The organism is Gammaproteobacteria bacterium, assembly GCA_032250735.1.
Lineage (GTDB): Bacteria > Pseudomonadota > Gammaproteobacteria > SZUA-152 > SZUA-152 > SZUA-152.
In genome coordinates this window covers 1-81,088 of sequence record JAVVEP010000015.1, presented here as the reverse complement: position 1 = coordinate 81,088, position 81,088 = coordinate 1, and the positions used below count along the sequence as shown (strand labels likewise).

Here is an 81,088-nt window from a genome sequence, read left to right as displayed (position 1 = left end):
TTCATAGTAGAAATATACCCCCTCCTTCAGACTCATTTCATATTGGACAAGGCTGACGCTGGTAGTCTGTCTTCAAGCTCTCTAGAATGGGTGTTCAATTTTCTGAAAATGTTGCCCTTGCCATGATCCCCACCCTGCTGGTTATTCTCGTTTATATTGTCGGCCCTCTCGCCATCCTGGTGTGGGCGGTGAAGCGCTATAAGCATGGTGTCAGGCCTACGGTGGGTGAGGGGGTGGTGGTGGCCCTGGCGGTGTTTCTGATGGTTCTGTTTGCCTACAGTTCGAGCTGGAAGACCTCGGACGATGATCGACAGGAGCTTGCCCGGATTCTGCAGGAGCTGCCCCAGCGCTATGATTTTCCGGTGCAGGCGAAGTTCGCCGAGCGTCCGGCGGTGGAGGGTTTTGCCAAGCCGCGGCGTCTGGAGATCCATGTCTACGGTGTGGTGTCGAGCGAGGAACAGGCCAGGGTGGTGATGGTGCTGGAGAAGCTGCGCAGGCAGATCGCCTCTAAGCCGATTGTGGTGCACTTTATCCGTGAAGAGGTCTGGGAGGAGGAGCCTGATGGTACCCGCCGGCCACGGCGTGACCGCGAGGAGCTGATGCGCAAGGTGCGGATTGAATGATAGGTCTGGGGACTGAGTGCTGAGATGAATGGCACTAAGTTAAGCCCAAAGCCGCAGTCAGAGCCTGCCCCGTGAAACGCTTTGGGCATCCCGGCGCATACCCACGGGGCATAAAGGCCAGGATCCAGAATGCTCATTGGTGGTAATTTCCCTGGATTATTCGCTTCACTCACCCTTCGGGCCGCCTTTGGCGTTCAACGCGCTACGCGCTTATGTTCCGGCCTACGCCAGAATGACGGTAAGCGAGAGGACTGAGTTAGTGCCGCCCCCTGGATTTTGAAGAAACGCTCTGTTCTCCATTGAGTGGCCATCGTTGATCTGTTAATCTACTTCCCCGTCCGAAGTTCCCTCTAACCTAGCCACATTCCTGGGTTTTTAATGACCAAATTTGTATTTGTTACCGGCGGTGTCGTTTCCTCTTTGGGGAAAGGCATCGCCTCCGCCTCGTTGGCCGCCATTCTGGAATCGCGCGGTCTCAAAGTCTCCCTGATGAAGCTGGATCCCTACATTAACGTGGATCCCGGCACCATGAGCCCCTTCCAGCACGGTGAAGTGTTCGTCACCGAGGATGGCGCCGAGACCGACCTCGATCTGGGCCACTATGAGCGTTTCGTGCGCACCACCATGGGCCAGCGCAATAATTACACCTCGGGGCGCATCTATTCGGACGTGATCAGCAAGGAGCGCCGCGGCGACTACCTGGGCGGCACGGTGCAGGTGATTCCGCACATTACCGACGAGATCAAGCGGCGGATCATGGAGTGCGCCCAGGGCCTGGATGTGCTGATGGTAGAGATCGGCGGCACGGTGGGTGACATCGAGTCCCTGCCGTTCATGGAGGCGATTCGCCAGATCGGCTTTGAACAGGGCCACGACAATGCCCTGTTCATGCACCTGACCCTGCTGCCCTATATCCCCACCGCCGGCGAGCTCAAGACCAAGCCTACCCAGCATTCGGTGAAGGAGCTGCGTTCCATCGGTATCCAGCCGGATGTGCTGATCTGCCGCGCCGACCGCCCGGTGCCGGATGATGAACGCCGCAAGATCGCCCTGTTCACCAATGTCGAAGAGCGTGCCGTCATCTCGGCGGTGGATGCCGACAGTATCTACCAGATTCCGGTGCTGCTGCACGAGCAACACCTCGACCAGATCGTGGTGGACAAGCTGCACATCGACGCCCCGCAGGCGGATCTCTCCGAGTGGCAGGCGGTGGTGGATTGCCTGGCCGACCCCAATGGTGAGGTGACGGTGGGCATGGTGGGCAAGTACATGGATCTCACCGAGGCCTATAAATCCCTCACCGAGGCCCTGATCCACGCCGGGCTGCATACCCGCACCAAGGTGAAGATTCGTTACATCGATTCCGAGGATATCGAGACCGACGGCACCGACTGCCTGGAGGGGATGGATGCCATTCTGGTGCCCGGCGGTTTTGGCCAGCGCGGCGTGGAGGGCAAGATCCTCGCGATCCGTTATGCCCGTGAAAACGGCGTGCCATACCTCGGCATCTGCCTCGGCATGCAGCTGGCGGTGATCGAATACGCCCGCCACGTGGCCGGGCTGGAGGGCGCGCACAGCACCGAATTTAACCCGCAGACCCCCCACCCGGTGATCGGCCTGATTACCGAATGGATCACCGCCAGTGGCGACGTGCAACAGCGTAACAAGGACTCCGATCTGGGCGGTACCATGCGCCTGGGCGGTCAGGAGTGTGTGCTGGTCAAGGGCTCCAAATCCTACGAGTTATACGGTAAGTCGAACATCGTCGAGCGGCATCGTCACCGCTACGAGTTCAACAACAGCTATCTGGACGTGTTGCAGGAGGCCGGGATGGCGGTGGTGGGGCGCTCGGTCGATGGCAACCTGGTGGAGATGGTCGAGATCCCGGAACACCCGTGGTTTGTGGCCTGCCAGTTCCATCCCGAATTCACCTCCACCCCGCGTGACGGTCATCCGCTGTTCAGCGGCTTCATCAGTGCCGCCCGCGCCAAGGCAGGCATCTAGGCCATGAGCATGAAACTGTGCGGCTTCGAGGTCGGGCTGGATCGGCCCCTGTTCATCATCGCCGGTCCCTGTGTGATCGAGTCCGAGCAGCTGGCGATGGATACGGCGGGCCAGCTCAAGGAGATCACCACCCGGCTGGGCATTCCGTTTATCTACAAGTCGTCCTTCGACAAGGCCAACCGCTCATCCACTTCCAGTTACCGTGGGCCGGGTGTTGACGAAGGCCTGCGTATCCTGCAAAAGGTCAAGCACGAGCTGGGTGTGCCGGTGCTGACCGATGTGCATGAAGATACGCCGCTGCACGAGGTGGCCAGCGTGGTGGACGTATTGCAGACCCCCGCCTTCCTCTGTCGACAGACCAATTTTATCCAGAACGTGGCCCGCACCGGCCTCCCGGTGAACATCAAAAAGGGCCAGTTTCTTGCACCGTGGGATATGAAAAACGTGGTGGACAAGGCCCGCGAAGTGGGTAACGAGCAGATCATGGTCTGCGAGCGCGGCGTCTCGTTTGGCTATAATACCCTGATCTCGGACATGCGCGGCCTGGTGGAGATGCGTAACACCGGCTGCCCGGTGGTGTTCGACGCCACCCACTCCGTGCAACAGCCCGGCGGCCAGGGCGCCACCTCCGGCGGACAGCGCCAGTTCGTGCCGGTACTGGCGCGCTCGGCAGTGGCGGCGGGGGTGTCCGGCCTGTTCATGGAGACCCACCCCAACCCGGAACAGGCCCTCAGCGACGGCCCCAACGCCTGGCCGCTGGGTGACATGGAAGGACTGCTGGAGACACTCAAAGCGCTGGACGATACCGTCAAGGCGCGGGGTTTTGGCTACGATCCTGCGTAGCCAGCCCGTAGGGCGCAATAACCAAAGGGCATTGCGCCGTATGTCTGAGTGATACAAAACAGACTTCAAACATTTAAACCGTAAAGACCAACCAACAAAAAATCTGGAGTAGGAATGACTGCGAAAATCGCAAACATACATGCCCGCGAGATTATCGATTCCCGCGGCAATCCCACTGTTGAAGTGGACGTGACCCTGGAATCCGGCATCCTGGGGCGCGCGGCGGTGCCTTCCGGCGCCTCCACCGGTTCGCGCGAGGCGATTGAGCTGCGCGACGGTGACAAGTCCCGCTATCTGGGCAAGGGCGTGCTGAAGGCCGTGGCCAACGTCAACGGTGAGATTCGTAATGCGCTGCTGGGTAAGGACGCCAGCGACCAGGCGACCGTTGACCAGATCATGATCGACCTCGACGGCACCGAAAACAAGGACCGCCTCGGCGCCAATGCCATCCTCGGTGTGTCCATGGCGGCGGCCAAGGCGGCCGCGGCCGAGGCCGGTCTGCCCTTGTACCGTTACCTGGGCGGTGATGATGCCACCATCATGCCGGTGCCGATGATGAACATCATCAACGGCGGTTCGCACGCGGACAACAGCGTCGACCTGCAGGAATTCATGATTCAGCCGGTGGGCGCACCGAATATCGCCGAGGCCATCCGTTACGGCGCCGAGGTCTTTCATGCGCTGAAAAAGGTGCTGCACGATCGTGGTCTCAACACGGCGGTGGGCGACGAGGGCGGCTTTGCGCCGGACCTTCCCTCCAACGAGGCGGCCATCGAGGTGATCATCGAGGCGATCGAGGCGGCCGGTTATGTGCCGGGCAAGGACATCTTCATCGCCATCGACGCCGCCAGTTCCGAGTTCTACAAAAACGGCAGATACGAACTGACCTCCGAAGGCAAGTCGCTGACCGCCGCCGAGTTCGTCGACGTGCTGGCATCGTGGGTCGACAAGTATCCGATCCTTTCCATCGAAGACGGCCTGGACGAGAGCGACTGGGAAGGTTGGGCGATTCTGACCGAAAAGCTGGGTGACAAGATCCAGTTAGTCGGCGACGACCTGTTTGTCACCAATACCAAAATTCTCAAGCGCGGTATCGACAACCATATCGCCAATTCCATTCTCATCAAGGTCAACCAGATCGGCACCCTGACCGAGACCTTTGCCGCCATCGACATGGCCAAGGCCGCCGGTTACAGCTCGGTGATGTCACACCGCTCCGGCGAGACCGAGGATGCCACCATTGCCGACCTGGCCGTCGCCACCGGCACCGGCCAGATCAAGACCGGTTCCCTGTCGCGTTCGGACCGGATTGCCAAGTACAACCAGCTGCTGCGTATCGCCGAAGAGCTGGGCGAGCGGGCCACGTATCCGGGGATGGCCGCCTTTAAACGGGGCTGATGACAGCGTATGAAGGCCATCATTGCCGCCCTCGCCATCCTGTTTGTGCTGTTGCAGTTCAAGCTGTGGTTGGGTGAGGGCGGCATAAAGGATGTGTGGGCGCTGGATAATGCGAAGGCCTTGCAGGTGGCGGAAAACGCCAGCCTGAAAGAACGTAACCAGACACTCATTGCCGAGGTTGCCGACCTCAAGCAGGGCTATGAAGCGATCGAGGAACGTGCCCGTTATGATCTGGGCATGATCAAAGAGGGTGAAACCTTTTATCAGGTTGTCGATTAGCACCGGTTTTCCCAATAATGCCACCCCTTCCACCGCTCCCGTCTTCACCGCCTCCAACGATAAATAGCCATACCGCGTCCCCCGTCAATTGCTGGGCCGTCTTTCCCGCCGCCGGTGTCGGTGCGCGTATGGGCAGTCACTGCCCCAAACAGTATCTGCCGCTGGCCGGGCGTAGCGTCATTGAACACAGCCTCGACGTGCTGCTGAATCACCCGGCGATCAGCGGCGGGGTGGTGGCCCTGTCGGAAACGGACGGCTACTGGGCAGGGCTGGACTACCGGCACGCCAAACCGCTGCACCGGGCAGCGGGCGGCCGCCAGCGTTGTGATTCGGTGCTGAACGCCCTGCAGCTGCTGGCGGAGACCGTCGCGGCGGATAGCTGGGTGCTGGTGCATGATGCCGCGCGGCCCTGCCTGCGGTCGGCCGATATCAGCCGGCTTATCGAGGCCTGCAGCGCCCATCCCGTGGGCGGCATTCTCGCCGTGCCGGTGAAAGACACCATCAAGCAGGCGGATCACCGCGGCCATATCGTCGCCACCGTTGATCGTGATTCGCTGTGGCATGCACAAACACCGCAGATGTTTCGCCTCGGCATGTTGCGCGAGGCCCTGGCCCAGGCCCTGGCCGACGGGGTGCCGATTACCGACGAGGCCTCGGCGCTGGAGCATGTCGGGCAACGGCCGCTATTGGTCGAGGGTCACGCCGACAACCTCAAGATCACCCGCCCCGAGGATCTGCCGCTGGCCGAGTTTTATTTTTCTCAGCGGTAGATGTGTGTTGGGCTTGAGCAGTTTAGCAACGGCATCGACCGTCTCGCCACATGATGTCTGATAGAGGTATCCCTATGCGTTGGTTATTCCTGTTCGTGATGCTGTGTTCGTCGGCGGCTTTCGCCGAGACCTCCCTGTGGCGTGTCAGCAAGGGGGACCATTCGCTGTTCATCGGCGGCACCATCCACGTGCTGCGAGAAACGGACTACCCACTGCCGGCCGCGTTTGATAAGGCCTTCGCTGCCGCCACCACGCTGATATTCGAGACCGACGTCGCGGCCACCGAGGATCCGGTCTTTGCGCAGCAGATGATGCAACGCCTGATGTATACGGATGGCAGAAGCCTGCAGGACGGCTTGAGTCCGGCGGTATATCGGCAGCTGGAGAAATTCTGCGCCGAGCGTGGCGTGCCCATCGTCATGTTCCAGCAGATGCGTCCGCCCGCCGCGGCACTGACCCTGATGATGATGGAGTTGCAACGGCTGGGTATATCGAATGCCGGGGTGGATAGTCACTATTATCAGCGCGCCCAGGCGGAACACAAAATCATCGGCGAGCTGGAAACGCCCGCCGAGCAGCTGGAGTTTCTGGCGGGTCTGGGCGAGGGCCGCGAGGATGATTTTGTGCGCTATAGCCTGAAGGATATGCAGCAGCTTGAGACCGTTATGCGCGACCTGACCGAGGCCTGGCGAACGGGCGATCAGGCGAAAATGGCGCAACTGTCACTGGACGAGCTGCGCCGGGAATTTCCGCTTATCTATCGGCAGCTGCTGGTTGAGCGTAACAATAACTGGGTACCCCGCATTGAGGCGTTGCTGAATGATCCGGCCACCGAGCTGGTGTTGGTGGGCGCCCTGCATCTGGTGGGCAACGAGGGTGTTCTGGCGCTGCTGCGCCAGCGTGGTTATAAGATTGAGCAATGGTAAGTGTTAGACGTCGAGGATAAGCGCCTGATGGAAACCGAGATGAAGAATAAGGCCCTGGCCCTGCACTGGCGGCGGACCAAGATCATCGCCACCCTGGGGCCGGCCTCCAGTTCCCCCGCCATGATCAACAAGCTGCTGGATGCGGGGGTCAACGTGGTGCGGCTGAACATGTCGCATGGCGATCATGACAGTCATCGCCGCTTGTTTACCCGGGTGCGTACGGCGGCGAAACGGCAGAAGAAAAATATCGCCATCCTGATGGATCTGTGTGGGCCGAAGATCCGGGTCGGAGAATTTGTTCACGGAAAGATCCGCTTATCGGTCGGCCAGCAGGTGACCGTCAGCTGTCGCAATGTGGTCGGTGACGAGGGACTGATTCCCTCCCAGTATCGGCAGTTGCATAAAGACGTAAAAGCGGGCGAGCGGGTATTGCTGGATGATGGCAACCTTGAGTTATGCGTGCTTGACGTCGAGGACACCGAGGTGCGCTGCCGCGTGGTGCACGGCGGCGTACTCAAGGACCATAAGGGCATCAACCTGCCGGACTCCGTGGTGTCGACCCCGGCGTTTACCGAGAAGGACAAGCAGGATGCCCTGTTGGCGATGGAGCTGGGCGCGGACTTTGTGGCCCTGAGTTTTGTGCGCAACGCCGCCGACATCACGCGCCTGACGCGGTTCATGAATAAGCACGGTGAGGCCATCCCGGTGATCAGCAAGATTGAGCGCCCGGAGGCGGTGGTCAACATCGATGAAATCCTGGTCGCGTCCTACGGCATCATGGTGGCGCGCGGTGATCTGGGGATCGAGCTTCCCGCAGAACAGGTGCCGATGATTCAGCGCGATCTCATCAAGCGCGCGCGTCGCGCCTATGTACCGGTGATCGTCGCCACGCAGATGCTGGAATCCATGATCACCCATTCGCGACCGACCCGTGCCGAGATCGGCGATGTTGCCAGCGCGGTACATTCCAGCGCCGATGCGGTGATGCTATCGGCGGAGACGGCGAGCGGCGCCTATCCGGTGGAGGCCGTGCAGACCATGGTCAAGGTGGCGCGCGAGATCGAACGCCACCAGTGGCAGGATGGGCATTACGGCAGCCCGGTGTTTTCCGATCGGCGCAAGTCCGATTTTACCAATCGCGAGGCGGTCGCCCATGCGGCACTGGAGCTGGTGCGCGATCTCAGGTTAGAGGCTCTGATCGTGCCGACCCGCTCCGGCACCACCGCCCATGTGCTGGCGGCGCATCGCACCATGGCGCCGATGGTGGGCGTGTGTTCGCTGGAAACCGTCTGCCGCCGCCTGTCACTGCACTGGGGGGTGATTCCGGTATTCCTGGAAACGCCGGAACATCAGGACTGGCGTGACACCTGCCGCCGCATCGAGTCGCAATGCGAACTCGCCAAACCCGGCCACACCGTGCTGATCGTCTCCGGCTTTAACGACGACCCCGCACTCAACGAACCCGTCCTCAAAATGATGAGTCTGTGATTGGTAGCTGAGTGCGTAGGCCAATAATCGAAGGGCATTGCGCCGCATGAAAGAATCCCCCAAGCCGGATCGTATTGATGGTTTTGAAAATTCACTGTAACGGCGATTCATGGTGGTTGTCCCGTGAGGCATACGGCGCAATGCCCTTTGGTTATTGCGCCCTACCGAGTTGAGAACGTAGGGCGCAATAACCGCAGGGCATTGCGCCGCAGGAAAGAATCCCCCCAGGCCGCATCGTTTTGATGGTTCTGAGAATTCACCGTAACGGCCATGCATGGGTTGTCTGGTGAGGCATACGGCGCAATGCCCTACGGTTATTGCGCCCTACGAGTTAGAAGCCGCAGCAACTGTGGCCATAGGGTATCCAACAACTGCTGCTGTGCGGAGGCGTTGGGGTGCAGTCCATCGTTCTGCATGAGCTCGGGCCGGGTGGCGACGTCGGTGAGGAGGAAGGGGACCAGGGCGGTGTTATGGCGCTCCGCCAGGCCGACAAAGACCTGTGTGAATTCCTGGGTATAACGCGGGCCATAGTTGGGTGGCAGGCGCATGCCCAATAGCAGTACCTTTGCGTTGGCCTGCCGGCACTGTTCGATCATGCGGGCGAGGTTGTTCTCGATCAGGCCCAGTGGCAGGCCGCGCAGGCCGTCGTTGGCGCCGAGTTCAATGATGACGATTTCGGGCTGGTGGGTTTGCAGCGCCTGGGGTAGACGGCTCAGCCCCCCGCTGGTGGTTTCGCCGCTGATGCTGGCATTGACCACGCGGTGGGGGAGATGTTCTGCGGCCAAGCGTTGCTGCAACAGGCTGGCCCAGCCGCTGGCGACCGCCATCCCAAAGCCGGCGCTGAGACTGTCGCCCATAATCAGGATGGTGGGGGCCGCTGGCGGCTGCGGATCTGCCGCCACACAGGGTACACTGCACATCAGCGTGATGAACCCAATCACTGCCCATCTTGTCAACGCTGTAAGCGCCGTGCATCTTCCTTTTCCAAACATCATTACGAACAATAACCTGAATTCAACTGCGAGAAATAATCTGTCATGAGCGAGAGTGTGAATCAGCCGATACTGCATGTCGAGAAGCTGGGCAAATCCGTTGCCAGTCTGGATGGGAATGGAGAGCTGGTGATTCTGCATGACATCGAGCTGACGGTGCAGGCGGGCGAGTCGGTGGCCATTGTCGGGCCTTCCGGGTCGGGTAAGTCGACCCTGTTGGGGCTGCTGGCCGGACTGGATAGCCCGACCAGTGGCAGCATCTGGCTGTCGGGTCAGGATCTGGTGCCCATGAATGAGGATCAGCGCGCGGCCCTGCGCGGCGAGAAGATCGGTTTTATCTTTCAGTCCTTTCAGTTGTTGCCCACCTTCACCGCGCTGGAGAATGTGATGCTGCCGCTGGAGCTGTCGGAGCAGCGACCCTCATCCGCCGTGCTGCAACAGCAAGCCCAGGAGCTGCTGTCACGGGTCGGCCTGGCGCAGCGTCTGCACCATTATCCGAAGCAGTTATCCGGCGGCGAGCAGCAGCGGGTCGCCATTGCGCGCGCCTTTCTCTCGCAGCCGGCCCTGCTGCTGGCGGACGAACCCACCGGCAACCTGGATGCCCATACCGGTCAGCGGATTATCGATCTGATGTTTGAGCTGAACCGGGAGCAGGGCGCGACCCTGGTGCTGGTGACCCATGACCACCTGCTGGCCAAGCGCTGTGACCGTGTCCTGGAGCTGCAGGACGGCTGTTTCGTCGCGCCAACGCTGGCGGTCGAGAGGGCGACTGAGAGGGCGACCGAGAGCGCAGCCGAAAGGGCCGCCGGCTGATGGCGGGGGCGATGTCTCCCTTTTCGTTGCGGCTCTCGCTGCGCCTGCTGCGCCGCGACTGGCGCGCCGGTGAGCTGCGGGTGCTGCTGGCGGCCTTGCTGGTGGCGGTGGCCTGTGTCAGCTCCGTCGCCTTTTTTACCGATCGCATCGGCCAGGCGCTGGCGCAGCAGAGCGGCGAGCTGCTGGGTGGCGATCTGCGGGTGGCGGCCGACCACCCCCTCTCGGCGCGGATGCGGCAACTGGCGCGCGATAACAGGCTGGACATCGCCGAGACTCGCGCCTTTCGCAGCATGGTGCTGGTGAATGAGCAGTCCCGGCTGGTCGAGGTGAAGGCGGTCAGTACGGAATATCCGCTGCGCGGGAGCCTGAAGATTGCGCCGGCCCTGTTTGCCGCGGATCAGCCGACCCGGGAGGTGCCGTCGTCCGGTGAGGCCTGGGTGGGGCCGGAGCTGTTGCAGCAGCAGGGGCTGGGCGTCGGTGACACGGTGCAGGTCGGCAACCTCTCGCTACGCCTCGCTGCGGTGCTGAGTTATGAGCCGGATCGCAGCGGCAACCTGTTCAGCATCGCCCCCCGCCTGTTGATGAATCTCACCGACCTGCCGGCGACCGGTCTGGTGCAGGAGGGCAGCCATATCCGCCATGCCCTGCTGGTCGCCGGCGAACCGGCGGCGGTGCGGCATTTTCGCCAGCAGCTGACCCCGCAGTTGCAACGCGGCGAGCGGATTGAGGGCGCGGCCGATGCCCGTCCGGAGGTCCGTGCCGCCCTGACCCGGGCGCAACAGTTTCTGGGTCTGGCGGCCGTGGTGGCGGTGATGCTGGCCTGTGTCGCCATTGCGATGTCGGCGCGGCGCTTCGCCCAGCGCCATCGGGACACCTGCGCGATGCTGCGCTGTTTCGGCGCCAGCCAGAACCTGATCAACAGCCTGTTCCTGTTCCAGCTGTTGTGCCTCGGGCTGGTGGCGGCCACCGTCGGCGTGCTGTTTGCCTATCTCGCCCAGCAGGGACTGGTGGCCCTGCTGGGCGAGCTGATTCTTACCCGCCTACCGGCACCCTCGTGGACGCCGGTAGGGATCGGCTATCTGGTGGCCCTGGGTGGCCTGCTGGGCTTTGCCATGCCGCCGGTGCTGCAGTTGCGCGAGGTGTCGACGCTGCGGGTGTTGCAGGGGGATGGCGCCGAGTCCGCCGGCCCCGGGCGGTCCGGAAACCGGCCGTCGCCGGCGGTGCTGGCCTGTTATGTCTTCGGGCTCGTGGCCCTGGCCCTGCTGGTGCTGTATCAGGCCGGCGATCTGGCCCTGGGCCGGGTGTTATTGCTGGGCCTGCTGCTGGCCACCCTGGCCTTCTGGCTGCTGTCGGCGCTACTGCTGTGGGGACTTAAACGCCTGCTGCGCTACGGCACGTCCTTTTCCTCCGGCACCCGCTCCGCGTGGCAATTTGGCCTGCTGAATCTGACCCGGCGGAGCGCGGCCTCCATCGCGCAGGTGATGGCCTTTGGCGTGGGGCTGACGGTGTTGCTGCTGCTCACGGTGGTGCGCGGTGATCTGTTGCAGGGCTGGTCCAACAGCCTGCCGGAGGATGCGCCGAATCGTTTTGTGATCAATGTCCAGCCGGATCAGCGTGACGCCGTGCAGGCGTTTTTTGTCCGCCACGCGATGCCGGAGGTGGAGCTGTTCCCCATGGTGCGCGGCCGGCTGACGGCGATCAATGATGCGCCGATCACTATCGACGACTTCGGCGACGGGCGGGCGAGGAATCTGGCGGAGCGGGAGTTTAACCTGTCCTGGGCCGACAGATTGCAGGTCGATAACGCGGTGGTGGCCGGCCAGTGGTGGCCGGTCCGGGCCCCGGACGGCGGCTATCCCCCGGCGTTTTCGGTGGAGGACGGGATTGCCAAAACCCTGGGCATAAAACTGGGGGACCGACTCAGCTATAACATTGCCGGCAATGTCTTCAGTGCGCCGGTCACCAGCCTGCGCAGCGTGCGGTGGGACAGCTTCCATGCCAACTTCTTTGTGTTAGCGCCCCCCGGCGTGCTGGACGATTATCCGGCCAGCTATATCACCAGCTTTTATCTGCCGCCTGACCGGGCCGGGGTGCTGGATGGCCTGGTGCGCCAGTTTCCGAACCTGACGGTGATCGATGTCGCGGCCATCATGGACCAGGTGCGATCGATCATTACCCGCGTATCGTTGGCGGTGGAATATGTGTTTCTGTTCACCCTGGCGGCGGGTCTGATGGTGATGATTGCGGCGATCCAGTCGACCCTGGATGTGCGCCTGCACGAGAATGCCGTGCTGCGTGCGCTGGGCGCCCGGCGGCGGCGTCTGTGGCAAAGCCTGGCCAGTGAGTTTTTTACCCTGGGCGCGCTGTCCGGTGGGCTGGCGGCCCTGTTTGCCAGTGTGCTGAGTAATGTCATCGCCACACAGGTGCTGGACCTGGACTACGCGATCAACCCCTGGCTATGGGTGACGGGATTACTGCTGGGTGGCATGGGAGTCGGACTGGCGGGGCTCATCGGCACCCGGCAGGTGGTGAATAGTCCGCCGCTGAAGGTGTTGCAGAAGGCCTAACCGTAACTTGTGCCTACGGGTGGCTATCTGTCTGGCAGCTGCTGGTCGATGGTCTGCTGGCGGCTGTTCACCAGCCCCTGTACATTTTTGGCATCCTCGATGAGCTGTTTAACCCTCTCCGGATCGGTGATAGGTAGCAGCGGGGAGGCGGTGGTCGGAATATCGCTGACACTTTTCTCGGTGACCACCGCTGCAGGCTCCACCGGCGGCGGTGGTGCCTGCGTGATGTTGACGTCACTGCGATAGGTTTCCACGCTGCCCTTGATGCCCGTCGGCGGCGGCTGGTTGCTGAAGTGCCACTCACCGGCGGCATCCTGCCACTTATACACGCGGGTGGTATTTTTGTCGGTGTTATCGCCGCTGGCCAGCGGGTCGGTTGCGATCCCCTCCAGCACACTCGAGGTCCCACTGAACCACGAACGCACATTCGCCAGCCCCTTGATAATGGGGTTGAGCGACTGCTCGGCGGCCGGGTTGAGCGTGGTCAGCGCGGCGGCGCCGACCAGTACGATCAGAACAATAATCATCAGGCGGATCATCATGTGCGTGTCGTACCTCTGATAGTACCTTAACTAGTGCCCCGGCAAATTTTCCCATAAGGACCCTGGTTCCAGGGCGCCGCAGGCAATATGTCCGAGGCCGGGAGCATTGCGAGCGCCCGGGCTAAAACGTCGAGCCGTCCCAGCCCCACATCTGCGGTGCTGCGTCGGCGAATTCGATGTAGATGCGGTTTTTTTCGATTCCCAGTTGCTGCGCCAGCAGGCTGCACAACTGGTTGGATAAATCCCCGGTGGCCGAGGCGGGCAGGCCGATGCTCTTGAGCTCCAGATAGGCGAGCGGACTGGTGGTGCCGGCAAACAGCATGTTCTGACCCGCCTCGATGGCCACCATGACGTAATTCTCGGGTTTGCCCAGCTGGGTGGCGACCAGGGCGGAGGCCTTTTCCATCAGCGCCTGCTGATCGGCACTGTCCACGGGCAGGTTGGTCTGGATTTTCAGATAAGGCATGCGAGACCTCGTTGCAGTCGTTGCGGTAAGGAAGGGAAGGCTAGGTTTGCGTCTCGTGGCTGGGGACGTCCTCTTCGGTCACAACCAGATCGTTGTTGTCCGCCCAGCTCATGATGTAGCTGTACATCTCCGGGAAAAGGTCCTTCATTTTGGGGTCGATGGCAATGCACCGGATGCCGTCGGCAATGAACGGTTGCAGCATGGGGGAATAGCGGATGCGGTGGTCCCGTCCAAAGGTTGCGAGAGCCCCGCTCATGCGTTCTGCCCAGTCGCTCGGCCGAAATGTTCTGCCCGACCGGGTTTTGCCTTCGATGATAATCTTTTTCACTTTATTATTATTACTATTCGGTCCATGAGGTTGGCGAGACACGGGCTGATCCCGGTCATGGAGACACCTGAATACCTGAATGCGTGATGAATGGCCGACATTATAACGTACCCACAGGGGAAACAGGCCAGCAATTGCGTGAAATCCGAAAAATATCCGCGATGCTGTGTGATCAGTGCGTAGGGCGGGTGTTGAGTGCTAAGTGCTGGGTGCTGGGTGGGAGGCCAGCACCCAGGCCGATGGGTCGGCTTGGTCAAATTGTTGAGCTTGAATCGCCGAGGCGGCTCGGCTCCTACAGTGCATGCGGCGCAATGCCCTTCGGTTATTGCGCCCTACTGCGGCCGTCGATTTTTTCACAGGCTCTGAGTGATCAGCACCTGCCTCTGATGACGGGGGCCGGCTGTGGCTAGGCGCCATTCGACGATGCACCCACAAAATGGGCGGCAAATGGCGGAAAACCCCCGAATCCCTTGACCTGACTGGCGGTTCCCAGTAATTTAGCCAGTCCTTCGTGAGAGGAGAAAAACCGCCCGTTTTACGGGCGTTTTTTTCTCGGCGTAAACGTAAAGTGGCCTGTGGATCGGTCGGTGGTATTCAGGCGGGGTTCACCGGTGGGCTGAGAAACTGTGCGAAACTGGAAGTAGAACCTTGGAACTTAGGCAAGAGAGAATCTCGACGTGAAATTGACTGGCGCAGAAATATTGACCCACTTCCTCGCAGACGAGGGTGTCGAATACCTGTTCGGCTATCCTGGTGGCGCGGTGTTGCATATTTATGATGCCCTTGATCGGCAGGATCGCGTCAAGCATATCCTGGTACGCCACGAGCAGGCCGCGACCCACGCCGCCGATGGTTACGCGCGTTCCACCGGCAGGCCCGGCGTGGTGCTGGTCACCTCGGGCCCCGGTGCCACCAATGCGGTGACCGGTATTGCCACCGCCTATATGGACTCCATTCCCATGGTGGTGATTACCGGCCAGGTACCCACCCACATGATTGGCAATGATGCCTTCCAGGAGGTGGATTCCGTGGGCATCACGCGCCCCTGTGTGAAACACAACTTCCTGGTCAAGGATGTGAATGATCTGGCGCTGACCCTGAAGAAGGCCTTTTATGTGGCCACTACCGGTCGTCCCGGCCCGGTGGTGGTGGATATCCCCAAGGATGTGACCGCCAATACGGCCAACTATGAGTATCCGCAAGAGATCCACATGCGGTCCTACAATCCGGTGGTGAAGGGACACAGCGGCCAGATCAAAAAGGCCGTGAAGCTGATGGCGACCGCTAAACGCCCCATGATCTACGCGGGCGGTGGGGTGATTATCGACAACTCCAGCAAGGAACTCACCCAGTTGGCGCATAAGCTGAATGTGCCGGTCACCAACACCTCCATGGGCCTGGGCGGTTTTCCGGCCTCGGATAAACAGTTCGTGGGCATGCTGGGCATGCACGGCACCTACGAGGCCAACATGGCCATCTCCAACTGCGACCTGATCATTGCCATCGGTGCGCGTTTCGATGACCGCGTTACCGGTAATATCGAGAAATTTGCGCCGCACGCGAAGATCATCCATGTGGACATTGATCCGGCCTCCATTTCCAAGAATGTGAAAGTGGATGTGCCGATCGTGGGCAGTGTGGGGAGCGTGATCAGGGCACTGTTGAAGGAGATGACGGCCAGCGAATACAAGCCGAATGCCGCCGCACTGAAAGACTGGTGGCGGCAGGTTGACGACTGGCGCGCCGTGGAGTGCCTCAAATACAAAACCGATGGCGCCAAGATTAAACCCCAGCACGCGCTGGAGCTGATGTTTGAAATCACCAAGGGTGATGCCTATGTCACCTCCGACGTGGGCCAGCATCAAATGTGGGCGGCGCAGTATTATCGCTTTGACAAGCCACGCCGCTGGATCAATTCCGGCGGTCTCGGCACCATGGGTTTTGGCTTGCCGGCAGCGATGGGCGTGCAACTCGCCTTCCCCAAGGCGCAGGTCGCCTGTGTCACGGGCGAGGGCAGTATCCAGATGAATATCCAGGAGCTGTCGACCTGCATGCAGTACAATCTGCCCATCAAGATCATCTGTCTGAATAACGGTTATCTGGGCATGGTGCGTCAGTGGCAGGAGTTTTTTTACGAGGAGCGCTATTCGCATTCCTACATGGATTCATTGCCGGATTTTGTCAAACTCGCTGAGGCTTACGGCCATGTGGGGATGCGCGTGACGGATCCGAAAGATGTGGAAAAGACCCTGAAAGAGGCCTTTAAGATGAAGGATCGACTGGTATTTGTTGATATCCTTACCGATCCAAAAGAAAATGTTTACCCCATGGTGCCTGCGGGTGCCGGGCTGGACGAGATGATTCTTATCTAATTGGACGGCATTCACGGCGGCCTGCATACAATAGCCTCGAACAAAAACTAAAGCAGAAATACAAAAAATGCGTCACATAATTTCAATACTGATGGAAAACGAGGCCGGTGCCCTGTCGCGGGTGGCCGGCCTGTTCTCTGCGCGTGGCTACAATATCGAATCGCTGACCGTTGCGCCGACCGAGGACGTCACCCTGTCGCGAATGACGGTGGTAACGAGGGGGTCTGATGAGATTGTGGAGCAGATCACCAAGCAGCTGAACAAGCTGGTGGATGTGGTGAAGCTGGTGGATCTCACCGAAGGCCCCCACATCGAACGCGAAATGATGATGATCAAGGTAAAGACCGTGAACAATGATGCGCGGGAAGAAGTGAAACGTCTGGCGGAAATTTTTCGCGGCCACATTATTGATGTTACGGCCACCAGTTACACCATCGAATTGACGGGCACCGGCGACAAGCTGGACGCCTTTATCGCCGCGTTTGAAAAAACGCCAATCCTGGAAACCGTGCGCTCGGGTGTTTCCGGTATTTCGCGCGGCACCAAGAGTTTGCATATTTAATCACGGATTTGAATCAGCCATTAAACGGCCGCGTGAATGAGTTTGCGTGGCTGACGAATACACAGGGTTAATCGTAGGAGCTAAGGGTAAAAAATGAATATTTATTACGACAAAGATTGTGATCTTTCCATCATCAAGGGCAAAAAGGTGTCTATTATTGGTTATGGTTCACAGGGCCATGCCCATGCCAATAACCTGAAAGATTCCGGTGTCGATGTCACCGTGGGTCTGCGCCCCGGTTCGTCATCCGCTGCCAAGGCCGAGGCTGCCGGCCTGCCGGTGAAAAATGTTCCTGAAGCGGTCGCCAGTGCCGATGTGGTAATGATTCTGACGCCGGATGAATTCCAGTCACAATTGTACCGTGATGAGATTGAGCCTAACCTGAAAAAGGGCGCCACCCTGGCCTTCGCGCACGGTTTCGCTATCCATTACAACCAGGTGGTGCCGCGCGCCGATCTGGATGTCATCATGATCGCCCCCAAGGCGCCGGGACATACCGTGCGTAACGAGTTCAAGAAAGGCGGTGGCATTCCTGACCTGATTGCGATTTATCAGGACGCCTCAGGCAAAGCCAAGGAGCTTGCCCTGTCTTATGCCTCCGGTGTGGGCGGTGGTCGTACCGGCATCATTGAAACGACCTTCAAGGACGAAACCGAAACCGACCTGTTCGGTGAGCAGGCCGTGTTGTGTGGTGGTGCTGTGGAGCTGGTGAAGGCCGGTTTTGAAACCCTGACCGAGGCGGGTTATGCGCCGGAGATGGCCTATTTTGAATGCCTGCACGAACTCAAGCTGATCGTTGACCTGATGTACGAAGGCGGCATCGCCAACATGAACTATTCGATCTCCAATAATGCGGAGTACGGTGAGTATGTTACGGGCGACAAGGTGATCAACGAGGAAAGCCGCAAGGCCATGCGTGAAGCGTTGCGTAACATCCAGAATGGTGAATACGCCAAACGCTTTATCCTTGAGGGGCAGACCAATTATCCCGAAATGACGGCGCGTCGCCGCCTCAATGCTGCGCACCCCATCGAGCAAACGGGTGCCAAGCTCCGCGAGATGATGCCCTGGATCACCGCTAACGCGTTGGTCGACAAGAGCAAAAACTAAACTCACCAAAAACCGCCAGGGGCAAAGTATTCAACTTTGCCCCTTTTTTGTTTCTAGCAGTCTGTCGAGAACCGGACTTAAATGCTGGCCTACTGATGACACTTACCTATCGCTACCCATTAATTGCCCGTGAGGGCTGGACCTGGATTGCCGTGGCGGTAGTCTCTGCGCTCATCGTGTATCTGTTGTATGGGCCTGTCTCGGCGCCGCTGTGGCTGTTGGTTCTGGTGCTGTTGTTTTTGTTTCGTGACCCTGCGCGCAAGGTGCCCGCCGTACCCCTGGGTATCTTGAGCCCCGTGGATGGCAAGGTGGTCGCCATTGATACGGTAGACGATGCCTATCTGGATCGTCAGGCCCTGCGCATCAGGATCAGGATGGGTATCACCAGCGTGTACTCCGCCCATAGCCCGCTGGAGGGCAAGGTGCTGCAACAGTGGCTGGGCTCGCCGGGCAGGGCCGCCGCCGACGCGAAAGACGCTGCCGGGACGGCTGACGGGAAATCCATCCGCTATGCGCAGTGGATTCAGAGTGACGAGCAGGATGACGTGGTGATGGTTATCGAAACCAGTCCCCGCTCACCCCGGCCGCGATGCTATGCGCAGAGCGGTGAGCGCATCGGCCAGGGACAGCGTTGCGGATTCATCCGCTTTGGTTCGCAGGTGGATGTGCTGATTCCGCTTGAATCCCGCGTTGCGGTGGCGGTTGGTGATGCGGTCCTGGCCGGCTCTGACATTATCGCTACCCTGGTGCATGCCAGGCACACTGCGCAAACTCCGATGCAGACGGCTACTATGTAGGGGATGGCGACGCCATTGCAGACGGTGTAAGGGTGTTAGGGTGTAAAGAGCAGCGGACTGCGCATGCGCGATGCGCACATTATTTCAACACGCATTACCACGGTGACGATACGGTAACTATGACTGACAAGCACGACGACAAACCGAACGATAAGCCGGGCGACAGCTCGGCTACCGCCGCCGACACGGAAGAGACACTGGTGACCGGGGAAAGGCGCCGTCCCCACCGGGGCATTTACCTGTTGCCCAACCTGTTCACCACCGGCTGTCTGTTTGCCGGATTCTATGCCATTGTCGCCGCCATGAATGGGCGTTTTGAGTCGGCGGCGGTGGCGATATTCATCGCCATGGTGCTCGATGGCCTGGACGGGCGGGTGGCGCGCATGACCAATACCCAGAGCGCTTTTGGTGCCGAGTACGACAGCCTTGCCGACATGGTCTCCTTCGGCCTGGCGCCGGCGCTGGTGGTCTACACCTGGGCCTTGTCTGACATCGGCAAACTGGGCTGGCTGGCGGCGTTCATCTACACGGCGGGCACGGCATTACGTCTGGCCCGCTTCAATACCCAGGTGGGACGTGCCGACAAGCGTTATTTTCAGGGCCTGGCGAGTCCCGCCGCGGCCGCGGTGGTCGCCGGCATGGTGTGGGTGGGGCAGGGCTATTTCAACGAAGGCAGCAGGGTGGTCTATCTGGCCCTGGTGGTGACGGTCTTTTGCGGCCTACTGATGGTGAGCAATGTCCGCTATCGCAGCTTCAAGGATCTCGACCTCAAGGGCAAGGTGCCCTTTGTGGCCCTGCTGGTGGTGGTGCTGGTGTTCGTGCTGATTTCGCTGGACCCGCCGCAGGTGCTGTTTGCCGGCTTTGCCGTGTACGCGCTCTCTGGTCCGGTCGTGACCCTGATGTCACTGCGCCGCCGCCGGGCGGAGCGTCGTGCGAGCAGCAGTGGCGGACAAGCGGAAGACTAGTCGGCCAGGGCGCTTGAGATTTCTGCCAAGCGTCCCTATAGTAAGCAACAGGACTACACACTGAAATGAATATCACCGCACACATGACACGATACAATGCCCTCCCCGGGCAGGCGTCTGTGTGCACGGTCGGCCAGGCGGCTTCTGTTGACCTGTATTCCGGCCTCGCTCTTCTGCGACTGCTGCCTTAGGGCAGACAAATACCCCCACATACTTATATAAATGATTTTTGTGCTGTGCGAACGCGCAGGGCACAACGGTGAATGTGACATGCAATCATCGGCAGTGAATGACTGAAAATTACCAGCGCCACTGTTAAGATGGTTCCATACCTACGGAGCAAGACATGAGCGAACAATTAATCATCTTTGATACCACCTTGCGTGATGGCGAGCAGAGCCCGGGCGCCTCCATGACCCGCGACGAGAAGGTGCGTATCGCCAGGGCCCTGGAGCGCATGCACGTGGATGTGATCGAAGCCGGCTTTCCCATTGCCAGCCAGGGCGATTTCGAGTCGGTGCAGGCGGTGGCCAATGTCATCAAGGACAGTACCGTCTGCGGTCTGGCCCGTGCGCTGGACAAGGACATCGACCGTGCCGGTGAGGCCCTCAAAGGTGCCAATTCGGGACGCATCCATACCTTCATCGCCACCTCGCCGATCCATATGAAAATGAAATTGCGCATGGAGCCGGATGCCGTGGTGGAGCAGGCCGTGCGGGCCGTGAAGCGGGCCCGGCAGTTCACCGATAATGTGGAGTTTTCGCCGGAGGATGCCGGGCGTTCCGAGCTGGATTTTTTGTGTCGCGTATTGGAGGCGGTGATCAATGCCGGTGCCACCACGGTCAATATTCCCGACACGGTGGGTTACAACCTGCCGCATCAGTTTGGTGACCTCATCGGCAACCTGATCGAGCGCGTGCCTAACGCGGACAAGGCGGTGTTTTCAGTACACTGTCACAATGACCTCGGCCTGGCCGTGGCCAATTCGCTGGCCGCGGTTGCGCGCGGTGCGCGTCAGGTGGAGTGCACCATTAATGGTTTGGGTGAACGGGCCGGTAATGCCGCGCTCGAAGAGGTGGTGATGGCCGTGAGTACGCGCCGGGATGTGTTTGCCTGCAATGTCGACCACATCGATCGAAGCCAGATCGTTCCCTGCTCGCGGCTGGTATCGAGCATCACCGGCTTTACCGTACAGCCTAATAAGGCCATTGTCGGCGCCAACGCCTTTGCCCACGAATCCGGCATTCATCAGGATGGCGTGCTCAAGAGTCGCGAGACCTACGAAATCATGCGCGCCGAAGATGTGGGCTGGTCCGCCAATCGCATGGTGTTGGGCAAGCACTCGGGGCGTAATGCCTTTCGCACGAGGTTGCAGGAACTGGGCGTCAGCTTTGCGGGTGAAGAAGAGCTGAATGATGCCTTTGTGCGCTTCAAGGAACTCGCCGATAAAAAGCACGAGATCTTCGATGACGATTTACAGGCCCTGGTCACCGAGGCCAATCTCGAGGCCGAAAACGAACGGGTGAAGCTGGTGGCGCTCAAGGTCTGTTCCGAAACCGGTGAAACGCCCGCTGCCTCCGTGACGCTGAAGATTGATGGCATGGAAAAAAATGCCATGGCTTCCGGCAGCGGCCCGATCGATGCGGCGTTCAAGGCCATTGAGTCGATGGTCAGCAGTGGTACCGAGTTGCAGTTATATTCGGTGAACAATATCACCAGTGGTACCGATTCCCAGGGTGAGGTAACCGTGCGGCTGCAAAAGGACGGGCGCATTGTCAATGGACAGGGCGCCGATATTGACATCGTTATCGCCTCGGCCAAGGCCTACATCAATGCCCTGAATCGTGTCCTGGTGCCGATGGATCGGCAACACCCCCAGGTATAACGAAGCTATTGGGTGAGTTGAGGGCCATCACGTGACGACACGGCAACAACAGTCCGCCTACTTGCAGGCCATGGGTATCCAGGCCTGGGAGCGCCGTGTCGCCCCGCAGAATGAGGTGCAGGGCGATGAACGGGGCGTGGCGATGCTGGCGGACCAGGGACTGCCTTCCGCAGTACCGCCAGCCGTTGTGTCTGAGGCGGTCGTCCCTGTCTCGGCTGTGGCATTGCCGGAGCGTGTGTCGCCCTCGGTCGGGGGTGCTGGCGAAGAGGAACCGCCACCGCCCACCGATGATTACTGTCCCAGCCTGGAAATGTGCGAGGCAGAGGGGCAGCCGCTGGCAGCGCCGGCCCCGCTGCCCGATGTCCGCAGTCTGGACTGGCCGGCCTTACAGGCGGCGGTGGCCGGCTGCACAGCCTGCGAACTGCACCGCTCACGCACGCAAACGGTGTTTGGGGCGGGTAACCGCATGGCAGAGTGGATGGTGATCGGCGAGGCGCCGAAGGCGGACGAAGAGCAGCAGGGCGAGCCCTTTGTGGGGGATGCCGGTCAGTTGCTCAATAATATGTTGCGCGCCCTCGGCCTTGGCCGGGAGCAGGTGTTTATCAGCAACATCCTCAAATGTCGGCCACCGGAGGATCGTGTCCCCCGGCCGGCGGAGATGTCGCAATGCGAGACCTATCTGCAGCGGCAGATTGCGCTGGTGGCGCCCAGGGTCATCCTCGCCATGGGGACGGTGGCGGCACACCATCTGTTAAAGGTCGACACCGCCGTGACAAAATTGCGCGGCCAGCTGCACCATTACGGCGAAATCCCGCTGGTGGTGACCTACCATCCGGCCTACCTGTTGCACAAACCCAGTGAGAAGGCCAACAGCTGGGCGGACCTGCGCTTCGCGGCCGCGGTGGTGGCCGGGAGCGTTCTCCCGGGCGATGGCGGGGGGCGCCTGTGAGTGCGATGGTGCAGACCCCGGGCCTGGAGGTGCGCCCCATGGTCGTGGGGGATCTTGATCAGCTGATGCGCATTGAGCTGGCGATGTATCCCTTCCCGTGGACGCGGCGCATCTTTGAGGACTGCCTGCGCGTGGGCTACCGCTGCCATGTCGGCGAGCTGGAAGGGGTGATGGCCGGTTACGGGGTGATGTCCACCGGTGCCGGTGAGGCCCATGTGCTGAACCTGTGTGTTGCCAGGGCGTTTCAGCGACGCGGGGTGGGGCGTGAAATTTTGAGCCTGCTGCTGGACGAGGCGGATGCGCTGGAAGTGCGCGATGTCTTCCTGGAGGTGCGGCCCTCCAATACCGGCGCCATTGCTCTGTATGAACAGATGGGCTTTAACCAGGTGGGACTGCGCAAGGATTATTATCCCCTGACGCACGGGCGCGAAGATGCCTTTATCTATGCGGCCAGCCTGCGCTTGTAGCTGAGCCCAGTTTGCATAGGGACTGTCCTTTGGACTGTCCCCCTCGGGGGTTCTCGGGGTTATTTCGTCTTTGGGGACAGTCCAAAGGACAGTCCCCGTGTAAAATACGCACCCATGTCTAATATGCTCCCCCCCGCCATCTTCCTCATGGGCCCCACCGCCACCGGCAAAACCGAGCTGGCCATCGAGCTGTGTCAGCGACGACCCTGCGACATCATCAGCGTGGATTCGGTGATGGTCTATCGTGGTATGGATATCGGTTCCGCCAAGCCCGATGCGGCCACCCTGGCCGCCGCTCCGCATCGTCTCATCGACATCTGTGACCCCGCCGAGCCCTTTTCGGCCGCGCAGTTTCGACAGCGCGCCATCGAGGAGATCAAGGCAATCCTCGCCCGTGGGCGTATCCCCTTATTGGTGGGCGGAACCATGTTGTATTTTCATGCGCTGGAGCGGGGGCTGTCGGCGCTGCCGTCATCGGATCCCGCCATGCGCGCCCGGCTGGAGGCCGAGCTGAACGAATTCGGCCTCGCTCATCTACATGCCCGCCTGGCTGAGGTCGATCCCGAGGCGGCGGCACGCATCCACGCCAACGATCCGCAGCGCACCCTGCGCGCGCTTGAGGTGTTTGGCCTGACAGGCGCCTCCATGAGCAGCCTGCTGCGGCAGGAGATCAACAATGATCTGCCCTGCCGTCCCGTGAAAATTGTGCTCACGCCGATCGATCGCGCCGCCCTGCATCAGCGGATCGCCCAGCGGTTTCAGGCTATGCTGGAACAGGGACTGGTGGAGGAGGTGGAGGCACTGTACCGGCGGGGCGATCTGCATGTCGATCTGCCGTCGATGCGGGCGGTGGGCTACCGACAGGTGTGGGAGTATCTCGCGGGCCATTGTGATTACGATACCCTGCGAGAAAGGGGGGTTATCGCCACCCGCCAGCTGGCCAAGCGCCAGCTCACCTGGTTAAAGCATCAGCCGGAAGCGGCGGCATTCCGTCTCGGTTTTGAGGAGAAAAGGGGGCAAATTCTGGCCCAGGTCTTGAAATATCTTGCGGCTAGTGCCATATGAGTAGGTCAGGGATGAAAAACTGCCACAGTGGCAGATCTTCCGTGACGGTGTAAAAGCCTGTTAATTAACTGTTTTGCTTGGGCTTTCATGGCTGAGTGCTTGGGTTTTACTGCGTTGTCCGAGGGGGCTGGTGTATCGCTAAGATGACCGGCTTCCAATAAAATCAATAAGGATACATAAAAGGAGAATCACCATGTCAAAAGGGCAATCGTTACAAGACCCTTTCCTGAACGCGCTACGCAAGGAGCGTGTTCCCGTTTCAATATTTCTGGTCAATGGTATTAAGTTACAGGGACAAATTGATTCCTTTGACCAATTTGTGGTTCTGCTGAAAAACAGCGTCAATCAAATGGTTTACAAACACGCGATTTCTACGGTGGTGCCCGCACGTAACGTGAAGTTGCCGATCTCTATCGAAGGCGGTCAAGATTCGCACAATACCTGAAGTTCGAGTTGCTGCTGCCCCTGGCAGCTTGAGCTTGATTCTCATGTCTGGAACCGGGAGTAACGTGTTTGTTTGAGCGTCCCGGTACCCTGGATGATGCATCCGGACAGCGTGCCCCCGGCAGTGAACGTGCGGTGCTGGTGCACGTGGATTTTTCTTCTCGGCTAAGATCTCCTGCGCGAGCGACGGCCTCCAAGGTGGATGCCGATACCCTCGCCGAATTTCGCGAGCTGGCGATCTCTGCGGGCGCAGAACCTGTGGCCGTGGTCACTGCCGGGCGGCGTGTTCCCGATGCGAAATATCTGATGGGCAGCGGCAAGGCGGAGGAGGTGCGCGAGATTATCGAGCGCGAACAGGCCGAACTCGTGCTGGTGGATTACGCCCTGGCGCCCTCCCAGGAACGTAATCTGGAGCGTCTGCTCAAGTGTCGGGTGCTGGATCGTACCGGCCTGATCCTGGATATCTTCGCCCAGCGCGCCAGCTCCCATGAAGGGCGGTTGCAGGTGGAGCTGGCGCAGCTCAAACACCTGTCGACACGGCTGGTCCGGGGCTGGACCCATCTGGAGCGGCAAAAAGGCGGTATCGGCCTGCGGGGTCCGGGTGAAACCCAGCTGGAAACCGACCGGCGCCTGCTGGCGCTACGCATCAAACAGCTCAATAAACGCCTGGAGAAGGTGCAGAATCAGCGCGACCAGAGCCGCCGTGCGCGGCGCAAGGCGGAGGTGCCGACGGTGTCGCTGGTGGGCTACACCAATGCCGGCAAGTCCACGCTGTTCAATCGACTGACGGAATCGCAGGTGTACGCGGCCGACCAGCTGTTTGCGACCCTGGATCCCACCCTGCGACGACTGGAACTACCCGATACGGGTGCGGTTATTCTCGCCGATACCGTCGGTTTTATCCGTCACCTGCCCCATGACCTGGTGGCGGCCTTTCGTTCCACCCTGGAGGAGACCTGTCAGGCCGATCTGCTATTGCATGTGATCGACGCCGGCAATGAAAACTATCCAGAGCAGATCCAGCAGGTGAATGCCGTGCTGGAGGAGATTGGCGCGGACAAGGTGCCACAGATTGAGGTGTTTAATAAAATCGATCTGCTGCCGGATTATCAGCCCCGGCTGGAACGCGGCGAGGACGGCCAGGTGCGTCGCATCTGGTGTTCGGCGCAGACCGGCGCGGGCATGGAGCTGCTGCAATCAGTGCTGGATCAACGGTTTAGTGCCGAGCAGTTGCACCAATGGATCCGCGTGCCGGCCGCCAATGGTCGCCTGCGGGCCAGGCTGTTCACCCTTGGCAAGGTGCTGAATGAGCGGGCGGAGGAGAATGGCGATCTGCTGCTGGAGGTCGAATTGCCGCGCCGTGATTTCGAGCAGCTGCAAAAAACAGAAGGTGTCGCCATCCTGGTCGATGCACAGGCCCAGGAGACCGGCGCTGATCCGGTGCTGGCGGATTAACGGTTGCAGCTGGGTACCGAAACCCCCTAAAATCCCCTTCCTGTGCCGACGAAAATCGGATAATCAACCAATTTATATTGATCAACGTGCTGTGCTATTAACAAGGCACGTGACAAGGCATGTGACAGGGCGCGCAACCACGATGCGCGGCAGTGATCACTTAAGTGATCGCCTGCCAGACAATAATTTTTTCGAAAAATACTTTTCAAAAAAAACAGTTTTCACAAACGGAGTGTAATGATGGCCTGGAATGAACCCGGTGGTTCAGGGAATAAAGATCCCTGGGGTGGACGTAAAAATGATCAGCAAAGTCCTCCCGATCTCGACGAAGTGGTGAAAAAGCTTCAGGAAAAATTTGGCGCCCTGTTTGGCGGCGGTGGCGCGCGTAGCGGTGGCACGGGTACCGGGTCCGGCAAGGCCGGCTCGATCGGCGTCGGCCTGATCGTCGCCGTGGCGCTGGTGGTGTGGGTCATCTCCGGGGTTTACATTGTTGAGGAAGGCACCCGGGGCGTGGTGACGCAGTTTGGTAAGTATCATCAGACCACCCAGCCGGGGCCGCACTGGTTTCCGCGCGGCATCCAGCGCGTAGAAACGGTGGACATCGAAAATATCCGCAGCCTGACCATCGGCTTTCGGTCCGGTGACAGTAGTCGACAGAACGCGAGCAGCGTGGGGAGTGAATCCCTGATGCTGACGCAGGACGAGAACATCGTCGATATCAAACTGGCCGTGCAATACAAGGTAAGAAGCGCCAGTGATTTTCTATTCAATGTGAAAGATCCGGAAACGACCCTACGTCAGCTGACCGAAAGCGTGATACGCGAGACGATTGGCAAGAGCAACATGGATTTTATCTTGAAGGAAGGCCGGGCCGAGATAACGGCGCAGACCCAGCAAGAGGTGCAGGCCCTGCTGGATCGGTATATGGCGGGTTTACAGGTCACCTCGGTTAACCTGCAGGACGCACAGCCTCCCGAGCAGGTCCAGGCGGCCTTTGCCGATGCAGTCAGGGCACAGGGTGATCAGCAGCGTGTCATCAATGAGGCGGAGGCCTATGCCAATGACATTATCCCCCGCGCACGTGGTACGGCGGCACGCCAGATAGCCGAAGCCAATGCCTATAAGGAACAGGTGATTGCAGAGGCCACTGGTGAGGCATCGCGCTTCACGCAGGTTCTGGCCGAATATACCAAGGCGCCAAAGGTGACGCGCAAGCGCCTGTATCTTGAGGCCGTGGAATCGGTGATGAGCAACAGCAGCAAGGTCATGGTGGATGTCAAAGGCGGCGGTAATCTCTTGTATCTGCCACTGGACAAAATGATGGCTGGCGGCGCCGGCGATGCATCCAAGGCGCGCCAGATTGTGGAAGGTGAGACCTCAACCCTGGAACCGAGTGAAGAACAACGACTGCGCGACAGTGTTCGCAGTAGAGGAGTACGCTAATGGGACAGGCTAAAGGGTTGATCGGTATTCTGTTGGCGGTGGCGGTGGTTATCGCCTCGTTTTCAATCTTCATTGTCGATGAACGGGAGAAGGCGATCCTGTTCCGTCTGGGTGAAATTGTACGCACAGATTTTGACGCAGGCCTCTATTGGAAAACGCCGTTCGTGAATAATGTGCGTAAATTTGATTCGCGCATCCAGACACTGGACGCAGAGGCGGAACGTTACCTTACCGGTGAGAAGAAAAATCTCATCGTGGATTCGTTTGTGAAGTGGCGCATCAAGGATGTGGCCAATTACTACACGGCGACGGGTGGTGATATGGCGCAGGCCAATCTGCGTCTGTCACAGATCATTAAGGACGGTCTGCGCGGCGAATTTGCCAAACGCACTATCAATGATGCGGTATCGGGTGAACGGCTGCTGATCATGCAGCTGATTACCGAACATGCCAACAAACAGGCGGAAGCCTTTGGTATTGATATCATTGACGTACGCATCAAGCGCATCGACTTTCCGGCGGAGATCAGTGAATCCGTGTTCCGTCGCATGCGCGCTGAACGTGAGCGTGTCGCCAAGGATCTTCGTTCGCGCGGTGCGGAATCGGCGGAGAAGATTCGGGCCGAGGCGGATCGTCAGCGCACCGTGCTGATTGCCGATGCGTTTCGTGACGCCGAAATACTGCGTGGTGAGGGCGATGCCGCTACCACGCAGATCTATGCCAAGGCCTACGGTCAGGATTACGAGTTCTATTCCCTGTATCGCAGCCTGAATGCCTATAAGACGACCTTCTCCAGCAAGAATGATGTGCTGGTGATTGAGCCGAATTCGGAGTTCTTCAAATATTTTAAGTAAGTATTTATATATCCTGAATCCGCGGTTAAGCCACGGATTCAGGTATATGTTTAAAGAACCTGAAATGAATCGGCCGAAGCTGTCGGCGTGACCGCTGCGACCATGCAATGAGTTATGAATGAATGTGGGATGATCTGCTGCGCGCACTCGCGCTGGTGTTGGTGATAGAGGGGCTGTTTCCCTTTATCAGTCCCACAGGGTTTCGCAAAAAGATACTGGCGTTGACCGAAATGAATGACCGGCAGATTCGTATTGCCAGTCTGGTCAGCATGGCGGGCGGCCTTGCGCTGTTGTATCTGGTCCGTATGTGACGATCGTTTGTGGCTCTCTTTCATAGTTACGCACCAGTTGCCTGAAAATGCCGCGTTTATAAAAAGAATTGATACGTAAAAAATAATGAATAACGAACGTTGGTTGTTACCCGAGGGTATTGAAGAATTGTTGCCGCCCCAGGCAGAGCGCCTGGAGCTGTTACGGCGAGAGCTGTTGGACCTCTTCTCATCCTGGGGTTACGAGCTGGTTATTCCCTCGCTGGTGGAGTATCTGGATTCTCTACTGACGGGCACGGGCAACGACCTCGACCTGCAGACCTTTAAACTCACTGATCAGTTAAACGGCCGCATGATGGGTGTGCGTGCCGATATCACGCCACAGGTGGCGCGGATTGATGCGCACCGCTTGCTGGATCGTCAGGGACCGGTGCGTCTGTGCTATCAGGGTACGGTATTGCACACCCGTGGTGATGGCCTCGGCGGTGCGCGCTGTTTTACCCAGATTGGTGCCGAACTGTACGGCCATAGCGGCGTGGAAAGCGACGCGGAAATGTTGAACCTGATGTTGCAGACCCTGGCATTGTCCGGCATCGGTCCGGTGTTTGTTGATCTGGGGCACGTGGGGATTTTTCGCGCCCTGACCCAGGCGGCAGGTCTGGACTTCGAGCAGGAAAGCCAGCTGTTTGACGCGCTACAGCGCAAGGCGGTGCCCGAGATCCAGGCCCTGATGACCGCGTTGGACGTGGACACAAAAACACGCCAGACCTTTGAGGATCTGGTGTGGTTGAATGGCGATGCGGAGGTGCTGGCCCGCGCCCGACGCAGCCTGGCGGGAAATGCAGCCGCATTGCAGGCGGTCGATGAGATCGAACAGGTGGCGGAACGCGTCACCCGGCAACACCCCGATTTGCAGTTACACTTTGACCTCGCCGAACTGCGTGGTTTCCATTATCACACCGGCGTGGTGTTTGCCGCCTATCAGGCCGGTCAGGGGCAGGCCATCGCCCAGGGTGGGCGTTATGACGACATCGGCAAGGTGTTCGGGCGCGCCCGGCCCGCCACCGGGTTCAGCACCGATCTGCGCGCACTCATCGCCCTGGGGGCGGGAAAGGCTACCGTGCCGGGCGGGGTGTTTGCGCCCGCCAATGACGACCCTGCGCTGGCCGCAAAGATTGCAGAGCTGCGCGCCGCCGGCTATCGGGTAGTGTGTGAACTGTCGGGACAGGATGGCGGTGCGGCGGCAGCCGGTTGTCAGCAGGTCCTGGTATTACAGAATGGCGAGTGGGTTGTGTCGGCGGCATAGCCCGACATGATATCGAACCTAAAATAATAAACACGCGAAGTTCATCAGTCACTTTTTTTGCCAGCAGGCACAGGTAACTCTCATGGGAAAAAATGTAGTAGTCATTGGCACACAGTGGGGCGACGAAGGTAAAGGGAAGGTCGTCGATTTGTTGACTGATCATGCACAGGCTGTGGTGCGCTTCCAGGGTGGCCACAATGCCGGCCATACCCTGGTGATCGACGGCGAAAAAACCGTCCTGCATCTCATCCCCTCCGGTGTGCTGCGTGAAAACGTACTGTGCATGATCGGCAATGGTGTGGTGGTGTCGCCTGCGGCGCTGCTCGAAGAGATCGACATGCTGGAAGCCCGCGGTGTGCCCGCCTCACAACGCCTGCGGATCAGCGAGGCCTGTCCGCTGATCCTGCCTTATCACATCGCCCTGGATAACGCGCGCGAACTGGCGCGCGGTAAATCCAAGATCGGCACGACCGGGCGTGGTATCGGTCCCGCGTATGAAGATAAGGTTTCGCGTCGTGGTCTGCGGCTGGGTGATCTGTTTCATCGGGAACGCTTTGCCGCCAAGCTCGGCGAGGTGCTGGACTATCACAACTTTGTGTTACAGAACTATTACAAAGCCGAGCCCGTCGACTTTCAGAAGGTGCTGGATGAAACCCTGGCGATGGCAGAGCGTATCAAGCCGATGGTGGCGGACGTGCCGGAACTGCTGTACGAGATTCAGCAGCAGGGCGGCAGTATTCTGTTCGAGGGTGCGCAGGGCGCGCTGCTGGACATCGATCACGGTACCTATCCCTACGTGACCTCATCCAATACCACGGCTGGCGGCGCGGCCACCGGTAGCGGCGTCGGCCCGGCCAATCTCGATTACGTTGTCGGTATCACCAAGGCCTACACCACCCGTGTGGGTTCCGGTCCATTCCCCACCGAGCTGTATGATGGCGAGCTGTTGCTGGACAGCGTGGGCGCGCACCTGGCCAAACAGGGGCACGAATTCGGTTCCACCACCGGACGCCCGCGTCGTTGCGGCTGGTTTGATGCCGTCGCGCTGCGTCGTTCCAACCAGATCAACAGCACCACCGGCCTGTGCATCACCAAGCTGGATGTGCTGGATGGCCTGGACATTATTCGCCTGTGTGTGGGTTACATCATCAACGGCGAAGAACGGCGCACGCCGCCGGTGGGTGCCGAGGCCTTTGCCGATTGTCAGCCGGTGTACATCGATATGCCCGGTTGGTCCGAGTCCACTGTGGGCGTAAAGCGTTACGACGATCTGCCGGAAAACGCCAAGGCCTATCTGCGGCGCATTGAAGAGATTACCGAGACCCCGATCGACATCATTTCCACCGGCCCGGATCGGGTCGAAACCATTATTGTGCGTCACCCTTTCAAGTAGATTTTTCAGCTGACTGGGAATTGCCGCAGGGTGATTTGAAGCGTGCTGAGTGCGTAGGGCGCAATAACCGAAGGGCATTGCGCCGTATGCCGAGTCGTATAAATACCATGAATTACCGTTAGCCGTGTAGGGTGGGCACTGCCCACCATTGCGCCAAACTCAACGTTGTCTGGTAGGTGGGCAGTGCGTAGGGCGCAATAACCGAAGAGCATTGCGCCGTATGTCTGGGTGATACCGGGGCCCAATAAAAGCGTGCCCGGTAATCATTGCCACCGATCAAGCAACCGAGGCTCCATTGAGGTGTATTTCATGCGGCGCAATGCCCTTCGGTTAGTGCGCCCTACAAGTGTAGTGTTAGTTACTCAGCACTCAGCACTTATAACACTCAGCACTGTTAACTACGGCTATGATGGGCGTATGAACGAAATACAGCATAGCTTTTATTATCTGAGTGTGGCCCTGGCGATCGGGTTGTTGATCGGTCTTGAACGCGGCTGGAAGGAACGTGATGCCGTGGAGGGTGCACGCATTGCGGGGGTACGCACCTATGGGCTGCTCGGCCTGTTGGGCGGCGGTTCGGCCCTGCTGTCCGAACAGTTCGGGGCGCTGGCCCTGGGGCTGGCGTTCGTGGGTCTGGCGGCGGTGTTGACCACGGTGTACGTGGTGAACCTGCGCCGCAGGGATGACGTCGGTATCACCAGCCTGGTGGCCGGCCTGTTAACCTTTATTCTCGGCGCATTGGCGGCAATGGGCGAGGTGGGCATCGCGGCGGCCTCTGCCGTGGTCACGACCCTGCTGTTGAGCCACAAGCCGCTGCTGCACCGCTGGGTGAACGCCCTGGAGGGTGAGGAGCTGCATGCCGGTATCAAGCTGTTGCTGATCTCGGTGGTGCTGTTGCCGCTACTGCCGAATCAGGGCTATGGCCCATGGCAGGCGCTGAATCCGTTTGTGATCTGGTGGATGGTGGTGCTGATCGCGGCGATCTCCTTCGTCGGCTATTTCGCCATCAAGATCGGCGGCGCGCGCCGGGGCGCGGTGTTTACCGGTCTGTTCGGCGGGCTGGCCGCCTCGACTGCGGTGACCCTGCACTTCTCACGCTTGACGCGCCGCGATGCCTCCATGGCGCCGATGCTGGCCACCGGAATCCTGCTCGCCTGCGGCACCATGTTTCCGCGCATGTTACTCATTGCCAGCGTACTCAATCCCGATCTCTTCCTGCCGTTGCTGGTGCCGGTAACGGTGATGGCGATGCTGACCTATGGGCCGGCCTTTCTGTGCTGGCAATCTTCATCGCACAAAAAACCCGATACCACCTCGCCCCTACGGAACCCGCTGGAGCTGACCTCGGCGGTGAGTTTCGGACTGCTGTTGGCCCTGGTGATGCTGCTCGGCTCTGCCCTGCAGAGCGAGTTCGGGGGCGCTGGTGTGCTGGTGCTCGCCGCCGCCTCGGGCGTGGCGGACGTGGACGCCATCACGCTGTCGCTGGCACGGATGAGTCAGACGGAGCTGATGGTCAACACCGCGGTAACAGGTATCGTGCTCGCCGCCGCCGTCAACAGTCTCGTCAAGGGCGGCATGGCCAGCTTTATTGGCGGACGCGCGATCGGGCTGCGTGTCGGATTGCCGCTGCTGGCCAGCGCCATCGGTGGATTGATAGCGGTCTGGTTATGGGTGTGGTGATAGCCGGTGAAAAACCGTCGGCCGTGCATGGCATGGTGATGGGCCTCCACGAGATCTGCATCCCTGGCAGCTATTTCAGGTTATGAGATCCCTGGCTCACGGTCGGCCTCGGCCTGGGCCACCTGCTGTTTCACCGCCACAAAGCTGTCGGGATTGACCGACATCGAGTCGATGCCCGCCTCCACCAGAAACCGCGCAAATTCGGGATAGTCGCTCGGCGCCTGACCGCATAGCCCCACCTTGCGCTGGTGGCGGTGGGCGGTCTCGATGAGGCTGACAATGGTCCGTTTGACCGCCTCATGGCGCTCGTCGAACAGCTCCGCCAGGCGGGCCGAGTCGCGATCCACGCCCAGCACCAGTTGGGTGAGGTCGTTACTGCCGATGGAAAAGCCGTCGAAGCGTTGCGCGAACTCGTCGGCCAGTATCACGTTGGCGGGGATCTCGGCCATCACGTAGACCTGCAGGCCGTGTTCGCCACGGCGCAGATCGTTGTCGGCCATCACCGCCAGCACCCTGTCGGCCTCCTCGGGGGTGCGGCAAAAGGGGATCATCACGATGACGTTATCCAAGCCGATCTCTTCGCGGGCCTTTTTGATTGCCTGACATTCCAGCGCGAAGCCCTCGCGGTAGGCGTCGCTGTAATAGCGGCTGGCGCCGCGCCAGCCCAGCATGGGATTGGCCTCTTCCGGTTCGAACGCCGCACCGCCGATGAGCTGGGCATATTCATTGGTCTTGAAGTCGCTCATCCGCACGATCACCGGGTTGGGGTGCTGTGAGGCCGCGATGCGGGCAATGCCGTAGGCCAGGGTGTCGACAAAATAGTGGGCCTTGTCCGGCCAGGCGGCGGTGAGTGTGTCGATCTGCCGGCGCGCCTTTTTGTCCTTGACCTTATCGGGATACAGCAGCGCCATGGGATGAATCTTGATGATGTTGTTGATGATGAACTCCATGCGCGCCAGCCCCACGCCATCGCTGGGCAACCGCCACCAGCGCAGCGCGGCGGCGGGATTGGCGAGATTGAGCATCACCTCGGTGCGGGTCTTTGGGATGTTATCCAGATCGACATCCTGCGTCTCAAAGTCCAGTCGGCCGGCATAGACGAAACCCTGATCGCCCTCGGCGCAGGACACGGTGACCTCGATGCCGTTATCCAGCACCTGGGTGGCGTTGCCGGTGCCGATGATGGCGGGCAGCCCCAGTTCGCGGCTGACGATGGCGGCGTGCGAAGTGCGCCCGCCGTGATCGGTAATGATGGCGGCGGCCCGCTTCATGATGGGCACCCAGTCGGGGTCGGTCATGGCGGTCACCAGAATCGCGCCGTCCTCAAACTGGTCGATCTCCGCCGCCGAGCCCAGCTTGCAGACCCTGCCCGTGGCGATGGCATCGCCGATGCTCAGGCCGCTGATCAGGCGCTCGCCCTTGCCCGTCAGCGTATAGGTCTTGAGGGCGCCGGCCTCGCGGCTCGACTGCACCGTCTCCGGGCGGGCCTGAACGATGAACAGCTCACCGGTGTTGCCGTCTCTAGCCCATTCGATATCCATGGGGCGCTGATAATGCGCCTCAATGGCCACCGCCCAGCGGGCCAGGGTGAGGATCGCCGCGTCATCGAGTACCGGCGTATTGCGCTCTTCGCTGCGGGTCTTCACGGTGCGCGTCGGTTGCTGCTCGCTGTCGCCATAGACCATCTTTTTCTCTTTCTGGCCGATGCTCTTTTCGATGATGGGTTGCAGGCGGGGGTCGTCCAGCAGCGGTTTGAAGACCATGTACTCGTCCGGATCGACACTGCCCTGCACCACGGTTTCGCCCAGCCCCCAGTTGGCATTGATGAGCACGGCATTGCCAAAGCCGGTCTCGGTGTCGATGGAGAACATCACCCCGGCGCCGCCGGTATCGGAGCGCACCATACGCTGCACGCCGACCGACAGCGCCACCTGCATATGATCAAAGCCATGATTGTTGCGGTACATGATGGCCCGGTTGGTGAACAGCGAGGCGATGCAGCGCCGACAGGCGTCGAGCAGGGCGGCCTCGCCACGGACGTTGAGATAGGTCTCCTGCTGGCCGGCGAAACTGGCCTCCGGCAGGTCCTCGGCGGTGGCGCTGCTACGCACGGCGACGGCGGGCTGCTTTTCGCCGCTCTCCTTTGCCAGGGCGCGGTAGGCCGCGCATATCGCCCGGGCCAGGTCCGCCGGAAACTCGGCCTTGCGGATCAGGCGACGGATCGCCTCGCCGGTCTTTTCCAGCGAGGCCTCATCATTGGCGAACAGCGCCAGTTTTTCACGGATAGGTTCGCGCAGGTCACGGCTGTCGAGGAAGTGCCAATAGGCCTGTGCGGTGGTGGCGAAACCACCGGGTACGCGGATGCCGGCGTCCTGTAACTGCTGGATCATCTCGCCCAGGGAGGCATTCTTGCCGCCGACCCTGCCGACATCCGTATTACTCACCTCGGATAATTGCAATGTAAAGGCCTGGCTGGATTTCACGGGTTTCGATTCCTTGAGTGATATGGCGTATTCATCATGGCGCACTTTGGTGATGAGGTTAACGGCTGTGAAGGTGAATGTGAACTTAATCGTGCACGCGACCCTCTCAATGGGAGTATGAACTAAAAACACATCGTCTGATTTGAAGAGATCTGAATTGAAGTAGAGGCAGGCGTGCGAAAACCGTCATTGATATTTTTCAATGCGTGTCTGGGTCGCCGTGTTTATCCTGCAAGCCATCGCGATTGAGAGCGGCGGATGTAGGCGGATTAATAGAATAGGGTGTGGCGGATTTATTCGGCAATCGAAGACGTCGCGCTATCAAACGTGTTTTATCCATTTCGTTTTGTCCATCATGAACAAAGGAGATATCCATGTCTAAGGCAACGCATCAGGGCACAGCAAAAATGTCGGCGGGAAAGGCTGTCGCCACAGAGATCATGCAGAATACCGAAACCCGTACCCGGCGCTATAACGACAGGGTCGCCGAGGCGGCCTATTTCAGGGCCGAAAAACGCGGCTTTGCCCCCGGCCATGAAATGCAGGACTGGCTGGAGGCAGAGTCAGAAATAAACCGGGGTACGGTCCATCACTGAAGGTGTCAGAGCCTGTGAAAAATTCGACGGCCGTAGCGAGGGAGTCGCTTTGCGAGCGAAACAAGGCGCGCTACGTGAAAACAAGGGAGTTTGGTGGACCAAATGACCGCCGTTTTCACGTAGCGCAACGCCGTTGCAGCCGCAAAGCGGCGCCCGCAGTAGGCTGGCGATTTTTTCACAGGCTCTCATAGGAGGCCGGCATGGATCACCGACAGGCACTGCGTTGTCGCGCGCTCACCCTGGTGAATATACACTGCAGGCGCGGGTGCAGCGCCGGGCTGATCTATGACATCAGTCACAACGGCATGTTCGTCCTCAGTGAGGCGATACCGGAGATCAATGACCACGTCGATATTCACATGGCGCTGTCCAGCGAGGACGGCAGCCCGGTGCGGGTTCCGGGTCGAGTCGTGCATCGCGGCAAGAACGGGTTTGGCGTGAGGTTTCGTGAGCTCGGCAGTGCCGCGCGGGGAACCGTGAAAAAATTTCTAGCCGTCTGCCGGGCCTAGGAGCCTGTCGGGTTTAGGTGGATTGAAGCGAGGGAGCGGGAGAGTGTCATTTCCATGCCCCTTGTCTGGGATACCTGTCAGATCGAATCTTGATACCCCGTCAATGGCACGTACTTTCACAGCCTGCCTGATATCAGCTTCACTGTTACTTCCGTCAATCCCGGACAAGAGCAAGGTCCCGGTGCGATTATTATTCGCGTCCATGAAATAGCCGGACCCAGCGGAATGATCCGCCTTTACGCCCTTCCAGAGGGAAAACCCCGATCGTCTGTGTGCGATGGACGCCATCGTCATACCCACGTCTATACTCACTTCTATATGAAACCTGTATCCGTGGCTTAACCGCGGATCCAGGTTAAAGATGATTAGCAGCCAGGAGGTGGTGTATGACGACAAGGACGAAAAACACTGTGGGCATTAACGCGGGAATTGATGCGCAACCCAACGCAGAACTCAACGCAGGACCACAGGCAGCCTCTGTTCACGACTGGCCTGATGGTCTACCCGGCGATAGCTGGGGGCCGGTGGAGCCACAAAAGATATTTGAGGGGGGGCGACAAAAACACTTCTCCGCCAAGGAGGTGATCTATCGCGAGACGGATCGCGGCGACAAGGTGTTCAAGATCATTAATGGCATGGTCAAACTGCTCACCTATCTACCGAATGGCCGCTCACGCATCGTCAGATTACACAGCCACAATCACTGGTTTGGTCTGGAGGGGCTGATCGAACAGCCCTATAAACATACCGCCGTCGCCGTGGGCGATGTGACCCTGGTCTATGCCTCAATGAACAGCCTCCATCTGCTTGAACGGGATCACCCGCAGCAATATTGCCAGGTGTTGAAACAGGCCTACCGGCAGCTGGCGCAGGCCGACCGCTGGGCGGCAGAATTCTCCACCGGCGGGATTCGGCCGCGGGTGGCGCGTCTGGTCGATTTTCTCTCCAAGCTGGAACATGGCGAGTCATCAACCAGGGTCGAGTTATTAACGGTGCATGAAATGGCGGACATGCTGGGCGTAACACCGGAAAGCGTGAGCCGTATTCTGGCGGGCTTCAAACGCAACGATATCCTGCAGCGGCTGGAGAGCCCACTCAGTGAGGCCTATGGCATCGATGCCCAGCGCCTGCAATACGAGGCGCGACAATAGGGCGCTATTGCGCATGTGGCTGGGCGTGATATGCAGCAGTTCCAGTACATGCGGTCGGTAACGAATGCGGCCTGGATGAGCAGCCCATCGGCGCCTGCACAATCAGCGCGCGGATATCGACGATCTCCGGTGTGAGATAGATCGCGGGTTTCTGGTGGCGCAGTTTCCCACTCATGATGGCCTGCTGCATGACCTTGGTGGTATTGAAGAGGACTCGAAATAGCCGGGCGTGAGCGTTTTCGGTTTGCTGCGCTGGCCGCTGACGTCGATGCCGATGACGATGTCACACTCCGCGAGCAACAGGTCGTAGGGCACCGGGTTTACAGTGCCGCCATCCACCCGCACCCGGTCACCTTGAGCGGAATCTGTAATTGCTCAAAGGTCTTCTGTCTGATGGTGTCGTATAAAAAACTGATAAAGCCCTCGCTACTGAGTATGCCCCCGTTGCCGAATTCAATCTCCAGGAACTCGAGACAGCGCAGCGCCTCCTTGTTGAGGATCTCCTCCACCAGCCGCTCCTCGGGCGCTCCTCGGCCTGCGCCGCTGAGTCGAGCACGACGGAGGGCGCTGTCGCGGCAAGCAGTTGCAAAAAGCGGCGTCTGGAAAAAGGCGCTGCATGCATGACAGGATCCTCGGTGTCAAACACACGGTATTTTGTTACGCTATCCACGAACGATAAATACCCTGACCGATCGCTGCGATCGGTACATACAACAGTACAACAGTAAATTAGTACAAGGCAGGAACACCGTAATCGGTAACCGCGGATATCATTATTATCATGGTCGCCATTACGGCCGTCATCGGCGTGTCCAGCCTGTTACACCTTTTACTGGGACCATTAGTGAACACCACGAAATGATTGTGCGAGGAACATCATGAGCAAAACCATTACGCTACCCGAAAATTTTATCGGCAAAGAGGACCGGGAGAGGCTCGAAAGCTTTGGTGGACATACCATTGCCCACGGTCGCGCCACCCGCTGGCATTGGGGCAAGGACGCCAGCGGGGATGATGTCTTCGAGATCTATCGCGGCGGGGCGGATGAGGTATTGAGCGCCCGCCTGCATCGCGACCGGAAACAGGACGCCTTCTGTGCCGAGGACGGCGAGGGCCATTCCATCGGCACAGGTTCGCTCGAACATGTGATGGCGGATCTGGAGCAGTATTTTATTCGCCTGCATGGTGAGTTGCCCGATCTGCCGGCGTAGTTCATGGATACCGGGGTCTCGGTTTCAGGCGCTCCGGCCTCACTCAATGGAGGAGTAACGGATGAGACAGTTACGTAAGCTGGGCCACTTGACGGGCTATCGTCTGCTGGCCCGTGATGGTGAAATCGGCCGGCTCAGGCAGATCTATTTTGACGATGAGCAGTGGGTAGTGCGCTATTTTGTGGTGCACACCGGCAGCTGGCTGCTCGGCCAGGATGTGCTCATCGTGCCCTCGGTGGTGAGCGCCATTGATGAGGACAATGCGCACCTTGAGGTGGATCTGCTGCGCGAGCAGATCAAGAACTGTCCGCCGGTGAATACGGCAGTGCCGGTGTCGCGCCACTACGAAACGGAATACTACCGTTATTATGGCTGGCAGCCCTACTGGGGTGCCGATCCCGTGTTTGGGCCGACGCCGATCCTGCCCTTGCCGCTTGACGCGTCAGCACCGGACCAACCAGAGCAACCGAAGCAACCAGAGAATCCCCACCTGCGCAGCAGTGACGAGGTCGCCCACTATCATATCCATGCCCAGAATGGTGACATCGGCCATGTGAAGGATTTCATTCTGGAAGACCAGGACTGGACGGTACGTTATCTGGAGATCAACACCCGCAACTGGTTACCGGGTAAGGATGTGCTGATTGCCCCGGCCTGGATAGCGGCGATCAATTGGGAGAGCAGGGCGGTTAGCGTTGAATTGACCCGTGAGGCGATACAGAGCGCCCCAGCGTATGACGATACGATGCTGATCAGTCGCGACTATCAGATTGCCCTGTATCAACATTATGGCAAAACCTTTGATCAGGAATAACTGACCTCAACCTGGCCGGTGATGCGTCGATAGGAGATGGCGTGGCTACCGGGCGTCATGCTTTTTCATACCTTTCTTCCCGCTTTTTCACTCCGCCTTTTTATCCCGCCTTCTCATCCCAAGAAGGGATTACCGCACAAGACGCAGGCGGACCTGCTTTTCGATTTCGATGCTGACAAACAGCACGATGCCGACGGCGAAAATCAATAACACATCCGCAATGGCGATGGCCTCGGTGGCGAATATCGTTTGCAGCGACGGCAGGTAGGTAATGGCGAGCTGGCCGAGAATCACCACGCTGATCGCCAGCCATACCGCCCTGGTGCCGCGTATCTTGTTCCAGCTCAGGGAAAGTTGCGACATGTTGCGGATATACAGCAGATGAAAGATTTCCATCACCACCAGGGTGTTCATGGCGATGGTGCGGGCCAGCTCGACGCTATATCCCTGCCCGATGGCATAACTGTAAATGCTGAACACACCCGCCAGAAACAGGACAGTCACCAGAATGATGTGCCATAGCAGCTCGCCGGTTAACAGCGGCTGGTTGCGCGGCCGCGGCGGCCGGCGCATGGCGTCTTCCTGGGTCGGTTCGAACGCAAGGGCAATGCCGAGGGTCACCGCGGTGATCATGTTGACCCACAGAATCTGCACCGGCGTGATTGGCAGCGCCATGCCCAGCATCAGGGCCAGCATGATGGTCGAGGCCTCGCCGCCATTGGTAGGCAGGGTCCAGCTGATCACCTTCTTGATGTTATCGTAGACCGTACGCCCCTCGCGCACGGCGGCAACGATGGAGGCGAAGTTGTCGTCCGCCAGCACCAGTTCCGAGGACTCCTTGGCCGCCTCGCTGCCTTTCTGGCCCATGGCGATACCGGCATCGGCACGCTTGAGTGCCGGTGCATCATTGACCCCGTCACCGGTCATGGCCACGGTCAGGCCATGCGCCTGCAGTGCGGTCACCAGGCGCAGTTTGTGCTCCGGACTGGCGCGCGCAAACACGTCGGTCTCCAGTACCGCATCGTACAGTGCCGCATCATCCAGTTCGGCGATATCCGCACCAGTCAGCACCCTGTCGGTGTGTTGCAGGCCGATCTGCCGCCCGATGGCGCCGGCGGTGGCGGCGTGGTCGCCGGTGATCATCTTCACGCGAATGCCCGCGCTGTGACATTCCGCCACCGCGGTAATCGCCTCCTCGCGGGGCGGATCAATCAGCCCGACCATGCCCAGCAGGATCAGCGAGTCCGCCACGTCGGCGTGCTCCAGCACGGTATGCTCGGGGGGCACCGACTTCATCGCCAGGGCCAGCACCCGCTGACCCTGTGCCGCGATCGCCTCGATGCGCCGGTGCCATTCGTTGACGTTCAGCGGCGCGGCATCACCCTGGCCTTTGCGCTGCTGTTTGCACAGGGAAAGAAGGGTCTCCGGTGCGCCCTTGATGACGATGAAGGCGTGGTTTTCGTGGTCGTGGTTGAGGGTCGCCATGTACTTGTGCTGGGCGTCGAAGGGGATTTCGTCGGTGCGTGTCCACTGCTGCCGCTGTTCCGCGCCATCCATCCCGGCGCGGTGGGCAAAGGCCAGCAGCGCACCCTCCATCGGATCGCCCTCCACGGTCCAGGCGGACTCGTGCATTTTCAGTTCGGCGTCGTTACACAGCGCGGCGGCCCGCGCCAGTTCCACCAGTTGCGGAAAATCCCCGGGCTTGATGCCGTCGTCGCCCCGCCTGATTTCACCGATCGGTGCATAGCCTTCGCCGTGGGCGGAAAAGGTCTGGTCGTGGGTCGCCACCAGGGCGACGCTCATCTCGTTGCGCGTCAGGGTGCCCGTCTTGTCGGCGCAGATCACCGACACCGAGCCCAGCGTTTCGATCGCGGGCATCCGCCGCACAATGGCATTGCGTCGCGCCATGGCCTGCACGCCGACCGCCAGGGTGATGGTCAACACCGCTGGCAGGCCCTCGGGGATGGCCGCCACCATCAGTCCCACCACCGCCATAAACAGCTCGGTGAAATCGTGCTGTAACAGGAAGTAGCCGATGGACAGGATCAGCACCGCAACGGCCACGATGACCAAGGTCAGCCAACGGGCGAAGATTTCCATTTGCTCGACCAGCGGTGTGGTCAGGGTCTCCACTTCGGACAGCATGCCGCTGATGCGACCGACCTCGGTGGCCTCGCCGGTGACCACCACCACGCCCTTGCCCTGACCGCTGGTGACCGTGGTGCCGCTGAAGGCCAGGCAGCTGCGATCGCCCAGCGCGGCATTGGCCTCGACCGGTTCAGTCTGTTTGTCCACCGGCAACGACTCGCCGGTGAGGATGGCCTCCTGTATCTGCAGACCGCGCGCCTTCAACAGGCGCAGATCGGCCGGCACCTTGTCACCGGCCTCCAGCAGCACGATGTCGCCGGGGACCAGGGCCTCACCCGCCACGGTATGCCGCTGACCGTCGCGCAGCACCGAGGCCCGGGGCGCCAGCATGTTGCGGATCGCGTCCATCGCCGACTCTGCCTTACCTTCCTGAATGAAGCCGATGATCGCGTTGATGATCACCACCGCCAGGATCACCGAGGTATCGATCCAGTGATCCAGCAGCGCGGTAATCACCGCGGCGGCCAGCAGCACGTAGATCAGGATGTTGTGGAACTGCAGCGCAAAGCGCATCAGCAGACTGCGGCGTTTTGCCTGCGGCAGGCGATTCGGCCCATAGGTCTGTTGACGGCGGCGGGCCTCATTCTCATTGAGGCCGTTTGGCGAGGCCTCCAGTTCCGCAAGCACCTGTTGCTGGGAAAGGTCATGCCAGGTTTTTTGCCGAGTCATTTGAGGCTCCAGAAATGGATAACAGGTCTCTCGATAGGATACCGCGTGGTGGGTGGCAGCGTATCATCGGTAAACAAGGATAGACCATAGCAACCCGGGATAGTGCTGAGTCAGGTAGGGTGGGCATTGCCCACCAATCCGGCATCGTTGGGTTTGGTGCAGCGGTGGGCAATGCCCACCCTACAAAAAAGGCGTATTGAGTTAAGAGCAGCCCTACGAGGCTGAAAAGATAGTGTGAGGCGCTGAGACTGGCGGTTTTTTTCAGGCCCTCAGTGTGTAGGGCGCAATAACCGAAGGGCATTGCGCCGTATGAGGCTGAGTGCGATCCCTGCCGTGTAATACAAATAAACTACGTTGATACAGCGCGCGAAACCTACTCGCCCTAGAGTTCAATAATCGCCTTCAGGGGCAGGTGATCGGAGGCGATGCGCGCGAGCTTGCTGCGGTGAACCTCCAGACTGATCAGTCGGCGGTGCGGACTGATCCAGATATGATCCAGCGCCAGCAACGGCCAGCGGGTGGGGAATGTGGCATGGCGGGCGGTCGATTGAAAATGCGCACGCAGCCAGCGCAGGGGTCGACCCCACAGAAACCACTCATTGATATCGCCCATGAGTACGGTGATGTCTGCCGACGAGGACTCGAGATGAGTCAGCAACTGGCGCACCTGCTGACGGCGCTCCGTGGGATTCAGGCCAAGGTGGGTGGCGACCACCTGTAGGCGCTGTCCACCAGCCTTATAGCTCACATCGAGTGCGCCGCGCGGCTCCCGACTGGCGATGCTCAGGTCAATGCGCTGCACTGACATAACGGGAAGTCGTGTCAACAGGGCGTTGCCGTAGTGGCGGCGGTCACGCAGCAGGTTAGGCCCGGCAATCGCCGTGTAGCCCGTTTTTGTCGCCAGGTAATCCAGCAGATCCTGATCGCCGACGGGATGGTGTTCGACTTCCTGCAGGGCCAGCACATCCGCATCCAGGTCGTTTATTACCTTGATGGAGCGGTCGGGATCGAACGCACCATCGGTGCCGATACAGGCGTGCAGATTGTAGGTGGCGAGGGCGATGCGCAGGGCAGGCCGGTTAATGTCTAGCATGCCCCGATGCTGCGCAATAGTGATCGGTCGGTGGTGGGCGAGTCGGTAATCTCGCGATCAGTCATGCACAATAATGCGTTTGCGATGACGGTCGATGTCGACCTGTGAACTCGATTTGTAACACGCCTCGGCGATGATGTTCAGAGAGGGGAGCCGATTTTGCGCCGCCAGTTGCTGCAGCAGGGTGTTGCCCTCGCAGTCCTGGAGGCTCCCGTCATCCTCCTCCACCCGGCAGCCGAACTGCTGTCCATCCAGCGCGGTATCAAAATCATCCGGCATCTGGATGATCACGGGTTCCTGGTGCAGTATCTGCGCCTTCGCCTTTAGCGGGGCCTTGTCTTCATTCCAGTTGAGCACCGGCATGTTGTCATAGTCGCGCATTGCATTGCTCCCGCTGAATGTGTTTCCCGTCGGTCACTCTGTCATAGCAGGGCTGTGCAGACATTGATGAATATCAATGCTCACCGGCCTTCAGTCCGGCGGACGTTTGTTCGCCGCTTGTGGTGGTTTGCGTGCCTGCCAGGTGCCCAGGGCGATGGCGGGCAGGAAAATCAGGGCGAGAAATAACACGCTCGGCCAGGGTTTGCTGAGGGCATCAGACAGGTCGAATAGACTCACCAGCCACAGCAGGATTGTGAACAGTACGCTGACCGTGATGATGAACATGAAAATAAAAATCAGGTAGGCGGCGAGCGGCTTTTGCCGGGGATGACGGATGCGCGCGACATAGGGAATGGCGGCGATAAGGATCATTGCAACGATGGTGAGACCGATGCCGTCGCTGAACACGGGTTCTGTGATCGTCTTCATGCGCGTGTGCAGTGGGGTTCAGACAGATACACAAGCGGCATATCCCCGGCCTGTGTCTGCGGATAGGGTCTGGACATGCCGATTGCTTGCATAGCATCCACTATGGCGCCCGTCAGAAATTGACGCCAAGGCCTTTGTCTCGGGTATACGGCGGGGCCTCCAGCCCCGCAATCTGCATGCCCTGGGCAACGGGACCTTTCGGGAACAGCTGGCGCAAATATTTGCGCCCGCCCTGGGCCGCGAATTCATTGTCCAGTATCTCGCTAAGCTCACGACCATTTTTGGCGAGGCCGTGTTCCAAATAATAGTCTCGCAGGAAGTTCACCACCTCCCAGTGGGCATCGGTCAGCTGAATGCCATCCTGTCGGGCAAGCTCGCGGGCCTGTTCCTCATCCCAGTTCTGCAGGTCGAGTTCGCGGTCGGCCCGTTGCGGATCGGTGGTGTGGGTGGCGTGGGTATTTTTTATGATCTGATTGATGTCGGTCATGTTGTTTGCACCTGTCGCCTGAGGTGAGGGTTAGTGTTGCGAACCGGAAAAAGCGAAACATGAAACAGCGTCTTTTTCCGCCATGCGTTGTTGCAGCCCCTTGCCGTATTCCCCATACGGCTGCGGGTCTGCGCCTAGCCTGGCAAAAAAATCCATCTGTTGCATTTGTTCCGTTATTTCCAGTTCGCAACACCAGTGGTTAAAAAGGGATGAAAATTCCGGGTGAATTATCCTTGGCAAATCTTTCCTGGCAAAAAACGACCTTTGGATCTTTGTAAAAACATAGACCCCGTATAAGGTTTTCTCAAGCTAGCCTGTGGCCCGGTTTCCACCGTTGTATGGCGTTGTTCTTAACCCGCCTTGTTAAGGTTCCGTGCGACAAAGTCCCAGTTGACCAGCTTCCAGAATGCCTCGATATATTTCGGGCGCGCATTGCGGTAGTCAATGTAGTAGGCATGTTCCCAGACATCGCAGGTCAATAATGGCTGACTGCCCTGGGTCAGGGGGTTACCTGCATTTCCGGTGTTAACGATCGCCAGGGTGCCGTCAGGATTTTTTACCAGCCAGGTCCAGCCGGAACCAAAATTGTTGGCGGCGGATTCGGAAAACAGGGTTCTGAATTGCTCGACGCTGCCAAAGGCCTGGGTGATGGCGCTGGTCAGCTCATCGTTGGGCTCGCCACCGCCATCCGGGCTCAGGCATTGCCAGTAGAAGCTGTGATTCCATACCTGTGCAGCATTGTTGAAGATGCCACCCGACGCCTGCTTAATGATCTCCTCCAGTGAGGCCGATGCGAATTCGGTCCCCGCGATCAGGCCGTTCAGTTTTTCCACGTAAGTGGCGTGGTGCTTGCCGTAGTGGTATTGGAGGGTCTCGGCCGAGATGTGTGGTTGCAGGGCGTTCTCGGCATAGGGCAGCGGGGAAAGTGTGTGTTGGGTCATGGTCTCAGTCGTCTCGGTTCATGGATGATCGGCCGCGCACTCTTGCCGTACTGTTTTTCCGTGCTGTCACGGCCGGATTTGCGCATTGCGGTTTTCGTTGCTGGCATCAAGCTCGTCCTGGGCGTTGGTGAAGGAGCCACGCAGCGGCCAACGCTAACCAGGAGTAGCTGTTCAGATGATATGCCGCCAGGGATCTCCGCCACGGAGCGCCGTCCCTGTTCAGTATTATTCATGCTGCGCGGAAGATGACATTGAAAAATATCAATGGCGTCGGTGTCAGTACGGTGGATGGCGATGGTTCAGGGCAGCGATGGTTCCGGCCAAACATCGTCGAATCAAATCATGCCGAATCAATCGGCTGCGGATTCAGCAGGGCGTCTGGCCTTGCGGTGCAGCCATTTCTTCAGTCCCACCGCGGCCAGGAAAATCACCAGCACCACGCCGGCCAGCATGGCGAAATCGGTGAGGTCCGATCGACGCACCGCGGCCACGAGGGTGTCGGCGAACAGGGCGATGGCCAGGATGCCGGGGGCCATGCCCAGCAGGCTACCCAGGGCGAAGTCACGCAGGCGGATATGGGAGGCGCCCGCCACCAGGTTGATGACGGTAAACGGGGCAACGGGGATGACGCGCACCGTCAGCACCGCCAGCAGGCCGTGTTGCGCCAGGCGTCGACTGACCCGGTTGATGCTGGAGCCGGTAACCCGGCGCACCATATCCCGGCCCAGTAGATTACCCGCCGCATAGCCCAGCAGGGCGCTCAATTCGGCGCCGGTCAGGGCATAGGCGAAGCCGGTCCCGGGACCGAAGGTGACCATGGTGGTGACGATCAGCAGGGTGATAGGCAGGGCAATGAGGCCGGCCACCAGATAGATGGCGATCACCACCAGCGGGGTGATGGGGCTCTGCTGCACCCAGGCGGCGGCCTGTTGCAGGGTGTCCAGATTCAGCCAGTCATTCAGCGGGGTCCAGCGCCAGGCTGCGGCCAGGGCCAACAGGCCACCGAGCACCGTGCCGATCAGCAACAGCTGCCGGCTCAGGGGCTGGCGTTCCTCGGCGGGCAGCAGGTAGTCGGCCAGCGCCTCCGGGTCCAGCGGGCGTTCGGGGTCCACGATCTGCGCCTCGGGCAAAAACTCATCGGCCAGTTCGGAGACCTTGCCGTCTAGCGGCTTGAGGGTGCGCGCGTTGCCGAGCAGGCCCTCGATGGCGGCAATCAGGGAGGGGTTGCCGCTGAGCCGGTCGGCCAGCGCCTCGGGGCTCACCCCCAGGTGTTCGGCCAGCAGGCGGTTGCGAAACGCGGCCACGGCGGTGCGCTGCCGGTCGTTGTCGGCCTCGATGGCCAGGTCGCATTCGCTGTCGAAACCCATGGACCGGTTGCTGAGATTGGAGGAGCCGACCCGTAGCACGCGGTCGTCGATGACCATGACCTTGCTGTGCAGGCCGATGTACTCGTTGCCCAGGCCCTCCAGATCGGGGTAATAGACCCGCAGGCGTGCATGTCGGTCGGCCGCACGGAGTTGGCGCAACAGGCGGCTGCGCAACACATCCATGGTGTGCTGTTCCAGCCAGCCGCCGGTCATCAGCGGCAGTATCAGTACCACCTCGGGGCCGTCTGTTGGGCGCAGCCGCGCGGCCAGCGCCTCGCCGATCTTCCAGGAGGTGAAGTACTGGTTTTCGATATAGATAAAATGCTGCGCCGCCCCGATCATGTCCAGATACAGGCGTTCCACTTCATGCACTTCCTTTTGTTGCTTGTAGGCCGGCAAGGTGCGGGCAATGGCGACAGACACATCTTCGATATCGGCACTCACCTGCGCCGGCCAGGGGATGGGACTCGTGTCTTTTTTGCCCACCTCGAGCCGTTCGCCGGTGGCCTTATACCAGCGCTCACGGGCCAGTTCGCCCAGGGCCCTGGCGGCGTCGCCCTGCACCAGCATCTGCACATCATGGAACGGCCGATAGTGCTTGCCCTCGGGGTCGATGCGTCGCGGGTCATCCGGCCGGTGTTCCGGTGTGTCCCAGCGTTGCTTGCCGAAATCAAAGCCGCCGACAAAGGCGATGGTATCGTCAATCACCACCACCTTTTGATGCTGGGACGCGCCCGCCGGGTATTCATTATCGAGACGGAAATGCAGCCGCCGGTGCGTCTTCCAGTCGAGCTGGTACAAGGGCAGCCATTCCCGCTCCAGGGTATAGAGCATGGCCCAGTCCCAGTTCAGGACGTAGGCCTTGAGTCCCTTGCGACGTTTGATGACGTGATTGAGAAAGTCGCCCAGCTGTTGCGGTAATTCACAGTCGCTGTCGTCGTCGCGGATGAGACGCACCCGGGTGTCGATATCCCAGGCGAAAATATAGATGCAGTGCCGGGCCTGCTGCACCGCTTTATAAAAGGCGCGAAAGTAGGCCTCACCGTCAACGAGAAAGGCCACGCGCTGCGCAGACTCGATGCGCCAGCAGTTTTTGTCCGGCTGTAGCAGGGGTGATTTTTCGGTCACTCGACCTCCAAAGTCGCGGGTGTGTGGGTTGCCGAATGCCGTGCCCGCCTTGTCGATAATGAGATCCGTGCAGGGTGCATTTTTGCGGTCCATAACCGTTGGTGCCTGTGGTGATGCCTCGCAGGATTGCAGGGACCCATGAACTGATTAGGCCAACAGCGCGGCATATGCAAATTTGCGGCAGCATTATCTGCCCTGCTGACCCTGCCACCGCTGGGTGTGCTATTCCTTATTGATCCGGCGTTCATAAACCAAAGCCGGTAAACCGGCGACTATATTTTCAAGACACAAGGAAAGGATGCCCTGGTGGCGGGATTCGATGACGATCAGCTCTGGCACAAGGATGCAATGATCTATCAGTTGCACGTCAAGGCCTTTCACGACAGCAACAATGACGGGATCGGGGATTTTCGCGGGCTGATCGAAAAACTGGATTATATAAAGGACCTGGGCGTCAACACGCTGTGGCTGTTGCCTTTCTATCCCTCGCCGATGCGTGATGACGGCTATGACATTGCCGACTATCGCAATATCCACCCGGACTACGGCACGCGCACGGATTTTCGCCGCTTCATGCGCGCGGCACATCATCGCGGCCTGCGCGTGATTACCGAACTGGTCATCAATCACACCTCGGATCAGCATCCGTGGTTCCAGGCCGCCCGCAGGGCGCCGCCCGGCAGCAAGAAGCGCGACTTCTATGTCTGGAGCCAGACCAATCAGAAGTTCGCCGAGACGCGGATTATTTTCACCGATACCGAGACCTCTAACTGGACCTGGGATGACGAGGCACAGGCCTATTACTGGCACCGCTTTTTTCATCACCAGCCGGACCTCAATCACAATAATCCGCAGGTGGTGAAGGCGCTCATCCGCGTGATGCGTTTCTGGCTGGACATGGGGGTCGATGGTCTGCGGCTGGATGCCATTCCCTATCTGTGCGTGCGCGAAGGCACCAACAACGAGAATCTGCCCGAGACCCACGCCGTGCTCAAGCACATGCGCGCGGTGGTGGATGAGCATTACCAGGGCCGTGTGTTTCTGGCCGAGGCCAACCAGTGGCCGGAGGATGCGCAGGCCTATTTCGGCGACGGCGACGAGTGTCACATGGCTTACCACTTCCCGTTAATGCCGCGGATGTACATGGCGGTGGCGCAGGAGGAGCGTCATCCCATCGTGGAGATCATGCAGCAGACCCCTGAGATTCCCGACAGCTGCCAGTGGGCGATCTTTCTGCGCAACCATGACGAGCTGACCCTGGAGATGGTCACCAACCGGGAGCGGGATTACATGTATGAACGCTTTGCCGCCGATCCGCGCATGCGTATCAATGTGGGTATTCGCCGCCGCCTGGCGCCGCTGATGGACAACGACCCCGAGAAGATGAAGCTGATGAACAGCCTGCTGATGTCCATGCCGGGTTCGCCCATCATCTATTACGGCGATGAGATCGGCATGGGCGACAACTTTTTTCTGGGCGATCGCAACGGCGTGCGCACCCCCATGCAGTGGAGCCCCGATCGCAACGCGGGTTTTTCCCGGGCCGATCCGCAATTCCTCTATCTACCGCCCATCATGGATCCGGTCTACGGTTATGAGGCGGTGAATGTCGAGGCGCAGACCCGTGAACCATCCTCGCCGCTGAACTGGATGAAGCGACTGATCGCGGTGCGCAAGGCGCATCCCACCTTCGGGCGGGGGGCGCTGCGATTTCTGCATCCGGGCAACCGCAAGATCCTCGCCTATGTGCGCGAGACCGATGGCGAATCGATCCTGTGTGTGGCGAATCTGGCCCGTTCCGCCCAGCCGGTGGAGCTGGACCTGTCCCGCTTCAAAGGCCGCGTGCCCATCGAGATGCTGGGACGTACCGCCTTCCCCCCCATCGGCGACCTGCCGTATCTGCTGACCCTCGCGGGCCACGGTTTTTACTGGTTTCAGCTTGCCACCGAGGCGGAGGCGCCCGTCTGGCACGAGGAGGCCCTGCCGGCATTGCAGTTGCCGGTGCTGGTGCTGTTCAACGCCTGGCACAGTTTTTTTCCCGAGCAGGCGGAGACCCTGCGCCGGCTCATGGCCGTGAAACTGCGTGACCAGCTGGAGCGCGAGGTTCTGCCCGGTTTCCTGCCGGCCCAGCGCTGGTTCTCGGCCGGCGCCGGGCCACTGGCGCGGGTGGAGATCACCGCGCTGGCGATCTGGCCGGGGGCCGGGGATGGCTGGCTGTGGCTGTGGCTGCGGCCAGACTTTACCGATACCGCCGCCGTCAGCGCACCGGTCTATCTGCTGCCGCTGGCGATGGTCTGGGGCGAGGCGGATGACGAGCAGCTGCGCCCGCTGCTGGTGGCGGCCCTGGCCAAGATCCGCCAGCAGGCGCGGGTCGGGCTGATCTATGACGCGGTGGTCGACGAGGCCTTTTTCCAGGGTGTGGTCCAGGCCATGGGGGACGCCGTCGAGTTGCCCTTTGGCCAGGGGCGGCTGATGTTTCGCAGCACCGCCGCCTATTCGCAGTTAGTGGGCGAGTCCCCCCTGCAGGGCCTGGATCGGCCGCGCGCGCAAGGCACCAACAGCACGGTGATTCTGGGCGAGCGCCTGTTCCTGAAACTCTATCGACAGGTGGAGGCGGGAATCAACCCGGAAGCGGAGATGGGCCGTTTCCTCACCGAGGTCTCGCCCTATCCCAATATCTCGCCCCTGGCGGGGACCATTGAATACCGCGAAAACCACGCCGGCCCTGCCGCCACCCTCGCCCTGGTGCAGGCCTATGTGCCGAACCAGGGCGATGGCTGGAGCTATACGATCGACTATCTGCAGCGCTTTTTCGAGGACTGCCTGCTCCGGCCGCAGTCTATACCGGCGGATCCCGCCGAGCGGCACGGCGAGTTTCGCTGGCTGATGCAGACCCTGGGGGTGCGCAGCGGTGAGTTGCATAAGGCGCTGGCCCGGCCCAGCGGCGATCCCGCCTTTGAACCCGAGGCCATCCGCCCGGAGCACCTGCGGGCCTGGGGTGCACAGGTCACCGAGGATCTGCACACCAGCCTGGACAAGCTGCAGGCGCGCCGCCCGGCACTGCCGGAAGATGGCCAGCCGGCCGTGGAGCAACTGCTACAGGCGCGGCCGGCCCTGTTAGAACGCATTGCGGCACTGATCCCGGCGTCGCTGGACGCGGTCAGGATCCGCTATCACGGCGACTATCATCTGGGCCAGGTGATGCTGACCGAAAACGACTTTGTGATTATCGACTTCGAGGGCGAACCGGCACGGCCACTGAGCGAACGCCGTCTCAAGCATTCGCCGTTGCGGGACGTGGCCGGCATGCTGCGTTCTTTCAGTTATGCCGCGGCGGTCGCCCTTAGCCGCTGCACCGCAGAGCGCCCCATGGACCACGCGCGCCTGCAACCCTATGCGCAGGAATGGGAGGCGGCGGCGGCCACGGCCTTCCTGTCCGGCTACCGCGAGGGGGTGGGGGACTGCGCCTGCTGGCCTGCCGAGGCCGCCAAGGCCAGACAGCTGATCGCGCTGTTTATGCTGGAAAAGGCCCTCTATGAACTGCGCTATGAGCTGGATCATCGACCCGACTGGGCCGGGATTCCGCTGGCCGGACTGCTGGCCATCATACGGGCGCCAGACGATCCCGGGGTGGGGTCATGAAGAATAGAAGAGACGGCGCGAAACTGATGGCCTTCGTGATGGCCGGCGGCGAGGGCAAGCGCCTGCGGCCCCTCACCACCGAACGCTGCAAACCGGCGGTGCCCTTCGGGGGGCGCTACCGGATCGCGGACTTCGTGCTCAGCAACCTGGTCAATTCGGACATCCGCGCGATCTATCTGCTGGTGCAATACAAATCCCAGTCGCTGATCGAACACGTGCGCAAGACCTGGACCGTCTCGCCCCTGCTGCCCAACCAGTTCGTGACCGTGGTGCCGCCGCAGATGCAGGGCGGCCGGTCCTGGTTTTCCGGCACCGCCGATGCCGTCTATCAAAACCTCAACCTGCTCAAGGAACACCGGCCGAGCATCGTGGCGGTGTTCGGGGCCGATCATATCTACCGCATGGATATACGGCAGATGGTCTGGGCGCATCAGGCGCAGCAGGCCGATGTCACTGTTGCCGCGTTACCCGTGCCGCTGGCGGCGGCCTCCGATTTCGGCATCCTCCAGGCGGACGCCGAGGGTCGCATCCAGGGGTTCCAGGAAAAGCCCGAATCCCCGCAGCCGATGCCCTCCGACCCCCAGCGGGCCTACGCCTCCATGGGCAATTACCTGTTTAACACCGAGGTGTTGATCGCGGCGCTGGAACAGGCCCATGAGCAGGGCGAAACGGATTTCGGGCACCACGTCCTGCCGCGGCTGCTGGCCAGCCATCGCCTGTTCGCCTATGACTTTTCCACCAATGAGATACCGGGCATCAAGTCCTATGAAGAGCCCTGCTACTGGCGGGACGTCGGCACCCTCGATGCCTATTTCGAGGCCCATCAGGACGTGCTGGGGCTGGAGCCGCGGTTCGACGTATTCAATCCGCAGTGGCCGATCTACTCCAGCAACTACCAGGGCCCGGTGGCCAGAATCGTCGAGGGGCAGATCGACAACAGCCTGCTGGGGGCCGCCACCGTGATCAATCGGGCCAGGCTCCGCAACTGCATCATCCGCCGCGAGGCCGTGGTGGAGCCGGGGGCCGAGCTGGAAGACTGCGTGATCATGGACTACGTACGGGTGTGCAGCGGTGCCCGTCTGCGCCGGGTGATTGTGGACCGGCACAACATCATCGAGGCGGACGCCTGCATCGGTTATGACAGCGAGGCAGACCGTCGCCGTTACCACGTCACCGACTCCGGCCTGGTGGTCATCCCCATGGGCGATGTGGGCTACTTCGCCCGCAACTCCCGTGGCGCGGGCCCCGGTTATATCGAGTGAGGAACATACGATGAATGCAGAAACCGGCAGTCCCTTTCCCCGCGCCTGGCCCGGCCGGCCCTATCCTCTGGGCGCCAGCTGGGACGGTCGGGGGGTGAATTTCTCGCTGTTTTCCGAGCATGCGGAGAAGGTGGAGCTGTGCCTGTTTGACGGCCAGGGCCGGCGCGAGATCCAGCGCGTCACGCTACGGGAAAAGACCGATCAGGTCTGGCACGTCTACCTCCCCGAGGCGCGCCCCGGCCTGCTGTACGGCTACGTTGTGCATGGCCCCTATGAGCCGGAGCAGGGCCATCGCTTCAATCCCGACAAGTTGCTGCTCGACCCCTATGCCAAGGACATCCAGGGCGGACTGCGCTGGAGTGACGCCCACTTTGGTTACCGGATCGGCAGCAAGCGTGAGGACCTCTCCCAGGACCACCGCAACAATGCGCGGGGCATGCCCAAGTGCCGGGTGATCGATCCGGCCTTCACCTGGGGCAATGATCGTCCCCCGGATATCGCCTGGCAGGATACCGTCATCTACGAGCTGCACGTCAAGGGCTTCACCCAGCGACACCCCGAGGTGTCGCCTCAGTTGCGCGGCACTTATGCGGCGCTGGCCACCGAACCGGTGATCGAGTATTTCCGGCGGCTGGGCATCACCGCGGTGGAGCTCATGCCGGTGCATGCCTGCATCGATGATCGGCATCTGGTGGAACAGGGGCTGCGTAATTACTGGGGTTATAACTCCATCGGCTTCTTTGCGCCGGATAATCGCTACTCATCGAGCGGCCAGATCAGCGAGTTCAAGACCATGGTCAAGGCCCTGCACGAGGCGGGCATCGAGGTCATCCTGGACGTGGTCTACAACCATACCGCCGAGGGCAACCAGCTGGGCCCGACGCTGTCCTTTCGCGGTATCGACAACGCCGCCTATTACCGGTTAGATCCGGAGCAGCCGCGCTACTACAAGGACTACACCGGCTGCGGCAACACCCTCAACATGATGCACCCCCGGGTGCTGCAACTCATCATGGACAGCCTGCGCTACTGGGTGCTGGAGATGCACGTGGACGGCTTTCGCTTCGACCTCGCCTCGGCGCTGGCCCGTGAGCTGCACGAGGTGGACCGGCTGGGGGCCTTCTTCGACATCATCCATCAGGACCCGGTGCTGTCCCAGGTCAAGCTGATTGCCGAGCCTTGGGACCTGGGTGAGGGCGGCTATCAGGTGGGCAACTTCCCCATCGGCTGGACGGAGTGGAACGGTCAGTACCGGGATGCGCTGCGGGCCTACTGGAAGGGTGAGGGCGGCCTCATCGGCGAGCTGGCCTATCGGCTCACCGGCTCCAGTGACCTGTATGAACGCGGCGGGCGCAAGCCCTGCGCCAGCATCAACTTCATCACCGCCCATGACGGCTTTACCCTGCAGGACCTGGTCAGTTACAACCACAAGCACAACGAGGCCAACCAGGAGGATAACCGCGACGGCGAAGACCACAACCGCAGCTGGAATTGCGGCGTGGAGGGGCCCAGCGACGATCCCGCGGTGCTGACGCTGCGTGCCCGCCAGAAGCGCAACTTCCTCGCCACCCTGTTGCTGTCACAGGGCGTGCCCATGCTGCTGGCCGGTGACGAGATGGGGCGCAGCCAGCAGGGCAACAATAATGCCTATTGCCAGGACAATGCGACAAGCTGGCTGGACTGGGAGCTGGCGGACACTGAGCATGAACTGATCGCCTTTGTGCAGGGCATGACCCGGCTCATCAAGGCACATCCCAGCTTTCGCCGACGCAGTTTCTTTGCCGGGCATCGTCTCATGGGCAAGGACGTCAAGGACATCGTCTGGCTCAATCCCGATGGCCAGGAGATGGACGACGAGCAATGGCATCACAGTTCGGCCCGTTGCCTGGGCATGTTTCTGGCCGGGGCGGCCATCGATGAGCGTGACCCGCACGGCCACCCGATCATCGATGACGATTTTCTGCTGCTGATCAATGCCCATGACCACCCGGTCGCCTTTCAGTTGCCGACCATCAACCGGCACCGATCCTGGCAGGCGCTCATTGACACCACCAGCGCCGCGGTGCCGGTGAGCGGGGAGCTTGCACGCAACTACCATAGCAGCGAGACCTACCCCCTGCAGGACCGTTCCCTGGCGCTGCTCATCCACCCCCGCGAGCCGCCCTCATGAGGCGTCGCCATTTCATGCCCTTTGGCGCCGACTGCCTGCCCCACGGGGGAGTGCACTTCCAGTTATGGGCCCCCGGTGCGCGTCAGGTGGACCTCTGCCTGGAGCAGGCGGACGGCGAACAACTGTTGCCCATGAGCGCCGGGGAGGGCGGCTGGTATCGGCGGCTCTGTGATCAGGCCGAGGCCGGCAGTCGCTACCGGTACCGCATCGACTGCGCCCTGCGCGTGCCCGATCCCGCCTCCCGCTTTCAGCCCGAGGATGTGCACGGCCCCAGCCAGGTGATCGATCCCCATAGCTGGAAGTGGGAGGATCAGGCCTGGCGCGGACGCCCCTGGGAGGAGGCGGTGATCTACGAGCTGCACGTCGGCGCCTTCTCCGCCGAGGGCAGCTTCGCAGCGCTTAACCGGCGGCTGGATTATCTGCGCGAGCTGGGCATTACCGCCATCGAGCTGATGCCGGTGGCGGACTTTCCCGGCGCCCGCAACTGGGGCTACGACGGGGTTCTGCCCTTTGCCCCCGACAGCCGTTATGGCCGACCCGAGGCGCTGAAGGCCTTGATCCAGGCGGCCCACCACAAGGGGCTGATGGTGTTGCTGGACGTGGTCTACAACCACTTCGGTCCCGAGGGCAACTACCTGCATGCCTATGCGCCGCAGTTCTTCACCGAGCGCCATCACACCCCCTGGGGGGCGGCCATCAATTTCGATGGGCCGCAGAGCGAAACGGTGCGCCAGTTCTTTATCCACAACGCCCTCTACTGGCTGGAGGAATACCATCTGGACGGCCTGCGGCTGGATGCGGTGCATGCCATCATCGACGACTCCTCGCCCGATATCCTGCAGCAGCTGGCCGAGGCGGTGGCGCAGGGGCCGGGGAAGACGCGCCAGGTGCACCTGATCCTGGAGAATGATCACAATGCCGCGCACTATCTGCAGCGCGAGGCGGATGGTCGGCCGCGGCACCATGTCACGCACTATGTCGCGCAGTGGAATGACGACATCCACCACGCCCTGCACACCCTGCTCACCGGCGAGTCGGACGGCTATTATGCCGACTACGCCGCGCTGCCGGCCTGGCATCTGGGCCGCTGTCTGGCCGAGGGCTTCGCCTACCAGGGGGAGGCCTCCGCCTACCGCGACGGGGCCGCGCGCGGCGAGCCCAGCCGGGATCTGCCCCCCACCGCCTTCGTCAGCTTCCTGCAAAACCATGACCAGGTGGGAAACCGCGCCTTTGGCGAGCGCATCACCGCGCTGGCCGAGGAGCAGGCGGTGCAGGCGGCGGTGGCCGTGTTGCTGCTGGCCCCCTCGCCGCCGCTGCTGTTCATGGGCGAGGAATTTGCGAGCCGTCAGGGTTTCGAGTTTTTCTGCGATTTCGGCGCCGAGCTGGCCACTGCCGTCACCGAGGGCCGCCGCCGGGAGTTCGCCCGCTTCGCCCGTTTCACCGACCCAGCGGTGCGCGAAACCATCCCCGACCCCACCACCCCGGCCGCCTTTGAGCGCAGCCGGCTGGACTGGGACAGCCTGCTGGAGCCCGCGCACCGGGACTGGCACGCCCGCTACAGCGCACTGCTGGCGCTCCGCCACCGGCACATCATCCCCCGCCTGCGCGGTATGACTGGGGGGGCGGGGGCGTTTCGCCTGCTGGGCGAAACCGGGCTGCGGGTCGGGTGGCAACTGGGGGACGGGGCGCGGCTGCACCTGCTGGCCAATCTGGGTGAAGCGCCGGTGCCGTTTATCGACGAGAGCCTGCCGGCAGGCATCCCCTTGTATGCCCACCCGCCCGCCCTGGCGGGGGAGCTGGCCGCCCACCGGCTGCCACCCTGGTCCGTGGGCTGGTATCTGCAGGCCGTCCCGACATGAGTCGTCGCAGCCATCGCAGCCCCCTGGACAGGCTCTGTGAGCGCTATCATATCGGCCTCGACTATCACGACATCTGGGGCAGGCGACAGCGGGTATCGCCACAGACCCGGCGGACCCTGCTGGCCGCGATGGGGGTGCCGACCCAGACCACGGCGGTCATGGAACAGGCCCTGGCCCAGGCCGAGGCGGCCGACTGGCGTCGACCCCTGCCGCCGGTTCAGGTAGTACGGACGGATGAGGAGGCCATCGCCATCCGGTTGAATGTCCTGGCCGATCAGGCCCATCAGCGTTTCCGCTGGTGCCTGCAGCGTGAGAATGGCAGGGCGGGCGACGACGAGTGCGGCGAGTTCTCGCCCGCCGAGCTGGAAAAATTGGGTCAGCAGACCCTGGACGGGGAGACCTGGCAGGGCCATTGGCTGCGACTGGCCGGAATCCCCGACCCTGGCTATCATCGCCTCGAACTGCAGAATCTGGCCCAGCCGGACCACCCCCCGACGAGCCTGTCGCTGATCGTTGCCCCGCGCCGCGCCTACCAGCCGCAGGCCATATGTTGCGAGGGACCCAACAAGGGGAGGGTGTGGGGGCCGGCGGTCCAGCTCTATGCCGTGCGCTCGGCCCGTAACTGGGGGATCGGGGACTACACAGACCTGGTTCAGCTGCTGGAATTTTCCGCCCGGGCCGGGGCCGACCTGGTCGGCCTGAACCCGCTGCATGTGCTGTTCCCCCACAACCCAGCCCACGCCAGCCCCTACAGCCCCTCCAGTCGCCTGTTCCTGAACATCCTCTATCTGGACATCGAGGCCGTGGCCGATTTTGCCGACTGCCCGGCGGCCCGGCAGCGGGTGGCCGAGGCGGCCTTTCAGGCGCAATTACGCGCCCTGCGCGCCACCGATGAGGTGGATTATGTGGCCGTGGCCGGCGTCAAGCTGGAGCTGCTGGAGATGCTCTACCAGCACTTTCGCCACCACCAGCGGGAGGCCGGTGGCGAACGGGCCGCCACCTTCGAGGCCTTCCGCCGCCAGCAGGGTGAGGCACTGCGCCGGCACGCCCTCTATGAGGCCTTGCAGGAGACCCTGTTTGCCGACGATCCCGAGCTGTGGGGCTGGCCCGCCTGGCCCGAGTCCTATCGTCATCCCCGGTCACCGGCGGTGGCCCGCTTTGTGACCGAGCACGAGGAGCGGGTGGGTTTCTATGAATACTGTCAGTGGCAGGCGCAGCAACAGCTGCAGGCCGCGGGCAAGCGGGCCTCCGAACTGGGCATGGGGGTGGGGCTGTATCAGGATCTCGCCGTCAGTGTGGATGTGGGCGGCGCCGAGGCCTGGGTGCAGCAGGACCTGTATGCCTTGACCGCCCGCATCGGTTCGCCGCCCGATGACTTTAATCTCCAGGGACAGGACTGGGGTCTGCCGCCCTGGCGACCCGAGGCCCTGCGCGAGCAGGCCTACGCCCCCTTTATCGCCACCCTGCGCCAGAATATGCGCGTCGCCGGGGCCCTGCGCATCGACCATGTGATGGCCCTGATGCGGCTGTTCTGGGTGACATCCGGGGCGTCGTCGGGGACACCGTCGGAGTCGCTACCCGTACCTCAGGCGGTAGCAGGCGCCTATGTGTCCTATCCGTTTCACGACCTGCTGGGGATTCTGGCGCTGGAGAGTCAGCGCAATCGCTGCCTGGTGATCGGCGAGGATCTGGGCACCGTTCCCGATGCGGTGCGCGCGGCCCTGCACGCCCTGGGGGTGCTCTCCTACCGACTGCTCTATTTCGAAAAGGCGGCCGACGGCGGCTTCAGGTCACCTGGGGATTTCGAGCCTCAGGCCCTGGTGGCGGTGACCACTCACGACCTGCCCACCCTGGCCGGCTATTGGCAGGGGCGGGACCTGGAACTGCGCGAACAACTGGGCCTGTTTCCAACCGCCGAGCAGCGCGAGCAGCAGGTGATCGGTCGGGCCGAGGACCGGGCCCGTCTGCTGATGGCTCTGGAGAGGGAGGGGTTGTTGCCCGCGGGGATGAAGGTGCAGACAGTGGCCATTCCGGAGATGACCCCGGCGCTGGCCGAGGCCGTGCATCGTTATCTGGCCAGGACCCCCAGCAAGGTGTTGATGGTGCAACTGGAGGATATGCTCGGCCAGCGGGAACAGGTCAATCTGCCGGGCACTACCGATCAGTACCCCAACTGGCGTCGCCGGCTGGGCCTGGAGCTGGAGCAGTGGAACGATGAACCCAGGCTACAGTCCTTTGTCAGCGCGCTGCGGGAGGAGCGGGGCGGGGCGGCCACCTTACCGGCCGTGGAAATACCGCACCGGCCGGCGCCACTAGAGGCGGTGATCCCCCACAGCACCTACCGCCTGCAGTTCCACCGCGACTTCGGCTTCGATCAGGGGGCGGAGATCGTTGCCTATCTGCACCAGCTGGGGATCAGCCACTGCTATGCCTCGCCCTGCCTGCAGGCCCGCCCCGGAAGTCTGCACGGTTACGACATCATCGATCATGACCGGCTCAACCCGGAACTCGGCGGGGATGACGCCTTTGAGCGGTTCAGCGCCGCCCTGCGGGAACGGCAGATGGGCCTGATCATGGACATGGTGCCGAACCACATGGGCATCATGGGGCGGGACAACTGCTGGTGGCTGGACGTGCTGGAAAACGGCCCGGCCTCCAGCTATGCCGGCTTTTTCGATATCGACTGGACCCCGCTGAAGGATGCCCTGCGCGGCAAGGTGCTGGTGCCGGTGCTAGGCGATCATTACGGCAGCGTGCTGGATAGAGGGGAGCTGAGCCTGGAATTTGATCCGACAGGCGGTGCTTTCAGCGTGCGTTACTACGAACACGAATTCCCCATCGATCCGCGGGAGTACCCCCGCATCCTGGGCGAGGACATCACTCGTCTGGAGCAGCGGCTGGGCAGCGAGGACAGCCGTCTGCTGGCGCTGCAGAGCCTGATCACCGCGTTCGGCAACCTGCCCCTGCGCGGTGAGAGCCGAGAGGCCCTGCTGGCGGAGCGGGTCCGCGATAAAGAGGTGCACAAGGCCAGTCTGGCCCGCCTCTGTGAGGACGCCGATATTGCCCGCTTTGTGGACGAGAATCTGCGCCGCTTCAATCAGCCGGACGGCGTCGACCGACTGCATGGCCTGCTGGAAAGGCAGGCCTGGCGGCTGGCCTACTGGCGGGTGGCCTCGGACGAGATCAATTACCGGCGCTTCTTCAACATCAACGAGCTGGCCGGCCTGCGCGTCGAGAATACCGAGGTATTCGAGGCCACTCATCGGCGGGTGCTGGCGCTGATCGCCAACGACCGGGTGCAGGGGCTGCGCATCGACCACCCCGACGGCCTGTATGATCCGGCGGGCTATTTTCGGCGCCTGCAGCAGCGGGTGGCGCGGCCGGTGAGCCCCGACCCCCAGGGGTATCTCCCCGGAGGTGAACAAGCGCTCCCCGTGGAGGCCCGGCCACTGTACCTGCTGGTGGAAAAGATCGTCGCCGGTCACGAACGTCTGCGTCAGGACTGGGCGGTGCATGGCACCACCGGCTACGAGTTTGCCAACCTGGTCAACGGCCTGTTCGTGGACGCCGGCGCCGAGGACAGGATGGAGCGTATCTACCGCGAGTTCGTGGGCGAGAGCCCCGCGCCGGGCGAACTGGTCTACGACTGCAAGAAGATGATCATGCGCTCCGCCCTGGCCAGCGAGCTCAATGTTCTGGCCCAGCAGTTGAGCCGTATCGGCGAGCTGGAGCGCCATACCCGTGATTTCACCCTCAACAGCCTGCGCGATGCCCTGAGCGAGATCGTGGCCTGGTTTCCGGTCTATCGCACCTATGTGACGGCCGATGACGTTACCGACGGGGTTACTGACGGAGTTACCGACGGAGTTACAGAGGAGGACCGCAACTACATCAACTGGGCGGTGAATGTGGCCAGGAAGCGCAGCCCCGCGGCGGACACCACGGTATTCGATTTCGTGCGCGAGGTGCTGCTCACCACCATCGCCGAGGGCAAGCGCGACGATTACCGGCAGCGGGTGACCGCCTTCGCCATGCGCTTCCAGCAATATACCGGGCCGGTGATGGCCAAGGGGCTGGAAGACAGCGCCTTCTACCGCTACAACCGCCTGCTGTCGCTGAACGAGGTCGGCGGCGAGCCCGAGCGCTTCGGTGTGTCCCTTGCCGCCTTCCATTACCAGAATCAGGAGCGGGCCCGATTCTGGCCCCATGCCATGCTTGGCAGCTCCACCCATGACAGCAAGCGCAGTGAGGATGTGCGCGCCCGCATCAATGTGCTGACGGAGATGCCGGGCGAGTGGCAGCGACGGGTGCGGCGCTGGGCACGCCTCAATCGCAACAAGAAGCGCAGCATCGATGACCAGCGCGCGCCCTGCAGGAATGATGAATACCTGCTGTACCAGACCCTGATCGGCGCCTGGCCGCTGGGGTCGCTGGATGCCGCCGGCCTGGCCGGGTTTCGGCAGCGCATCCAGGCCTACCTGCTCAAGGCGGTGAAGGAGGCCAAGCGACATACCTCGTGGATCAATCCCAATACCGACTACGAAGACGCGGTGACCGGCTTCGTCGAGACCCTGCTCGGCGATCTGGACAACAACCCCTTTCTGACGGATTTCCTGCCTTTCCAGCAGCAGGTGAGTCGGGTCGGGCAGTTCAACAGCCTGGCCCAGACCCTGCTCAAGCTCACCGCGCCGGGCGTGCCAGACTTCTATCAGGGTAATGAGCTGTGGGATTTCAGCCTGGTGGACCCGGACAATCGCCGCCCGGTGGACTACGGTCAACGGCGCGCGCTGCTCGACTCGCTGCTGGCGCAAGCGCAGGCCACAGGCCCGCCGCTCACCGAACTCTGCGATGAGCTGCTGCAACAGCTCGATGACGGCCGCGCCAAGCTGTACCTGATCTGGCGCGGCCTGCAGCTGCGCCGCGAACACAGCGCGCTGTTTCTCTCCGCCGACTACCTGCCGCTGACGGCCTCCGGCACCCACGCCGAGCACCTCTGCGCCTTCGCCCGTCGTCAGGGTGAACAGCTGGCCGTGATCGTGACCCCACGGCTGATCCATCGCCTCGCCACCGGGGCCGTCCCGCTGGGCGAGGCGGTGTGGGGCGAGACCTGGATCGAGCTGCCTGCCGAGTTGTCGGCGGCGGGCTGGGCGGGCTGGGAGGGCTGGGAGAACGGCTTCACCGGCGAGACCTTGCAGGCCGAGGCCGTCGAAGGCGGCTGGCGCCTGTCGGCAGGGCAGGTGCTGGGCCACTTCCCCGTCGCCCTCCTGATCGCCCGCCTGGCGCAGCCGGAGGCCCGGGCATGAACCCTGGGTCCACCGACCACGGGCGGCCCGATGCGGCGGTGGTGGAGGCACTGGCGCTGCTGGGCAAGCGGCGCCTGGCCCTCGCCATCCACGACAGCTGTTTTCCCCAGACACAGGATCAGGACATCGGTCGGGGCTCGCCTTATAGTCGGGGGGCGAGGGCGTTTCTGGGTTTTGCCCGCAGTCTGGGGTTTGACGCCATCCAGTTCGGTCCGCAGGGCCAGACCCCGCGGGACAATCCCTCGCCCTACGACGGCACCCTGTTTTCCCGCAACCTGCTGAACCTGGACCTCGCCGCCCTGACCCAGGACGCCACCGATGAGCACCCGGAGGGCGGCCTGCTGCACCCGGATAGTCTGGCGCGGTGGGTGGCTGGGGGGGTAGAGGAGGGTGTAGCAGAGTGTCCGGCCGCCGACCGGTTACACAGCCAGCACGCCTATGCCTTCGACGCCTGCCATGCGGCCCTGGACGAGATCCATCGGCGCTTTGTGGCGGCCTGTGAACGGGCCGAGCCCCGCGCCCTGGCCCTCAGGGCCCGGCTGGCGGCGTTCATCGCGCGGCAGCAGGACTGGCTGGCCGCCGACGCCCTGTATCATACCCTGGCCGCCGAGCACGGCGGGCGTCACCACCGCGACTGGCCGCTGAACCATCCGCTGTGTCCCGACCGTGACCTGTACCGACGCCTGCCCGGGCTTGAGGCGGCGTGCTGGGCGCGGCGGCGCGTACTGCAGCATCATTACCGGGCGGTCATCGAGCGCTATTGCCTGGCCCAGTTTCTCCTCCACCGGCAGCATGCCGCGCTCCGCCGCAGCGCGCAGGACCTGGGTCTGCGCCTGTACGGCGACCTGCAGGTGGGGATCTCCCCCTGCGATGACTGGAGCCGCAGTGTCTTCTACCTGGAACACTACCGCATGGGCGCGCCGCCCAGCCGCACCAATCCGGCCGGCCAGCCCTGGGGTTACGGGGTGCTGGACCCGGAGCAGTATCGGGATGCGCAGGGCCAACCCGGCCCGGCCATGCGGTTTCTCTCGGCCCGGGTAGGCAGGCTGCTGGAGGAGTTCGATGGCCTGCGCATCGATCATCCCCACGGCCTGGTCTGTCCCTGGGTGTATCGTCTCGATGATCCCGATCCCTATCATGCGGTGCAGCAGGGCGCGCGGCTGTTTTCCTCGCCGCAACTGGCGGACCACCCCGCGCTGGCCCGCTATGCCATCGTTCGCGACGAGCAGCTCGATCACCGCCTGCCCCGGTATGCCGATGACTGGGTGCGGTCACTGGAGCCGGCTCAGCTGGACCGCTATGCCCTGTTGATGGATGCCATCGTCGAGGCGGTGCGCGCCCACGGCGCCAGCCGGGACGACGTGCTCTGCGAGGTGCTGAGCACTCTGCCATACCCCCTGGGCCAAGTGATCGCCCGCCATGGGCTGGGGCGTTTTCGGGTCACCCAGAAGGCGGATCTGGACAACCCGGCCGACGTCTATCGCAGCGAGAACGCCCGCCCCGAGGACTGGATCATGGTCGGCAATCACGACACGCCGCCCCTCTGGCGGCTGGCCCGGGACTGGATCCGCGACGGCCAGGCGGACCGGCAGGCCGCCTATCTGGCGCAACGGCTGGTGCCCGAACCGGCCCGTCAAGCCTTCGCCCGCGAGCTGGCCGCCGACCGGCGCAAGCTGGTGCACGCCAAGCTGGCCGACATCTTCGCCAGCCCCGCGGCCCAGGTGATGATCTTTTTCGCCGACCTGTTCGGCCTGGAGGAAGACTACAACCGCCCCGGCGTACCGGGCCCGGACAACTGGCTGCTGCGCGTCCCCCACGACTATGCCCGCCACTACCCCCAGGCCCGCGCCCGGGGCGAAGCGCTCAACCTCCCCTGCGTACTGGTGCTGGCCTTACGGGCGCAAGGCCCCGACTTTGCCCAACAGCATGACGCCCTCATCCGGCGCCTGCAGGACCTGGCGGGGTGGTGGGTGAACGGGGTGGAGTGAGGGGGAATGGCGCAGAGCAGGCAGCTGAGGAGGCGTTCGTGTTCGATGAGGCGTGGCGCGCCTGTGTCGCTGCCGCCAAAGAGATTTAAATCCAGAATGACAAGCTTCTGGATTAGATGGGGGGTACGGCACGGGCAACAGGTGACGGAAGAAGAACTGCTTACCGTCAGATTCAGGATCATATGAACGGGTGAGCGGGGCAGGGAGTAATGTGCGGCCCTGGGGGCGCGCCAACTCGCCATATAGCGGTAAAACATGTAAAAACGTTATGAGATCTCCGATCGGAGTTCAGCAGACAGCAGCCATGCCACCGATAGCCAATTAGCTATGGATATAAAAATAAAAATATATTAACCTGATAGGTAAGTTAAATTTGTAAATATCGATTTTGTCAGCAAAAAGCTGCAAAAGCAGTTCAACGAAGAAAAGGCGATGCTCAAGGCCTTCGGGCAACAGCGCGCAAAGCGAATCAAGGTGGTGATGACGGCGTTACGGGCGGCCCCGAATCTGGGCATTTTTGCCCCGCCCTATAGCCCGCCGCACCGGTGCCATGAACTGACGGGCAAGCGAAAAGGCACGCTCAGCCTGGATCTGGACGGCCCGTACCGGCTGATTATCCAGCCGCTGCACAACCCGCTACCGGAGCGGCCGGAAGGCGGACTGGATTGGCACCGTATCACCGCCATCAAGATATTAGGTATTGAGGATACCCATGGATAACACCGCAATTAACCAATATACGCCTGACTACACGGTAACCCCCGGCGAGGTGCTGGAGTACGAGCTCGACCTGCGCAAGATGAGCAGGACGGAGCTGGCCAAACGCACAGGCCTGAGTGAAAAGCACATCATCGCCATCCTCAAGGGTAAGGGCACCATCATCATTACCCCGGAAACCGCTATCAAGCTGGAGCGCGCCCTGGGTATGCCGGTGGACTACTGGCTCAATCTGGAGGCCCACTACCAGGAGACTCGTGCGCGCCTGGTCGAAGGGGCACAACTGGAAAAAGACCTCGGCTGGCTCAAACGCATCCCGGTCAATGCCATGGCCAAGATGGGCTGGTTGAAAAAACACAAGGACCAGAAACAGCAACTGGACGAAGTGCTGTGCTTTTTCGGCATCGCCAGCGTGGAACAGTGGGACGACATCTGGCCGAATGTGGGCGTCGCCTATCGCCAGCACAACAAACACGAAATCTTCGCCGAGGCCGTCTCCGCCTGGCTGCGCAAGGGCGAGCTGGAAGCCGCCGCCATTCAGTGCAAACCATTTGATAAAGCTGCCTTTCGCCAAGTGCTGGACGAGGCCCGTGTCCTCACAGCAGAAACAAACTCCGCGCACTTCGTACCCGCCTTGCAGCAGCGCTGCGCCGAAGCTGGCGTGGCGGTCGTCTTCATCCCGTGCTTACCCAAGACCGGCGTCAGCGGAGCAACCCGCTGGGTGAATCCAAACAAGGCCATCATCCAGCTCAGTCTGCGCTACAAGACCAACGATCACCTCTGGTTCACCTTTTTCCATGAGGCCGGGCATATCCTGCTGCATGGAAAGAAAGAGCTCTTCATTGAAGGCGCAAATGGCATGGATGACGAAAAGGAGACGCAAGCCAACACCTTTGCTGAACAGGAACTGCTACCGAGAAAGGCCTTCAAGACCTTTGCCGCACAAGCGCCGTTCAGTAAAGCGGCTATCTGCCAATTTGCACAGGAAGTGGGTATTGCGCCAGGGATCGTGGTGGGGCAACTGCAACATAAGGGGCTGTTGCCGCAAACACACTGCAACGATTTGAAGATCACGTACAAGCCCCATGACATCGAAAAACTGCGCGGTAGTGAAGGGTAGTTCCATCTGTTCGCTCACGTGTCTCTCAGGTGGTTTTTGTGGTGATCGCCTCGAAGCCCGAGACCACGTCCAGCAGTTCGGAGGTGATTACGCTCTGGCGGGCGCGGCGGAAGGTCATGGTCACCTCGTCCAGCCGTTCATCGAGGTTGCGCTGCGCGGCCTGCATGGCGGCGAGGCGGCTGGCGTGTTCGCTGGCCTGGGATTCGGCGCAGGCACGGAACAGGGTGACAAACAGGTATTGGCGCAACAGGTGGCTGAGGAGGCGTTCGCGGTCCATGCTGAAGGTGGGCAGGCTGCGCGAGGGCCAGGGGCCGCTGTTCAGCTGCTGAAAGCGTTGCAGGTTGAGGGGCAGCAGTTCGAGGGTGGTGGGTTGATACGCCCGGCTGCTGGTGTGGCGGTTGTAGAACAGATAGACGTAATGGACACCGGCTTGCTCGCGCCATTCGTCGACCTTGAGCAGGATCTGCTGCACGGTGGCGGTGATCCGTTCGGCCGAGCCGGGCACCATGAAATCCTCTTCGATGGCCTGGCCGGCCTGTTCCAGGCTGGCGGCGACGCGGGCGCCCACCGCGAGGATCAGGCGCTGGTCCGGCGCCGGGGCGCTGGCGTCCAGGTGGGCCAGGGCGTGTTGGGTGATCTCCTCGTTGAAGCGGCCGCACAGGCCGTGGTCCGAACCGAAGACGATGGCGGCCTGGCGTGGGGGGGGCTGCGGGGAGTGGCGTGACGGCGGGACGGGCGCGGGCGGTGACTGCATGTCCTTCACCACCACGTAGAGCCCGCGCTCCACGGTCTGCGAGTAGCCGCGGAGGGCGATGACCGCCTGCTCGTATTGGCGGATGCTGGCCGCCGACAGCGCCTTCATGGTCTTGACGATGGTGCGCAGCTCGTCGAGGCTGTCCAGCTGTCGGTGCAGATGTTCGAGGGATTCCATCAGCCGGCTGCCGGTGTCTCGTCTGTTGTTTCGTCTGTTGTCTCATCTGCTGTCTCGTCCTGCCACGGCCCCAGCGCCGCTTTCACTACTTCCAGCACCTGTTGCCACTGCCCGTCATCCAGCCGCTCGCCGGCCTCCATCGCCTCGCACAGCCCGGGCAGTTCCACCAGCACCCGTTGCTGGATCGCGGTCTCGGCCGCCGCGATCTGGTCCAGCGGCAGGGCGTCCAGCAGGCCGGCGTTGACCGCCCTGAGCACGGCCATTTGCTCGCTGGCGCGCAGGGGATGGTGCTCGCCCTGTTTCAGGACCTCGCGTACCCGGCGGCCGTGCTCGATGGTGGCGCGGGTGTCCTTGTCCAGGCGGGTGGCGAAGCGGGCAAAGGTCTCCAGCTCCTCGAACTGGGAATAGGACAGGCGCAGATCGCCGGCAACACTGCGAAAGGCCGGGTACTGGGCCTTGCCGCCGACCCGCGACACCGATTTGCCGACGTCGATGGCCGGCAGCATGCCCTTGTGAAACAGGTTCGGTGAGAGGTAGATCTGGCCGTCGGTGATGGAGATCACGTTGGTGGGGATGTAGGCCGAGATGTCCTGGGCCTGGGTTTCGATGATCGGCAGGGCGGTCAGCGAGCCGCCGCCGCGCGCCTCGCTGAGGTGGGTGGCGCGTTCCAGCAGCCGGGAATGGATATAGAAGATGTCGCCCGGATAGGCCTCGCGCCCCGGCGGCCGGCGCAGCAGCAGCGACAGCTCGCGATAGGCGCGGGCGTGGCGGGTCAGGTCATCGTAGACGATGAGCACGTCGCGGCCCTGTTCCATGAAGTACTCGGCCATGCTGGTGGCCGCATAGGGGGTGATGAAGCGCAGCCCCGGCGGGTCCTCGTCCGAGGCTACCACGATGATGGTGTTGTCGAGGGCATCGTGCCGGCGCAGGGTGTCCACCACGCGGGCCACGGCGGTGCCGCGCTGGCCGATGGCGCAGTAGATGCAGATCACCCCCCTGTCGCGCTGATTGATGATGGTGTCGATGGCCACCGAGGTCTTGCCGGTCTGGCGGTCGCCGACGATGAGTTCGCGCTGGCCGCGGCCGATGGGGATAAGGGCGTCGATGGTCTTGATGCCGGTCTCCAGCGGCACCGTGACCGGCGAGCGGTCGATGATGGGGGGGGCCGGGCGCTCAATGGGCCGACGCTCGCCGGTCGGCAGCGGCTTGCCGTTGTCGAGCACCCGCCCGGTGGCGTCGATCACCCGCCCCAGCAGGGCCTTGCCGATCGGCGTGTCGGCCTCGCGCCCGGTGCCGCTGGCCTCCATGCCGGCCACCAGCTGGTCGCTGTTACCCAGCAGGACCACCCCGATGGCGTCGGGCTCCAGGTTGATGGCCACCCCCAGCAGGCCATCCCCGAAGCGCACCAGCTCATCGGAGCCGAGGCCGGGCAGCCCCCTGACCTGCGCGATCCCGCCGCCGACCTGGATGACGATGCCGGTCTCGTGGCGGCGCAAGGTCGGCGAGGTTTGCGCGATGGTCCGGCGCAGGGTGCCGATGGTGTCGTCCAGGAGTTGTTGTAACACGCTTTCAGTCCTGCGTCGTTTCGAGGGGCGCGAAGGCGTCTTGCATGCGCGTGCCCAGTTGTTCGAGATAGGCGGCCAGATTCCAGCCCAGCCGCTGTTCGCCACGGCTGAGTTCGATGCCGCAGAGCAGGGCCGGCGACTGGCTGTATTCCACCGCGACGTCGTCCGCCAGATGGTCGTGCACGGCACGGGTGAGCCGTCCGCGCAGCGGGGCGTCCAGCGCCTGCGCACTGCTGATGCGAATCGGTCCGGCCGTCGCCGCCAGGGACTGGCGATCCTCCCCGTCCAGCGACTTCAGCCGGTGGATGAACACCTCGATCATCTGTTCCTCCAGCGGGCTATCCGCCAGATCGGCCAGCGCCTTGCGCGCGATCTCCTGGATCGTGGTGGCGGTCTCCTCGCGCAGTTGCAGGAGGAACTCCTTTTGTTCCTGGCGGACCTGGGCCTGCCAGTCCTCGCGGAGTCTGGCGACCTCCTCGCGGGCCTCGTGCAGCAGTTGGCGTTTCTGCTGTTCGGTCTGCGCATGGGCCTCGTCCAGCATCGCCTCGCGCTGCTCTGCGAGCTCGCGCTGCCGGTCCTGATACTGCTGCCGTTGTTGCGCCGCCTGCTGTTCGCGCTGCTCTGCCTCGTTCAGGCGGTCGGCAATGCGTTGCTCGCGGCGTTCCATGGCGAGGATGACCGGCTGATACAGAAAATGTTTCAGCAGCCAGACCAGGACCAGAAAATTGATGATCTGCGCCGAGACCGTGATCCAGTCGATGCTCATCGCTCAGCCCCCCGCCGCCGCGGCGATGACATGATCCCAGAAGGGGTTGGCAAAGATCAGGATCATCGCGACCACAAAACAGTAGATCGCAGTGGACTCGACCATCGCCAGGCCGACGAACAGGGTGCGGGTGATGGTGGCGGATTCGTCCGGCTGCTGGGCGATGGCGCTCAGGGCCTGGGCCACCGCGCGGCCCTCGCCGAGCGCCGGGCCGATGGAGCCGATGGCGATGGTCAGGCCCGCCGTGATGATGGAAATCATGCCGATGAGGGAAATGCTGTCCATGAGTGACTCCTTGGTCAATGGTCTGTGTGGGAAGGGTCTGAGTGGGAAGAGGGCGGGGTGTTCACGGTGGTTTTTTCCGCGTGGGCCGATGTCGCCGAGGCGATGTACACCATGGCCAGGATGGCGAAGATGTAGGCCTGGATCATGCCGGTCAGCAGCCCCAGCAGCTGCATGACCACGGGGAAAAGATAGGGCGTCAGGCTGAGCAGGATGGCGACGATCACCGTGCCGCTCATGATGTTGCCGTACAGGCGCACCGCCATGGCGATGGTGCGCGACAGCTCGCCGATGATATTAAAGGGCAGCATCAGCACCGTGGGTTTCAGGTAATGGCTCAGATAGGCCCGCGGCCCCTCGTAGGCGATGCCGAACAGCGGTACCGCGATAAACACGCAGAGGGCCAGCGCGGTGGTGGTCGACAGCGAGCCCGTGGGCGCCATGTAACCCGGCACCACGTTGAGCAGATTGGCCATGGCGATAAACAGAAACAGGCTGCCGACGAAGGGCAGATAGCGTCCCGGATGCTGGTGGGTGACCTCCCTGATTTGCTCGCGTATGCCCACCACCAGCACCTCCAGCAGGTTCTGCCAGCGCGACAGCTCGGTGCCGCTGGCGAGGCGGCGGGTCACCGCCCAGGCGATGAGGGTCAGCAGGGCCATCACCAGCCAGCTGAAGACGATGGTGGCATTGAGCGCAAACGGCCCCCACTGCCAGAAGATGATGCTGTCGGGGCTGATGGTCATGGTTTCGATCTCTGCGCTTTGAGGTCAGCCGGTCGCCGCTGCCGGGTAATGAGCAGCCGCGCCAGGGTAAAGCCCGCGACGGCGGCGAGCAGTAGCGTCCAGTCTCCCTGGCGGGCGAGCAGAAAGAACCCCACCAGCACCAGGCCGAAGCGCAGCAGCAGACTGCCCAGCATCCACACGATGGGGTGGCGGGTCTGTTCGAGACGCCGGACCGTGATCCACAGCCCCTGAAAAAACACCAGGCCGAGCAGGGCGCCGAGAATGGCCGAGAGGATGAGTGAGAACGGACTGATCATGGGCGCTTCTTTTTATGTGGACGGCTATGTGGATTATGTGGAGAGCTGTGTGGCTGGGTCGTATCGATATCGCCGACGTGGATCAGGGTCCAGCGGGTGGCCACCGGGCCGATGAGCTCAAACACCACGGTTGCGCCGAGCACCACCGGCAGGATGACATTCTTGATCTCCGGAAACCGCTGGCTGGCGAGCAGGGCCATGCCGATCGCCACCCCCGCCTGGGGTAACAGGGCCAGACCGATCCAGCGGCGGGTGGTGGTATCGACGCCGACCAGCTGCCCGCCCAGTCGTGTGCCCAGCAGTCGACCTGCAATCCGCAGGCCGATATAGGCGGTGGCCAACAGGCCGGCCTGGGACAGCGCGCTCAGGTCCAGCTCGGCCCCCGCCAGCAGGAAGAACAGGATCAGGAACGGCCATTCGATGCCTTCGATGGCATTAAAGGGACGGTCGTGGTGTTTGGCCAGGTTGGCGACCACGGCACCCAGCACCATGGCGGCCAGAATATAGGAGACCTCGGCCCACACGGCGATGCCGGCACAGAGCAACACCAGCCCCAGTGCCTCTGCCTGGGTCGGTTCCCCCGGGCGGATGCGTCCGGTGAGATAGGCCATGGGCAAGCCCACCAGCCCCCCCACCAGGACGGCGCCGCCGATCTCCCAGGCCCCGATCCGGAGAACCTCCCACCATTCACCGCCCTGGCCACCGAGCGCCTGGGCCAGGGTCAGAAGCACACTGAACATTAGCAGTCCCCAGACATCATCAATGGCGACGATACCCAGCAGGGTATCGGTGAACCGGCCCCTGGCCCGGTATTCATGCACCACATCCACGGTGGCGGCAGGCGCGGTGGCCGGTGCGATCCCTGCCAGCAGCAGGGCGATGTCGAGGGGAAAACCGAATAACCACAGCACCGAAAATACCAGTAAGGCCGTGAGTATTACCTCCCCCAGGGACATGGCGAGCACCGGTCGGCCCAGCTCAGTGAACCGGGCGCGGGTCATGTTCTGGCCCAGCAGAAAGCCGATCATCGCCAGGGCGATATCCGTGAGTACCGGAAACCACTCGTTGGTGAGGGCCGGCAGCCAGTCGAGCATCGCTGGGCCGATCATGAATCCGCACAGCAACAACAGGGTGACCCTCGGCAGGGGCGTGTGCCGCCCGGCCAGGTCGGCGAGCAGGCCGAGCAGAAACAGCCCGCCAAAGCTGAGCAGGATCGGAACAATGGTGCCGGTCTCAGTCACGCCGGCTCTCCTGCTGGATCCAGTACCAGGCATTGAGGCAGCCGAGGGCGGCCCCGATGAAGAGCAGGGTCAGGGTCCAGGAGGCCGGGCCGGGCCAGCGGCGGTCCAGCCAGAGACCCGCGGCGATGCCGAGCACGGTGGGTATCGCCACCGACCAGCCCACCAGTCCGAACATGCCCAGCCCGAACCAGGCGGCGCGCTTGCCTTTGGCGCGGGCCTGCTGCTTGCGGGCGGCGCGCTGGCCGACCGTCTTGCCGAGGGGTTGCTTGCCGTCGTCGGTCCCCGGTGGGCTGGGTGGCTCAACCATGAAACTTCTCCTGTAGCTCACGAAAGCCGCGCAGGGTGCCGGCCTCCAGCCGGGCCAGGGCGGTGCGGGTCTTGCGCTCGTGCTCATCCAGGGCCAGAAAACGCTCTTCGATCAGGGTCTGCAGGCGATCCAGATCGGTGCCGCGCGCACCGTTGAGGGTGGAGACGGACACCTCGCGGCCGCATTTCACCAGCACGCCCTGGTCAACGGCCACATAGTGCTCGGCGCCGTCCCGGTCGGAAAAATACAGCACCCCCGGCACCAGCGCGGCGACGAAGTCGATGTGCCGCGGCAGCAGGCAGAACTCCCCGTTTTCTGCCTCGGCGACCAGTTTGGTGACCGTCTCATCCACCAGCACCTCGGTCGGCAGCAGCACCTGTAGACGCATGCCTCCCTCCTGGTCGGTCTCACTCATGAGCGGTTTCCGCCTCTGTGTCCTGGGCGGGTTCCGCCGCTGGGAGATCGTCGATGGCGCCGATCATGTACAGGGCCTTTTCGTTCAGCCCGGCAAATTCGCCCGCCAGGATGCGCTCACAGCCCTCGAGGGTCTGGGGCAGGGAGACCAGCCGGCCCGGCTTGCCGGTGAACTGTTCGGTGGTGAAAAACGGCTGGGTCAGAAACCGCTCCAGGCGGCGCGCCTTGCTGACCGTGTCCCGGTCCTGGCGCGAAAGCTCCTCCATGCCGAGCATGGAGATGATGTCCCTGAGGTCCTCGTATTCGGCCAGCGTGCTGCGCACCGCCTGCGCCACCCGGTAATGACGCTCGCCGACAATGCCGGGGGTCAGCATCTTGGAGTCGGTCTGCAGCGGGTCGATGGCCGGGTACAGGCCCTGGCTGGCGCGCTTGCGCGACAACACGATGGAGGCCGACAGGTGGGCGAAGATGTGGGTGGCCGCGGGGTCGGTCAGGTCGTCGGCGGGCACATAGACCGCCTGCACCGAGGTGATGCTGCCGCTGCGCGAGCTGCAGATACGCTCCTCCAGTGCGGCCAGTTCGGTGGCCAGGGTGGGCTGATATCCCACCCGCGAGGGGATGCGGCCCATCAGCCCGGAGACCTCGGTGCCGGATTGGACGAAGCGGAACACGTTGTCGATCAGCAGCAGCACGTCGCGCTTCACCACATCGCGGAAATACTCCGCCACCGTCAGCGCCGCGTGGCCGACCCGAAAGCGCGCCCCCGGGGGTTCGTTCATCTGCCCGTAGATCAATACCGCCTTATCGAGCACCCCCGAATCCTGCATCGCCCGATACATCTCCTCGGCCTCGCGCATGCGTTCGCCGATGCCGCAAAACAGGCTGACCCCTTCGTAGCGCGCCGCCATGTTGTTGATCATCTCGTTGATGACCACGGTCTTGCCCACCCCCGCGCCGCCGAACATCCCCGACTTGCCGCCGCGCTCCAGCGGCGCCAGCAGGTCGATGGCCTTGATGCCGGTTTCGAAGATCTCGGTGCCGGTGGTGCGATCGGCCAGGGGCAATAGCGGCCGATGGATCGGCCAGTGTTCCCTGCTCTCGATCGCGCCCCGGCCGTCGATTGCCTCGCCGAACACGTTCAGCATCCGTCCCAGCAGGGCCTCGCCCACCGGTATCTGCAGCGTGGCGCCCGTGTCCTGCACCGCCATCCCCCGGCTCAGACCACGGGTGGCGTTGAGGGCGATGCAGCGCACGGTTGCGGTGTCCAGATGGGTCTGTACTTCCAGTACCACCCGCAGCCCCATCTGTTCATCCGCGCCTGTGAGCAGCTGGTGATTGCGCGCCGGCAGCGGCGGCGGAAACTGCACATCCACCACGTTGCCGCGGATCGCCACGATCTTTCCCTGCCGTCCATTATGGATATCAGTGTCGCTCATGTTGCCTTGTTGGGTTGCTCGCCGGGTGTCCCGGTCGCCGTTTTGGATGCTCTCTCCTTATTTATAGACGTAACGTGGGCGCAGTGACGGATGCGATGGCTGCCGTACCCTGAGCCTGCTGCACCCTAACGCCGCTGGCATTGCTCTCTGAAAGGGTCGTTATCGATCTCGCGGATTATGGTTACGCGTCGGCAGTTGTGGCGTGCCGATCGGTTGTGATGCCGGCTGGTTTAGCTTTTCGTGTGTTCGTCAGTACACAGCCTGGCACCGGGATAGTCGCTATGTCCTTGGTTTGTGTTCTGCGGTGCGGTTAGCAGGGCTGCTGGTCATCGGTGCCTCCCTGTCCTGTGCCTGTGTGTCCTGGCGCGTCATCCTCGCGCCGGGGCGGGATGGGGTCATTGATATTTTTCAATGCCGGTGCGGCTGGCGGACCCTAGAGTGAATCGGTCAGTGAACCTGAAATAGGCAGTGCAGATCTCGGCAGAATCATCGACGCCAACAACATGCCAATAACAAGAGGTATACATCGCAATGTCAAAGATGCTCACACTGTATAGCGGGTACGGGCAGTCCATATGGCTGGACTATATCGATCGGAACCTGTTGATCCGCGGCGGGCTTAAGGAGTTGGTCGCGCAGGGCCTGCGCGGGGTTACCAGCAACCCCACCATCTTCCACAAGGCGATCGCGCACAGTGAGGATTATGACGATGCCATCCTCGATCTGTTGCAGGCCGACCCTACGCTGGACGCCGAGACCCTTTACCAGTGGCTGACGATCCAGGACGTGCAGATGGCGGCGGATATCCTCAAGCCGGTGTATGTCAGCAGTGGAGGGAAGGACGGCTTTGTCAGCCTGGAGGTGTCGCCGCACGTGGCCTTTGATACCGACGCCACCCTTGAGGCGGCCCGGCACCTGTGGCGCTCGGTGAACCGGCCGAACCTGATGATCAAGGTGCCGGGAACCGAGCCCGGCCTGCCGGCGGTCGAGCACCTGATTGCCGAGGGTATCAACGTCAATGTGACCCTGCTGTTCTCGGTGGAGCGTTATAAGGCGGTGCTGGAGGCCTATCGTCGTGGCCTGTCGCAGAATCCACAACCGCAGTCGGTGGCCTCGGTGGCCTCTTTCTTTGTCAGCCGCATCGATACGGCCGTGGACGCCGCGCTGGATGATATCGGCACGCCGGACGCCATCGCGCTGCAGGGCCGAATCGCCATCGCCAGCGCGAAGATGGCCTATCAGCACTTCCGGGAGATGATGCGTAGCGCGCCGTTCGAGACCGAACACCAACGCGGTGCTCATCCGCAGCGTCCGCTATGGGCCAGCACCAGCACCAAGAACCCGGCCTATGCCACGCTGCTCTACGTGCAACAGTTGGTCGGCCCCGACACCGTAAATACCGTGCCGCCCGAAACCCTGGATGCGCTGGAGGCGAATGGTGAATTGCAGGCCACACTCGATGCCGACAGGGATATCGCCCAGCTCAATCTCAAAACCCTGCAACGCCTCGGCGTCGATCTGGACCAGATCACCCGGCAGCTGGAGCAGGAAGGCGTCAAGAAATTCGCGGACTCCTATGATCAATTGCTGGCGGCGCTGAAACAACGCTGTTTTGTCGCCGCCCGGCAGTATGCCGGTCAGTGAACAGCCGGGTGCTGAATGCTGAGCGCGCAATGTCTAACATTAACTAGGATATTATGAGGGCGGAATTGTTGATCTTGTCGAACTGCGGCCTGTGCCCGGCATTGAAATATTTCAATGCGCCTGTGCGCGGTATCGGTATCTAATATCCGGCAAGTTGGCGGAAAGCCAGCCCTATGGATGCAACTCTTGAATGAGCAGGGCATATGAATCTACTGCAAACGGCAAAGGCGTTGGAAGGCTATAGGCTGGATGCCGTCGATGGTGAGATCGGCGCTGTGGAGGCGTTTTACTTCGATGCCGTGAACTGGGCGGTACGCTATCTCGTGGTCAATATTGGTGGCCATTTTATGGATGGGCGTGTGCTGGTCTCGCCCGTTGCCATCGGTGAGATCGACGCGGACAGCAAAACGATGGATGTCGAACTGACCCGCAGGCAGATCGAAAACAGTCCGCCGGTTAGCACCGCCAGACCGTTATCCCGACAGTATGAGCAAAGCTATTATCACTATTATGGCTGGCCACCCTACTGGGATACGATGCACATCGAGGCCACACCGCCTTTGCGCCGTCCCATCGCTGCGGTGTTGCCTGAGTACCATGAAGAAACCTACCTGCGTGGTACCGCGCAGCTCAAGGGGTATGGCGTCGCGGCACTGGATGGCGACATCGGACGCGTCGAGGATTTCATCATCGACACCCAATACTGGGTGATCCGCTATCTGGATATAGCTGTACGTAACAATTTGTCCGGCAAGCATGTGCTTATTAACGTTAGTTGGGTCGGCCGTGTGAACGGGACAAAGCAAACCGTCTCGGTCGGCATGACCCGCGCGGCAATAAAGAGTGCTGAGTAGGAGGCCAGCCCCTGGCCGATTGTATGCATTGGTGCGATCGTTGAAGCCGAATCGCCGAGAGGGCTCGGCTCCTACAGGGAGGGTGGAACAGCTTCCCCAGTGAAACTCTCATTCTACGTGTGATCTCAACTGGCCGCGTAGGGTGGGCACGTTTTCTGTGCCCACGCGGTATGGGTAAACAGGGCATGAAGGGCATGTTAACGCTGAACCCTCTAATGGCGGCACACCGCCGTGGTTCCGCCCTGTACCCGAAACCACGCCGTGTGATGAATCATTTCAACAGTCTGTTAGCCGGTCAGCGCCAGCGGTGCAAACAGTTCCTGCAAGTCATTGGCGTCGAGTTTCAGGCCTTCACCTTGGTTGCCTTGTTTGTACACACCGTCGGCCAGTGCCTGTTTGCGCGCCTGCATGGCCAGGATTTTTTCTTCCAGCGTGTTTTCGGTAATCAGCTTGTAGACGAATACGGCCTTGTCCTGGCCAATGCGATGGGCGCGGTCGGTGGCCTGGTTTTCAACGGCCGGGTTCCACCAGGGGTCGTAGTGGATGACGGTGTCGGCCTCGGTGAGATTGAGGCCCACGCCGCCGGCCTTGAGGCTGATGAGAAACACGTTGACCTCGCCCTGGCGGAATCGCTCAATGGCGGCGTCACGGTTGCGGGTCTGGCCGGTGAGTTTGGTGTAGCCGATGCCGGCCTCAAGCAAGCGCCGCTCGATGATCGCCAGCATGGTGGTGAATTGGGAAAACAGCAGAATGCGCCGTCCCTCTTCCAGCATCTCCGGCAGCATCTCCATGAGCATGTCGAGTTTGGCGGATTCGCCAACTTTTTTGGCCTGTGCCAGCGGCAGCAATCGCGGATCGCAACACGTCTGGCGCAGCTTCAGCAGAGCGTCGAGGATGGTGATGTGGCTGCGCGCCAGGCCCTTTTTGGCGATGGCGTCGCGCACCTTCTTTTCCATGGACAGGCGAATGCTTTCATAGAGCGCCGCCTGTTTGCCCTCCAGCGCCACCGTGCGCAGGATCTCGGTCTTTGCCGGTAGCTCTTTGATCACATCCGCCTTGCGGCGGCGCAGCATGAAGGGCGCGACCCGTCGCGCCAGGCGCGCGCGTTGTTCGGTATCAGCGTTTTTTTCGATGGGGGTGCGGAAGCGTTGCGTGAACAATTTGCTGTCGCCCAGAAAGCCGGGCATGAGGAAGTCGAACAGCGCCCACAGTTCGCCTAAATGATTCTCCATCGGCGTGCCGGTGAGGCACAGGCGATGACGGGCGCGAATGTCGCGCGCCAGGCGCGCGGCCTTGGCGCGAGGATTTTTGATCACCTGCGCTTCATCGAGGATGAGGTAGTGATACTCGTGCGCGAGCAGGGTTTCGTGATCGCGCGCTAACAAGGGATAGGTGCTGAGTATCACATCGTGACTGTCGATGTCATCGAAGTGTTGTTTCCGTTCGGGGCCGTGTAACACCAGCACCTTGATCGAGGGCGCGAATCGCTGCGCCTCACGGCGCCAGTTGCTCATCAGGCTGGTCGGCGCGATGATCAGGCAGGGCCGGTCCAGGCGTTTCTTGGCTTTTTCCAGCAACAGGTGGGCGAGGGTCTGCACGGTCTTGCCCAGGCCCATGTCGTCGGCCAGTACGCCATTGAATTCGTAAGTGCGCAGAAATTGCAGCCAGCTCAGGCCCTGCTTTTGATATTCGCGCAAATCGGCTTTTAGTGTGCGCGGCGGGGTGACCTGTTTGATGCCGTCGAAATCCTTGAGCTTGCGCCCCAGTGCCCGCAGCGCCTTGCCGCCGCGCCAGCGCATGTCGTGGTTACACGCTTTTTCCAGCTCTGTCAGCCGCGCAGCATCGAAGCGGCTCATGCGTAGCGCACCGTCATCATTCAATGTGCCGGCGTCGTAGAGCTCGTAGAGGGTTTCGCAAATGGGCCGAATACGCTCGGCGGGCAGTTGCAGGTACTGGTTGTCACCCAGGGGTAGTGTCAGAACATCGGGCAGGGTATCGGGTTCGTAGTGATTCAGGGCTTCGGCGATGAGGGGCAACAAGGGCAGTTTGCGTCCCTGGACCTGCAGATCAAAACGCAGATCAAACCAGTCGTTGTTCGACTCGTCGTCCGAGTCGATGTTCACCGCCCAGTTGTCGGCGTGCAGGAATTGCAATTGGAAATCGGGAGCGAACTCCACTTTCCAGCCTTCGGCCTCCAGCCCGGGCAATGTGGTTTCCAGGAACAGCTGCCAGCGTGCGGCGGCGGTCATGAGGTTGTCGGCCCCGCTAACGAAAAATAGGTCACCGTGTTGTTCATCCGCAAACGACTGAAATTCCGCGGCATGGAGTTTTTCCAGCGCCGACTGTTCGGCAGGCAGATCCCGTTGGATAACGATAACTTGCTGGCCATCGACCCGCTTGTGCACGGGTATGGATGGCATAGGCGCCAGCTCATGGCCGGCATAGGCAAAACGCAGGCGCATCATGTGCACGCGTTGGCCGCTGACCGGGTTCTCATCGCTGAACAGGTGCAGATGTGGAATCGGGGGCTGCTGTTGGATGGCAACGGTGTCCAGTTGCAGCGGTGGAGGTAGTGGGGTTTGCGGCAGATCGGTCAGCAGGTGTTGACTGAATTCGGCACTGGCCTTGGCCGGGACAACCACCGGCGCCTCCAGCAACAGCGCCCATTGCCGGGTGGTAAAGTCCGCCCCGCGCAACGGGCCGATGACCCCGGTCTGCGTATCGAGATACAGGGCAGGTTGGCTATTGAGAACCATGGCCTGCGGCACGACGCCGATCTCCAGCCGGCGGTCACCGTGCTTTTCCTCCTGCCAATCGAGCCGCAACTCGCGCGACTCGCCGAAACGTAGCGGAGGGCTCTGCACGTCGGCCCAGAAACACCGGCCGGTATCGAGCATCCTGGAGAGGGCCAGAAAACCCAGCTCGCCGCGCAGGGGATAGGTGCGATAGCCCCATGCGGCTCCCTTCTGGGCCTCGATGAGCCGGCCGATGTCATGATCTTCTTCCTGCGCGTAAGCAGCGGACGAATACCAGCTGGCAAATTGATGCAATTCCGTGCGCCGTCCCTTGCCGATACCGCCGTTTTTCAAGCGGCGGGTGATCAGGAATTCCACGGCCAGCTCGGAAGGCGTCTGCCCCGGGTGCAGGATATAGGCAATGAATTCGACGCCCGTCGCCGTAGCGGGGTTTTCCCCTCGGCCCGCCCGGGCAAATCTCTCCAGCCACTCCAGGCTGGTGTCGCGCACCTCGCGCTCCGTGGAATCTAACGAGGCATGGTAGGCCAGGCAGGCAGCAACGACATGCTTGCAGTTATATTCCACCGGGCAACTGCAATCGCCGTCGATATCGATTGCGCCACCATCCATGCCGGAGATGAGAATCTCCTGCGCATAGGGTGCGCGCCCGCTGCCTTGCACCGTCGCCCGCAACTCCACCAGTGCGTCATTCAATTTCGTCACGGACAGATGCTTCACGCGCCCTTGGTTGAAATAGGCTCGGCCGCGCCTGTAGCTATTTTGATCGAACCAGTATTGAAGGTCGCGGAGTATATGTTTGCGCTGCATTTTGGCTGATTTTCCGATAATCCGATAAAAAGAACTGGCGGCATTCTATCAAAATCAGAGTGCCATTGTCCGTCGCAAAGCAAGGAAGGCAACCCTGGTAACGGTAGGACTCAGAGCCTGTGAAAAAAACGACGGCCGCAGTAGGCCGACGGTTTTTTCACAGGCTCTCGCTGGTATGGTCGGAACAACACGGCTTTTCGTAGCACTAAACAGCAACCACAGGGCGTCGGGCTTGATCGCGAAAGGCGATTAAACCGATGTGTAGTTGTGTTTGGGACGGTCTGGATGTATTAAAAAATGGTGCCCAGGAGAGGACTTGAACCTCCACGGGGTTTCCCCCACTAGCACCTGAAGCTAGCGTGTATACCAATTTCACCACCTGGGCATGGTTGGCGCGCAATCCCCGAGAGGGCCTGGCGACGACCGGCGGCAACTCTACCGATAGATGCATTTGTTGTCAATCGCCAGCCTTGTCCAATATGAAATGAGTCTGAAGGAGGGGGTATATTTCTACTATGAA

General features: G+C 61.4%; 68 protein-coding genes and 1 tRNA gene. 42 read left to right on the top strand and 27 right to left on the bottom strand.

All coding sequences use genetic code 11. The annotated features are described in order from the left end of the window. Positions 1–86 precede the first annotated feature (86 nt). The 8 genes from RRB22_10145 to pyk all read left to right on the top strand — a co-directional run bounded on the left by RRB22_10145 (position 87) and on the right by pyk (position 8,331). Positions 87–623, top strand: coding sequence for a hypothetical protein (locus RRB22_10145; GenBank protein ID MDT8384766.1), 537 nt, complete (start codon positions 87–89; stop codon positions 621–623). Between the two features lie 378 nt (positions 624–1,001). Continuing rightward, entirely contained in the window at positions 1,002–2,627 is a 1,626-nt protein-coding gene (locus RRB22_10140; protein MDT8384765.1) for a CTP synthase, read from the top strand. 9 nt (positions 2,628–2,636) lie between these two features. Continuing rightward, on the top strand, positions 2,637–3,470 hold the full coding sequence (gene kdsA, locus RRB22_10135; protein ID MDT8384764.1) for a 3-deoxy-8-phosphooctulonate synthase: 834 nt from the start codon (positions 2,637–2,639) through the stop codon (positions 3,468–3,470). 114 nt (positions 3,471–3,584) lie between these two features. Next, entirely contained in the window at positions 3,585–4,868 is a 1,284-nt protein-coding gene (gene eno, locus RRB22_10130; GenBank protein ID MDT8384763.1) for a phosphopyruvate hydratase, read from the top strand. A 9-nt stretch (positions 4,869–4,877) separates the two neighbouring features. Then, on the top strand, positions 4,878–5,147 hold the full coding sequence (gene ftsB, locus RRB22_10125; GenBank protein ID MDT8384762.1) for a cell division protein FtsB: 270 nt from the start codon (positions 4,878–4,880) through the stop codon (positions 5,145–5,147). A 59-nt stretch (positions 5,148–5,206) separates the two neighbouring features. Further along, positions 5,207–5,917 carry a 2-C-methyl-D-erythritol 4-phosphate cytidylyltransferase gene (gene ispD, locus RRB22_10120; GenBank protein MDT8384761.1) on the top strand — a complete coding sequence of 237 codons (711 nt, stop codon included), beginning with the start codon at positions 5,207–5,209 and terminating at the stop codon, positions 5,915–5,917. A gap of 74 nt (positions 5,918–5,991) precedes the next feature. Beyond that, the gene (locus tag RRB22_10115) at positions 5,992–6,843 is read left to right on the top strand and encodes a TraB/GumN family protein (protein MDT8384760.1); all 852 of its coding nucleotides are present in this window, start codon (positions 5,992–5,994) and stop codon (positions 6,841–6,843) included. After that, complete coding sequence (pyk, locus tag RRB22_10110; GenBank protein ID MDT8384759.1) at positions 6,844–8,331, top strand: pyruvate kinase; 1,488 nt, start codon at positions 6,844–6,846, stop codon at positions 8,329–8,331. Positions 8,332–8,645: 314 nt separating this feature from the next. On the opposite strand, the gene RRB22_10105 is transcribed toward pyk, so the two are convergent. After that, complete coding sequence (locus RRB22_10105) at positions 8,646–9,251, bottom strand: arylesterase (protein ID MDT8384758.1); 606 nt, start codon at positions 9,249–9,251, stop codon at positions 8,646–8,648. A gap of 117 nt (positions 9,252–9,368) precedes the next feature. On the opposite strand from RRB22_10105, the gene RRB22_10100 reads away from it, so the two are divergent. Then, complete coding sequence (locus RRB22_10100) at positions 9,369–10,136, top strand: ABC transporter ATP-binding protein (GenBank protein ID MDT8384757.1); 768 nt, start codon at positions 9,369–9,371, stop codon at positions 10,134–10,136. An 11-nt stretch (positions 10,137–10,147) separates the two neighbouring features. Next, a complete protein-coding gene (locus RRB22_10095) occupies positions 10,148–12,703 on the top strand; it encodes an FtsX-like permease family protein (GenBank protein MDT8384756.1) in 2,556 nt (851 codons plus the stop codon). A 23-nt stretch (positions 12,704–12,726) separates the two neighbouring features. Here RRB22_10095 and RRB22_10090 read toward each other — a convergent pair whose 3' ends face one another. From RRB22_10090 to RRB22_10080, 3 genes are all read right to left on the bottom strand, one after another. Then, positions 12,727–13,245 (bottom strand): DUF4124 domain-containing protein, encoded by a 519-nt coding sequence (locus tag RRB22_10090; GenBank protein MDT8384755.1) that lies wholly within the window; start codon positions 13,243–13,245, stop codon positions 12,727–12,729. 121 nt (positions 13,246–13,366) lie between these two features. Beyond that, positions 13,367–13,711, bottom strand: coding sequence for a phenylpyruvate tautomerase MIF-related protein (locus tag RRB22_10085; protein ID MDT8384754.1), 345 nt, complete (start codon positions 13,709–13,711; stop codon positions 13,367–13,369). 40 nt (positions 13,712–13,751) lie between these two features. Further along, positions 13,752–14,039 carry a DUF3579 domain-containing protein gene (locus RRB22_10080; protein ID MDT8384753.1) on the bottom strand — a complete coding sequence of 96 codons (288 nt, stop codon included), beginning with the start codon at positions 14,037–14,039 and terminating at the stop codon, positions 13,752–13,754. Between the two features lie 677 nt (positions 14,040–14,716). On the opposite strand from RRB22_10080, the gene RRB22_10075 reads away from it, so the two are divergent. The 17 genes from RRB22_10075 to RRB22_09995 all read left to right on the top strand — a co-directional run bounded on the left by RRB22_10075 (position 14,717) and on the right by RRB22_09995 (position 33,055). Continuing rightward, positions 14,717–16,411 (top strand): acetolactate synthase 3 large subunit, encoded by a 1,695-nt coding sequence (locus tag RRB22_10075; protein ID MDT8384752.1) that lies wholly within the window; start codon positions 14,717–14,719, stop codon positions 16,409–16,411. 67 nt (positions 16,412–16,478) lie between these two features. Continuing rightward, positions 16,479–16,973: an acetolactate synthase small subunit gene (gene ilvN / locus RRB22_10070; protein MDT8384751.1), complete on the top strand. Its 495-nt coding sequence runs from the start codon at positions 16,479–16,481 to the stop codon at positions 16,971–16,973. Between the two features lie 93 nt (positions 16,974–17,066). After that, positions 17,067–18,083, top strand: a complete 1,017-nt coding sequence (gene ilvC / locus RRB22_10065; GenBank protein ID MDT8384750.1) for a ketol-acid reductoisomerase — start codon at positions 17,067–17,069, stop codon at positions 18,081–18,083. Between the two features lie 95 nt (positions 18,084–18,178). Then, positions 18,179–18,880 (top strand): phosphatidylserine decarboxylase, encoded by a 702-nt coding sequence (locus RRB22_10060; protein MDT8384749.1) that lies wholly within the window; start codon positions 18,179–18,181, stop codon positions 18,878–18,880. 119 nt (positions 18,881–18,999) lie between these two features. Continuing rightward, on the top strand, positions 19,000–19,845 hold the full coding sequence (gene pssA / locus RRB22_10055; GenBank protein MDT8384748.1) for a CDP-diacylglycerol--serine O-phosphatidyltransferase: 846 nt from the start codon (positions 19,000–19,002) through the stop codon (positions 19,843–19,845). A 346-nt stretch (positions 19,846–20,191) separates the two neighbouring features. Next, positions 20,192–21,730 carry a 2-isopropylmalate synthase gene (locus RRB22_10050; protein MDT8384747.1) on the top strand — a complete coding sequence of 513 codons (1,539 nt, stop codon included), beginning with the start codon at positions 20,192–20,194 and terminating at the stop codon, positions 21,728–21,730. Between the two features lie 31 nt (positions 21,731–21,761). Then, positions 21,762–22,679 carry a uracil-DNA glycosylase gene (locus RRB22_10045; protein MDT8384746.1) on the top strand — a complete coding sequence of 306 codons (918 nt, stop codon included), beginning with the start codon at positions 21,762–21,764 and terminating at the stop codon, positions 22,677–22,679. Between the two features lie 5 nt (positions 22,680–22,684). Then, on the top strand, positions 22,685–23,146 hold the full coding sequence (gene rimI / locus RRB22_10040; protein ID MDT8384745.1) for a ribosomal protein S18-alanine N-acetyltransferase: 462 nt from the start codon (positions 22,685–22,687) through the stop codon (positions 23,144–23,146). A 114-nt stretch (positions 23,147–23,260) separates the two neighbouring features. Next, on the top strand, positions 23,261–24,211 hold the full coding sequence (miaA, locus tag RRB22_10035) for a tRNA (adenosine(37)-N6)-dimethylallyltransferase MiaA (protein ID MDT8384744.1): 951 nt from the start codon (positions 23,261–23,263) through the stop codon (positions 24,209–24,211). 193 nt (positions 24,212–24,404) lie between these two features. Beyond that, positions 24,405–24,656: an RNA chaperone Hfq gene (gene hfq, locus RRB22_10030; GenBank protein ID MDT8384743.1), complete on the top strand. Its 252-nt coding sequence runs from the start codon at positions 24,405–24,407 to the stop codon at positions 24,654–24,656. Positions 24,657–24,724: 68 nt separating this feature from the next. Next, complete coding sequence (hflX, locus tag RRB22_10025; GenBank protein ID MDT8384742.1) at positions 24,725–26,110, top strand: ribosome rescue GTPase HflX; 1,386 nt, start codon at positions 24,725–24,727, stop codon at positions 26,108–26,110. Positions 26,111–26,350: 240 nt separating this feature from the next. Beyond that, entirely contained in the window at positions 26,351–27,553 is a 1,203-nt protein-coding gene (hflK, locus tag RRB22_10020) for an FtsH protease activity modulator HflK (protein MDT8384741.1), read from the top strand. Then, on the top strand, positions 27,553–28,407 hold the full coding sequence (gene hflC, locus RRB22_10015; protein ID MDT8384740.1) for a protease modulator HflC: 855 nt from the start codon (positions 27,553–27,555) through the stop codon (positions 28,405–28,407). The genes hflK and hflC overlap by 1 nt, the downstream gene beginning before the upstream one ends. A gap of 122 nt (positions 28,408–28,529) precedes the next feature. After that, the gene (locus tag RRB22_10010; protein ID MDT8384739.1) at positions 28,530–28,718 is read left to right on the top strand and encodes a DUF2065 domain-containing protein; all 189 of its coding nucleotides are present in this window, start codon (positions 28,530–28,532) and stop codon (positions 28,716–28,718) included. 82 nt (positions 28,719–28,800) lie between these two features. Next, entirely contained in the window at positions 28,801–29,982 is a 1,182-nt protein-coding gene (locus RRB22_10005; protein ID MDT8384738.1) for an ATP phosphoribosyltransferase regulatory subunit, read from the top strand. Between the two features lie 82 nt (positions 29,983–30,064). Next, the gene (locus RRB22_10000; GenBank protein ID MDT8384737.1) at positions 30,065–31,375 is read left to right on the top strand and encodes an adenylosuccinate synthase; all 1,311 of its coding nucleotides are present in this window, start codon (positions 30,065–30,067) and stop codon (positions 31,373–31,375) included. A 417-nt stretch (positions 31,376–31,792) separates the two neighbouring features. Beyond that, positions 31,793–33,055, top strand: coding sequence for an MgtC/SapB family protein (locus RRB22_09995; protein MDT8384736.1), 1,263 nt, complete (start codon positions 31,793–31,795; stop codon positions 33,053–33,055). Positions 33,056–33,135: 80 nt separating this feature from the next. Here the strand turns inward: RRB22_09995 and ppsA are convergent, their stop codons facing one another. Continuing rightward, positions 33,136–35,538, bottom strand: a complete 2,403-nt coding sequence (gene ppsA / locus RRB22_09990; protein MDT8384735.1) for a phosphoenolpyruvate synthase — start codon at positions 35,536–35,538, stop codon at positions 33,136–33,138. 374 nt (positions 35,539–35,912) lie between these two features. Between ppsA and RRB22_09985 the strand changes: the two genes are divergently transcribed. From RRB22_09985 to RRB22_09975, 3 genes are all read left to right on the top strand, one after another. Next, positions 35,913–36,134, top strand: a complete 222-nt coding sequence (locus RRB22_09985) for a DUF2934 domain-containing protein (GenBank protein MDT8384734.1) — start codon at positions 35,913–35,915, stop codon at positions 36,132–36,134. Between the two features lie 200 nt (positions 36,135–36,334). Continuing rightward, positions 36,335–36,643, top strand: coding sequence for a PilZ domain-containing protein (locus tag RRB22_09980; GenBank protein ID MDT8384733.1), 309 nt, complete (start codon positions 36,335–36,337; stop codon positions 36,641–36,643). Between the two features lie 386 nt (positions 36,644–37,029). Next, on the top strand, positions 37,030–37,794 hold the full coding sequence (locus RRB22_09975) for a Crp/Fnr family transcriptional regulator (protein ID MDT8384732.1): 765 nt from the start codon (positions 37,030–37,032) through the stop codon (positions 37,792–37,794). Between the two features lie 4 nt (positions 37,795–37,798). Here the strand turns inward: RRB22_09975 and RRB22_09970 are convergent, their stop codons facing one another. Both RRB22_09970 and RRB22_09965 read right to left on the bottom strand, forming a co-directional pair. After that, positions 37,799–37,969 (bottom strand): hypothetical protein, encoded by a 171-nt coding sequence (locus RRB22_09970; protein MDT8384731.1) that lies wholly within the window; start codon positions 37,967–37,969, stop codon positions 37,799–37,801. A gap of 145 nt (positions 37,970–38,114) precedes the next feature. Then, positions 38,115–38,303, bottom strand: coding sequence for a hypothetical protein (locus RRB22_09965; protein MDT8384730.1), 189 nt, complete (start codon positions 38,301–38,303; stop codon positions 38,115–38,117). Positions 38,304–38,672: 369 nt separating this feature from the next. Here RRB22_09965 and RRB22_09960 point away from each other — a divergent pair, with 369 nt between their 5' ends. Both RRB22_09960 and RRB22_09955 read left to right on the top strand, forming a co-directional pair. Beyond that, on the top strand, positions 38,673–39,005 hold the full coding sequence (locus tag RRB22_09960; protein ID MDT8384729.1) for a hypothetical protein: 333 nt from the start codon (positions 38,673–38,675) through the stop codon (positions 39,003–39,005). A 61-nt stretch (positions 39,006–39,066) separates the two neighbouring features. Continuing rightward, entirely contained in the window at positions 39,067–39,819 is a 753-nt protein-coding gene (locus tag RRB22_09955; protein MDT8384728.1) for a PRC-barrel domain-containing protein, read from the top strand. A 129-nt stretch (positions 39,820–39,948) separates the two neighbouring features. Here the strand turns inward: RRB22_09955 and RRB22_09950 are convergent, their stop codons facing one another. The 8 genes from RRB22_09950 to RRB22_09915 form a co-directional block, all read right to left on the bottom strand. Then, positions 39,949–42,636 (bottom strand): cation-transporting P-type ATPase, encoded by a 2,688-nt coding sequence (locus RRB22_09950; protein ID MDT8384727.1) that lies wholly within the window; start codon positions 42,634–42,636, stop codon positions 39,949–39,951. A 382-nt stretch (positions 42,637–43,018) separates the two neighbouring features. Then, positions 43,019–43,729, bottom strand: coding sequence for an endonuclease/exonuclease/phosphatase family protein (locus tag RRB22_09945; GenBank protein ID MDT8384726.1), 711 nt, complete (start codon positions 43,727–43,729; stop codon positions 43,019–43,021). Positions 43,730–43,786: 57 nt separating this feature from the next. Further along, complete coding sequence (locus tag RRB22_09940; protein MDT8384725.1) at positions 43,787–44,110, bottom strand: hypothetical protein; 324 nt, start codon at positions 44,108–44,110, stop codon at positions 43,787–43,789. 90 nt (positions 44,111–44,200) lie between these two features. Beyond that, complete coding sequence (locus RRB22_09935) at positions 44,201–44,539, bottom strand: hypothetical protein (protein MDT8384724.1); 339 nt, start codon at positions 44,537–44,539, stop codon at positions 44,201–44,203. Positions 44,540–44,651: 112 nt separating this feature from the next. Then, positions 44,652–45,026 carry a TusE/DsrC/DsvC family sulfur relay protein gene (locus RRB22_09930; GenBank protein MDT8384723.1) on the bottom strand — a complete coding sequence of 125 codons (375 nt, stop codon included), beginning with the start codon at positions 45,024–45,026 and terminating at the stop codon, positions 44,652–44,654. Positions 45,027–45,056: 30 nt separating this feature from the next. After that, positions 45,057–45,191, bottom strand: coding sequence for a hypothetical protein (locus tag RRB22_09925; protein MDT8384722.1), 135 nt, complete (start codon positions 45,189–45,191; stop codon positions 45,057–45,059). Between the two features lie 185 nt (positions 45,192–45,376). Beyond that, entirely contained in the window at positions 45,377–45,967 is a 591-nt protein-coding gene (locus RRB22_09920; GenBank protein MDT8384721.1) for a Fe-Mn family superoxide dismutase, read from the bottom strand. A gap of 350 nt (positions 45,968–46,317) precedes the next feature. Beyond that, positions 46,318–48,555 carry a VTT domain-containing protein gene (locus tag RRB22_09915; GenBank protein ID MDT8384720.1) on the bottom strand — a complete coding sequence of 746 codons (2,238 nt, stop codon included), beginning with the start codon at positions 48,553–48,555 and terminating at the stop codon, positions 46,318–46,320. Between the two features lie 213 nt (positions 48,556–48,768). Here RRB22_09915 and treS point away from each other — a divergent pair, with 213 nt between their 5' ends. From treS to RRB22_09875, 8 genes are all read left to right on the top strand, one after another. Then, positions 48,769–52,104, top strand: a complete 3,336-nt coding sequence (gene treS, locus RRB22_09910) for a maltose alpha-D-glucosyltransferase (protein MDT8384719.1) — start codon at positions 48,769–48,771, stop codon at positions 52,102–52,104. Then, positions 52,101–53,366 (top strand): glucose-1-phosphate adenylyltransferase, encoded by a 1,266-nt coding sequence (locus tag RRB22_09905; protein ID MDT8384718.1) that lies wholly within the window; start codon positions 52,101–52,103, stop codon positions 53,364–53,366. The genes treS and RRB22_09905 overlap by 4 nt, the downstream gene beginning before the upstream one ends. Before the next feature lie 10 nt (positions 53,367–53,376). Then, positions 53,377–55,536 carry a glycogen debranching protein GlgX gene (gene glgX, locus RRB22_09900; GenBank protein ID MDT8384717.1) on the top strand — a complete coding sequence of 720 codons (2,160 nt, stop codon included), beginning with the start codon at positions 53,377–53,379 and terminating at the stop codon, positions 55,534–55,536. Then, complete coding sequence (gene treZ, locus RRB22_09895; protein ID MDT8384716.1) at positions 55,533–57,395, top strand: malto-oligosyltrehalose trehalohydrolase; 1,863 nt, start codon at positions 55,533–55,535, stop codon at positions 57,393–57,395. Before glgX ends, treZ begins: the two co-directional genes overlap by 4 nt. Further along, on the top strand, positions 57,392–62,698 hold the full coding sequence (locus RRB22_09890) for a malto-oligosyltrehalose synthase (protein ID MDT8384715.1): 5,307 nt from the start codon (positions 57,392–57,394) through the stop codon (positions 62,696–62,698). Before treZ ends, RRB22_09890 begins: the two co-directional genes overlap by 4 nt. Next, positions 62,695–64,686, top strand: coding sequence for a 4-alpha-glucanotransferase (locus RRB22_09885; GenBank protein ID MDT8384714.1), 1,992 nt, complete (start codon positions 62,695–62,697; stop codon positions 64,684–64,686). Before RRB22_09890 ends, RRB22_09885 begins: the two co-directional genes overlap by 4 nt. A gap of 432 nt (positions 64,687–65,118) precedes the next feature. Then, positions 65,119–65,406, top strand: coding sequence for a killer suppression protein (locus RRB22_09880; GenBank protein MDT8384713.1), 288 nt, complete (start codon positions 65,119–65,121; stop codon positions 65,404–65,406). After that, positions 65,399–66,523, top strand: coding sequence for a helix-turn-helix domain-containing protein (locus tag RRB22_09875; protein MDT8384712.1), 1,125 nt, complete (start codon positions 65,399–65,401; stop codon positions 66,521–66,523). The genes RRB22_09880 and RRB22_09875 overlap by 8 nt, the downstream gene beginning before the upstream one ends. A 25-nt stretch (positions 66,524–66,548) precedes the next feature. On the opposite strand, the gene RRB22_09870 is transcribed toward RRB22_09875, so the two are convergent. Genes RRB22_09870 through atpD form a run of 10 tightly spaced genes read right to left on the bottom strand, consistent with a single transcriptional unit; the run spans position 66,549 to position 74,507 of the window. Then, positions 66,549–67,454: a F0F1 ATP synthase subunit gamma gene (locus RRB22_09870; protein MDT8384711.1), complete on the bottom strand. Its 906-nt coding sequence runs from the start codon at positions 67,452–67,454 to the stop codon at positions 66,549–66,551. After that, positions 67,454–69,019, bottom strand: coding sequence for an alternate F1F0 ATPase, F1 subunit alpha (locus RRB22_09865; protein MDT8384710.1), 1,566 nt, complete (start codon positions 69,017–69,019; stop codon positions 67,454–67,456). The genes RRB22_09870 and RRB22_09865 overlap by 1 nt, the downstream gene beginning before the upstream one ends. Positions 69,020–69,023: 4 nt before the next feature. After that, positions 69,024–69,785: a F0F1 ATP synthase subunit B gene (gene atpF, locus RRB22_09860; GenBank protein MDT8384709.1), complete on the bottom strand. Its 762-nt coding sequence runs from the start codon at positions 69,783–69,785 to the stop codon at positions 69,024–69,026. Between the two features lie 3 nt (positions 69,786–69,788). Then, on the bottom strand, positions 69,789–70,070 hold the full coding sequence (locus tag RRB22_09855; protein MDT8384708.1) for a F0F1 ATP synthase subunit C: 282 nt from the start codon (positions 70,068–70,070) through the stop codon (positions 69,789–69,791). A gap of 14 nt (positions 70,071–70,084) precedes the next feature. Beyond that, positions 70,085–70,813, bottom strand: a complete 729-nt coding sequence (locus tag RRB22_09850) for a F0F1 ATP synthase subunit A (protein MDT8384707.1) — start codon at positions 70,811–70,813, stop codon at positions 70,085–70,087. Next, on the bottom strand, positions 70,810–71,109 hold the full coding sequence (locus tag RRB22_09845) for an ATP synthase subunit I (GenBank protein MDT8384706.1): 300 nt from the start codon (positions 71,107–71,109) through the stop codon (positions 70,810–70,812). Before RRB22_09845 ends, RRB22_09850 begins: the two co-directional genes overlap by 4 nt. Beyond that, positions 71,106–72,350, bottom strand: a complete 1,245-nt coding sequence (locus RRB22_09840) for a cation:proton antiporter (GenBank protein MDT8384705.1) — start codon at positions 72,348–72,350, stop codon at positions 71,106–71,108. The genes RRB22_09845 and RRB22_09840 overlap by 4 nt, the downstream gene beginning before the upstream one ends. Then, on the bottom strand, positions 72,343–72,657 hold the full coding sequence (locus tag RRB22_09835) for an AtpZ/AtpI family protein (GenBank protein ID MDT8384704.1): 315 nt from the start codon (positions 72,655–72,657) through the stop codon (positions 72,343–72,345). Before RRB22_09835 ends, RRB22_09840 begins: the two co-directional genes overlap by 8 nt. Continuing rightward, entirely contained in the window at positions 72,650–73,045 is a 396-nt protein-coding gene (locus RRB22_09830) for a F0F1 ATP synthase subunit epsilon (GenBank protein MDT8384703.1), read from the bottom strand. Before RRB22_09830 ends, RRB22_09835 begins: the two co-directional genes overlap by 8 nt. A 19-nt stretch (positions 73,046–73,064) precedes the next feature. After that, positions 73,065–74,507, bottom strand: coding sequence for a F0F1 ATP synthase subunit beta (gene atpD, locus RRB22_09825; protein ID MDT8384702.1), 1,443 nt, complete (start codon positions 74,505–74,507; stop codon positions 73,065–73,067). A gap of 531 nt (positions 74,508–75,038) precedes the next feature. On the opposite strand from atpD, the gene tal reads away from it, so the two are divergent. Beyond that, a complete protein-coding gene (gene tal, locus RRB22_09820; GenBank protein ID MDT8384701.1) occupies positions 75,039–76,151 on the top strand; it encodes a transaldolase in 1,113 nt (370 codons plus the stop codon). A 203-nt stretch (positions 76,152–76,354) separates the two neighbouring features. Then, positions 76,355–77,005, top strand: a complete 651-nt coding sequence (locus tag RRB22_09815; protein ID MDT8384700.1) for a PRC-barrel domain-containing protein — start codon at positions 76,355–76,357, stop codon at positions 77,003–77,005. Positions 77,006–77,292: 287 nt separating this feature from the next. On the opposite strand, the gene RRB22_09810 is transcribed toward RRB22_09815, so the two are convergent. Together RRB22_09810 and RRB22_09805 are read right to left on the bottom strand one after the other, a co-directional pair. Then, on the bottom strand, positions 77,293–80,463 hold the full coding sequence (locus tag RRB22_09810; GenBank protein ID MDT8384699.1) for a DEAD/DEAH box helicase: 3,171 nt from the start codon (positions 80,461–80,463) through the stop codon (positions 77,293–77,295). 403 nt (positions 80,464–80,866) lie between these two features. Next, positions 80,867–80,953, bottom strand: a tRNA-Leu gene (locus RRB22_09805). Between the last annotated feature and the right edge of the window lie 135 nt (positions 80,954–81,088).

Excerpts from the sequence above, each read along its gene's own strand:
- RRB22_10145 (MDT8384766.1), top strand. The coding sequence starts at position 87 with ATGGGTGTTCAATTTTCTGAAAATGTTGCCCTTGCCATGATCCCCACC.
- RRB22_10140 (MDT8384765.1), top strand. The coding sequence starts at position 1,002 with ATGACCAAATTTGTATTTGTTACCGGCGGTGTCGTTTCCTCTTTGGGG.
- kdsA (MDT8384764.1), top strand. The coding sequence starts at position 2,637 with ATGAAACTGTGCGGCTTCGAGGTCGGGCTGGATCGGCCCCTGTTCATC.
- eno (MDT8384763.1), top strand. The coding sequence starts at position 3,585 with ATGACTGCGAAAATCGCAAACATACATGCCCGCGAGATTATCGATTCC.
- ftsB (MDT8384762.1), top strand. The coding sequence starts at position 4,878 with ATGAAGGCCATCATTGCCGCCCTCGCCATCCTGTTTGTGCTGTTGCAG.
- RRB22_10115 (MDT8384760.1), top strand. The coding sequence starts at position 5,992 with ATGCGTTGGTTATTCCTGTTCGTGATGCTGTGTTCGTCGGCGGCTTTC.
- RRB22_10105 (MDT8384758.1), bottom strand. The coding sequence starts at position 9,251 with ATGTGCAGTGTACCCTGTGTGGCGGCAGATCCGCAGCCGCCAGCGGCC.
- RRB22_10100 (MDT8384757.1), top strand. The coding sequence starts at position 9,369 with ATGAGCGAGAGTGTGAATCAGCCGATACTGCATGTCGAGAAGCTGGGC.
- RRB22_10095 (MDT8384756.1), top strand. The coding sequence starts at position 10,148 with ATGTCTCCCTTTTCGTTGCGGCTCTCGCTGCGCCTGCTGCGCCGCGAC.
- RRB22_10090 (MDT8384755.1), bottom strand. The coding sequence starts at position 13,245 with ATGATGATCCGCCTGATGATTATTGTTCTGATCGTACTGGTCGGCGCC.
- RRB22_10085 (MDT8384754.1), bottom strand. The coding sequence starts at position 13,711 with ATGCCTTATCTGAAAATCCAGACCAACCTGCCCGTGGACAGTGCCGAT.
- ilvN (MDT8384751.1), top strand. The coding sequence starts at position 16,479 with ATGCGTCACATAATTTCAATACTGATGGAAAACGAGGCCGGTGCCCTG.
- ilvC (MDT8384750.1), top strand. The coding sequence starts at position 17,067 with ATGAATATTTATTACGACAAAGATTGTGATCTTTCCATCATCAAGGGC.
- RRB22_10060 (MDT8384749.1), top strand. The coding sequence starts at position 18,179 with ATGACACTTACCTATCGCTACCCATTAATTGCCCGTGAGGGCTGGACC.
- pssA (MDT8384748.1), top strand. The coding sequence starts at position 19,000 with ATGACTGACAAGCACGACGACAAACCGAACGATAAGCCGGGCGACAGC.
- RRB22_10050 (MDT8384747.1), top strand. The coding sequence starts at position 20,192 with ATGAGCGAACAATTAATCATCTTTGATACCACCTTGCGTGATGGCGAG.
- rimI (MDT8384745.1), top strand. The coding sequence starts at position 22,685 with ATGGTGCAGACCCCGGGCCTGGAGGTGCGCCCCATGGTCGTGGGGGAT.
- miaA (MDT8384744.1), top strand. The coding sequence starts at position 23,261 with ATGTCTAATATGCTCCCCCCCGCCATCTTCCTCATGGGCCCCACCGCC.
- hfq (MDT8384743.1), top strand. The coding sequence starts at position 24,405 with ATGTCAAAAGGGCAATCGTTACAAGACCCTTTCCTGAACGCGCTACGC.
- hflK (MDT8384741.1), top strand. The coding sequence starts at position 26,351 with ATGGCCTGGAATGAACCCGGTGGTTCAGGGAATAAAGATCCCTGGGGT.
- hflC (MDT8384740.1), top strand. The coding sequence starts at position 27,553 with ATGGGACAGGCTAAAGGGTTGATCGGTATTCTGTTGGCGGTGGCGGTG.
- RRB22_10010 (MDT8384739.1), top strand. The coding sequence starts at position 28,530 with ATGTGGGATGATCTGCTGCGCGCACTCGCGCTGGTGTTGGTGATAGAG.
- RRB22_10000 (MDT8384737.1), top strand. The coding sequence starts at position 30,065 with ATGGGAAAAAATGTAGTAGTCATTGGCACACAGTGGGGCGACGAAGGT.
- RRB22_09995 (MDT8384736.1), top strand. The coding sequence starts at position 31,793 with ATGAACGAAATACAGCATAGCTTTTATTATCTGAGTGTGGCCCTGGCG.
- RRB22_09985 (MDT8384734.1), top strand. The coding sequence starts at position 35,913 with ATGTCTAAGGCAACGCATCAGGGCACAGCAAAAATGTCGGCGGGAAAG.
- RRB22_09980 (MDT8384733.1), top strand. The coding sequence starts at position 36,335 with ATGGATCACCGACAGGCACTGCGTTGTCGCGCGCTCACCCTGGTGAAT.
- RRB22_09975 (MDT8384732.1), top strand. The coding sequence starts at position 37,030 with ATGACGACAAGGACGAAAAACACTGTGGGCATTAACGCGGGAATTGAT.
- RRB22_09970 (MDT8384731.1), bottom strand. The coding sequence starts at position 37,969 with ATGAGTGGGAAACTGCGCCACCAGAAACCCGCGATCTATCTCACACCG.
- RRB22_09960 (MDT8384729.1), top strand. The coding sequence starts at position 38,673 with ATGAGCAAAACCATTACGCTACCCGAAAATTTTATCGGCAAAGAGGAC.
- RRB22_09955 (MDT8384728.1), top strand. The coding sequence starts at position 39,067 with ATGAGACAGTTACGTAAGCTGGGCCACTTGACGGGCTATCGTCTGCTG.
- RRB22_09950 (MDT8384727.1), bottom strand. The coding sequence starts at position 42,636 with ATGACTCGGCAAAAAACCTGGCATGACCTTTCCCAGCAACAGGTGCTT.
- RRB22_09945 (MDT8384726.1), bottom strand. The coding sequence starts at position 43,729 with ATGCTAGACATTAACCGGCCTGCCCTGCGCATCGCCCTCGCCACCTAC.
- RRB22_09940 (MDT8384725.1), bottom strand. The coding sequence starts at position 44,110 with ATGCGCGACTATGACAACATGCCGGTGCTCAACTGGAATGAAGACAAG.
- RRB22_09935 (MDT8384724.1), bottom strand. The coding sequence starts at position 44,539 with ATGAAGACGATCACAGAACCCGTGTTCAGCGACGGCATCGGTCTCACC.
- RRB22_09930 (MDT8384723.1), bottom strand. The coding sequence starts at position 45,026 with ATGACCGACATCAATCAGATCATAAAAAATACCCACGCCACCCACACC.
- RRB22_09925 (MDT8384722.1), bottom strand. The coding sequence starts at position 45,191 with ATGCAACAGATGGATTTTTTTGCCAGGCTAGGCGCAGACCCGCAGCCG.
- RRB22_09920 (MDT8384721.1), bottom strand. The coding sequence starts at position 45,967 with ATGACCCAACACACACTTTCCCCGCTGCCCTATGCCGAGAACGCCCTG.
- RRB22_09915 (MDT8384720.1), bottom strand. The coding sequence starts at position 48,555 with ATGGACCGCAAAAATGCACCCTGCACGGATCTCATTATCGACAAGGCG.
- RRB22_09905 (MDT8384718.1), top strand. The coding sequence starts at position 52,101 with ATGAAGAATAGAAGAGACGGCGCGAAACTGATGGCCTTCGTGATGGCC.
- glgX (MDT8384717.1), top strand. The coding sequence starts at position 53,377 with ATGAATGCAGAAACCGGCAGTCCCTTTCCCCGCGCCTGGCCCGGCCGG.
- treZ (MDT8384716.1), top strand. The coding sequence starts at position 55,533 with ATGAGGCGTCGCCATTTCATGCCCTTTGGCGCCGACTGCCTGCCCCAC.
- RRB22_09890 (MDT8384715.1), top strand. The coding sequence starts at position 57,392 with ATGAGTCGTCGCAGCCATCGCAGCCCCCTGGACAGGCTCTGTGAGCGC.
- RRB22_09885 (MDT8384714.1), top strand. The coding sequence starts at position 62,695 with ATGAACCCTGGGTCCACCGACCACGGGCGGCCCGATGCGGCGGTGGTG.
- RRB22_09880 (MDT8384713.1), top strand. The coding sequence starts at position 65,119 with ATGCTCAAGGCCTTCGGGCAACAGCGCGCAAAGCGAATCAAGGTGGTG.
- RRB22_09875 (MDT8384712.1), top strand. The coding sequence starts at position 65,399 with ATGGATAACACCGCAATTAACCAATATACGCCTGACTACACGGTAACC.
- RRB22_09870 (MDT8384711.1), bottom strand. The coding sequence starts at position 67,454 with ATGGAATCCCTCGAACATCTGCACCGACAGCTGGACAGCCTCGACGAG.
- atpF (MDT8384709.1), bottom strand. The coding sequence starts at position 69,785 with ATGAGCATCGACTGGATCACGGTCTCGGCGCAGATCATCAATTTTCTG.
- RRB22_09855 (MDT8384708.1), bottom strand. The coding sequence starts at position 70,070 with ATGGACAGCATTTCCCTCATCGGCATGATTTCCATCATCACGGCGGGC.
- RRB22_09850 (MDT8384707.1), bottom strand. The coding sequence starts at position 70,813 with ATGACCATCAGCCCCGACAGCATCATCTTCTGGCAGTGGGGGCCGTTT.
- RRB22_09845 (MDT8384706.1), bottom strand. The coding sequence starts at position 71,109 with ATGATCAGTCCGTTCTCACTCATCCTCTCGGCCATTCTCGGCGCCCTG.
- RRB22_09835 (MDT8384704.1), bottom strand. The coding sequence starts at position 72,657 with ATGGTTGAGCCACCCAGCCCACCGGGGACCGACGACGGCAAGCAACCC.
- RRB22_09830 (MDT8384703.1), bottom strand. The coding sequence starts at position 73,045 with ATGCGTCTACAGGTGCTGCTGCCGACCGAGGTGCTGGTGGATGAGACG.
- atpD (MDT8384702.1), bottom strand. The coding sequence starts at position 74,507 with ATGAGCGACACTGATATCCATAATGGACGGCAGGGAAAGATCGTGGCG.
- tal (MDT8384701.1), top strand. The coding sequence starts at position 75,039 with ATGTCAAAGATGCTCACACTGTATAGCGGGTACGGGCAGTCCATATGG.
- RRB22_09815 (MDT8384700.1), top strand. The coding sequence starts at position 76,355 with ATGAATCTACTGCAAACGGCAAAGGCGTTGGAAGGCTATAGGCTGGAT.